The organism is Pseudonocardia alaniniphila (genome assembly GCF_022524485.1).
GTDB classification, from domain to species: Bacteria; Actinomycetota; Actinomycetes; order Mycobacteriales; family Pseudonocardiaceae; genus Pseudonocardia; species Pseudonocardia alaniniphila.
The window spans coordinates 172,560-282,348 of the sequence record NZ_JAKXMK010000010.1 but is presented as its reverse complement, the minus strand read 5'-3'; the positions used below and the strand labels follow the sequence as shown (position 1 = coordinate 282,348).

General features: G+C 70.8%; 102 protein-coding genes, 1 tRNA gene, 1 pseudogene and 1 riboswitch (1 of these 105 running past the window's edge). Of the genes and pseudogenes, 54 read left to right on the top strand and 50 right to left on the bottom strand.

The features are described from left to right. Positions 1–131: 131 nt before the first annotated feature. The 3 genes from MMF94_RS13750 to MMF94_RS13740 all read left to right on the top strand — a co-directional run bounded on the left by MMF94_RS13750 (position 132) and on the right by MMF94_RS13740 (position 3,078). Positions 132–1,547 (top strand): FAD-dependent oxidoreductase, encoded by a 1,416-nt coding sequence (locus MMF94_RS13750; protein ID WP_241036767.1) that lies wholly within the window; start codon positions 132–134, stop codon positions 1,545–1,547. A 157-nt stretch (positions 1,548–1,704) separates the two neighbouring features. Beyond that, on the top strand, positions 1,705–2,007 hold the full coding sequence (locus tag MMF94_RS13745) for a DUF3040 domain-containing protein (RefSeq protein ID WP_241036766.1): 303 nt from the start codon (positions 1,705–1,707) through the stop codon (positions 2,005–2,007). A 6-nt stretch (positions 2,008–2,013) separates the two neighbouring features. Continuing rightward, a complete protein-coding gene (locus MMF94_RS13740) occupies positions 2,014–3,078 on the top strand; it encodes a lysylphosphatidylglycerol synthase transmembrane domain-containing protein (protein ID WP_241036765.1) in 1,065 nt (354 codons plus the stop codon). Here MMF94_RS13740 and MMF94_RS13735 read toward each other — a convergent pair. Continuing rightward, positions 3,065–3,256 (bottom strand): hypothetical protein, encoded by a 192-nt coding sequence (locus MMF94_RS13735; protein ID WP_241036764.1) that lies wholly within the window; start codon positions 3,254–3,256, stop codon positions 3,065–3,067. The two genes, MMF94_RS13740 and MMF94_RS13735, sit on opposite strands and share 14 nt — an antisense overlap. Positions 3,257–3,411: 155 nt before the next feature. Here MMF94_RS13735 and MMF94_RS13730 point away from each other — a divergent pair, with 155 nt between their 5' ends. Beyond that, positions 3,412–3,837, top strand: a complete 426-nt coding sequence (locus tag MMF94_RS13730; protein WP_241036763.1) for a DUF1810 domain-containing protein — start codon at positions 3,412–3,414, stop codon at positions 3,835–3,837. Between the two features lie 21 nt (positions 3,838–3,858). Here MMF94_RS13730 and MMF94_RS13725 read toward each other — a convergent pair whose 3' ends face one another. Both MMF94_RS13725 and MMF94_RS13720 read right to left on the bottom strand, forming a co-directional pair. Continuing rightward, positions 3,859–4,245: a PNPOx family protein gene (locus tag MMF94_RS13725; RefSeq protein WP_241036762.1), complete on the bottom strand. Its 387-nt coding sequence runs from the start codon at positions 4,243–4,245 to the stop codon at positions 3,859–3,861. 71 nt (positions 4,246–4,316) lie between these two features. Then, positions 4,317–5,363, bottom strand: coding sequence for an alpha/beta fold hydrolase (locus MMF94_RS13720; protein ID WP_241036761.1), 1,047 nt, complete (start codon positions 5,361–5,363; stop codon positions 4,317–4,319). A gap of 116 nt (positions 5,364–5,479) precedes the next feature. Between MMF94_RS13720 and MMF94_RS13715 the strand changes: the two genes are divergently transcribed. Beyond that, positions 5,480–8,908 carry an ATP-binding cassette domain-containing protein gene (locus MMF94_RS13715; RefSeq protein ID WP_241036760.1) on the top strand — a complete coding sequence of 1,143 codons (3,429 nt, stop codon included), beginning with the start codon at positions 5,480–5,482 and terminating at the stop codon, positions 8,906–8,908. Between the two features lie 16 nt (positions 8,909–8,924). On the opposite strand, the gene MMF94_RS13710 is transcribed toward MMF94_RS13715, so the two are convergent. Continuing rightward, positions 8,925–9,311, bottom strand: a complete 387-nt coding sequence (locus MMF94_RS13710; protein WP_241036759.1) for a YybH family protein — start codon at positions 9,309–9,311, stop codon at positions 8,925–8,927. Between MMF94_RS13710 and MMF94_RS13705 the strand changes: the two genes are divergently transcribed. The 3 genes and pseudogenes from MMF94_RS13705 to MMF94_RS13695 all read left to right on the top strand — a co-directional run bounded on the left by MMF94_RS13705 (position 9,310) and on the right by MMF94_RS13695 (position 11,006). After that, positions 9,310–10,116, top strand: a complete 807-nt coding sequence (locus tag MMF94_RS13705) for a methyltransferase domain-containing protein (RefSeq protein ID WP_241036758.1) — start codon at positions 9,310–9,312, stop codon at positions 10,114–10,116. The two genes, MMF94_RS13710 and MMF94_RS13705, sit on opposite strands and share 2 nt — an antisense overlap. A 365-nt stretch (positions 10,117–10,481) precedes the next feature. After that, positions 10,482–10,685, top strand: a pseudogene (locus MMF94_RS13700) (hypothetical protein); the annotation flags it as partial. Positions 10,686–10,727: 42 nt separating this feature from the next. Further along, positions 10,728–11,006 carry a hypothetical protein gene (locus MMF94_RS13695; RefSeq protein ID WP_241036757.1) on the top strand — a complete coding sequence of 93 codons (279 nt, stop codon included), beginning with the start codon at positions 10,728–10,730 and terminating at the stop codon, positions 11,004–11,006. A 21-nt stretch (positions 11,007–11,027) separates the two neighbouring features. Here MMF94_RS13695 and MMF94_RS13690 read toward each other — a convergent pair whose 3' ends face one another. After that, positions 11,028–11,786 carry an SDR family NAD(P)-dependent oxidoreductase gene (locus tag MMF94_RS13690; protein WP_241036756.1) on the bottom strand — a complete coding sequence of 253 codons (759 nt, stop codon included), beginning with the start codon at positions 11,784–11,786 and terminating at the stop codon, positions 11,028–11,030. Positions 11,787–11,983: 197 nt separating this feature from the next. On the opposite strand from MMF94_RS13690, the gene MMF94_RS13685 reads away from it, so the two are divergent. After that, on the top strand, positions 11,984–12,871 hold the full coding sequence (locus MMF94_RS13685; protein WP_241036755.1) for an AraC family transcriptional regulator: 888 nt from the start codon (positions 11,984–11,986) through the stop codon (positions 12,869–12,871). An 18-nt stretch (positions 12,872–12,889) separates the two neighbouring features. On the opposite strand, the gene MMF94_RS13680 is transcribed toward MMF94_RS13685, so the two are convergent. Then, on the bottom strand, positions 12,890–13,348 hold the full coding sequence (locus MMF94_RS13680) for a DUF6194 family protein (protein WP_241036754.1): 459 nt from the start codon (positions 13,346–13,348) through the stop codon (positions 12,890–12,892). A gap of 144 nt (positions 13,349–13,492) precedes the next feature. On the opposite strand from MMF94_RS13680, the gene MMF94_RS13675 reads away from it, so the two are divergent. Both MMF94_RS13675 and MMF94_RS13670 read left to right on the top strand, forming a co-directional pair. Next, positions 13,493–14,254, top strand: coding sequence for a MerR family DNA-binding transcriptional regulator (locus MMF94_RS13675; RefSeq protein WP_241036753.1), 762 nt, complete (start codon positions 13,493–13,495; stop codon positions 14,252–14,254). A 32-nt stretch (positions 14,255–14,286) separates the two neighbouring features. Continuing rightward, complete coding sequence (locus MMF94_RS13670; protein WP_241036786.1) at positions 14,287–17,421, top strand: ATP-binding protein; 3,135 nt, start codon at positions 14,287–14,289, stop codon at positions 17,419–17,421. Between the two features lie 5 nt (positions 17,422–17,426). Here MMF94_RS13670 and MMF94_RS13665 read toward each other — a convergent pair whose 3' ends face one another. Further along, positions 17,427–18,293, bottom strand: a complete 867-nt coding sequence (locus MMF94_RS13665) for a helix-turn-helix domain-containing protein (RefSeq protein WP_241036752.1) — start codon at positions 18,291–18,293, stop codon at positions 17,427–17,429. Between the two features lie 109 nt (positions 18,294–18,402). Here MMF94_RS13665 and MMF94_RS13660 point away from each other — a divergent pair, with 109 nt between their 5' ends. Beyond that, complete coding sequence (locus tag MMF94_RS13660; RefSeq protein WP_241036751.1) at positions 18,403–18,846, top strand: SDR family NAD(P)-dependent oxidoreductase; 444 nt, start codon at positions 18,403–18,405, stop codon at positions 18,844–18,846. Between the two features lie 7 nt (positions 18,847–18,853). Here MMF94_RS13660 and MMF94_RS13655 read toward each other — a convergent pair whose 3' ends face one another. The 3 genes from MMF94_RS13655 to MMF94_RS13645 form a co-directional block, all read right to left on the bottom strand. Further along, entirely contained in the window at positions 18,854–19,645 is a 792-nt protein-coding gene (locus tag MMF94_RS13655; protein WP_241036750.1) for an ABC transporter permease, read from the bottom strand. Next, positions 19,642–20,604: an ATP-binding cassette domain-containing protein gene (locus tag MMF94_RS13650; RefSeq protein ID WP_241036749.1), complete on the bottom strand. Its 963-nt coding sequence runs from the start codon at positions 20,602–20,604 to the stop codon at positions 19,642–19,644. Before MMF94_RS13650 ends, MMF94_RS13655 begins: the two co-directional genes overlap by 4 nt. Before the next feature lie 87 nt (positions 20,605–20,691). Beyond that, the gene (locus MMF94_RS13645) at positions 20,692–21,918 is read right to left on the bottom strand and encodes a cytochrome P450 (RefSeq protein WP_241036748.1); all 1,227 of its coding nucleotides are present in this window, start codon (positions 21,916–21,918) and stop codon (positions 20,692–20,694) included. Between the two features lie 99 nt (positions 21,919–22,017). On the opposite strand from MMF94_RS13645, the gene MMF94_RS13640 reads away from it, so the two are divergent. The 3 genes from MMF94_RS13640 to MMF94_RS13630 all read left to right on the top strand — a co-directional run bounded on the left by MMF94_RS13640 (position 22,018) and on the right by MMF94_RS13630 (position 24,253). After that, positions 22,018–22,668, top strand: a complete 651-nt coding sequence (locus MMF94_RS13640; RefSeq protein WP_241036747.1) for a TetR/AcrR family transcriptional regulator — start codon at positions 22,018–22,020, stop codon at positions 22,666–22,668. A 25-nt stretch (positions 22,669–22,693) separates the two neighbouring features. Beyond that, a complete protein-coding gene (locus tag MMF94_RS13635; protein WP_241036746.1) occupies positions 22,694–23,476 on the top strand; it encodes a class I SAM-dependent methyltransferase in 783 nt (260 codons plus the stop codon). 87 nt (positions 23,477–23,563) lie between these two features. Then, positions 23,564–24,253 (top strand): cysteine hydrolase family protein, encoded by a 690-nt coding sequence (locus MMF94_RS13630; RefSeq protein ID WP_241036745.1) that lies wholly within the window; start codon positions 23,564–23,566, stop codon positions 24,251–24,253. Here the strand turns inward: MMF94_RS13630 and MMF94_RS13625 are convergent. After that, positions 24,232–24,831: a dihydrofolate reductase family protein gene (locus tag MMF94_RS13625; RefSeq protein WP_241036744.1), complete on the bottom strand. Its 600-nt coding sequence runs from the start codon at positions 24,829–24,831 to the stop codon at positions 24,232–24,234. The two genes, MMF94_RS13630 and MMF94_RS13625, sit on opposite strands and share 22 nt — an antisense overlap. A 132-nt stretch (positions 24,832–24,963) precedes the next feature. Beyond that, on the bottom strand, positions 24,964–26,406 hold the full coding sequence (locus tag MMF94_RS13620; protein ID WP_241036743.1) for a carboxylesterase/lipase family protein: 1,443 nt from the start codon (positions 26,404–26,406) through the stop codon (positions 24,964–24,966). A gap of 97 nt (positions 26,407–26,503) precedes the next feature. On the opposite strand from MMF94_RS13620, the gene MMF94_RS13615 reads away from it, so the two are divergent. Beyond that, positions 26,504–27,334 carry an MBL fold metallo-hydrolase gene (locus MMF94_RS13615; RefSeq protein WP_241036742.1) on the top strand — a complete coding sequence of 277 codons (831 nt, stop codon included), beginning with the start codon at positions 26,504–26,506 and terminating at the stop codon, positions 27,332–27,334. A gap of 12 nt (positions 27,335–27,346) precedes the next feature. On the opposite strand, the gene MMF94_RS13610 is transcribed toward MMF94_RS13615, so the two are convergent. Beyond that, positions 27,347–27,967 (bottom strand): hypothetical protein, encoded by a 621-nt coding sequence (locus tag MMF94_RS13610; RefSeq protein ID WP_241036741.1) that lies wholly within the window; start codon positions 27,965–27,967, stop codon positions 27,347–27,349. Positions 27,968–28,187: 220 nt separating this feature from the next. Between MMF94_RS13610 and MMF94_RS13605 the strand changes: the two genes are divergently transcribed. Beyond that, positions 28,188–28,565: a hypothetical protein gene (locus MMF94_RS13605; RefSeq protein ID WP_241036740.1), complete on the top strand. Its 378-nt coding sequence runs from the start codon at positions 28,188–28,190 to the stop codon at positions 28,563–28,565. 41 nt (positions 28,566–28,606) lie between these two features. Beyond that, positions 28,607–29,785 carry a serine hydrolase domain-containing protein gene (locus MMF94_RS13600; protein ID WP_241036739.1) on the top strand — a complete coding sequence of 393 codons (1,179 nt, stop codon included), beginning with the start codon at positions 28,607–28,609 and terminating at the stop codon, positions 29,783–29,785. 471 nt (positions 29,786–30,256) lie between these two features. On the opposite strand, the gene MMF94_RS13595 is transcribed toward MMF94_RS13600, so the two are convergent. Then, on the bottom strand, positions 30,257–31,183 hold the full coding sequence (locus MMF94_RS13595; protein ID WP_241036738.1) for a LysR family transcriptional regulator: 927 nt from the start codon (positions 31,181–31,183) through the stop codon (positions 30,257–30,259). A 416-nt stretch (positions 31,184–31,599) separates the two neighbouring features. Here MMF94_RS13595 and MMF94_RS13590 point away from each other — a divergent pair, with 416 nt between their 5' ends. Beyond that, on the top strand, positions 31,600–32,871 hold the full coding sequence (locus tag MMF94_RS13590) for an MFS transporter (protein ID WP_241036737.1): 1,272 nt from the start codon (positions 31,600–31,602) through the stop codon (positions 32,869–32,871). 6 nt (positions 32,872–32,877) lie between these two features. Here the strand turns inward: MMF94_RS13590 and MMF94_RS13585 are convergent, their stop codons facing one another. The 6 genes from MMF94_RS13585 to MMF94_RS13560 all read right to left on the bottom strand — a co-directional run bounded on the left by MMF94_RS13585 (position 32,878) and on the right by MMF94_RS13560 (position 43,476). Beyond that, complete coding sequence (locus tag MMF94_RS13585; RefSeq protein WP_241036736.1) at positions 32,878–35,580, bottom strand: Pls/PosA family non-ribosomal peptide synthetase; 2,703 nt, start codon at positions 35,578–35,580, stop codon at positions 32,878–32,880. A 1,073-nt stretch (positions 35,581–36,653) separates the two neighbouring features. After that, positions 36,654–38,069, bottom strand: a complete 1,416-nt coding sequence (locus MMF94_RS13580; RefSeq protein WP_241036735.1) for an MFS transporter — start codon at positions 38,067–38,069, stop codon at positions 36,654–36,656. Between the two features lie 347 nt (positions 38,070–38,416). Next, a complete protein-coding gene (locus MMF94_RS13575; protein WP_241036734.1) occupies positions 38,417–38,914 on the bottom strand; it encodes a (2Fe-2S)-binding protein in 498 nt (165 codons plus the stop codon). Then, positions 38,911–39,822 (bottom strand): FAD binding domain-containing protein, encoded by a 912-nt coding sequence (locus tag MMF94_RS13570; RefSeq protein ID WP_241036733.1) that lies wholly within the window; start codon positions 39,820–39,822, stop codon positions 38,911–38,913. Before MMF94_RS13570 ends, MMF94_RS13575 begins: the two co-directional genes overlap by 4 nt. Continuing rightward, on the bottom strand, positions 39,819–42,176 hold the full coding sequence (locus MMF94_RS13565) for a xanthine dehydrogenase family protein molybdopterin-binding subunit (protein ID WP_241036732.1): 2,358 nt from the start codon (positions 42,174–42,176) through the stop codon (positions 39,819–39,821). Before MMF94_RS13565 ends, MMF94_RS13570 begins: the two co-directional genes overlap by 4 nt. Before the next feature lie 40 nt (positions 42,177–42,216). Continuing rightward, a complete protein-coding gene (locus tag MMF94_RS13560; RefSeq protein WP_241036731.1) occupies positions 42,217–43,476 on the bottom strand; it encodes an MFS transporter in 1,260 nt (419 codons plus the stop codon). A gap of 280 nt (positions 43,477–43,756) precedes the next feature. On the opposite strand from MMF94_RS13560, the gene MMF94_RS13555 reads away from it, so the two are divergent. Continuing rightward, complete coding sequence (locus MMF94_RS13555) at positions 43,757–44,383, top strand: acyl-CoA-like ligand-binding transcription factor (protein ID WP_241036730.1); 627 nt, start codon at positions 43,757–43,759, stop codon at positions 44,381–44,383. 82 nt (positions 44,384–44,465) lie between these two features. After that, complete coding sequence (locus tag MMF94_RS13550; protein WP_241036729.1) at positions 44,466–45,989, top strand: FAD-dependent monooxygenase; 1,524 nt, start codon at positions 44,466–44,468, stop codon at positions 45,987–45,989. 17 nt (positions 45,990–46,006) lie between these two features. Here the strand turns inward: MMF94_RS13550 and MMF94_RS13545 are convergent, their stop codons facing one another. Then, positions 46,007–48,040 (bottom strand): sensor histidine kinase, encoded by a 2,034-nt coding sequence (locus MMF94_RS13545; RefSeq protein WP_241036728.1) that lies wholly within the window; start codon positions 48,038–48,040, stop codon positions 46,007–46,009. Positions 48,041–48,251: 211 nt separating this feature from the next. Here MMF94_RS13545 and MMF94_RS13540 point away from each other — a divergent pair, with 211 nt between their 5' ends. Together MMF94_RS13540 and MMF94_RS13535 are read left to right on the top strand one after the other, a co-directional pair. Then, positions 48,252–48,896, top strand: coding sequence for a dihydrofolate reductase family protein (locus tag MMF94_RS13540; RefSeq protein WP_241036727.1), 645 nt, complete (start codon positions 48,252–48,254; stop codon positions 48,894–48,896). 310 nt (positions 48,897–49,206) lie between these two features. After that, positions 49,207–51,237 carry an esterase-like activity of phytase family protein gene (locus MMF94_RS13535; protein WP_241036726.1) on the top strand — a complete coding sequence of 677 codons (2,031 nt, stop codon included), beginning with the start codon at positions 49,207–49,209 and terminating at the stop codon, positions 51,235–51,237. Between the two features lie 105 nt (positions 51,238–51,342). On the opposite strand, the gene MMF94_RS13530 is transcribed toward MMF94_RS13535, so the two are convergent. From MMF94_RS13530 to MMF94_RS13515, 4 genes are all read right to left on the bottom strand, one after another. Continuing rightward, positions 51,343–51,909, bottom strand: coding sequence for a putative immunity protein (locus MMF94_RS13530; protein WP_241036725.1), 567 nt, complete (start codon positions 51,907–51,909; stop codon positions 51,343–51,345). 13 nt (positions 51,910–51,922) lie between these two features. Then, positions 51,923–52,711, bottom strand: coding sequence for a bestrophin-like domain (locus MMF94_RS13525; RefSeq protein ID WP_241036724.1), 789 nt, complete (start codon positions 52,709–52,711; stop codon positions 51,923–51,925). Between the two features lie 145 nt (positions 52,712–52,856). Then, on the bottom strand, positions 52,857–53,588 hold the full coding sequence (locus tag MMF94_RS13520; RefSeq protein WP_241036723.1) for an IPT/TIG domain-containing protein: 732 nt from the start codon (positions 53,586–53,588) through the stop codon (positions 52,857–52,859). A gap of 371 nt (positions 53,589–53,959) precedes the next feature. Continuing rightward, positions 53,960–54,036, bottom strand: a tRNA-Thr gene (locus MMF94_RS13515). Between the two features lie 133 nt (positions 54,037–54,169). On the opposite strand from MMF94_RS13515, the gene MMF94_RS13510 reads away from it, so the two are divergent. Next, complete coding sequence (locus MMF94_RS13510) at positions 54,170–54,898, top strand: class I SAM-dependent methyltransferase (RefSeq protein WP_241036722.1); 729 nt, start codon at positions 54,170–54,172, stop codon at positions 54,896–54,898. A 22-nt stretch (positions 54,899–54,920) separates the two neighbouring features. Here MMF94_RS13510 and MMF94_RS13505 read toward each other — a convergent pair whose 3' ends face one another. The 6 genes from MMF94_RS13505 to MMF94_RS13480 all read right to left on the bottom strand — a co-directional run bounded on the left by MMF94_RS13505 (position 54,921) and on the right by MMF94_RS13480 (position 64,363). Beyond that, entirely contained in the window at positions 54,921–55,154 is a 234-nt protein-coding gene (locus tag MMF94_RS13505; RefSeq protein ID WP_241036721.1) for a hypothetical protein, read from the bottom strand. Between the two features lie 122 nt (positions 55,155–55,276). Then, positions 55,277–58,087, bottom strand: a complete 2,811-nt coding sequence (locus tag MMF94_RS13500; RefSeq protein WP_241036720.1) for an ATP-binding protein — start codon at positions 58,085–58,087, stop codon at positions 55,277–55,279. 34 nt (positions 58,088–58,121) lie between these two features. Beyond that, positions 58,122–59,273, bottom strand: a complete 1,152-nt coding sequence (locus tag MMF94_RS13495; RefSeq protein ID WP_241036719.1) for a DNA polymerase III subunit delta' — start codon at positions 59,271–59,273, stop codon at positions 58,122–58,124. A 10-nt stretch (positions 59,274–59,283) separates the two neighbouring features. Next, positions 59,284–61,269 carry a bifunctional MFS transporter/dTMP kinase gene (locus MMF94_RS13490; RefSeq protein WP_241036718.1) on the bottom strand — a complete coding sequence of 662 codons (1,986 nt, stop codon included), beginning with the start codon at positions 61,267–61,269 and terminating at the stop codon, positions 59,284–59,286. 247 nt (positions 61,270–61,516) lie between these two features. Further along, entirely contained in the window at positions 61,517–61,840 is a 324-nt protein-coding gene (locus tag MMF94_RS13485; RefSeq protein ID WP_241036717.1) for a hypothetical protein, read from the bottom strand. Positions 61,841–61,933: 93 nt separating this feature from the next. Further along, a complete protein-coding gene (locus MMF94_RS13480; RefSeq protein ID WP_241036716.1) occupies positions 61,934–64,363 on the bottom strand; it encodes a penicillin-binding protein in 2,430 nt (809 codons plus the stop codon). A 156-nt stretch (positions 64,364–64,519) separates the two neighbouring features. Here MMF94_RS13480 and MMF94_RS13475 point away from each other — a divergent pair, with 156 nt between their 5' ends. After that, complete coding sequence (locus tag MMF94_RS13475; protein WP_241036715.1) at positions 64,520–64,870, top strand: WhiB family transcriptional regulator; 351 nt, start codon at positions 64,520–64,522, stop codon at positions 64,868–64,870. Between the two features lie 8 nt (positions 64,871–64,878). Here MMF94_RS13475 and bagB read toward each other — a convergent pair whose 3' ends face one another. Both bagB and bagA read right to left on the bottom strand, forming a co-directional pair. Further along, a complete protein-coding gene (bagB, locus tag MMF94_RS13470; protein ID WP_241036714.1) occupies positions 64,879–66,051 on the bottom strand; it encodes an ATPase BagB in 1,173 nt (390 codons plus the stop codon). After that, on the bottom strand, positions 66,048–67,076 hold the full coding sequence (bagA, locus tag MMF94_RS13465; RefSeq protein ID WP_241036713.1) for an ATPase BagA: 1,029 nt from the start codon (positions 67,074–67,076) through the stop codon (positions 66,048–66,050). The genes bagB and bagA overlap by 4 nt, the downstream gene beginning before the upstream one ends. 73 nt (positions 67,077–67,149) lie before the next feature. On the opposite strand from bagA, the gene MMF94_RS13460 reads away from it, so the two are divergent. The 4 genes from MMF94_RS13460 (at position 67,150) to MMF94_RS13445 (ending at position 71,877) form a co-directional block, all read left to right on the top strand. Further along, a complete protein-coding gene (locus tag MMF94_RS13460; protein WP_241036712.1) occupies positions 67,150–67,329 on the top strand; it encodes a Sp36 family protein in 180 nt (59 codons plus the stop codon). Between the two features lie 4 nt (positions 67,330–67,333). Next, positions 67,334–67,798 (top strand): RidA family protein, encoded by a 465-nt coding sequence (locus MMF94_RS13455; RefSeq protein ID WP_241036711.1) that lies wholly within the window; start codon positions 67,334–67,336, stop codon positions 67,796–67,798. Then, positions 67,795–68,382, top strand: a complete 588-nt coding sequence (locus MMF94_RS13450) for a hypothetical protein (protein WP_241036710.1) — start codon at positions 67,795–67,797, stop codon at positions 68,380–68,382. The genes MMF94_RS13455 and MMF94_RS13450 overlap by 4 nt, the downstream gene beginning before the upstream one ends. 93 nt (positions 68,383–68,475) lie before the next feature. Next, on the top strand, positions 68,476–71,877 hold the full coding sequence (locus MMF94_RS13445) for a hypothetical protein (protein WP_241036709.1): 3,402 nt from the start codon (positions 68,476–68,478) through the stop codon (positions 71,875–71,877). 9 nt (positions 71,878–71,886) lie between these two features. Here MMF94_RS13445 and MMF94_RS13440 read toward each other — a convergent pair whose 3' ends face one another. Further along, complete coding sequence (locus MMF94_RS13440) at positions 71,887–72,786, bottom strand: Gfo/Idh/MocA family protein (protein ID WP_241036708.1); 900 nt, start codon at positions 72,784–72,786, stop codon at positions 71,887–71,889. Between the two features lie 29 nt (positions 72,787–72,815). Here MMF94_RS13440 and MMF94_RS13435 point away from each other — a divergent pair, with 29 nt between their 5' ends. Both MMF94_RS13435 and MMF94_RS13430 read left to right on the top strand, forming a co-directional pair. Then, positions 72,816–73,625, top strand: coding sequence for an NUDIX hydrolase (locus MMF94_RS13435; RefSeq protein WP_241036707.1), 810 nt, complete (start codon positions 72,816–72,818; stop codon positions 73,623–73,625). Then, entirely contained in the window at positions 73,622–74,413 is a 792-nt protein-coding gene (locus tag MMF94_RS13430; RefSeq protein ID WP_241036706.1) for an MBL fold metallo-hydrolase, read from the top strand. Before MMF94_RS13435 ends, MMF94_RS13430 begins: the two co-directional genes overlap by 4 nt. An 8-nt stretch (positions 74,414–74,421) precedes the next feature. On the opposite strand, the gene MMF94_RS13425 is transcribed toward MMF94_RS13430, so the two are convergent. The 3 genes from MMF94_RS13425 to MMF94_RS13415 all read right to left on the bottom strand — a co-directional run bounded on the left by MMF94_RS13425 (position 74,422) and on the right by MMF94_RS13415 (position 76,909). Beyond that, positions 74,422–75,702, bottom strand: coding sequence for an MFS transporter (locus MMF94_RS13425; protein ID WP_241036705.1), 1,281 nt, complete (start codon positions 75,700–75,702; stop codon positions 74,422–74,424). A gap of 99 nt (positions 75,703–75,801) precedes the next feature. After that, entirely contained in the window at positions 75,802–76,476 is a 675-nt protein-coding gene (locus tag MMF94_RS13420; protein ID WP_241036704.1) for a Crp/Fnr family transcriptional regulator, read from the bottom strand. A 181-nt stretch (positions 76,477–76,657) separates the two neighbouring features. Continuing rightward, positions 76,658–76,909: a hypothetical protein gene (locus MMF94_RS13415; RefSeq protein WP_241036703.1), complete on the bottom strand. Its 252-nt coding sequence runs from the start codon at positions 76,907–76,909 to the stop codon at positions 76,658–76,660. 164 nt (positions 76,910–77,073) lie between these two features. Here MMF94_RS13415 and nth point away from each other — a divergent pair, with 164 nt between their 5' ends. The 5 genes from nth (at position 77,074) to MMF94_RS13390 (ending at position 81,594) form a co-directional block, all read left to right on the top strand. Beyond that, positions 77,074–77,898 carry an endonuclease III gene (nth, locus tag MMF94_RS13410; RefSeq protein WP_379660330.1) on the top strand — a complete coding sequence of 275 codons (825 nt, stop codon included), beginning with the start codon at positions 77,074–77,076 and terminating at the stop codon, positions 77,896–77,898. 49 nt (positions 77,899–77,947) lie between these two features. Then, positions 77,948–78,610: a TlpA family protein disulfide reductase gene (locus MMF94_RS13405; protein WP_241036702.1), complete on the top strand. Its 663-nt coding sequence runs from the start codon at positions 77,948–77,950 to the stop codon at positions 78,608–78,610. After that, positions 78,601–79,299, top strand: coding sequence for an NUDIX hydrolase (locus tag MMF94_RS13400; protein ID WP_241036784.1), 699 nt, complete (start codon positions 78,601–78,603; stop codon positions 79,297–79,299). The genes MMF94_RS13405 and MMF94_RS13400 overlap by 10 nt, the downstream gene beginning before the upstream one ends. A gap of 273 nt (positions 79,300–79,572) precedes the next feature. Continuing rightward, positions 79,573–80,769: a MarP family serine protease gene (locus MMF94_RS13395; RefSeq protein WP_241036701.1), complete on the top strand. Its 1,197-nt coding sequence runs from the start codon at positions 79,573–79,575 to the stop codon at positions 80,767–80,769. Positions 80,770–80,822: 53 nt separating this feature from the next. Beyond that, positions 80,823–80,886, top strand: a riboswitch (Fluoride riboswitch). A gap of 183 nt (positions 80,887–81,069) precedes the next feature. After that, on the top strand, positions 81,070–81,594 hold the full coding sequence (locus MMF94_RS13390) for a universal stress protein (protein WP_241036700.1): 525 nt from the start codon (positions 81,070–81,072) through the stop codon (positions 81,592–81,594). A 257-nt stretch (positions 81,595–81,851) separates the two neighbouring features. Here MMF94_RS13390 and MMF94_RS13385 read toward each other — a convergent pair whose 3' ends face one another. Continuing rightward, positions 81,852–83,132: an adenylosuccinate synthase gene (locus MMF94_RS13385; protein ID WP_241036699.1), complete on the bottom strand. Its 1,281-nt coding sequence runs from the start codon at positions 83,130–83,132 to the stop codon at positions 81,852–81,854. A 53-nt stretch (positions 83,133–83,185) separates the two neighbouring features. On the opposite strand from MMF94_RS13385, the gene MMF94_RS13380 reads away from it, so the two are divergent. The 7 genes from MMF94_RS13380 to MMF94_RS13350 all read left to right on the top strand — a co-directional run bounded on the left by MMF94_RS13380 (position 83,186) and on the right by MMF94_RS13350 (position 88,594). After that, complete coding sequence (locus tag MMF94_RS13380) at positions 83,186–83,902, top strand: hypothetical protein (RefSeq protein WP_241036698.1); 717 nt, start codon at positions 83,186–83,188, stop codon at positions 83,900–83,902. A 71-nt stretch (positions 83,903–83,973) separates the two neighbouring features. After that, positions 83,974–84,276, top strand: a complete 303-nt coding sequence (locus MMF94_RS13375; RefSeq protein WP_241036697.1) for an urease subunit gamma — start codon at positions 83,974–83,976, stop codon at positions 84,274–84,276. 1 nt (position 84,277) lies between these two features. Next, positions 84,278–84,652 (top strand): urease subunit beta, encoded by a 375-nt coding sequence (locus MMF94_RS13370; RefSeq protein WP_241036696.1) that lies wholly within the window; start codon positions 84,278–84,280, stop codon positions 84,650–84,652. Beyond that, positions 84,649–86,379 carry an urease subunit alpha gene (locus MMF94_RS13365; protein ID WP_241036695.1) on the top strand — a complete coding sequence of 577 codons (1,731 nt, stop codon included), beginning with the start codon at positions 84,649–84,651 and terminating at the stop codon, positions 86,377–86,379. Before MMF94_RS13370 ends, MMF94_RS13365 begins: the two co-directional genes overlap by 4 nt. Beyond that, positions 86,379–87,062 (top strand): urease accessory protein UreF, encoded by a 684-nt coding sequence (locus MMF94_RS13360; protein WP_241036694.1) that lies wholly within the window; start codon positions 86,379–86,381, stop codon positions 87,060–87,062. The genes MMF94_RS13365 and MMF94_RS13360 overlap by 1 nt, the downstream gene beginning before the upstream one ends. Continuing rightward, positions 87,052–87,759: an urease accessory protein UreG gene (gene ureG, locus MMF94_RS13355; RefSeq protein WP_241036693.1), complete on the top strand. Its 708-nt coding sequence runs from the start codon at positions 87,052–87,054 to the stop codon at positions 87,757–87,759. Before MMF94_RS13360 ends, ureG begins: the two co-directional genes overlap by 11 nt. A gap of 4 nt (positions 87,760–87,763) precedes the next feature. Then, entirely contained in the window at positions 87,764–88,594 is an 831-nt protein-coding gene (locus MMF94_RS13350; protein ID WP_241036692.1) for an urease accessory protein UreD, read from the top strand. Here the strand turns inward: MMF94_RS13350 and MMF94_RS13345 are convergent. The 4 genes from MMF94_RS13345 to fbaA all read right to left on the bottom strand — a co-directional run bounded on the left by MMF94_RS13345 (position 88,570) and on the right by fbaA (position 92,082). Next, positions 88,570–89,232, bottom strand: coding sequence for a lysophospholipid acyltransferase family protein (locus tag MMF94_RS13345; RefSeq protein WP_241036691.1), 663 nt, complete (start codon positions 89,230–89,232; stop codon positions 88,570–88,572). The genes MMF94_RS13350 and MMF94_RS13345 overlap by 25 nt on opposite strands. Positions 89,233–89,450: 218 nt before the next feature. Continuing rightward, positions 89,451–90,554, bottom strand: a complete 1,104-nt coding sequence (locus tag MMF94_RS13340) for an FUSC family protein (RefSeq protein WP_241036690.1) — start codon at positions 90,552–90,554, stop codon at positions 89,451–89,453. A gap of 3 nt (positions 90,555–90,557) precedes the next feature. Further along, positions 90,558–90,971, bottom strand: coding sequence for a DUF3151 domain-containing protein (locus MMF94_RS13335; protein WP_241036689.1), 414 nt, complete (start codon positions 90,969–90,971; stop codon positions 90,558–90,560). Positions 90,972–91,050: 79 nt separating this feature from the next. Next, positions 91,051–92,082: a class II fructose-bisphosphate aldolase gene (gene fbaA, locus MMF94_RS13330; protein WP_241036688.1), complete on the bottom strand. Its 1,032-nt coding sequence runs from the start codon at positions 92,080–92,082 to the stop codon at positions 91,051–91,053. A 105-nt stretch (positions 92,083–92,187) separates the two neighbouring features. Here fbaA and MMF94_RS13325 point away from each other — a divergent pair, with 105 nt between their 5' ends. From MMF94_RS13325 to MMF94_RS13310, 4 genes are all read left to right on the top strand, one after another. After that, positions 92,188–92,772 (top strand): RNA polymerase sigma factor, encoded by a 585-nt coding sequence (locus MMF94_RS13325; RefSeq protein WP_241036687.1) that lies wholly within the window; start codon positions 92,188–92,190, stop codon positions 92,770–92,772. A gap of 5 nt (positions 92,773–92,777) precedes the next feature. Then, entirely contained in the window at positions 92,778–93,002 is a 225-nt protein-coding gene (locus MMF94_RS13320) for a hypothetical protein (protein ID WP_241036686.1), read from the top strand. A 28-nt stretch (positions 93,003–93,030) separates the two neighbouring features. Beyond that, the gene (locus tag MMF94_RS13315) at positions 93,031–93,675 is read left to right on the top strand and encodes a DedA family protein (protein ID WP_241036685.1); all 645 of its coding nucleotides are present in this window, start codon (positions 93,031–93,033) and stop codon (positions 93,673–93,675) included. Positions 93,676–93,751: 76 nt separating this feature from the next. Further along, a complete protein-coding gene (locus MMF94_RS13310; RefSeq protein WP_241036684.1) occupies positions 93,752–94,465 on the top strand; it encodes a DedA family protein in 714 nt (237 codons plus the stop codon). A 21-nt stretch (positions 94,466–94,486) separates the two neighbouring features. Here the strand turns inward: MMF94_RS13310 and MMF94_RS13305 are convergent, their stop codons facing one another. Then, a complete protein-coding gene (locus MMF94_RS13305) occupies positions 94,487–95,554 on the bottom strand; it encodes a glycoside hydrolase family 76 protein (protein WP_241036683.1) in 1,068 nt (355 codons plus the stop codon). A gap of 78 nt (positions 95,555–95,632) precedes the next feature. Here MMF94_RS13305 and MMF94_RS13300 point away from each other — a divergent pair, with 78 nt between their 5' ends. From MMF94_RS13300 to MMF94_RS13290, 3 genes are all read left to right on the top strand, one after another. Further along, on the top strand, positions 95,633–96,628 hold the full coding sequence (locus MMF94_RS13300; protein ID WP_241036682.1) for a GlxA family transcriptional regulator: 996 nt from the start codon (positions 95,633–95,635) through the stop codon (positions 96,626–96,628). Positions 96,629–96,630: 2 nt separating this feature from the next. Then, positions 96,631–97,269: a DJ-1/PfpI family protein gene (locus tag MMF94_RS13295; RefSeq protein ID WP_241036681.1), complete on the top strand. Its 639-nt coding sequence runs from the start codon at positions 96,631–96,633 to the stop codon at positions 97,267–97,269. A gap of 64 nt (positions 97,270–97,333) precedes the next feature. Further along, positions 97,334–97,651, top strand: a complete 318-nt coding sequence (locus tag MMF94_RS13290; RefSeq protein ID WP_241036680.1) for a hypothetical protein — start codon at positions 97,334–97,336, stop codon at positions 97,649–97,651. Between the two features lie 6 nt (positions 97,652–97,657). Here the strand turns inward: MMF94_RS13290 and MMF94_RS13285 are convergent, their stop codons facing one another. After that, positions 97,658–98,347 carry an HAD family hydrolase gene (locus MMF94_RS13285; RefSeq protein ID WP_241036679.1) on the bottom strand — a complete coding sequence of 230 codons (690 nt, stop codon included), beginning with the start codon at positions 98,345–98,347 and terminating at the stop codon, positions 97,658–97,660. 76 nt (positions 98,348–98,423) lie between these two features. Beyond that, positions 98,424–99,083: a TrmH family RNA methyltransferase gene (locus tag MMF94_RS13280; RefSeq protein ID WP_241036783.1), complete on the bottom strand. Its 660-nt coding sequence runs from the start codon at positions 99,081–99,083 to the stop codon at positions 98,424–98,426. Between the two features lie 847 nt (positions 99,084–99,930). Between MMF94_RS13280 and MMF94_RS13275 the strand changes: the two genes are divergently transcribed. The 3 genes from MMF94_RS13275 to MMF94_RS13265 all read left to right on the top strand — a co-directional run bounded on the left by MMF94_RS13275 (position 99,931) and on the right by MMF94_RS13265 (position 103,639). Then, positions 99,931–101,259 (top strand): ferredoxin reductase family protein, encoded by a 1,329-nt coding sequence (locus MMF94_RS13275; protein ID WP_241036678.1) that lies wholly within the window; start codon positions 99,931–99,933, stop codon positions 101,257–101,259. An 18-nt stretch (positions 101,260–101,277) separates the two neighbouring features. Further along, a complete protein-coding gene (locus tag MMF94_RS13270; protein WP_241036677.1) occupies positions 101,278–102,480 on the top strand; it encodes a DUF4142 domain-containing protein in 1,203 nt (400 codons plus the stop codon). Between the two features lie 121 nt (positions 102,481–102,601). Beyond that, the gene (locus MMF94_RS13265; protein WP_241036676.1) at positions 102,602–103,639 is read left to right on the top strand and encodes a hypothetical protein; all 1,038 of its coding nucleotides are present in this window, start codon (positions 102,602–102,604) and stop codon (positions 103,637–103,639) included. A 93-nt stretch (positions 103,640–103,732) separates the two neighbouring features. On the opposite strand, the gene pyrE is transcribed toward MMF94_RS13265, so the two are convergent. From pyrE to MMF94_RS13250, 3 genes are read right to left on the bottom strand one after another with little or no spacing between them, the layout of a single operon-like run. Further along, on the bottom strand, positions 103,733–104,302 hold the full coding sequence (gene pyrE / locus MMF94_RS13260; RefSeq protein ID WP_241036675.1) for an orotate phosphoribosyltransferase: 570 nt from the start codon (positions 104,300–104,302) through the stop codon (positions 103,733–103,735). Positions 104,303–104,334: 32 nt separating this feature from the next. Next, positions 104,335–105,102 (bottom strand): SDR family NAD(P)-dependent oxidoreductase, encoded by a 768-nt coding sequence (locus tag MMF94_RS13255; protein WP_241036674.1) that lies wholly within the window; start codon positions 105,100–105,102, stop codon positions 104,335–104,337. A 44-nt stretch (positions 105,103–105,146) separates the two neighbouring features. Next, on the bottom strand, positions 105,147–105,797 hold the full coding sequence (locus MMF94_RS13250; protein WP_241036673.1) for a type III secretion system chaperone family protein: 651 nt from the start codon (positions 105,795–105,797) through the stop codon (positions 105,147–105,149). Between the two features lie 190 nt (positions 105,798–105,987). Here MMF94_RS13250 and MMF94_RS13245 point away from each other — a divergent pair, with 190 nt between their 5' ends. Then, a complete protein-coding gene (locus tag MMF94_RS13245; RefSeq protein WP_241036672.1) occupies positions 105,988–107,232 on the top strand; it encodes a flavin-dependent oxidoreductase in 1,245 nt (414 codons plus the stop codon). 12 nt (positions 107,233–107,244) lie between these two features. On the opposite strand, the gene MMF94_RS13240 is transcribed toward MMF94_RS13245, so the two are convergent. Both MMF94_RS13240 and clpB read right to left on the bottom strand, forming a co-directional pair. After that, positions 107,245–107,721: a cupin domain-containing protein gene (locus tag MMF94_RS13240; protein ID WP_241036671.1), complete on the bottom strand. Its 477-nt coding sequence runs from the start codon at positions 107,719–107,721 to the stop codon at positions 107,245–107,247. A gap of 175 nt (positions 107,722–107,896) precedes the next feature. After that, positions 107,897–109,789 carry the 3' portion of an ATP-dependent chaperone ClpB gene (gene clpB / locus MMF94_RS13235; RefSeq protein WP_241036670.1) on the bottom strand. It continues 720 nt past the right edge of the window, so only the last 1,893 of its 2,613 coding nucleotides appear in the window; its start codon lies beyond the right edge, outside the window; its stop codon occupies positions 107,897–107,899.

The following is a 109,789-nucleotide window of genomic DNA, read 5'->3' as shown; positions in this document are numbered from 1 at the left end:
CGACACACGACCCACGCCGCCGACGTCCTGACCAGCAACCCGATCCAGTACGCCGCAGGCGAGCCCGGCGTCAAGGTCGGGCAGTAGCCCCACTCCCACCAGACAGATCGACCCTCGAAGAACTGGAGACCATGGACACCACGGACAAGACCCTGTACGCCGACGTTCTCGTCATCGGGTTCGGCAAGGGCGGCAAGGTCACCGCCGCGAAAGTCGGGGACCTCGGAAAGCGTGTGGTGCTCGTCGAGCAGTCGGACCAGATGTACGGGGGCACGTGCCCGAACGTCGGTTGCGTGCCGACGAAGGCGCTCGTGCACCACTCCGGCAAACGCCGCTCGGGCGACTCGGTGAAGGAGTTCTACGAGCGCTCCGTCGAGCACGTCGAGGCGCTGACCTCGCTGTTCCGCAGCGGCAACTACGACGCATTGAACAACGCCGACACCGTCACCGTGATCACCGGGCGGGCCACTTTCGTCGACCCGCACACCGTCGCCGTCGGAGTGGGCGAAGACCGTCTCACCGTCGTCGCCGAGAAGATTCTGATCAACACCGGCTCCGAACCGGTGATTCCGGATATCACCGGGCTGCGAGGCAGCAAGTACACCCTCACCAGCACTGATCTGATCCATACGACGGACCTGCCGGAACGGCTCGCGATCGTGGGCGGCGGTTACCTCGGCATCGAGTTCGCGGCCATCTACGCGCGGTTCGGTTCCCACGTCACCGTGTTCGAGGCCGCGCCGAAGATTCTCGGCCGTGAGGACGACGACGTCGCTGCCGTGGCGGAGGACATCCTCGCGGGCGAGGGAATCGAGATCATCACGGGCGCGCGCGTGCTGGAGATTCGCGACGGTGAGAACGAAGCGACCGTCGTGTTCGAGAACGGGGGCCTGGAGCACACCCAGGGGGTCGACGCGATCCTCGCCGCCACCGGCCGCGTGCCGGCGACCCGCGGCCTCGGGCTGGAGGCCGCAGGCGTTCGCACCACGTCGAACGGAGCCGTCGAGGTCGACGAGTACCTGCGCACGAGCCAGCCGCACATCTACGCACTCGGGGACGTCAACGGCGGCCCGCAGTTCACCTACATCTCTCTCGACGACAGCCGCATCGTGGTGGACCAGCTGGTCGGCGAGGGCAGGCGCTCGACGGCGGACCGGGTGGCGATTCCCCGCACCTTGTTCATGACCCCGCCGTTCGCGTCCGTCGGGCTGACCGAGAGAGAGGCACGCGAAGCGGGATACCTGGTGAAGGTCACGAGCCAGCCGGTCGCCGAGATCGTGGCGATGCCTCGCGCGTACGCCGTCGAGGAGACCCGGGGAATCATGAAGTTCGTGATCGACGGCTGGACGGACGAGATCCTGGGTGCCGCACTGCTGAGCATCGACGCGCAGGAGCTCATCAACACGGTCACGCTCGCCATGCGATACGGGATCAAGGCGGCCCAGCTCCGCGACGCGATCTACACCCACCCCAGTTCGACGGAAGCGTTCAACGACGTGCTCGCCACGGTCGTGCGCATGGACGAGCCGCACGGGTCACCGGCCTGACCATCGACGCATATCGGTCGATCTAGCCGATACGGATCGGGCCACCGATCGACCCGAGTGCCACGAAGCGGTGAAGCCATCCGGAAGTCGGCAGTAAAGGCCTTGCCGCATTGCCACCCACGTATACTCAGTTCAAAACGATCAGACGGCGGAACAGATGTCCCTTGATCACAATGAATTCCTACAACTGAGCCGGATTGCGGATTTCACGAGAAGGAGTGATCCCGAGCTCGTCCGCAGGCTCGCTGCACCCATGGGGCCGCGCCGCCGGCTGTGCGCGGCCAGGGCGTCCTCCATCACCCTGGCGGTGTGTGTGCTGCTGGGGCTGGCGGGACTCGTGACCGGCGCCACCGCGATCGCTGTCGTGGGAGGGCTGGCCCTGCTGGTCATCTATCCGCTGCTGCTCATCGTGGCGAAGGAGCGGCCGCACCACCGGACCACCGGACCCGACGGGAAGTAGAGCACGTTGGCCTGGGGAGCGTTCATCAAGAAGCACTGGCAGACGGCGCTGCACTGGGTAGTGGTGGGCGCCGCTGTCGGCTACCTGGCCTGGCTGATTCCAGGTCTGGTGGGCCAGGCGGACGAGGCCTTCACTTCGCTCGACCACCTTCGGTGGGGATGGCTGTTCGTCGCGATCCCGTTCGGCGTGGCGGCACTGGTGGTGTACGGCGAGCTGCACCGGCAGCTTCTCCTCGTCGGCGGGGCCCGGCTGTCGGTCCCGACCGTCCAAGGCATCAACTTCGTCGAGAACGCGGTGTCCACCACGATCCCCGTGGTCGGCGGGGCCGGCGCCATCCTGTACGCGATCGACCAACTGCGCCGCCGCAAGGTCGACTCGGCCCTGGCCTCGTGGTCGGTGCTGGTGGCCGGGGTGATCGCCACACTCAGCCTGCTGGTACTCGGTTCGGTCGGCCTGGGCGTCGTGGGCCGCATCCCCCTGGTCCTCGGCATCGCGCTCGCGGTGGTCATCGCCCTCGGCGCCGTGGGGGCGTGGAAGTTGCTGACCCATCCCGAGGTGTTGCGCCACGGCTTGCGCGGGCTGGTGTTGGCGGCCCAGTGGATACCGGGGGTGTGCAAGACCTGCCGGGCCGCGTGGGCCGAGCGGGCCGACCAGGTCTCCCGGCGGCTGTCCGCCCGTCTCACGGTGCTCCAGCCGAGCGGCCTGCGCTGGCTCGGCCTGATCGCGATCGCGGCGTCGACGTGGGTGCTGGACTTCCTCAGTCTGGCGGCCAGTGTCGCGGCGGTGGGCGCTTCAGTGCCGTGGGGCGGGCTTCTGGTGGGCTTCCTGCTCGTGCAGGCCAGCATCGCCCTGCAGATCTTCCCCGGCGGCGCCGGGCTGGCCGAGACGAGCTTGCTCGCGTTGCTGCTGGCCTCCGGCGTGCCTGCGGCGCAAGCAGCGGCCAGCGTGTTGATCTACCGGTTGATCACGTGGCTCGGTCTCGCGTTGATGGGCTGGCTGGTGTACGCGCTGTGGATCCACACCGCTCCGCTGCATCTGCACCGCCACGCGCCGGAGCTCACTCCTGCGTGAAGCCGGAGTCCTTACCGCCGGTCTCCGTCGATCGGACGGCCTCCTCCGCCAGCAGGTGACCGCAACGCCAGCAGCGCTCCGGAGACTCCGGCGTCGGCATGGCGCGGCACTCCGGGCACAGCTGGTCGAGCCAGCACACGGAATCGCCCCCCTCGATGGGGCCGTCGAGATCCGACATGAGGCGATCGTAGAACAAGCTCGTGCGGCGCCGGAATGAACGAATATCCGTTCCGGATTCCGGCCCTCAATTCATACGGGGCCGGAATCCGGAACGCGCTCGTGCCTCTCGGGTTCGGTTTGACGCCGTCGGGGTCACCGACGAGCCTGCGTGGGGTGACCGACCCGTTCGACCTCGACCGCTTCGTCGACGCGCAGGACGACGGCGGCACCTACGACCAGGCGCTGCGCGAACTGCGCGCCGGCCGCAAGCGCAGCCACTGGATGTGGTTCGTCTTCCCGCAGATCGCCGGGCTCGGCCTGAGCGAGACGTCCCGGCGCTTCGCGATCTCCGGTCTCGCGGAGGCGCAGGCCTACCTCGCCCACCCGGTACTCGGGCCGCGCCTCATCGAGTCGGCGTCGGCGCTCGCTGACCTCGACGGCGTGAGCGCGGTGCAGGTGTTCGGACCGGTCGATGCGCAGAAACTGCGATCGTCGATGACGCTCTTCGCCCGTGCAGCGCCGGAGCAGCAGGTGTTCCTCGATGTGCTCGCCCGGTATTTCCGAGGGGAGCCGGACGAGGCCACGACCAGCCGGCTGTGACGCGCGACGTTTCACCTGCACCTAGCGGTGGAGCCGGAGAAAGGACTCGGCCCGCAGCAGCCGGCTCACCACGGCCCACGTCGCGGACCCGAAGTACGGTCTCGCGTCGGCCGTGGTGATCAGTTCGGGCCGGTCGAGCCGGTGGTCGACGCCTTTCCACGTGAGGACGCAATCGCCGGCCGCGAGCACGTTCTGTGCCCAGTTCGTGTGGGGGCCCCAGGGCAGCGCGATCACGACGGCGTCAGCCGTTGCCCGAACGGCGACCGGCACGGACAGGGCCTGTCCTGTCCTGCGGCCACGGTGGTGCACCACCGCCCACAGGGGGAAGAAGCGCCGCCCGGCCAGTGCACGGGCGATGGGGGCGCTCGCCCTGGCCATCGTGGGCGGGGTGGATCGCGTCGTCGTCATGCTCGTGATCGTCCTGTCGCCGACTGCGCCCCGCATCGAGGTCGCCCGGTAGGACCGATGACGGAAATCCGTCAGGCGATGCCGCGACGCAGCGCATAGGCCGTCGCATCGGCCCGGCCTCTCGCGCCGATCTTGCGATACAGGTTGGCGGTGTGCCGCTCGACGGTGTGCACCGTGATCCCGAGGCTGCGGGCGATGCCCGCGTTCGACTCGCCTGCCGCCAGCAACCGGAGCACGTCCAGCTCACGTGCGGTCACGCCGTCGGCGGGAGTGGCGGCGGGCACCGCGGGCGGGACGACGTCACCGCCGGTCAGGAAGCGGGTGACGAGCTCGAGATCCCCGCGGGCGTTCGCCATGAACAACGTCGGCGACGAGCCCGCCAGCTCGACCAGCCTGCCGTGGGGGAGCGCCTCGGCGAGCCGGCGGGACACCTCCACCGGGATCTGCCGTTCTCCCTGTCGGTGCAGGACGAGCGTCGGTGCGGCGACCTCGGGCAGCCGATCGGTGACGTCGATCGCCGCGCCGGCCGCGAACCATGCCTTGGCGACGCTCGGCGCGGCCGCGCTGCGGAACCCCTCGGCGACCAGGCGCCCTGACTCTCCCGCTGCCCACCCGAGCCAGGCGTGCGCAGCGGTGTCGGCGAAGAGATCCCAGTCCTGGTCGACGAGCGACAGCAACGCCTGCGTCTGCACCGGGCTCATCGCGTCGCGCAACCGGGCCGCCCCGCCGAAGAGAACCATTCGCGTGACCTGCCGCGGGTGCTCGGCCGCGAAGGCGATGGCGGTCGCCGCGGAGTGGTAGTAGCCCAGCAGCGTCGTCGTCTCGAGCCCGGCCGCCGTGACCACCGCGTCCAGATCGCGCAGGTGCGCGTCGATGCCCAGCTCATTCGGGTCGATCCGGCGCTCGGAGCTGCCCATGCCGCGTCCGTCGTAGAGCACCAGGGTCATCGACCGCGCGAGGTGCTCGTAGGCGGCCCGCAGCACCGGCACGCGCCACTGGGCTCGCAGGTTGCCCAGCGACGGCAGCCACACGAGCGCCGGCCCCCGGCCGAGCACCTGGTAGGCGATCGTCACGCCGTCGCTGGTGCGTGCGTAGTGCAGGTCGGGACCAGCCTCCACCGGAGGAGTATCCCGCTGGAAAACCCGAAGCGGACAACGGTGCACGGACGCTAGCGTTCCGGTCCGGACATCATCAGCGGTCTCGGTGGGCCGGACGGTGCGAAGGGCGGAGGAACGTGCGCGTTCAGCCGCTCACCTGGCGACGTCTGGCCGGGCCGATGTCGGCAGGCGCCGTTGCCGTGGCCATCGTCGCGGCCGCCGCCGAAACCCTGGCCGCCGTCGTGGCCGGCCAGGTGGCCGCAGGCCCCACCGCATGGCTGGTCGCACTGCTCGCCTGCCTGTTGGTTGGATCCAGCCTGCTCGACACCGCTGGGCGGACCGCCTTCTCCGGGGTCGTCGGGCGGGCCGAGGGCCGGCTGCGTGCCGACCTGCTGCACGCCGCTCTCCACCAACCGCTGCCGGCGCTGGAGGACCTGGCCGTGGGCGAGGTGCTCGACCGCGTCGACGACGACGCCCGTCAGGCAGGCGTCCTGTTGCGGCGCACCGGGTGGCAGCTGGGCCGCGCCGCGCTGCGCTCGGTGCTGGCCTGGGTGGTCGCCGGGCTCGCGTGGTGGCCCGCGTGGATCGGGTTCCCGGTGGTGGGGCTGCTCGCCGTGATCGTGGTGCGAAAGCTCACCCCGGTCGTGGCCGATCGCAAGCTCGCCGAGGAAGCCGCATGGTCCGACCACTCCGCCCAGCTGGAGGAGGCCATCGCCGGTCGGGACGATGTGCGCTCCTCCCTCGGCCAGCCGCACGTCGTTCGCCAGTACGCGCGGATCGCGCAGCAGGTGCTGCTCCGCGCCGCCGCCACGTGCTCGGCCTCCACCCAGGTCGGCCTGCGCACCGGCCTCGTGGTGCATGCCGCGCTGGCCGCAGTCGCGGTGAGCGGCGCCGCGCTGGTGGGTGGAGGCCAACTCGGAGTGGCCGGGCTGGTCACCCTCTGGCTGCTGGTCACGACCTTCGCCGGGCAGCTCAATCAGGTCACCAACCATCTGCCGGAGGTGCAGGCGGGCCTGGGCGCCCTGCAGCGGATCGGCGGGCTGCTGTCCGCTCCCCAGGAGCCCACCGGCGGCGCGCCCGTACCGGCCGGCCCGGCCGCCGTGGAGTTCCGCGACCTGACCGTCGGCTATCCCGGGGGCTTCGCCTTGCGCTCGGTGGACCTCTCGGTGGCCGCGGGAACGACCTGTGCGCTGGTGGGACGCACCGGCGCCGGCAAGTCGACGCTGGCCAAGCTCCTGTCGCGGGCGATGGAGCCACCGCCCGGCACGGTGTTCGTCGCCGGTCAGGACGTCACGGCGACGGCGATCGACGACCTGCGGCGCGCGGTCGGCGTGGTCACGCAGCGCACCGAGATCCTCGCCGCCACGCTCGAGGAGAACATCACCCTGTTCAGGGACGTCCGGCGCGCCGACGTCGAGGGGGCCGTCGAAGCCCTCGGGCTGACCGAGTGGGTGCGGTCCCTCCCGCAGGGCCTCGGCACGCGGCTGGGAACCGGCGGCAGCACCTTGTCGGCGGGCGAGGAGCAGCTCGTCGCGTTCGCCCGGCTGCTGGTCCGCGACGTCGCTGTCGTCGTCCTCGACGAAGCCACGGCGCGGATGGACCCGCAGACCGAGCGCCTCGTCACACGGGCCGCCGACCGGCTGCTCACCGGGCGCACCGGCATCGTCATCGCCCACAGGCTGTCCACCACGCGACGCTGTGACTCCGTGGCGGTGCTCGACCGGGGGCGCGTCGTCCAGCATGGCCCCCGCGCCCGGCTGGCCGACGAACCCGGGCCGTTCCGAGAGCTATTGGCCGCCTCCGGGGAGACCGGGCCCGCCGCCGACGCCGGGGTGCTGGTCAGCCGTGGTGAGCGCCGGGAACGCCCGGCGCCGCCCGCGCCCGCCCCGCCCGGCTTGACCCGCACCGTTCTGGCGATGCTGCGCGCCTATCCGCGCTGGGGTGTGGTCGGTGCGTTCGGATTCCTCGCCTCCTCGCTGCTGGGTTGCTACGGCGCGGTCACGGGGTGGCTGTGGGGTCTGGTGGTCACCGCCCTGGAGCAGGGCTCCACGCCGTGGGTCACGGCAGGCGCACTCACGGCGTCGCTGCTCTCGGCGCCGGTGGCCATCGCGCTGGCCTTCCGCACCTACCCGCTGTGGTGGGGGGCGGTGACGCTGCGCATGCGCCTCGCCGTGATGCGCGGACAGACGATGCAACGCCGGCTCGTCCGCACGCCGCCGGGGGAGGTCGTCGCCCGCGCGCTCGACTCGGACCGCCTGGTGATCTACGCCGACCGGTGGGTCGACGTGATCAACGGCGTGCTCATCGTGCTGGTCACCGCCGTCGTCGGGCAGAGTCTGCTGGCCGGAGCGGTGATCGGTGGGGTTCTGGTGGTGTCGGCGGCGGTCTCGGCGCTGGGCGCTCCCCTGGCCGGAGCGGCGGGTCGCGAGGCCGGGGATGCCCGCGCCCGATTCGGCACGTCACTGGTCTCGGCCCTGGACGCCGCCCGCACGGTGAAGCTCGCCGCGGCGACGTCCGCGGTGCAGGCCCACCTGGCTCACGTCGACGCCGGGCGGGTCACGGCGGTGGTGCGTGAGAACCGGGTGCGCACGCTGCTCGACGGCGTGCCCGGGCTGCTGGTCCAGGTCGGCGTGGTGGTGGCGTGGACCGCGCACCTGACCGGGGTGTGGGACCTGGCCACCGCCCTGCTGGTGAGCACCGCGGTGTCCGGCTCGGGCTGGTTCGGCACGGTGTTCGGCGCCGCGGTGACCGAGGTGCCCGTGGCCCGGCGCTGGCTCAACGCCGCGACGGACCTGTCAGGCGGCGCCGACCTGATGACCTTGCCACCGGGAGTGGACCTCGCCTCCGGCACGGCACCGGCACCGCCCCTCGCCGGCCGGGTGCCGTTGAAGCGACTCAGCCTGGAGGACGTGACCGCCGTCCACGACGACGGCACCGTCGGCACCGACGGCGTCACTCTCGACATCGACGCCGGGTCCCTGGTGCTGCTGACGGGCCGGGTGGGCTCGGGCAAGTCCAGCCTGCTGGCCAGCCTCGCCGGACTCGTCGATCACGAGGGCAGCATCCGGTGGAACGACGTCGAGATCGACGACCCTCAGCTCTTCCTCCGCCCGGGCCAGGTCGCCTACGTCGGCCAGGTGCCGCGGGTGCTGTCGGGGTCCTTCGCCGACAACATCGCGCTCGACCACGACCGCGAGTTCCAGGACGCCGTTTCGGACGCCCGGCTGCAGACCGACGTGGAGGAGGCCGGCGGCCACGGCGCGTTGGTCGGCCACCGCGGGGTGCGCCTCTCCGGCGGCCAGGTCCAGCGGCTGGCGCTGGCCCGGGCCCTGGCCACCGGAGCGGAACTCCTGGTCGCCGACGACGTCTCGTCCGCACTCGACGCGCGTACCGAGGTGGAGCTGTGGGAGGCCCTGCGCCGTCGCGGAGTGACGGTCGTGGGATGCAGCTCCAAACAGTCCGCGCTGTCTCGCGCCGACTGCGTCGTCGTCCTGGAGGAGGGACGGGTGGTAGCCACCGGCCCCTGGTCCCAGCTCTCCGGTCAGTGGGCGCACCTCGCAGGCTGACCTGGTGAGCCCCTGATCAGGAAGGCAACGCCGTCCCGAACGGATTGTCGATCACGTACCGCCAGTCGCCGTCGGTGCCACGCCTGGCGACGTCCGTGGCCGTGCCGCGGAGATCGACAGCGGTGCCGTCCGGCGCGGTGCCGCGAAGGGACCAGTCCACGATGAGCAGTGCGATGTCGCCGGCGACGTAGACATGCCTCGGCCGCGCATCCATGGGCAGTGCCATGTCGAGCAGGTAGGCATTCGCCGCCGACCGCTCAGGACCGGTCACCGGGAAACCGGGACGAGGAACCAGCACACCGTCAGGCTCGTACGCCTGCTCGAGAACAGCGGCGTCACCATCGTTGAACGCGGCCAGGAATGTGGCGACGAGGTGAGCGGGATCGTCATGAGAAGTCGTCATGACCTCGGTAGCGTATCGCGGCACCCTCTGCGAGCCTGAGTGCGTGCGGGCCGCGATCAACGATCCCTACCAGACGTTCGGCCAGGGCTACGGTCTCCAGCGCCGCCCGGACTCTCGAATCCAGGCCCTGATCAGCAGTGCGCTGGGCGACGCCACCACCGTCGTGAACGTCGGCGCGGGAACCGGCTCCTACGAACCCGTCGATCGCCGGGTGCTCGCCGTGGAGCCCTCGGTGACCATGCTCGCCCAACGTCCGCCCGACGCGGCCCCGGCTGTACGCGCGACGGCGGAAGCGATCCCGCTCGCCGACAAAGCAGTGGATGTCGGACTCGCGATCCTCACCGTCCATCACTGGGTCGACGCAGAAAAAGGCCTCGACGAGCTCGTCAGGGTCTCCCGGCGCCAGGTCGTGCTCACGTGGGATCCGGCCATGATGTCGAGGTCGTTCTGGTTGATCAGCGAGTACCTGCCCGAGATCGGACGACGCGAGGCCGGCGCCGCCGCCCTCGGCGCCGTCACCGCCGGGCTCTCCCGCCACCACGGGGAGGTCGAAGTCCGGCCCGTACCTGTCCCCGCGGACTGCACGGACAGCTTCCTCGCTGCGCACTGGCGTCGCCCGCACGCCTACCTCGACCCAGCCGTCCGGGCAGCTGCTTCCGGTATCGCCGCTCTCCCGCCAGAGGTCGTCGGCGCGGCGATGCAACACCTGACCAGCGACCTGGCCGACGGACGTTGGCAGCAGCGACACCACGACCTCCTCGAACGGGAGGACCTCGACCTCGGCTACCGCCTCGTGATCACCTGAAGCCCCGGTTTTGATCGCCGCGAGAGTGGCCGATGCGCCCTCTCGAGGGCGCGAACCCTGATCTCGGAACGATCATCGCTCCAAGATCGCCGCGAGATGAGGGTGTGCGCCCTCGAGAGGGCGAAAAGCCGGACCTCGGATTGATCATGCGCCGGCCGGCCGGCCGGGACCGACAGATGGCGGTGATCGCCACGGCGGCCGTCCGCTCGGACCGGACAACGTGCCGTTCGCTCGGCAGGGGACCTGCGCACCCCCCGGGGCGCGCCTCATCGGCCCGGACGAGCGGCGCGGCCGTCCGATAGGACTGCACGAACGTCACGTTCGTTCAACGGATTCGGCGTGATCGTCGCGGCTGGCATTACGCGCAGTGCCCGAAGGACCGCTTCCCCACTCACGAGGTGTACGGCGACGTGGCGGGCGCCGAACTGCGCCTGATCACCTGCGGTGGCGAACTCGACCGAGAGGCCCGCAGCTACCGCGACAACATCGTCGTCTACGCGGCCCTCGTCAGCTCGGCCTGCCCGTCCGGACAGGGGGTGTATCAACGCCCCGGCCGGACCTCTCGGTAGTGATCAACAGGGTCATTCCGGTTCGGACACGAGGGGAATGCTGTGGCTGTTGACGAGGAGCGCCTCCAGCGAGAGGTGCGCAACGCATCGGCGCGCGCACGCAAGAGTCTCAAACAGGCGAGATCCCAGGTGGCGGCGGCCCATAATGCGTTCAAGGAACCAGTTACTTGGTTTTTCGAGCAGCTCGGCAAGTTGCTGGAAAATCACGAGTCGTACTCGAGCCATTACAAGGAGCTGCAGGCTGCACTGAAAGGCGTGGAAGCAGCAATTGCTCGCGCTGAAGCCGCATGCGACGCGCTCGATGCCGCTCGCAAGTCGTAGATCTGGGCAGTTGGGCACGTACTAGAGGTTGTGGCCGCCGGACACCGCGATCTCCTGACCGGTGATCCAGCGGCCCTCCTCCGAGAGCAGCATGGCGATGACCATGCCGACGTCCTCGGCTTCGCCGACGCGCCCGAGCGCTGTCTGCGCCGCAAGCTGCGGGATCACCTCGGGGTACTTCGTGAACGCGTCGTCGGCGAGCCGGGTGCGCGTCGGGCCGGGCGCGACCGAGTTGACGCGGATTCCGCGGGTGCTGAGCTCCTTGGCCATGTACCGGGTGAGCACCGTGAGGCCACCCTTCATCGACGCGTAGGCCGAGTACCCGGGCTCTACACCGGTGACGAGCGCACTGGTGCTCGTCGTGTTGACGATGGCGCCATTGTCCTCCAGCAACGGAAGAAGCGCCTGGGTGAGGAAGTACGGGCCCTTGAGGCTGATGCGCATGAACGCGTCGAACAGTTCCTCGGTCGTGTCCTCGAACATGCACATCTGCCCGAAGCCGGCGTTGTTCACCAGCGCGGTGAAGGTCCTGGCACCCCAGGTCTCGGCAAGAGCCTCCGCCACGGCGTGGGTGAACATCGGAAAGCTGTGGCTCTCGCCGACGTCCAGCGGGAGCGCGACGGCCTTGCCGCCGAGCTTCTCGATCTCGGCCACGGTCTCCAGGCCGCCCTCCTTGTTCCTGCCGTAGGTGAGGATGACGCCGAAGCCGCGCTTGGCCAGTTCGACGGCCGTTCCCTGACCGATGCCCGAACTGCCGCCGGTGACGATCGCGATGGACATGAAGTGCCTCTCCGCTTGATGGATGCGCCGCCTTCGGCCGGGGATTCCGGGGTCCCGATCGCAGCGGCGCTGCTCGTCAAGCGAAGCAGCGCGGGCGCGGAAAGCTGTAGCGCAATCCTCCCGAGCTCTTGCACAATCCTGCTTTTGTCGCCAGGAGCAGGCTGGGCGCTGCCACGGGTCGGTGCTTGGATCGACCCATGCTCCTCGACGAGTTGCGCGCGCTCATCACCCGGCACGCGCGCGAGCACGAGACCACCGCGATCGATGGTGTGCTCGTGTCGGTGGCGGAGGAGCCGGCCGCGCCGACCACCTCCACGTCCGGCACCGTGCTGGCGCTCATCGCACAGGGAGCGAAGCGCCTCGTGCTCGGCGATCGGGTCCTCGACTACCGCGCGGGACAGTATCTCGTGGCCTCCGTCGATCTTCCGGTCACCGGCCAGTTCACCGAGGCCAGCCCCTCGGAGCCCGCCCTCGGGTTCGGGCTCACGCTGCGCCCGTCCGTCATCGCCGAGCTGCTCCTGGACCCCGCCGCGGGCCGGTTCCCACGCGGCCACGGCGCTGCCGCGGCCCCGCCGGGCATCGCGGTCAGCAACGCGTCGTTCGAGCTCATCGACGCCGCCGTGCGCATGTTGCGGCTGCTCGATCGACCCCGTGACCTGCCCATGCTCGCGCCGATGATCGAACGCGAGATCCTCTGGCTGCTGATCACCGGAGATCAAGGCGCCACCGTCCGCCAGCTCGGTCTCGCGGACAGCAGCCTCACCCATGTCAGCCGGGCCGTCCGCTGGATTCGGGACCACTATGCCGAGACGATCCGAGTCGACGACCTCGCCCGGCTGTCACAGATGAGCTCGTCGGCCTTCCATCGCAGCTTCCATGCGGTCACCTCGATGAGCCCGATCCAGTTCCAGAAGCAGATCCGCCTGCACGAAGCCCGCCTACTCCTCGTGGTGCGTCCCGACGACATCGCCGGCGTCGCCTACGCCGTCGGATACGACAGCCCCTCGCAGTTCAGCCGCGAATACCGCCGCCACTTCGGCACGCCGCCGAGTCACGACGCCACACGCCTGCGCACCTCGATCTGAAACCGGACCGGATGGACGTCATTCCGTGCGGGCGTGGCGATTCTCGTGCTTACGCACCGCGAAAGCGTGGGCGACGGTGAGCAGTTCCTGCACCAGAGCGAGCGTGTGCTCCCCGGGGTTCAGCACACAGACCCAGTACTGCGCCCCGTAGACGGGATGCGGCATCACCCGGTCCATCGCGGTGTAGTCGAACGACTGCTCCAGAGAGCCCGCACCGTCGCGACGGGAGGGCGGAGCACCGAAGCGCGCCACGTACTCGGCCTTCGGCAGCCCGATGTTCAGCCGGTACGCCGACGGCCGGTCGAGTTCGGAGACCTGGTCGTACCGATCGCCCGTGACGATCGTGACGAACGGGAACCGCCGGTCGTCCGGCTGGTCGCTCGGGTCGTACATGAAGAACGAGTCTCCGGAAGCCCGGACCTCGACCACACCCTCGAAGCCGTCCATGACGTAGGCGGCCATCGCATCGGCGTCCACTCGGAATCCTTTCAACGTCCAACCGGTACAGCTTCAATTCTCTCATTGAATTGCTTATTGAGACTTCTCTACGAAGAACCACAGGACAGCGCCGTGTGTCTCGGGAAAACCCTCAAATCCGAAGACAGCCCATATGCTCACGGCGTGATCAGCGGGCGGTCAGTGGGAGAGCCGGAGCGCCGGTGGCGTCTGGTGGAGCTGGCCCGGATGGCGGGAGTGTCGCCACAGCAGGTGCGCAACTACATCGACACCGGCCTCCTGCCGCCCGTGGAACGCACCACGAGCGGCTACCGGATCTTCACCGCGCGCCACGCCGAGGCTCTCGTGACGGCTCGCCAGGTCGCGGCGGGCCACGGTTGGGAGCGAGCTCGCATCATCATGAACGCGGTTCACGAAGGTGACGTCGCTGCCGCGCTCGCCGCCGTCGACGCCGGGCACGCCGACCTCGCGCGGGAGCGAGCCGGCATCGCAGCCGCCGCCGAGGCGTTCGCCGCCGCCGCGGCCGCCGATCCGCCGCCGTCGTCGCGCCGGAACGCGCTCATCGGACAGCTCGCCCGCGCCATCGGGGTGCGCCCGCCCGTGCTCCGGCTGTGGGAGCAGCGCGGCCTGCTGCACCCCACCCGCGACAGGGCCACCGGATATCGGATCTTCGAGCCGGCAGAGCAGCGCACGGCGCACCTCATCGCGGTACTGCGCCGCGGCAACGTCCCGTTCGCGATCGTCCACCCCGTCGTCGAGACGATGCGGGCCACCGGCAGCACCGCCCGCGCGCTGGCCGAGCTCGCCCGCCGCGACGAGGAGATCCAGCAGACCAGCAGGAGACGCCTGCAGGGCTCGGCCGCGTTGCTGGCCTATCTCGACCACGAGAGCGGCGACGCACAGGCGCTCACCGGGCCGCCGCGATGACGGGTTCCGGCCTCTAACCTGTGCCGGTGACCATGGAGCTGATCCTGCTGTCGCGGGTGTCGTTCCGCAGTCAGGAGATCAGCAGCCCGCGGATCCGAGCCCTGATCGCGCTGCTCGCCGACGATCTCCGCACGGGCTCCAGCACCGCACGTCTCGTCAACGGGCTCTGGCCGGAGGAGCAGCCCGAGAACCCGACCAAGGCGCTCCAGGTGCTCGTCTCCCGCGCCCGCGCGCAGCTGGGCACGGAGGTCATCCTCAGCACGCCCACCGGCTACCGGCTCACCCTCGGTGAGGACCAGGTCGATGCGTCGGCCGTCCGGCTCCACGCGGCCGCGGCCGCCCAGCACTCCCGCGACGGCGACCACGCCACGGCGCTCGCGGAGGCGCAGGCGGGGCTCGGCCTGTGGGACGGCACCGGCGACGGCGTCCCGGACGACCCGGTGTCGGCCCTGCGCACGGGGCTCGCCCCGGCTCACCGGGCGCTGGCGCGGACCCGTGCACTGGCGCTCTCCCGGCTGGGTCGCCACGCCGAGGCGCTCGACGGCTTGACCGGGCTCCTTCGCGCGCAGCCACGTGACGAGGAGGTGCTGCTCGAACTGCTGCGCTGTGAAGCGGCGACGGCAGGGCCTTCGACCGCTCTGACCAGGTACGACGCCTACCGCCGCGGGTTGCGCGACGAGCTCGGCACCGATCCCGGCGCGCCGCTGCAAACGCTGTACGACCAGCTCCTGCAGGGCGCGGCACCCCAGGTCCGCCACGGTGTCGTGCACGAGCCCAACCCCCTGCTCGGCCGCGACGACGACGTCAACGCGGTGAGGGCGCTGCTGCGCACGTCCCGGGTGACGTCGATCGTCGGACCGGGCGGGCTGGGCAAGACCAGGCTCGCGCACGTCGTGAGCCGGCGGGCGGAGCAGCGGGTCGTGCACTTCGTCGGGCTCGCCGGCGTCACGTCGGACGACGACGTCGCCGCCGAGGTCGCATCGGCACTAGAGGCCGACGAGACCCGGCGGGGCGCGCTCGGCTATCACGCCGTCCACTCGGATCTCCTCAGCAGCCTCCTCACGTCTCTCGGAACCGGCCCCACGCTGCTGGTGCTGGACAACTGCGAGCACGTCCTCGACGGTGCCGCGGAGCTCGTGCGGACGTTGGTGGCGATGACCGGCGAGCTGTGCGTCCTCACCACGAGCCGCGCCCCGCTCGGCCTCTCGTCGGAATCGGTGTACGCGCTGCCGGAGCTGGACCTGCCGACGACGGTCGAGCTGTTCCGTCGCCGCGCACGGGCCGCGCGGCCCGGCGTCGACCTGCCTGCCGAGGCCGTGACGGAGCTGTGCCGACACCTCGACGGGCTGCCGCTCGCCGTGGAGCTGGCCGCGGCCCGGGTGCGGGTGCTCTCGGTCGCGGAGATCGCCAGGCGGCTCGAGGACCGCTTCGCGCTGCTGCGCGGCGGCCCCCGGGACGCACCGCAACGGCACCGCACCCTGCACGCCGTGGTCGGCTGGAGCTGGAACCTTCTCGATCCCGCAGCTCAGGCCGCGATGCGGACCCTGTCGATCTTCCCCGACGGATTCGACGCCGCGGCTGCGCAGCATCTCCTGGACGACGCCGACGCCCTCACCGTCCTGGAAGACCTGGTGGATCAGTCTCTGCTCAAGGTCGTGGACACGGCCATGGGCACGCGTTTCCGGATGCTCGAGACGGTGCGCGAGTTCAGCGCGGCCCGCCGCGCCGAGGTCGATGAGGACGCTCACGCCGTCACCAGGTTTCTCGCCTGGGCCCGTGACTTCGGCGTCGCCCGGCACGAATCGCCGTTCGGCGCCGACCCCATCGGCGCAGCGGCCCGGATCCGCGTGGAGCAGGACAACCTGCTGCAGGCGATGCGGCTCGGGCTGGCCCGCGGCGACGGCGCCACCGTCGCCGCCACCGCGGCCGTGCTGGCCGTGCTGTGGCTCGCCGAGTCCAACAACGCCCGGCTCACGGCGCTGACCGAGGAGACCAGCCGGATCCTGTCGCACTTCCATCCGGCGCCCGAACTCGTCGAGGTCACGCGCACAGCCGCGGCGATCTCCGCCGCGGGCACGTTCATGATGGACGGGCCTCGCGCGGTGCGCCCGCTGGTCGTCCTGCGCCGGCTTCCGCCCGCCCGGCCGGACACGCCGGCGCGGGCCATCGCGGCGTTGTTGCTGCAGGTCCGGCAGCTGGCGGACCACACGGTGCTCGATGCGCTCTGCGCGGATCGCGAGCCGTGTCTCGCCGGGGTCGCAAACGGCGTCGCCAGCTACGTCCGTGACCACGCGGGGGATCGGCCCGGTGCCATCGCAGCCGCCGAAGGGATGGTCGCCGCATTCGACAGTCCGGTGAGCCCGTGGCTCCGGGCAATGGCTCACGCCCGGCTCAGCGAGCTGCTCATGCAGGAGGAGCGCGCAGCCGAGGTCCGGTACCACCTGGAGGAGGCCAAGCTCCTGGGGGAGCTGGGACTGTTCGAGAACGGCATCCGGTGGTCCCGGGTGATCGCGGACCTGCAGCTCGGGGACGTCGACGAAGCGGAGCGCGCGTGGAAGGAGGCGAGTTCCGAGATGACGGAGGAGGCCGCCCCGCCCTTCCGGGAGGACCTCGCGACGCACGCGGAGATTCTGCTCATGCGGGGCGAGATCGACGCCGGCCTGGAGGCCTGGCGCTACACGGTCGAGCGCTTGCGGGACGCCGGGAGCGAGCCGATCGGCTTGGGACCGTGGCTGGTCGAGATCCTCGCCACCGTCGTCGTCGCCCACGCCCGGCACGGCAGGCTCGATCTCGTCGAGGAGATCACTGCCGAGCTGCCGCAAACGCTCACGACGTTGCTCACCCATCGCGCCGATCCCCAGCCGACCTACTACGTGGAACGTGCACTCCACGGAGCACTCCTGCTCGCCCTCGGCATGGTGGACATCGACCGCGGCCGGCACAGCGGCGACCGTGACGCCACCGCGTCCGGGGTGCGGTTGGTCGCTCTCGCGGAACGGTTCCACTTCGTCCGCACCTTCCAGCCGACGATGTCCTCCGCCCGGGCCCGCACCGCTGCCGAGCAGGCCGACGCGGCGGGGTACGCCGATGCGACAGCGGCATACGCACGGCTGGGTGGCGACGAACTGCAGGCCGCCGCCCTCCGCGCGCTGGCGGATCGGCCCTGATCCCGCTACGGCTCGTCGGCCACCGGCGCTGCGGTCGCAACGCGGGGGCGGGCCGACGGTGGCTTCATCAGGTGCGCGAGCAGTTGGAGCCGTTCGTAGGACGGTGACCCCCGCTCCGCGTGGTACGTGATCAGCATCTGGTCGGGCGCGCCGGGCAGCGCGAGCTTCTCGTAGTGGAGATCGAGCGGGCCGACCTGAGGATGCAGGAATCCGCTGATCCCGCTCGTCCTGAGGCGGACGTCCTGGCGGGCCCACAGCATCCGGAACCGTTCACTGCCCAGGCTGAGTTCGCCGATCAGCTCGGCGAGCCTCGGGTCGTCGACACCGGCCCCGACGATCGACCGCAGGTACGCGACGGTCTTCGCGGTCATCTCGTCCCAGTCGCGGTAGAACTCACGCATCTCCGGTTCGAGGAACGCCGCGCGCAGCGGGTTGACGCCCGGCGCGAAGAACGGGGAGAGCGCCACGGCCATCGCGTTCGCGGCCAGCACCGTCATGAGGCGACCCTGGACGAGCGCCGGGGTGGTGGTCCAGTTGTCGATCAAGCTCTGGACGCTCGGGCTGACCCGCTCCGGCCGAGGAGGTCTGCGCCGGGGCGTCCGCCCGGAGCTGGCGAGCTCGTGCAGGTAGGTCGCCGCGTCGGCATCGAGCTGCAGGGCGCGGGCGAGACCGTCGAGCACCTGCTCGGACGGATGGCGGTCCCGGCCCTGCTCGAGGCGCAGGTAGTACTCGGCGCTGATCCCGGCGAGCAGCGCCACCTCTTCCCGTCGCAGTCCGGGCACCCGCCGTCGGGCCCCTGCGGGCAGACCGGCCTCGTCGGGGCGCAGCCGCTCACGGCGTACCCGCAGGTAGTCGCCGAGTTTGCTGCTCATCACCACACCGCCAGGCTAGAAGCCATTGAGCGCGGCGTCCTGTTCCTGCTGGTACTAGTGTCCTGAGGGACTCACCGTCGCGGAGGGTTCGGGCGCATCGTCTGAGGCCATGACCGCACTGTTTCGCACTACGTTCGGATTCGCCTCGACTGCCGGCGAGGTGTTGGCCGGCGTGGACCTGTCCGGCACCCGTGCCGTGGTCACCGGTGCCACCTCGGGCGTCGGCGTCGAGACGTCCCTCGCACTCGTCCGGGCCGGTGCCGCGGTCGCCTTCCTCGGGCACTTCGCCCTGACCGTCGGGCTGCACGACGCACTCGCGCGGGCCGGGGGCGCCCGCATCGTCTCGCTCAGCTCGAACGCCCACCTGGCCTGCCCGGTGATCTTCGACGATCTCGACCACCGCTTCCGCTTCTACGACCCGATCGGCGCGTACGGAGAGTCGGAGACCGCCGACGTGCTTCTGGCGGTCGAGGCCGACCGGCGATGGTCCGGTGACGGCATCCGGGCCAACGCCGAGCGCCTGTGGACCGTCGCATCGGACATGGTGTCCTGACCTCGCCCTACCGGTCCCGTTCACGGTTGAACAGCCGCCGTGCCCGCAGGTAGCTGAACAGGCCGATCACGACGCACCAGCCGATCGCGAGCACTGCGCTGTCGCCGATCGCGGTTCCCATCAGCAAGCCGCGCAGGGTCTCGATGACCGGGGTGAACGGCTGGTACTCCGCGAACCAGCGCAAGACCACCGGCATCGAGTCGGTCGGGACGAAGCCGCTGCCCAGGAAGGGCAGGAGCACCAGGAACATCGGTGTGTTGCTCGCCGTCTCGACGCTCTTCGCGCCCAGGCCCAGCGTGACCGAGAGCCAGGTGAGCGCGAGCGTGAACAGCACGAGCAGACCGGCCACCCCGAGCCATCCGAGCAGGCCGGCGGTCGGGCGGAACCCCACGAGGAGCGCGATCGCGATCACCACCACCATGGCGAACAGCGTCTGGATCATGCTGGCGACCACGTGACCGGTGAGGACCGACGCCTTCGAGATCGCCATCGTGCGGAACCGGGCGATGATGCCCTCGGTCATGTCCATGGCCACCGAGATCGCGGTGCCCTGGGCCGCCGCGGCCACGGTCATCACGATGATCCCCGGCACGACGTAGGCGATGTAGTCGGCCCGGCCTCCCGTCGGTCCCCCGAGCCCCGCACCGAGCGTCCCGCCGAAGACGTAGACGAACAGCAGCAGGAAGACGACGGGCATCCCGACGAGCATCAGCGTCAGCGACGGGTAGCGGACCATCCGCCGGACGTTGCGCCGCAGCATCGTCCGTGAGTCACGGACCGCGTAGGACATGGTGGTCATCGGGCCAGCTCCTTCTGCTGCTCGGCCGGACGGCCGGTGAGGGACAGGAAGACGTCGTCGAGATCGGGGGTGTGCACGGTCAGCTCGTCCGCCTCGATGCCTGCCCTGTCGAGGTGGTCGAGCAGGGCACGCAGCGAGCGGACGCCGCCGTCGCTCGCGACCTGCAGGGTGAAGGTGTCGTCGTCGCGCGTGGAGCCGGGGAACGCCAGGGCGGCCGCCGCGAGCCGCCCGGGGTCGGTGAACCGCAGGCTGACGTGCCCGCCGGGCACCATCCGCTTGAGCTCGGCCGGGGTGCCCTCGGCCACCAGCCGTCCGTTGTCGAGGAGCGCGATCCGGTCGGCGAGCTCGTCGGCCTCTTCGAGGTACTGGGTGGTCAGGAAGATCGTCACGCCACCGGCCACGAGCTCGCGGATGATCTCCCACATCGTGCGGCGGGTACGCGGGTCGAGGCCGGTGGTCGGCTCGTCGAGGAAGATCACGCGCGGGTCGCCGACCAGCGTCATCGCCAGGTCGAGCTTGCGCCGCATGCCTCCGGAGTACGTGGCCGGCGCCTGCCCTGCCGCCTCCACCAGGTCGAACCGCTCCAGCAGCTCCCGGCTGCGGCGCCGGCCCTCCCGCCGCTCCAGATGGTGCAGGTCGGCCATCAGGAGGAGGTTCTCCTCGCCCGTGAGGAGGTTGTCCACCGCGGAGAACTGCCCGGTCACGCCGATCGCGGCGCGCACGGCGTCGGGATCGCGGGCGAGATCGTGGCCTGCGATGCGGATCTCCCCGGCGTCGGCGGTGACGAGCGTGGAGAGGATCTGGACGGTGGTGGTCTTCCCTGCACCGTTCGGGCCGAGCAGCGAGAAGATCGTCCCCGCCGGAACGTGCACGTCGATGCCGTCGAGCACGAGCTTGTCGCCGAACGATTTGCGTAGCCCCGTCGCCGCGATCGCGGCTGTGAACGATGTGGTTGTCATTGCGTCCTCGTGTTGTCCTGTGGCGCTGGCTGCCACGACCACGAGGAGCGTGCGGCCCACCGCATTCACGGCGGTTTCACTGCGGTTTCAGCGACTTTCGCCGCCGAAGCCCGGCATGGCGAGCACCGGGAGACGACGGGTCCCGTAGGCGATCTGCCCGAACGGCTGCAGGCCTCCGTGCGGCCGGCCGGGGTCGAGCTCGACGACCAGCCGCCGGAAGCGGGCGAGTAGCCCGTGGACGGCGACCCGGGCTTCGAGCCGGGCCAGCGGCGCGCCGATGCAGAAGTGGACCCCATGGCCGAAGGAGAGCTGGTTCGGTCCTCGGATGCCACGGTCGAGATCGAAGCGCTCGGGATCGTCGTGGGCGCCGGGGTCGTGGTTGGCGGAGAGGACCCAGAGGGTGACCATGGCACCGGCCGGGATGGTGCGACCGGCGAGCCGGGTGTCGACGGTGGTGATCCGCGGCAGCTGGGCGAACGGCGGGCGCAGCCGCATCACCTCCTCGATCGCGTCGGGCACACGCTCGGGAGCGGCGCGCAGGTCGTCCCACAGGTGCGGGTGCTCGCTGAACGTCCGGACGATGCTGCCGAGCAGGGTCGTGGTGGTGATGTGCCCGGCCAGCAACAGGCTGAACGCGAAGTTCGATGCCTCGGTCTCGTCGAGAGTGCGGCCGTCGACCTCGGCGGTGACGAGGCGTGAGATCAGGTCGTCGCCGGGGTCGACGAGGCGATTGCGGACCTGGTCTCGGAAATAGGCGACCATCGGCGCGACCACCTCGCTGAGGCGAGCGGCAGCCGCCGGGTCGGAGGGGTCGCCCAGCTGTACGTCGAACAGCTGGTCGGTCCACTCCCGGAACCGGGCGTGATCCTCCGGCGGCAGGCCGAGCAGCTCGGCGATGACGGTGACGGGCAGCGGAAAGGCCAGCGCGTCGACGAGGTCGAACCGCTCGCCGGTCCTGTCGAGGAGCCCGCGGGTGATCTCCTGGATGCGCGGTTCGAGCGCGGCGACCGAGCGCGGGGTGAACGCCGAGCTCATGACCTTGCGGAGTGCGTGGTGCTCAGGAGGATCGATCTGGGTGAGCATCCCCGGAGTGGGGGCCGCCCCCTCGACGGCGCGGGTCATCTCGGAGGAGAAGGTCACCGTGTCCCGCAGAGCTGCCAGCACGTCGTCGTGCCGGAAGACGTGGAACACGCCGTACCGATCGGCCCAGACGGGGTGCTCCTCGCGCATCGTGGCCAGCCAGTCGAACACGACGGTGTCGTCGGTGAGGTCGGGTGGCAGGTCACCGGGAAGGTGGGTGGCCGGAGTGGTCATGAGGCGCTCCTCTTCATTTGCGATCGATGTTCGCTAACGTCGTTCGCGAACTTATCCGATCGAGTACGGTGTTCGCAAACAATCGACGGAGGAGGTGCGATGGAGTCCGAGGCGATCTGGCTGCGCCCCGAGAAGTCCGGCGTCGGACGTCCGGCGCAGCGCAGCAGGGCCGAGATCACCGAGGCAGCCATCCGGCTCGCCGACCGCTCCGGCCTCGACGCGGTGTCCATGCGCCAGGTCGCGGCCGAGATCGGCACCGGCGCGGGTTCGCTCTACCGCTACGTCGACACCCGGGACGACCTGATCGATCTCATGGCCGACCACATCTGCGGGGAGTACGAACTCGGCACACCGACCGGCGACTGGCTCGGTGATCTCGTCGAGGTCGGTCTGCAGGCACGGGAGATCTACCGCCGGCATCCCTGGATGGCCGACCTGACCATCAGCCACCCGGTCGTCGGCCCCAACGCGATCGAGGTGATCGAGCACGTCCTCGCCGTGCTCGCCGATCGCCCGGTCGGCGACGGCGACAAGCTCATCGCCTTCGCGATGCTCAACGCCGTGGTGGCGTCGGTGGCCCAGAACGAACGCTCACCGACCGACCGCCTCGCCGGCGCGCGCCGATACGTCGCCCATGTGGCCGCGGAGGGAAAGCATCCCCACCTCGCGGCCCTGGAGTTCCCCTCACCGCCCACCGAGGATCCCTTCCCGGAGATCCTCCGGCGGCTGCTCAGCGGCCTGCTCACGTGATCCGCGACGTGGGAGCCTCGTGGTGATGAACGAGATATTTACGACATCAGCCACAGAAGCAGACGGGTACGACCAGGCCTTCCGGGCGCTGCACGACAGCCGCCTCGTGCGGAGACTCTGGGCCGAGGCGATGGGCGAGCAGTACCCGGAGGAGGTCGACCCCTTCAGCTCGTGCTGCTGGTGGCTGCTCGGGCAGTTCGTCGCCGGTCTCCGGTCGAGACCGGGCGGCACGGTGGTGGATCTCGGATGTGGCCGCGGCGGCCCGGGCCTGTGGCTGGCCAGGGCACTGTCCGCCCGCCTGGTCGGCATCGACATCAGCCCGGTCGCGATCGAACTGGCGAGGTCGCGGGCACCGCAGTTCCTCGCCGAGAGCCGTGCCTCGTTCCATGTGGCCGAGTTCAGCTCCACCGGGCTGGAGCCCGCCACGGCCGACGCTGTCATGAGCGTCGACGCGCTGCCCTTCGCCCCGGACCTCGACATCGCGCTGCGCGAGATCCACCGCATCCTGCGAGTGGGCGGACGTCTCGTCTTCACGGCCGCACAGAGCCGCGCACAGGCGCCGGGGTCCGCGGGCACGTGGGAGCGACACCTCGACGATGCGGGCTTCACCGTGGAGACGCGGATGATCAACGCCTTCCATCATGAGCACTTCCGGCGGCTCTACACGCTGTGGGACGAGCACGCCGCTGACCTGCGGTCCGAGCTCGGCGAGGCGGTGGCGGACGGTCTGCTCGCCGAGGCCGCCGGTGTCGACCAGCTCGACCAGCTGGACGCGCTGCTCGTCGTGGCGCAGCGGCGTCCCGGCTGACGCGGCCGCAATGTTTCACGTGAATCATGCGATGCGGCGGCCCCGCGCTGCACCATGGACGTGGAGGCGCTGCGGGAAGGACGTCCGATGGGTCAGACCGCCGTACTGATGATCGACATGCAGAACGCGTACATCGCCGAGGACGGCATGCGTGACGCGTTGGGCTGGCCACCGATCTGGCGGCTGGAGGAGACGGTCGCCGCCTGCGCCGCTCTGCTGGCCGCCGCCCGCGAGCAGGGGCTTCCGATCATCTACTCCCGCGGGGTCGGCAGCGCGGCAGGTCCCCTCGGGAACAACCCGCGCTTCACCCGCCTGCTCCGGCATCGCGCCGACCGCATGCCCGAGCTCTCGCCTGCCCAGCGGGTCTGGAGCCGGCAGATCATGGGCGCCGTCACGCCCCGGGCCGACGACATGGTGCTGGACAAGAGCCGTCCCAGCCTCTTCGACTACACCGAGCTCGAACCGCTACTGCGCAACCTCGCCGTGACCCGCCTGATCGTGGCGGGCCTGCAGACCAACGTCTGCGTCGAGGAGACGGCCCGTGCGGCGCTCAGCCACAACTTCGAGGTCGCCGTCCCCGACGATGCGGTCTCCACCGACGGTCCCGACCTCCACGTCGCAGCCCTCAACGCCATGCGCGTCCTCTACATCGAGGTCGCGCCGTGGAAGGAGCTCATCGCCCCGGGTGCGACGTGGGAACGTGCCTTCACCACACCCGACTACGGCCGCAATCCCGCCTACTGGAGCGAGTCGACTCAGGCCGGAAGCACCCGATAGTCGATGAATGTCGCGTGCGACGACTGCCGCACGCCGAGGTGCTGCAGCTGGACGGAACGGGTGAACCCGTCGAACAGCCGCTTTCCCGCTCCGAGCACAACCGGCGCCACGATGATCGTCAGCTCGTCGACCAGCCCGGCGTCGAGAGCCTGCCGGATGACGTCGGCGCCGCCCATGACGTTGACGTGCCCGGCCCCCGCGGCTTCCTTCGCCAACGCCACGGCCTTCTCCACGCCGTCGACGAACGTGAAGCCCGCTCCGTCCGGCTGCTCGTCCGGCCGATGCGTCACGACGAAGCACGGCACCCCCGCCGGGTTGGTGCCGCCCCAACGATCTGCCGCCTCGTACGTCCACCGGCCCGTGACGACCGCGCCGAGGCCGGCCATGACCGACTCCAACCAGGCCTGGTCCTCTCCGGCGGCCCCTCCTTCGGGAGGGGCGTCATAGGTCCACGGTCCGCCGAACACCCAGTAGTGCAAGCGCTCGCCGCCCACGCCGAGCCCCGTGCCCGGGCCGTCGTCCGGACCGGCGATGTACCCGTCGACCGACATCGTGATCCCGGCGGTCACCTTGGTCATGACTTCTCCCCCCGCGTGGTGAGCGGCCCGCTGGTCGGGCCCACATGAGACGGACCAGAGACCTGCCCACAACTCATCGGTGACCCCCGGGGACAGCAATGACCGGCGATCAGTGCTGGGTCACTGCGCGGATCAGCGGATCCCCTCCCACACAGCGCGGGTGTCGCCACGGGGGTCGTGCACCGTCTCGACCGTCGTGCCGAAACGCCGGACACAGCGCTCCTGCCCGTAGGGCTCCCACCCCGGATCACCGCTCGTCGCGAACGACACCCACGTCCGGTGCATCGCGTCGGCGAGCTCCTGCGGCGCTTCCCCGCCCGTGAGACCGGTTGTTCTGCTCAGGTTGTCGAAGACGAACCCCAGCTCGAGCGCGTGGCAGGCACCGAGCTTGCCGTCGAACGCCGCCGACGCCCAGTCGAACTCGTAGACGTACGTGCGCGCGTGCGCCTCGGCGATCCGCAGCATCGGGATGCGGAACAGCCAGTCCGTCACGACGTCGGCGAGCAGCTCACCCGGCGACGCGCCCGGTCGGACCGCCCGGTACGCGTCGAGCGCGCCGACCGGCAACCCGTACTTCGCCGCGACGGCCTGCAGCGTCACCTCGGTGGCGCCGTCCATCAGGCCGGACGGCACGATGAACAGCCGGTACTCGTCCCTGGTGGACCCCACGAGCAGGTCGACGCCGTCGGCGATGCGGGTCGTCGGCAGGTCGGGCAGGACGTCGCCGTCCACCACCGGCTCGTAGATCAGCCCGTTCACGGCGGCCTCGCCCCACCGGTCGGGGTCGGGCGCCGACTGCATCTGGACGGCGAGCTCCTGCTGCGCCTTCACCAGCCGCTGCGGAGGCACCTGCCGCAGCTCCTCGACGGGCACGCCGACCTCGTCCGCCACATGGCCCGCGATACGCACGGCGGTCGCCGCCGAGAGGACAGGGTGACGCCCGCCGCTCTGCAGAACGGCCCGCCCGAACAACCCCGTGGCCGCGGGCATCGCCAGCAGGGCCGCGATGCTCATCGCGCCCGCCGACTCGCCGAACACGGTGACGTTGCCGGGGTCGCCTCCGAACGCGGCGATGTTGTCCTGCACCCAGCGCAGCGCCGCCACCTGGTCGAGCAGGCCGAGGTTGGCCGTGCCGCCGGGAAGCAGCAGGAAGCCCTCGGCGCCGAGCCGGTAGTTGACGCCCACCAGCACCACGCCGTCGCGGGCGAAGGCCGTGCCGTCGTAGGTCGGCTGCGAGTTCGACCCGTTGACGAAGGCGCCGCCGTGGATCCACACCATCACCGGGGCGCCCTCGGCGTTCTCCGGCGCCCAGACGTTGACGTTCAGCCACTCCTCACCCGGCACGACCACAGCCGGGAGGATCCGGGCCATCGGCGGCGGGTAGCCGGGCCCCGGCACCGTCGGGCCGTGTTCCAGCGCGTCGCGGATGCCGTCCCAGGCAGGCGCCGGGGCGGGCGGGGCAAACCGGTAGGGCCCGAGCGGGGCCGCCGCGTACGGCACACCGAGGAAACGCGACACACCGTCTGCCGCCCGTCCACGAACCTTGCCCGCCGACGTCATCACTACGCGATCCATGACCGCAGTGTCGTCCTGGATGATCGGCTTCGACAGACCCCGCGAAGGTCACGGACCCGAACATCGGCTCCGGATACTGTGCGTCCGTGAATACCAGGTGACCGGCGCGACCGAGAAGTGGCGCGAAGTCGGCGACCGCGTGTACGTGCGACGCCACCACGACATGGACCTCAACGTCGGCTTGGTGGTCGGCGACGGCGCGTGCCTCGTGGTCGACACGCGGGCGACCTTCGAGCAGGGTCGCGAGCTGACCGACGCGGTCCGCACCGTCACCCCGCACCCCTGGGCAGTGGTCAACACCCATATGCACTTCGACCACAGCTTCGGCAACGCAGCCTTCCGCCCCGCGAGCATCTGGGGACACCGCCGCTGCGTGGAAGCCCTGACCGACGATGGTGAGGCCATGCGCCTCCGGCGCGTCGAGCGCTACCGGGAGGCGGGCGATGCGGAGAAGGTCGCGCAGCTCACCGCTACCCGTATCGACCCGCCCGACCTGCCGGTGGACGACACGGCAACCCTGGACGTCGGCGGTCGCCCGGTAGGGCTGCGCCACCTCGGACGCGGTCATACCGACAACGACCTCGTCGTGCTCGTGCCCGACGCGGACCTGCTGCTCGCCGGTGACCTGGTAGAGGAGGGTGCTCCACCGCAGTTCGGCGACGGGTTCCCACTGGACTGGCCGGCCACCATGGACGCGGTGTTGGCCTTGATCAGCGGCGCGGTGGTGCCCGGCCACGGCGCCGTGGTCGACCGGGCGTTCGTCGAAGGCCAGCTCGGCGAGCTGGCCCGGCTCGCCGAAGTCGCGCGAGACGGATACGCGACGGGCAGGCCGGCCGTCGAGGTCGCGCGGGACGTGCCGTACTTCGGCGAGTTCGCGCTGCAGGCCGTCGAGCGCGCCTACCTGCAGCTCTCGGCAGAGCCGGCCTGACCGGCGGCGCGGCTACGCCTCGACGAAGCTGAACAGGCGGCGGTCGCGATCGAGGGGGATCGACCGCGCCCTGAGCACGCCTGCCCCCACGGCCCATCCGGGTCTCGGCGCGGCCACGAACGCCGTCTCGGCGACCCCGGCGTCGGAGAACCACGAGCGCAGCCGTGGAGTCACGTCCGGCACGCGGGTGCTGCGCGTCCACACGACCGTCCCGCCTGCCACGAGTAGGGCCGGTACTGCGGCGATCGTTCGCGCGATGTCCTCGTCGGGGATGTTGCCGAAGATCCCGCACAGCAGCAGCACGTCCGCCGGCACCGCCCCTCCGCAGGCCGCGGTGGTGCCTGCGTCACCCTCCACCACGTCGACGGACGCCGGCGCCGCCGAGCGAGCGGCGGCGCAGAGGTCCGGGTCGAGCTCGACCAGGCGACCGGTGACGTCGGCTCCGCGGGGGTGGCTCGCCAGCACCGGCAGGACGTCGCGGCCCTGCCCGGCGCAGAGCGACAGCAGGCGCACCTGCCCGGGTGCGGTCCGATCGAGCGCCAGCCGGATCTGCTGCTGCACGGCGAGAAGTCGCTGCGACAGCGGACTCTCCGGGTCGTCGTAGGCACCGTGCCATTCGGTCCAGTCGTTCATGCGACCAGAGTGGCCGACCGAGCGCCTCGGGCCAGGCGTGATCGCCCAACGGCTCGCGTGCACCGAACATCGTCTCTTGCGTTGACGACGTTCTGCTCCTCAGTTAACCTCGTCTCGACCGAAGACGATGTTTTATTCGTCCACCACTGCGAGTCCCCAGCCCCGAGCGTGGTACTCATCAGATCGACACAGGAGGCCGGCCGGAAAAGTTGGGTGCACCATGACCGAGCACTACCTCGGCGTCATCGGCATCGCCGAAGCGCTGGGCGTGAGCCGGCACGCGGTGCACAAATGGCGCTCGCGCTATCCGAGCGATTCGACTCACCCATTCCCCGAGCCCGATGTCGACATTGACGGGGCCCCTGGCTGGCGACCCCCGCGATTGGACGAGATAATGCAGTGGCGAGAAGGCCTACCCGGCCGCGGCGCGGGCGGCGGCCGCCCGTCCGCCTCGCGTCAGGAATACCTCAGAGAAGCGGCAGCCCGCGATTTCACGAGGGACGAGGCACTGCGTGCGCTCGACGCGCTCACCGAGGAGTTCCCCGAGATGACAGAGCCCGAGATCTGCGCCTGGCTCGTCGACCATTGGCGCAGCTAGCACCTGCCCGAAAACGTAACGCAAGGAGAGGGCGATGACGCATGCCTGAAATCGGCGGCGGCACGGCAGCAGGTTTCGAGATCGTGCGTGCCGCGTTCGAGGAGAACCTGAAGCGAGACGACGAGGTGGGCGCGGCGGTCGCCGTGTACCTGCACGGCCGGAAGGTCGTCGATCTGTGGGGCGGCATCGCCGATCCCGAGCAGGACCGTATGTGGGAAAGCGACACCCTGCAGGTCGTCTACTCGACCACCAAGGCCGTCACGGCCACGTGCGCGCTTCTGCTGGCCCAGCGCGGAGAACTGGACCTCGACGCGCCGGTCGCCGAGTACTGGCCCGAGTTCGCAGCGAACGGGAAGGGTCGCATTCCCGTGCGCTGGCTGCTCACCCACCAGGCCGGGCTGCCTGCGATCGACCACCCCATCACGCCCGCCGAGGCGATCGCCTGGGAGCCGATGGTGACGGCGCTGGCAGCCCAGCGCCCGTTCTGGGAGCCGGGCACCGAGCACGGCTACCACGGGCTCACCTTCGGATGGCTCGTCGGCGAGGTCGTCCGGCGGGTGTCGGGCCGCAGCCTGGGCACCTTCCTCGCCGAGGAGATCGCCGCGCCTCTCGGGCTCGACCTCTGGATCGGGCTGCCGAAGTCCGAGCAGCATCGGGTGAGCCGGATCATCGCGGCCGTGCCCGACTTCGAGGCGCTGTCCCGGATCGATCTTGACACCCTCCCCGAGGCCGTGCGGGACGTGATGGCGGCCTACGCCGATCCGACGTCGCTGACCGTCCGTTCGCTCAGAGCCGTCACGCCCGCACTCGATCACAACAACCCCGACGAACAGCGTGCCGAGATGCCCTCGACCAACGGCATCTGCACGGCCCGCGCACTTGCTCGCTTCTACGCCGCACTCATCGGCGAGGTCGACGGGCACCGCATCCTCGAACCCGGCGTGCTGGCCGAGGCGACCGCGCAACGGGCGAGCGGCATCGACCGGATCCTGCGCATACCCGTCCGGATCGGCACCGGTCTCGGCCTCCCCACTCCCGACACGTTCTGGTACAGCCCGAGCGCTTTCGGATTTCCCGGTCTCGGCGGTTCACTCGGCTTCGCCGACCCCACAACCGGACTCGCCTTCGGCTACGTGATGAACCACATCAAGGAGGGCCCACAAGATCTCCGGGCCGCACTCCTGGTCGATGCGGTGCGCACCGCAATGAAGGGCATATGACCCGTCCCGGTGAATTCATGACCCGGCACGGCGGGATTTCCGACTCGACCTGATCGATGCCGATAGTGTGCCGTCGCCCGGTTTGGACCACAATGAATCCTCGGAGTCCACCCCAGTAGGCTGAGCAAAACGAGGGGGGCCGAACAGGCGTGCGAATGTTTGCCTTTGCATTGATTGCGGTAGTGGTGGTGCTCCTGGTCACCGCACCGGGAGCATTGCGGTCACACCGCTCACCGACGACGGACTGTGATTCCACCGCCACGAGCCGGTCGCACCACCCAACCGACGTGGCCGATCACGACAGCCGCTCCCGCGCTGATCGAGATGGGTCCAGGCTTCGGTGCGAATTCGACGGCACTCGTGACGAGCAGGACCCGTCGTGCCGTACGACGGGGTCGCTCCGCTCGCACACGGATCGGTGCGACGACGATGTGCCGGAAACGGCGTCGCACTGAGCACACGCACTCGTCGTCAGAGGTCGGCCGCGAGCACGTCGTGACTGGCGAGCGTCATCTCCTCACGGAACTCCCGCACCACGGCCGACTCCGGGCCGGGCCTCCAGAGCATGATGAGGTCGGCGCTGACGTCGGTCAGGGGCACGAAGCGGATGCCCGCCGGTTGCAGGAGTGAACTGTACGAACGAACCAGTACCGAGACGGCGAGTCCCGCGGCAACCGTGGCGAAGATGTTCATCAGAGTGGCCGATTGCAGTTCCGTGGCTACACCGGCCGCCCGCAACTGCTCGGTGAGCCATTGATGCCCGATCGGCTGCACCGAGCGGTCGAAGAACACCACTCGCTCACCTGCCAGGTCCCCGATGGTCGCTCTGTCCGCTCCGGCCAGCCGGTGCCCACTGGGCACCACCAGGCAGAGCGGTTCGGTCATCAGGACGCGGTGCGCCAGATCCTGCGGCGGCGCGACTATCCCGTTGAAGGCGACGTCGATACGCCCTTCGCGCAGGGCACGGTGCTGTTCGTCGTCGGGCAACTCCGTGACCGTCGTCTCGACCCCGGGGTGGCGTCGACGGAAGGCAGCCAGCCCGCTCACCAGCATCATCGGTGACGTGCCGGGCAGCACGGCGATCCTCAGGCGCCCGACCTGTCCGACCGCTGCGCGATGAGCGGCGTGAACGACGTCGTCCGCTGCGGCCAAGGCACGTCGGGCAGCAGTGACCACCTGCTCACCGGCAGCGGTGACCTGCAGCCGCCGACCCGACCGTTCGAACAAGGTCAGACCGAGGCGCCTCTCGAGGGTTCGCAGTTGCCGGCTCAATGACGGCTGCGCCACATGCAGCCGGACCGCCGCTGCACTGACGCTCGACTCGTCGGCAACGGCGACGAGTGCGGCAAGCAGCCGCAGCTCGACACCGGCACCCGAAGCCGTCGATGGCTTATTCACCTCCACGATATTAGCGCGTCGGCGAAGTCACGGACGCCGAAAGCCGGGACTGTCCAATCAGCGGGATGGTCGATTCCGCGGCGCCCCACGGAATAGTTTTCCGCACCTTACCCGACCGGCCGCCCAACGGGGCGGACACTTCACGGAAACATCACACGGATCAGTAATTCCGTGAAACCGAATTCGTCAGGTTCTCGTACTGGCCGCTGATACCGGGCCGTTTTCCCGGTCGCCGGACCGGTCAGGGTGGTGCGCTCGACGCATCGCGCCGCGACACCCGGTCCACCTCGGTCCGGACGGGTGCCGAGCCGTCCGAAATGACCTATTGACGCCGCCCCGCGCCTCGGTCACGCTACATCGACTCGTCGCCGGACGAGTGTCCGCGCAGCGGACACCTACCGACACCAGGAGCTCCAATGGCGCGGCCGACCGGTGGCGTGGACGCGACGAGCACTTCGGGACCGAGCCGGCGGACGTCCGCGGCGGCGATCGCCGTCGGGTTCACGGCACTCTGCCTGTCGTACATGCTCAACGCGATGGACCGGCAGGTCTTCTACCCGCTGCTGCCGGAGATCCGTGAGGAGTTCGCCTTCTCGCTCGACCAGGCCGGGCTGCTGGCCACCGGCTTCACCCTGGGTCTCGCACTCACCGGACTACCCGCCGGATATCTGCTCGACCGGCTCTCCCGCAGGATGATCGTCGTCATCAGCGTGGTCGTCTACTCGCTGGGCACGATCGCCATCCCGTTCGCGGCCGGCTTCGCGGACATGGCCGTGTACCGGCTCCTGAGTGGCGTCGGCGAGGGCGTGCAGGCCACAGCCATCTACGCGATCATCGGCGCCTACTTCTTCCACCGCCGCGCCTTCGCCGCTGGTTTCATCGGTCTCGCCTTCGGCCTGGGTGTGTTCCTCGGACCGCTCATCGGGCAGAGCCTGGCCATCGCTGGTGGTAGCTGGCGAAGCCCGTTCCTCATCTTCGGTGCTGCGGGCTTGGTAATGGCCGTCGTCCTGCTCGTCACGGTGCCCCGGGCGATGAGCGAGGCCGTGGCAGGCCGGGACAACACCGCCGACACCGCCAACTACGATCACGTTCCCGCGAGCCCCTACAACCGCAACGCTCTCGCTCTGGCAGCGGCATCTGCGGTGTCGGGACTCGTCTTCTACGGATTCCTGGGGCTGTATCCGACGTTCCTTCGCGAGGAGCTCGAGTTCGGAGCGGGACAGGCCGCCCTCGCCTCGGCGCTCGTCGGGTTCGGGGCGATGATGGCGCTTCCGGTGGGCTGGCTGGCCGACCGCGTCGACCAGCGTCTGCTCCTGGCCGTGGGATTCGTCGGCTCGTCGCTCACCGCACTCGCGGCGTACCAGCTGGCAGAGGGAGCGGCCGCCCAGTACGTACTCGCCTTCCTCATGGGCACCTTCGCCAGCGGCGTGCTGTTCACCAACTGCACCACCGCGCTCCAGCGAGCCGTGCGACCCGAGCACGTCGGGCGTGGGGCAGGCCTGTTCATGCTGGCCTACTACGTGGCCGCCGCTGTGTCCGGGCTGATCTTCGCGCGCCTCGTGGCCGGCATGGGCTGGCAGGGCGCGGGCCTCGTCCAGCTCACGCTTCTCCCGCTCGTCGGCCTCGCCGCGCTCGTGCTGGTGGACACCCGCCGGATGATCGTGCCGCCACGCCAGCGGACCGGATGACGCCGCTCAGATCTTGCGCGCAGGGTTCCCGCCCCACCTCTCATAAGGCGGGACTTCTTCGCCCTTCATGAGGAAGGAGTCGGGCTCGAGAACGGACCCGCCTCCCATCGTCGTGCCGTAGTGGACGAAGGCACCGACGCCGAGTGTGCAGCCGGAACCGATCGTGATGCGGTCGGACTTGAAGGCGCCGTCCTCCTGGGAGTGGCACTGGATGACCGACCCGACGTTGAGGGTGACGTCATCGCCGATCGTGACCGGCGTCTTCTCCACGATGTCGCAACCGTCGTCGAAGAGGCGTTTCCCCAGCCGTACGCCCAGCAGGCGCCAGATCACACTCTTGAACGGCGTGCCGTTGAAGATCGGGAAGTTCGCGGGCACGGACAGTTTCCAGAACCGCTCATGCCGCCAGAAGGCGACGTCGTAGATCGAGCAGCCCTGGGGCCTCACCGTCACCAACGACGTGACGGCCCGTGCGACCAGCACGAAGTAGACGACCGTCCACGCGATGACCACCAGCGACGCCGCTGCGATCGCCGACGCACCGAAGCCGTCGAAGAGGTCCACGGCGGCCATGCCGAGCAGGACCACCCCGAGGAAGTACACCCAGCCTGCCAGGAGAAACAGCCCGATCGTGACCAGGTTGTGCCGGTTCTTGGCGGCCAGGCGGCGGCGCAGCTCGTCCCGGCTCGTGAGACCGAAGTCGGCGTCACGCCGCACCGTCCGCGGGATCTCGAAGCTGGGCGAACCCAGGAGCCCGACCCCCTCCCGGATCCTCCCGTCGAGCGGAACCATCACCTTCGTCGCGAGGAGGCAGTTGTCACCCGTCCGGCCCTGCGCCGGATAGGCGATCTTGTTCCCGAGAAAGTTGTGCGCCCCGATCGACGCTCGCGAGATGCGGAACGACGTGCTCGAGAAGTCGGCATTCATGATCGACAGCCCGTCCGCGACCATCGTCCCGCTGCCGACCGTGCTGAGGTACGGACTCTCGTGCCGCACGTCCAACCCGAAGTTCGATCCGGTCTGCTCGACCTCGGGCAGCTTGTGCCCGACGCGGAGCAGGTAGTTGACGATGTAGGAGCTGTCCCCGAAAAGAATCGTGAAGAGCCTGATATTGGTCAGCCGGGCGATCGTGTAGTGGACCCAGTAGTGCACGCCGTACAGGCAGTAGACCTTGCCCGGCTTGATGGTGAGGTTGAGCAGGCGCGGGAGGGTGACCACGACGAGGAGTCCGACGAGCAGGGAGCCGAAGAAGAGGACCGCCGAGCCGATCAGCGCATCGAGGTAGAACACCGTGCTCGTGAAGGCCAGCGGCCCGGAGTCCAGGAGTGTCGCGAGGTTCGGGAACTCGAGCAGGAGCATGGCGACCCCGCCGATCAGCAACGGCAGGCCGACGAACAGCAGCCCCGCCACCTGCAGGCCGGCATAGACGCCTCTCCGCAGAGACGTGCAGCCGACCGGCTCGACCGTCCGGTAGTCCACCTCGGTGCGCTGCGCGGGCGACCCGTGCCAGTGTTCACCGTCGGGCACGGCCTGTCCCGAATGCAGCGAGGAGGCATGGCCGAGCTGGGTGCCGTCGCCCATCGAGGACTCGATGTCGATCACCGTCGACTCGCCGACGAATACGTCCTTTCCAATGGTGACGGCGCCCGTCCGGATCACCCCGGCCTCGGCTCGGTAGCAGTTGAAGAACGAGTCCTTGCGGATGACGGTTCCGTCACCGACGGTAAGCAGATCAGTGCACACCGGAAAATTCCGGGAAAAGATCACGACGCCGCGTCCGACACGCGCACCGAGGGCCTTCAGGTAGAGCACGTAGAGCGGCGAGCTGGCGCTCGTGCGTGTCCGACCGCCGGCGACGAGGAGCAATGGATTCGCCCGCACCAACGTCTTGACGATCCAGAAGCGCACATATGCCGGACTCCACACACGTATCCGCTGAGGCTTCCAGCGGCCGATGAGCACCCACTTCGCCACTATCGGGAGGATGGACAGTATCAGGAAACCGATAGCGCCCAAGAGAGTCGCACGTAGGTAGATATCCAGCAGGCCAGGGGCGGTGGAGATCCACTCGTACCCGCGTTCGAGAATGTACGCGGCGAGGTAGGCGTAACCGACCAGAACCAGGAACTGCACCACGCCACACATGACGTATCCGAATGAACCGACCGGGCGCAGCCGCGCCACCTCCGCCGTAGGCAGCGACTCGAGCGCAGAAGGAGTGGCCGGCACTGCAAGCGCTTTCGCCAAACCGCGGATCGTCGGATGCGCATAGACATCCTGCATCGACACGGCGGGGAGATCGTCCTGCTTTCTGACCTTCGCGCAGAATCGAGCCATCACCATCGAGTCGGCGCCCAGGTCCTCGAAGAAGTTGCTGTCCGCCGACACCTGCTCGACGCCGACTACGCCGGCCAGCACCTCGGCAAGTTTTTCCTCGACAGGGGCGGGTTCCGGTGCTGCGAGCGCCGTCACCAGCTCGCGGATCGTGGGGTGCTCGTAGATGTCCTTCATGGAGACGTCCGGGAGCTCGGGCCGCTTCCGCACTCGCGCGCAGAACTGCGCCATCACCATGGAATCGGCGCCCAGGTCCTCGAAGAAGTTACTGTCCGCCGACACCCGCTCGACACCCACGATGCCGGCCAGCACCTCGGCGAGATCCCGCTCGGTACCGGCCGTCGCACCGGTGACCCCTTTCCGGATCTCCGTCATTGAGGATTCAACTACGGATCCGAGCGGTGTCTCGACATATTCTCCCACGAAGGTGAGCCCCCTAGATCACGAGTGTATGGACGGGAAAACGCACGATAAGTGCGAGGGAATTCATCCCACGGGCGAGCCGGGGCCAAGAATCCGGAAATGCCGCGATCCGATTAGCGACTCCCCGTGTCGATCCCGACCCGTGGACGTGGTATCGACTCTCTCATTCGATTCGCCGCTGCTCCACGAATCGCCAGGCCAACCGGAGCCTGTCCCGAGAATCCCCGCGGAGACGTTCGAATATTCCGTCACAGCCAGGTTGTCGACCATATCCATTGCCGGCCTTGCTCCCCATGTTCAGCCATGCTCACACGCCCCACCGCATATGATGATCAGCGCTGGCGCCACTGAGAGCGCGCCCGTTATGGCGCGCAGAACCAGATTAGTGGTGGGCGACGTCCGACTGTCAAGCGCAGGTCAAGCCCGGTGGAACCACATTTTGCCAAGGCTGCGCCAATCACGCTCTGCAGGCAGCGGCAATTGGGGCAGCCTTTGTGCGCCAGGCGCCGGATGGATCTTGGAACTATTCCGCCATTCGCCGGGGAACGAGGCCACCTGGGACGTGACCGAACTGTTGCGATGCCGACCACGGTGATCCGGTGGGAGCGGTGCCGATCGTCATCTCGCCCGTTCGCGCGGCAGCGCCGCATCGGCCCGGACGCGGGCGGCCGCGCCTGTCGAGGTGGCAAGGGCGTACGTGTGCGCGATCCCGCAGGTCAGGATCGTTGTGGCGCTGCGTAGCCGGCGCGCTGGAGATCCACGGGAGATCGGGCGAGATCGGCGCGACCTCCGCCGTCGTGGCGGCTGCGGGCACCGTGATCGGCCGAGGCGACGATCCGAGATCGACCGCGGCGGGCGGAGGCTGCTCAGCTTCGCCGTACCGCCGAGGGTCCATCCGGCGGTAGTTGAACCTACACACGAAGCCCTCCCACCGTTACGCGATCTGGGCGGAAGCGGGAGACCCGTCTGGCCGACAGACCGTTGAGAGCGCGACTTCCGGCGTCAGCGTCCATGCTGTGGTTTTCTCAGCGACCGCCGAGATCGGTATCCCCGACCCGCCCCTCGCTGGCCTCTTCCAGCGACAACCCCTGGGTCTCGGGGCCGAACCACACCGTCGCGGCCATGATCACGTACATCACGCCGACCATGACGAACACACCGACGGCGCCGGTCGCGTCGGCGACGGCCCCGGCCACCAGCGGAGCGATCGACGCGGCCAGCAGGAACACCGTCACCATCGCGCCGGTGCCGAACGCCCGCACCCGTGTCGGGTAGAGCTCGGGTGCCCAGATGAAGGTCGTGGTGTTGAGCAGGATGAACATCAGCTGAAGCAGGCCGCCCAGCACGAGCACCATGACCAGGCTCGACGAACCGGCGAGCGCCCCCGCGACGACGACCGCGACGAGTGCGCCGTAGCCGAGCACCACCCGGCGCCTGAACCAGTAACCGAAGGCGGTGGCCAGCAGGGCTCCCAGCAGCCCGCCGACGTTGATGAACATGGTGTAGACGAGCGCTGTGGAGATTTCGAGGCCGCGGGAGACCAGCAGGGTCGGCATGAAGACCGTGACGGCCACCTGCGCGCCGAACGTCATCGCCGACACCACCCAGATCACCAGCGTGTTGCGAGCCAACCGGCCCTCGAACACCTCGGCGAGCCGCACCCGTTGCCGGGGTAGCCGCGTGCCCTCCGGCCCGCCGATGTACCTGGTGGCTTTCATGCCGTGCACGGCGCGCAGCCGGTTCGCGGCAAGCCTGGTGAGCACCTTGTTCGCGTCGTCGACCCGGCCCGCCACGAGCAGGTAGCGGGGCGACTCCGGCAGGAACCAGCGGTAGACGAACACCAGCAGCGCGGGGATGGCCAGCACCCCGAGCAACCAGCGCCATGCGACCTCGGGGCCGCCCAGCGCCGACTCCAGCGGGCCGAGCATGAGGGCGGCCAACGCGGATGAGGCAAAGATCCCCAGGCCGCCGCCCGCGACGTTCACCGTGGCCACCGCGGCGCCCCGGAACCTGGTGGGCATCAGTTCCGCGACGAGGGTGAGCGCCGTGTTCGTCTCCCCGCCGAGTCCGATCCCGACGATGAACCGGGCGGCGAGCAACCAGCCGAAACTCGGGGAGAACGCGGCGAGCAGCGCGCCCACCGTGTAGAGCGCGAAGTTGTAGGTGTAGGTCACGCGCCGCCCGTAGCGATCGGCGGTGACACCGGCTATCAGCGACCCGATCGCCATGCCGGCGAACGTCAGAGTGGTCAGCAGACCCACCTGGACGTGGGACAACGACCACTCGCTCGCGATCAGCGGCGCTGCCAGGCCGACGTTGTACTCCTCGATCGCATTGATCAGCGTGCCGACCGCGACCAACACCACTACGAGTACGTGGGCCCGCCGGAACGGGATGCAATCAAGCGACGAGGCCAGCTCCTGGCCGGCCCGGTCCCTCAATTCACGGGATTCCTTCGACGAGGCCGGGTTCGTCATGAGGGCGCCCCGGAGCTACCAGCAGGTTGTCGACGACGAATCAACCGCTGTGCCCTCCTCCGAAACGAGCCCCCGAAGTCCGCCCCTGGGTCAGCCCAACGCATCACCTGCCCCGGGCAATCCACCCGAAGCAACTAACTGCCTCCGATTTCGCAGCTTTTGCTCCTTCGGGCAGGACCGGTAGCCGGTTCGGACGGCTCGTTCTTCGGCCGAGTGGAGCAGCGGCAGGAGCAGGTGCCCGTCAAGTGCCGAAATCCACGTCGAGGGCGCCGAGAAGCAGGCGGGAGATTCAGCGCCGGACCGGAGAACCCTCAGGTGCCGTTCTCGCCCGCGCCCTTCTTGCCGTACGCGCGCAGCACGGCGCGACGGATGCCCTCGTAGCCGGTGCAGCGGCAGAGGTTCGAGCTCAGCAGCCCGTCGAGACGCTCGGGGTCCTCGGCGATCGCCGGCTCCTCCTCCAGGGCCCCGACCACGAGCATCACGAACCCGGCGGTGCAGAAACCGCACTGCAGCCCATGCTCGGCGGAGATCGCCTCCTGGAAAGCGTGCAGCCGGCCGTCCGCCGCGAGTCCCTCGACCGTACGGATGTCGCGGCCCGCGCACTGCACCGCGAACATCAGGCACGAACGCACGCCCTCGCCGTCCACCAGGACGGTGCACGAGCCGCAGACTCCGTGCTCGCAGCCGAGCTTGGTGCCGGTGAGGCCACAGTCGTCGCGCAGCACGTCGGCCAGCACCCGCCGCGGCTCGACCGTCACGTCGTACGCGGTCTCGTTGACCGTGAGGCGTATCGGAGTGCGCCCTGTCATCGTTCCGCCCGCCTCTCGCCGTTGACCTCGCTGTCCTCGCGTGCCTGCGTCAGCGCCCGCCGGACGAGCACACCGATCGCGTTCCGCCTGTACTCGACCCCCGCGTGCGGCTCCGGAAGCGGAGCGGCAGCTGCCACGGTGAGTTCGGCGGCCCGCGTGAACACATCCGGCTCGGCGTCCCGGCCGACCAGATGACGCTCCGCGTCATGCGCGCGCATCGGGCGATCGGCCGCCCCGGCCAGCCCGAGCCGGGCGCCGGTGATCACGCCGCGCCGCAGTGCCAGCACCGCCACAACCGCGACCTGGGCGAAGCTGGCGTGTGTGCGGTGCTGCTCGCAGAAGCCGACGCCGACCACGTCCGCCTCCCCGACGGGCCCCGGCAACAGCGGGAGCCGCACGGACGTCAGGATCTCGTCCGGCTGCCGCGCCGTCCGGAAAGGACCGAGGAAGTAGTCGCCGGCCACCATCGTGCGAGTGCCGGCGGGCCCGGTCAGCTCGATCGCGGCGTCCAGGGCGACGGCCGTGGCGCACCATTCGGACGCGGGATTGGCCCAGGCCAGGCTGCCGGCCATGGTGCCGCGTGCACGTACCGGCGGGTGCGCGATGAACGGGCTGACCCTGCTCAGGAGCCGGCCCAGAGCCCCCGGTGCCACGCTCGGTGTCTCGAAGGCACGGTGCCGGGCGAGAGCACCGACGCGCAGCGCGTCACCGTCCACCGTGATCGCATCGAGGCCGCGCACGTTGTTGATGTCGACGAGCAGGGCGGGCCGCTCGCGGCGGTAGTGCATCTCCAGCACCAGGCTCTGGCCACCGGCCAGCACGCGGGCCGTCTCTGGTCGCTCGGCGAGAGCAGCAACGGCGTCGGGGAGCGCGGTCGGTGCCACGTAGTCGAAAGGTGCGGGTTTCATCGCACGCCCACCTCCTGCCGGCCGCTCGCCATCCAGCACGCCTCCGGTGTCAGCGGAAGCTGGACGCCACCGATGTCCGTCTCCGCGGTTCCGGTGCCCGTGGCCGACGGTCCCAGCGCGTCGATCACGGCGTTGACGATCGCGGGGGGCGTGCCGATGCATCCGGCCTCACCCGCGCCCTTGGCACCGAGCGCGCTGTTCGGGTTGGGCGTGACGGTGGTGTCGAGAGTGAGCGGTGGGAGCTCACCGATCGTCGGCAGCAGGTAGTCGAGCAGGTTGTCGGCCTGCGGCCTGCCCTCGTCGTCGAAGGGCATCTCCTCGTACAGCGCCTGCCCGAGCCCCTGCACGATGCCCCCGCGCGTCTGGTCCTCCACGATCTGGTGGTCGATCGCCACGCCGCAGTCGTCCACCGCGACGAGGCGCAGCACGCGCACGTTGCCCAGCTCCCGGTCGACCTCGACCACGGCCACGTACGCGCCGAACGGGAAGGCCGCCGGGCCGTCGTAGACGCCCTCGACCCGCAGCGGTTCGGGCGAGGCGTTCGCCAACTCCCCGAGCGTCCAGCTGCGCTCCCCGGTGCTGACGACGCCGTTCGCGTAGTCGGCGTCGCCGCCTGCCGGCTCGACGGCGCGCCGCTTCGCCTCCGCGATCAGATCCCGCGCTGCCTGGTGCAGGGCCGCGCCGCCGACCTGCATCGACCGGCTCCCGAACGTACCGATGCCCTGTGGCACCTCGTCGGTGTCCGCCTGGACGAGGGACACGTTGTGCGCCGGGATGCCGAGAGTGCGGGCCACGAGCTCGGGGAAGACGGTCTCGTGACTCTGACCCGTGGAGCAGGTGCCGATGCGTGCGGTGACGCTCCCGTCGGGCTCGACGGACAGGGCCGCCCACTCGTTCGCCATGGGCTTCTGTTCGAGCCCCGAACGCTCCGCGAAGCTGCAGATCCCGACGCCGAGCGGCCACTCGCTGCCCGACCGGCGACGCCGCTGCTGCTCCTCCCGCCAGTACGCGTAGTCGACCAACTCCAGCGCCCTGTCCAGTGCCAACTCGTACTGCCCGCTGTCGTAGCGCCGGCCGGTCGGTGATTCGTACGGAAACGCCTCCGGCGGGATGAAGTTGCGCCGCCGCAGCTGCGCCGGATCCATCCCGAGCCTGCGGGCGAGAAGATCGACCGTGCGCTCCACCGCGTAGACCTGCTCGGGGCGCCCCGCGCCGCGGTAGGGCGCGGTGGGCGTGGTGTTGGTGACCACGGTGCGGATCCGGGCATGGACCATCGGGGTGCGGTACACCCCACCTGCGGCCTGCCCGGTCTCGGCGTTGAAGAACCCCCCGGTCGGGTAGCCGCCGATGTCGGCGTCCACCTCGAGCGACAGTGCGAGCATCCGGCCGTTCGCGTCGGCCGCGATGCGCACCCGCTGGTTCTGACCTCGCCCGTGCGTGGCGCCCGGCAGCGTCTCGGCGCGGTCCTCGAGCCATCGGACCGGCCGGCCGAACTGCAGCGCCAGCCGCACCACGGACAGGTACTCGGGGAACGTGCCGCTCTTCGCACCGAAGGCTCCGCCGCTGTCCGGCACGCGCACCCTGATCCGCTCGGCGTCCAGTTCCAGCGCCGTGGCCAGGTCCTGGTGCAGCCGGTGGGGCGCCTGGTGGGAGACCCAGACCGTCAGCCGTCCGTCCGTCTCGGGCACGGCGAGGATCGCACGGGGCTCCATCGGTGTGGGAGCCAGCCGCGGCTGCCGGTACACGCCCTCGACGACGACGTGAGCCTGCTGCCACACCTCGTCGGGAACGGGATCGCCGAACTCCATGTCGGAGACGACGTTGTCGACCTCGTCGAAGAGCCAGGTGGAGGACGCTGCGGCCGCCCCGGGGTCGACGAGCACGGGCAGCGGGTCGATGTCCACCCGCACGGCGTCGGCACCGTCCTCCGCGAGGTAGCGGTCGGCGGCGAGGACGACGGCCACCGGCTCCCCGACGTAGCGCACCCGTCCGTCCGCGAGCGCCGGGACCCGACGCATGTCGGGCCCACCCGTGGGACGGAACGGCGGCACGTAGGTCAGTTCGTCGCCCAGGTCGGCCGCGCTCCACGCGCCGAGCACCCCGTCGACCTCGGCCGCCGCGCTCGTGTCGACGCGGAGCAGCCGCCCGTGCGCGACCCTGCTGCGCACGAATGTGACGTCGAGGCAGTCTGCGACGTCGAGGTCACCGACGTAGCGGCCCGCACCGGTGATCAGCCGGGCATCCTCCCGTCTCCCCAGGATCCACGACTGCGCTCCCTCGGGAACGTGGGTGGTGGTAGGGGGCGGCGACACCGGAGGCTGGACGGGTGTACGGCGCTCAGGAAGGTCGCTCACTCGCTTCAGACTAGGCCTCTCCGGAGGGGCGAGGCGGCCGTCAGCCGGCGGGTCGTGTGGTCATCCCGCCCTGTCCGGCGCTCCGCCCGTCGTCCACCGTCTCCGTGATCATGGCGAGCGGAATCAGGCCGAGCAGGCAGATCACGGCCAGCACGACGTAGTGCACCGGGAACCCGAACCCGTCGATGATCCACCCGGAAACGACGGCGGCGAGCACGCCCGACAGCCCCAGCGCGATGCCGATCATGATGCCCATCGCCGTGCCGGCCGACCGCGGCACCGAGTCGATGAGCAGCGCGTAGACCACGGGGAAGGGCGCGTTGCGGAACAGACCCCAGGCGAGCAGGACGATCCATGCGCTCGCCGGGCTGGAGATGAAGATCATCGCCAGCAGGGTCACGGCCCAACCGATGACGAGGAACCGGATGGCGAACTTCCGCCCTGCGTGGTCGGACCACGCGCCCCACACCACCTGGCCGATCCATCCCGTCAGCCCGGAGGCCCCGGAGAGCAGGGCCGCCAGCGCGAGGCTCATGCCCTGGTCCACCAACTGCCCCGTCAGGAACGTGACGGCCCCGGCCTCCGCCCAGAGGAAGAGGAAGATCAGCACGACCGACCAGCGGACGTTCGCGCTGCTCAACGCCTCACGGACGGGAGCGAGGGCCGACCCGGTGTGGCGCACGGAGAGCTCCGGAAGCGGGCGCGTGAGACCGCGGCGGTCGATCCAGTCGTAGACCCGCTGCTGATTGCGCCTGGTGCCGAGAAAGGTCTGCGCGACGATGATCGGGATGCCGAGCAGCGGTATCAGCAGGAACGCCTCCCGCCACCCGGCCACACCGAGAACCACGGCGATGAGCGCACCGGTGAGGAACTGTCCGAACGGGAAGCCGGTGTGGTGCACGCCCACGGCGAACCCCCGGTGCTCCTTGGGCCACCACTCGCTGACGAGCGCGACGTTGACCGGCTCCGATCCGCCCCGGCTGATCCCCATCGGGATGCGCAGCAGCAGGAACGCCACGAAGCTGCCGGCGAAGCCGAATGTCAGGGCGCCCCCGAGGATGCCGATCAGCATCGCCACGTTCCAGGTCCAGGTCCGGCGGTATCCGGTACCTATCCGGTCGGAGACCCACCCGAAGACCAGCGCTCCTACGATCAGCCCGGCGAAGAACACCGAGTTGATCAGCCCGGCCTGCGTCGAGTTGAGCTCGAACTCCTCCTGGATGGCCGGCAGAACGGCCGGGAGGATCCCGCCGTCCACCGCCGTCATCAGGATCGCGCACGTGGTGATCGCGAGCGTCACCCAGGACAGGGGATGGGCGCGCGGCAGCCACGCCGACCCACGTATGGACTCTCGTGCTCCGGACAAATCGACCTCGCTGACGTTGACCGAGGGAGCTTCCGAGTGATCGGGCCGGCCCACGGCGGAGATCGCGTCAGCACGATCACCCGCTGATTGTCAGCGCCGTGATCAGCGAGGTCAACGCCGCCGACGGAGGCGCAATCACCAGACCCGACGTTTCACCCAAACTTTGCGTCTCACGCATCTTTGCGCCAGGCGCAAGATTCTGTACGGTGGCGGCATGGAACCGGACGGCGACCCTCACGTCGGCCTGCGGGAGCGCAAGCGGCAGGAGACGCGCACGGCGCTGAGCTGGGCCGCGATCCGTCTCACCGTCGAGCGCGGGCTCGCGAACGTCACGGCGATGGACATCGCCGCCGAGGCGGGGGTGTCGCACCGGACGTTCAACAACTACTTCTCGAGCATCCCGGAGGCGATCGCGGCCCGGCAGGCCGACCGGGCGAAGCAGACCGCGGCACTGCTGCGCGCCCGGCCTGCGGACGAGCCCTTGTGGGAGGCGATCGTGGAGGCGGTGCTCGCGCAGATCCACCACGATCAGCAGGGGTCTCGGGGCCGCACGCCCGATCCCGCGTGGACCCAGGGCGTCCGGCTGATGATGGAACACCCCTCGCTGCAGGGCGAGTTCCTCAAGGCACACGTCGCCACTGAGCACGAACTCGCGGCTGCGGTCGCCGAACGAACCGGCACCGACGCCCGCGACCTCCACCCACGACTCGTCGCCGCCGCGGCGTGGGCCGCTGTACGGGTGGCGATCGACCAGTGGGTCAACGCCGACCCGCCGGTGCCGTTCACGCACGTACTGCGCGAGTCACTCGACCGGCTGGCCGCCGGCCTTTCCCAGCCCTGATCCGTCCCTGACCCCTGTACGCCCAGGAGTGCCTGGGCTGGTTCGTCGTGTCCGTTGCCGTCGCCAGGTGAGGAGCACCGTCATGTCCACATTGGACGTCATCATCGCAGGTGGAGGCCCGAACGGGCTCCTGCTGGCGTGCGAGCTGCGGCTGGCAGGGGTCCGCCCGGTGGTGGTGGAGCGGCTGCCCGAACGCAGCCACGAGCACCGAGCCAACGGACTGGTCGGGCAGGTCGTGCGCATGCTCCACCGGCGCGGCCTCTACGAACGGCTGAGCGGGATGCCAGGGCCGCCGATCCCGGCGCCGCGGTTCGTGTTCGGCGGGTTGCCCCTGCTGCTGGACCAACTGCCCGACAACCCGTTGACCATCCTCGGCCTACCCCAGCCCGAGCTCGTCCGACGCCTGGAAGCGCACGCCCGTGAGCTGGGGGTGGACCTGCGCTACGGCCACGACGTGACCGCCATGGCCCAGGACGGCGACGGGGTGACCGTCGAGGTGAACGCGCCGGGAGGTACCCAGGAGCTGCGGGCGCGCTACCTCGTGGGCGCCGACGGCGGGCACAGCACGGTGCGCAAGCTCGCGGGGATCGGCTTCCCGGGCGTGACCCGTGAGGACACGGTGTCGCGGTCGACGCACGTGAGCCTGCCTGCGTCCGTGCTCGACCCCGGCACCGGCGGAGTGCGCGCCGGCGACGTCCACGTCCCGCCGTTCTTCCACTTCCGCACCGACCACGGCGTGTTCGTCTACGCGCCGTTCGCGGGAGGCCCGATGGTCACGACGCTCGAGTGGAACCGCCCCGCGGACGAGCAGGCGGAGCCGATGAGCCTCGACGAGATGCGGGCCAGCATCCGGCGGGTGCTCGGCGCGGACATCCCCCTGGGCCCTCCCGAGGGGAACGGGCCGCACCTTCTGCGACGCCTCACGGGCGGCAACACCCGGCTCGCCGAGTCGTTCCGCGCGGGCCGCGTACTCCTGCTCGGAGACGCGGCACACGTGCACTCCGCCATCGGGGGCCCCGGGCTGAACCTGGGGCTGCAGGACGCCGTGAACCTCGGTTGGAAGCTCGCCGGCACCGTGCGCGGCTGGGCGCCCGACGACCTGCTCGACACCTACGAGAGCGAGCGGCGACCGGTCAGCGAGCGGGTGGTGATGCACACCCAGGCTCAGTCCGCGCTGATCTCGCCGGGCGCCGAGATCACCGCCCTACGCGAGCTGTTCGCCGAACTGCTGGGCGAGGAGCGGGTCGTCCGGCACATCGCCGAGCTCATGTCCGGCGCCGACATCCGCTACGACTGGGGCCTCACCGAACCCCATCCCCTGGTCGGCCGCTGGGCCCCGGACCTCGAACCGACCGAGGGCGGGGAGAACCTGGCGGAGCTGATGAAGACCGCGCGCCCGGTGCTGCTCGACCTCTCCGGCGCGCTGGGGAACGCGGCCGAGAGATGGAACGACCGCGTCGATCTCGTCGAGGGCCGGGTGGCCGACGGGCCCACCGCGTTGCTGATCCGCCCCGACGGGTACGTCGCCTGGGCATCCTCCGACCGCGAACCCGACCTGGAGACGCTCCGGACCGCGCTCACCCGATGGTTCGGAGAGCCGGCGTAGAGCGCCGGCACCCCGCGTCATTCGGTCGGTTGGGGGCTCGAGCCCGCCCCGTTCGGGGTGCCGAGTGGCAGTGACACCTGCAGGGTCGTGCCCGCACCGGGCGGGCTGTGCAGCGAGAGCCTGCCGCCGAGTGCCTCGACGCGGTCCTTGATGCCGATGAGACCCGACCCGCCGCCGGCACGGGCGCCACCGCGCCCGTCGTCGCGGACGCTCAGGTGCAGGACCCCGTTGTCGGTCTCCATCCTGACGTCGACCCCGGAGGCGTCCGCGTGCTTGGCCGTGTTGGTGAGCGCCTCGGAAACGGCGTAGTAGGCCGCGAGCTCGATCGGTTCGAGCAAACGGCCGTCGACGCGGACGTCGAGGCTGACCGGAACGGCCGAGCGGCGGGCCAGCATTTTCAGCGCAGGTCGCAGGCCGCCCTCGGCGAGGGCTGCAGGGTGGAGGCCGCGGGCGAGCTCCCGCAGGTCGTCCAGCACCTCGCCCAGCTCGGCGACCACCCGATCCAGCTCCGCGGTCAGGTGGTCGGCGCCGGGAGGTACCGCCTGTTGCACGGCGCCGCGCAGGTGCAGGGCGAGGGCGACGAGGCGTTGCTGGGCGCCGTCGTGCAGGTCGCGCTCGATGCGACGGCGGGCGGTGTCGGCGGCGGTCACGATCCGCGCCCGCGATGTGGTGAGCGCAGCCTGGGCGTCGGCGTCGGCCAGGGCGGTGGCCACCAGCTCGGTGAAGGCCGCCAGCCGCAGCTCGGCGCCCGACGGGAGCGGCTCCGCGTGCGACGCGGCGATCATCACTCCCCACAGCCGGCCCTCGACGGTGATCGGCGCACCCGCCCCCGACCGTGCACCGAGATGCGCGAAGCAGCCCGCGATCGATCCATCAGGACCCTCGAACCGCTCCGTTCGCATCGGTCGGCCGGTTTCCAGCACAGTCGCCGCCGGGCCGACCCCCGTCACACCTAGCCGCGTAGTGCACGGGAACTCCACGCCCGGCCCGTTCCACAGCCCGACGACCGTGCCGGTGCGATCCGGCTCGTAACGGAACACCACCGCGAGGTCGGCACCGAACAACTGGCCGACCTCAGCGGCGACGAAGCCGAACGTCTCAGCCGGATCCGCTCCGCCTGCCACCAGCGTGGCCACCCGCCGCAGCGCCGCCTGCTCCTCGGCGAAGTTCCGCAGTTCCACCCGGGCCTGCGCGTTGGCGATCGCAGTGCCGACGAGCTCGCTGAAGCCGGTCAACCGGCCTTCCGTGTCGGCCGGGAGCGGGCCGCTCACAGACCAGGCGATCAGAACGCCCCATCGGCGGCCTTCGACGACGACAGGAGCGCCGACGACCGACTTCAGATCCAGACCACGAGCGAACGGCGCCCGCACCGCGATGTCCTCGTAGTTGTCGATACGTGCGGCACGTCCCGTGCTGAGCACCTGGCCGGACACACTCGTTCCCTCGAGCTTGGCCCGGTCGTACGGGGCCGGCGCGCATCCGGGCTTGCTCCACTCCGCCACGTGGACGAGCTCCGTCGCATCCTCGTAGCGGGCGATTCGGATGCCGTGCACGTCGAGCAGGTTGCCCGCCTCCGCCGCCACCGCGGCGAAGAGTTCGTCGGCGGGTGCACCCTTCGCGACGAGGGTCGCCACCCGGCGAAGCGCCGCCTGCTCGTCGGCGATGTCTGCGTGGGCCCGCTCGGCAGCACGGGCACGGCGGGCCGCATGCGCCGCTATCTCGCCCAGGAGAACCGCCACGACCAGGTAGACGATGAGGTCCACGAGGTTGGCGGTGTCCGGGAACTCCAGCGGATGCGTCGGGGGGAGGTAGAACCAGTCGAAGGCGAGCATGCCCGCCATTCCGACCGGGACCGCGTACGCCACGCTCGTGAACCGAGCGATCGCGGTCAGGGCGACGAGACAAACAGCGCCGAGGAGCGCGGCGACGACGTCGGAATCGATGCTCGCGAGAACTACTGCTCCCAGCACAAAAGTGCCGGCGCCCGTCATGAACGCCAGCACGATCTCCGCGCCGAGCGGGAGCCAGCGGGCCCGCTCCCATGGGGCCACGGAATCAGGTTACCCGCAGCGGGGTGGTCGCGCCCCTGACCAGCGCCTCCGCCCGAGAACACACTGTCGGCCGAGAAACAGCCTCCGGTCTCCGGATGCGTTTCCCGGCTGTCTCGGTGTGATCGGCATCTCCGATGATCGGCCGGTCCCGCCGATGATTTCGTGAGGCCCGCGCGGTCTACCGATCATCAACAGTGCAGGAGGAACCCGCGTGAATCAGCTGCTGAGGGTGCAGAACTTCAACGTCTCGCGTGACGGATTCGGTGCCGGTGAGAACCAGAGTCTGGAGAGGCCGTTCGGCGACGTCGACCCTGGCGACATGTTCGCCTGGGCCGGCGCCACGGCGAGCTGGCCCATGCGCACCGACCCAGGCGGAAGCCGGGGCCTCGACGACTACTTCACGCGGGACTACGCCCGCAACATCGGCGCCGAGATCATGGGCCGCAACAAGTTCGGCCCGCAGCGCGGGCCCTGGCACGACCACGAATGGCGCGGCTGGTGGGGCGACGAGCCTCCGTTCCGCACCCCCGTATTCGTGCTGACCCACCACGAGCGTCCGTCGTTCACCCTCTCCGACACCACGTTCCACTTCGTCGACGACGATCCGGCCACGGTCCTCGAGCAGGCGCGGGACGCTGCGGGGGGCAAGGACGTCCGGCTCGGCGGCGGGGCAACCACCATCCGGCAGTTCCTCGACGCCGACCTCGTCGACACCATGCACGTGGCCGTCTCGCAGGTGGAGCTCGGATCCGGCGTGCAACTCTGGAAGTCGCCGGACGAGCTGCTCGACCGGTTCCACCTCGATGTCGTGCCCAGCCCGAGCGGCGTGACCCACCACCTGTTCTGGCGGAGGTGACCGGGCTGCTCGCGCCGCGCCGGCAGCCGGTGGGCCCGGCGTTGATCGGCTGACACAGCCCGTCTGGTGGCGTGCGACGTGGTCCACCCCGGGGCAGGCGCCGTGCCGACCTGGCCCGACGGCGACTTCAGCTGGGTGTCGCGCCGGCCGGAGTGGGTTACGGGCGCGGGTGGACGAGGCGAGCCCGTGGCTGCCGGGGAAACTCGAAAGATCCACGATCGGCCGCAATGCTGTGCGCACTCGACAGAGGCGAGAAAAAGATCAGCACCCGTGGTAATCGAATCGCAAGGTCTTCGAACACGCGGTTACCGTGAACCGTCAGGCCGGAGAAGCGATCGGGAAGAGCCTGCCAACAACAAGCGCACCGCGGGGCAAATCACTCGAAACACACCTGGTGAGCAACCGGGATTTTGGAACCATCGTTGATGGTCACTTAGCGGAACCAGAGCACGTCTACCATTGCGCCGTTTACCACGGGCATTGCCCGCACACTGTCGATCTAGTAGATTTGCCGAAAGATCCGAAAACAGATCCGACTGCTCCCCATCACATGAAGATCACATATCTGCAACGGGCCGATCACATTCCCCGCGCGAAGCGCCCACACGTTTTCGGCGTTGCTCGCCCCCGCCAAGGAGACCCAATGCCAGCGTCGCGCCCCACCGCGCCCCGACGTCTCGCCCGGCGCGCCGCCGCCACCACCCTCGTCCTAGCCGCCGCGGCCCTCGCCGGGCCGCTGACGCCAGGCCAGGCCCACGCAGCCGACGAGCCCGCGAAAGCCGTCGCGAAAGCCGCCACCTACTCGACCGGGGCCACCGGAGCGCTCGCTGTCGACGCCGCCCATGGGCTGCTGGCGGGTGACGCCGCCGGCAGCGTTCAGCTGCTGGTGCACTCGCAACCGCGGCACGGCTCGCTGCAGCTCAACCCCGATGGCTCGTTCAGATACGTCCCCGCCGCCGGGTTCACCGGCCACGACAGCTTCACCTACACGGTGAGCAATGCCGTCTCGCTCTACTCCGACAACGTCCCGTCACTGGGCAGCTACGGCAACGTGGCGCTGAATGCAGGCTCGTTCGGCTCCGCGGTGACGATGGTGCCGGGCCACCCCGACGAGGTTTACGGGCTCGAGGATCGCGGCCCCAACGTCACCGCTGAGAACGGAGACGCCATCGAGCCGATTCCCGACTACGACCCGGCGATCGGCCAGTTCAAGCTGGATTCGGACGGTCGGGCGACGCTGATCCGCGAGATCCCGCTCACCGACCACTCCGGCCATCCGTACTCGGGCCGGGTCAACACCGACAACCCGACGGGCGAGACGACCGAGGACCTGGCCGGCCATGTCCTCCCACCCGACCCGAACGGCTACGACCCCGAGGGCATCGCCGCGCTACCCGACGGCACGTTCTGGATCTCGGACGAGTACGGCCCGTTCATCACACACTTCGATGCAAACGGCCGCACGATCCAGCGCCTCTCGCCGAAAGACGGAACCCTCCCCAAGGAACTGCTCAACCGCGTGCCGAACCGCGGGATGGAGGGCCTGACCGTCACGCCGGACGGCAAGACCCTCGTCGGCCTGATGCAGTCCGGGCTCCAGCAGTCCGACCTGGACGGAGAGGACGCGACGAAGATCGCGCCGACGCGGATCGTCACCTACGACCTGCAGACGCATGCACTCCACGAGTACCTCTATCTGCTGCACGATCCGGACTCGAACGGCACGGCCAACAGCGAGATCACCGCGCTGTCGGACACGACGTTCCTCGTCGACGAGCGCGACTCCAAGTTCCCGAAAGCAGACGGCTACAAGCGACTCTGGAAGATCGACCTGAACGGCGCGACCGACGTCGGCCCGTCGGCGCGCGTGCCTGGTGCGACCTACGACCCGGCGAAAGGCCTGCTCGTCGGCGGCAAGACGATCGAGGCGCTCTCGCTCTCGTCCGACGGGGACCCGCTGACCACTGCGGACGCGCTGAGTGCCTACCAGAGCGCCGGGATCAAGCCCGTCGCCGAGTCGCAGTACCTCGACGTGGACGGCCTGCTGGCGTCGCTGGATCCGAACCCTGTCGACGGTTACAGCCGCTTCTTCTCCCACGACAAGGTGGAGGGCGTCGCCACGCTGGACGGCGGCAAGACGCTGATCATCAGCAACGACAGCGACTTCGGCATCTCCGATGTCTCCGACGCGACGCCGAATCCGCCGTACGCCCTCGAGATGAAGGTCAGCCCTGCGACCGGCCAGCAGGACAACGGCGAGTTCCTGCGCATCGACATGACGAAGCTGACCGGCAGCACGGCGGCGACCAGCACGGCCACCGCGACGATCAACGTCGGCTAGCCATCCGAGGTCGACAAACGCCCGATGGCGGCTGCGACTGTTCATGCGGGCAGCGTCGACGGTGGCGTCCGGAGATGACCAGGCTGCGCCTCAGCACGAGCCGGGCTAGAAATCCTCGTCCTTCTTGACCGTCACGAAGACGCGAGTCCTGCGCATTTCGATGACCACACGCTTACGCGCCTCTTGCCCGAGCATCTCGGGAAGCCTGTTCATCTGCCACTCGTGTTCATCGCGCACAGCAGCCTCGGCATCCTGCGGATTCGCTGCGGCTAGTGCCTTCAGGGCGTAGTAGGAGCCGCCGAAGGCGTGTTGCGGTACGTGCGCGGTCGCCACGGCTTGACCTGCGGCGCGGGCGGCGAAGCACGCCGGGTCGTCCCCTGTCGCCGAACGTGCCGCGGCGTGAGCGGCCAGAGAGGCACCGCGGATAGCGGCCATGCTGAAAACGCCGGTGTCAACCCACCTGCGACAGGCGCCGATCGCGTCACGTGGGCGCCTGTCGGTTGGATGCGCTCGCTCGAAGTGCGGGAGTACGCGCTCTGCACAGTCGGCCGCCCAGGAAGCCATGATGCGCTGATCGTCCACGGAGTACTTCTTCACCGCGGCGACGATACGACCGCGGTGATCACCGGCGCCCGTCGTGCGCAGCCGGCGTTCGACCACTTCATCGGCCACATGTCAGCGTGAGCTACTGGGGTCCCAGGTAGTTGATCGCCTCGCGCAGCGCCTCGGATGACGTGCCCAGCTCGCCGAGGAATGGATGGGCCAACTCCGTGACGAGGAACAGGTTGACGGCAACGAGCACGCTGACCGCGGCGACCATCGCATAGTGCGTGCGGGCCCGCGTCTCGCCGTAGATGACGGCGAACCCGAGCACCAACCCGCTGAGCAGGAAGATCACCAGCCACAAGGACCACGATGGGCCGGCATTCGTCACCGCCATAACCAGTCGTTCCGTGCGCGACAGGCTCAGCTGATCCAGTGAAGCCAGCGAGTTGGCGAGGACGGCCCGTTGCCGGTCGTCGCGCGGTTGGACGCTTTCGTACGCGGCGTACAGGCGCGCCAGTGCGCTCTCCGCCTCCGGCGCGCTGTGACCGCTCGCGGCTCGGGACCACTCGGCTACTGCCGCACGTTCGTACTCCAGCAGGCTTTGGCGGATGCGGTCACTGTCGGCCGCTTCGAAATACCTGAGATCCCTGGCCATCTGTACGGCCGAGGCCCCCTCGGTTCGCGCCACCTCGTCCGCCGCATTGACCTGGCCCCACAGCACAACAACGATGAAACCGATCATGAATCCGTAAACAGGCCCGACAACGGAGAAGCCGACCTTCGCAACGTCGTTGTGCCCGCCTTGCGCGAGTCCGGGGAAACGATGCCGGACGTACGCCAGTACGGCTACCGTCCCGGCGGCGACGACGACCACGAGCGCGGCCAGGAGCAACACGGACGGGACGTTGCTCACGATCCAGCGGCTCACGGCCTCACACTCCCCGCATCGCTGACTCCTGCTAGGCGAGAGTCCACAATGGCGGGCTACTGACCGGCCCGGAAGCACCGGTAGACGAGTGGGTGGCGGATCGGGGTCCGAGCGGGGCCTCAGCCGGCCGCCGTCCGACGGCCCGTCACAGGATGTACAGGAAGGTGCCGGGTGCGGTCGCGCTGCCGCCCGTCGTCGTCAGGGCGACCTGGACCGCACCCGCAATTCCGCGGGTGGGGGCGATAGCGGCGACCTGTGTGGGGGACAGCACGGCGAAGGTGGTCGGCGTGCCGCCGAACGTCACGCCGGTGGTCGTCGCAAGATTGGTGCCCGTGATGCTCACCAGGACTCCGCCGGCCAGGACGCTCGTCGTCGGCGTGAAGCTGGTGGCGGTCGGCGGGGCGGCGTAGGTGAAGGACGCGCCCGAGTACGCCCCTCCGCGGGTGGTGATCACGAGGGATGCGACACCTGCCGCCCCCGCCGAGGCGACCACCGTGATCTGCCTGTCCGAGACGACGGTGGGGGTAGCGGTGCTCGCGTCGAAGGCGACCGACGTGGCCGTGGACAGATTGCGCCCGGTGATGGTGAGGGTGGTTCCCCCCACGAGTGGCCCGGACGCGGGTGACACGGACAGGACGACCGGCGGCGGGAGGTAGAAGAACCGCTGCGGGCTGCTGGTTCCCCCGCCCGTGGTGACGGTGACGTCCGCGACGCCCGTCCCCGAGGGCGTGACGACCGACACCGACGTGGGCGTGTTGGCCGTGATGACGGCCGGCCTGCCATCGAAGCGCACCGCGATCGCGCCGCCGAGGTTCGTGCCGGTGATGGTCGCCGCGTCACCCCCGCCGGCGGAACCCTGATCGGGACTGATCGCCATGTCTTCCTCCCCGTCGCGTGACAGCGGCGGCCGCTGGCGCTTCCTCCGGGCACCTACCGCCGTCGATGTGACCGGAAGTGGTGACGGAATGCTGTCGCTCAGTGACGCAGCGGTGGCAAGGTGCGGCAAGCTTCATAGCGTGAAATCACCCAAACGAGTGCATTTCGGGTACTGATGACGAACTCCTTCGGCCGTCGTCGAGCGACAGGATCTTGTGCACGCCTCAGCCGAGCTGCCCCGCAATGGCGACGATGGGGCCTTCGGGCCGCGGACGCAGCAGAGCCCACGGGCGCCCTCGAACTGCCCGAATGGGAAGCGCCGCAAAGGGACGAGTGAGCAGACGAGCTGCTACCCGCCGAACAAGTGGAATGTGGAGCCGCCTTGGGGAGTCGAACCCCAGACCTACGCATTACGAGTGCGTCGCTCTAACCGACTGAGCTAAGGCGGCCGATGGTGCGCAGCCAGTGTAGCGACCGCCTCCGGATGCCCTGCGACCACGGTCCCCCCGCTGATCGCCCTGTCCAGCAGATCGCCGGTCACTCGATAGAGTGGCCGCTCGTTCTGCGGCAGGAGAGATCCACATGGAGGACCGTCAGTTGAGGTTGATCGACCTGGGGTACATCTTCGAGCTCTACAAAGAGTTCGCAGGCGAGCTCGCCGCGGTCGGGAAGGCTCAGCGGGAGTACGCCGATTCGATGAAGGCGACCATGACGCCGCAGCTCGACGACCTGGAAGCGGAGATCACCTACCTGTTGCTGCGCGCCACCCGGCCCGCATCCGTGATGGAGCTAGGGACGTTCCACGGGTGGTCGACCACGTGGATCCTCAGCGCCCTGCGGGACAACGGGTCGGGGCACCTGCACAGCTTCGACATCATCGACAACGTGGTGCGCAACGTGCCTGCGGACCTTGCCGAGGGCCGGTGGACGTTCGTGAAGGGCGACATCAAGGAGACCCTCGCCCGGGTGCCCGCCGACACGGGCTACCTGTTCGTCGACGCCGCCCACAACGGCAGCTTCGCGCGGTGGTACCTCGACAACCTGTTCCCCCGCGTGCCGGCCGGCATCCCGGTGAGCGTCCACGACGTCTTCCACTTCCGCACCACGCTCCCGATGCACGAGGGTAAGGTCGTGGTGCGCTGGCTGGGTGAGAAGGACGTTCCGTTCTTCACCCCGTCCCGGGCCAGGTCGCGCGCCGACTACAAGGCCCTCAACGCGTTGCGCGACGAGCTCGGGCTCGCACCGATCCGCGGGGCGGGCGACAACCCGATGATCTTCTTCACGATGCCGTCCCTGCCGGCAGGAGGGTGACCACAGGCGCGTCGTAGCCGGGCTACTCGACGACGGCTCCACCAGACACGACCCCGCTACGCGCGGCGCCGCTCGACCGTCCACGTCGGATGAGGGCCGACACGCTCGCGAGCCGGAGCAGGCGGCCCCTCCGTGAGGTGTGCGATCGCGCGGCCACACGGGCGAGCCGGTGCGCCTCGGCCTCGGCGAGCAGGACACGTCGGCGGTCGTTCGCGATCTCTGCGGCGGCGAAGCTCTGGGAAAGCACTGTGGTCACGTCCTCGGTTCCGGTGCTGGTTGACGAGTCCCACCATCGGCTTCCAGAGGCGCCCGAACATCCGTGTCCGGTACGGAACGGACACGGATGTCCTGGTCCGTGCCGTTCCGTACGTAGGGTCGTCAGACGGTCGTCGCGCCCATGGCGCGCAGCGCCGACACTCCCCGTTCGCGGTCGGCACCACCGGCGAGGGCGAGGCTGCGCGCCCACTGGTACCGGCACCCGGCGGCGTCCAGGGCGCGGCCGGCAGCGAGCACACCGCCGCGATCGCCCGTGCCGAGCGCGGCGGCGCGGTCGACGAGCGCGGCCGCAACCGGGTTGTCGGCGATGAACGGGCGGGCTCTCAGCATCCGCTCGGCCGCGTCCGGCATGTCGGCGAGCACCGCCGCTTCCACCCACAGAGCCACGTACCAGGGGCGCCAGATGGCCTGGTACCAGCCCTGGATCTCGTCCGGCGAGGCGGTGAGCACGTGCAGTGCCCGGTCGGGCTGGTCGAGGTGGAGCAGCAGAAGAGCATCGAAGAACGCGCGGGGGTTCTTGTCGTGCTCCGGCCGATCCCGGGGCTCGAGGGCGCTGAAGATCCCCATCCACGCGGCGCGGTCGTCGGCCTCACCGCGCAGACCGTGCACCGTGGCCACGGCCTGGACGGCGCGGCGGAGCGTGGGGACGCGCGGTCGCCCGGCTCGCTCCCAGCCCTCACGGAAGCGCGCGCCCGCCGCCACGACGCTGTCCCAGTCACCGTCCAGCGCGCCCACGATCATCAGCCGCGCAACCGCGACGTGGCCGACCTCGCGGTGCAGGGGAAGGTCCCGGACACGCTCGGCGATCCGCTTCGCTTCGCGCAGATCACCGGCCGCGATCGCCGACTCGACCGCCATGATGTGCGCGTCGGGCAGCTCGAAGCCCGCACCGGCGTCGAGCTCCACCGGGGCCAGTAGATCGATGCGCCGCAACGCGCTCGCCAACGCCGCACGCCCGTCGCCCCTGGCGAGCTGCACGGTGGTGAGCCGGTCCAGCGCCGCGCTCTCCGCCAGCCGATCACCGGATCGCCTGGCGAGCTCCAGCGCGCGGTCGGCTCCGCGCGGAGCCTGCACATCGGTCTCCGGCACCGCGAACGCCTCGGCCGTGGCGAGCCGGGCCTGCGAGACGAGGTCCTCGCGGACGTAACCGCGGGCCTCGTCCAGTAGAGCCCGCGCCACATCCGGCTGCGGTGGACGTGACATGGCCCCCGGACCCCGGTTCATCAGCTCGGCCGCCTGCGCCAGATCCCGCCCTGCCCGCTCGGGCTCACCCGCGCGCAGAGCGGCGGCCGCCGCGGCGCGGCGTAACCGGACGGCGTCGTCCCCCGCCAGGTGTGCCTCCGCCGCACCCGCGGCCATGTGCAGCTCGACGGCGGCGTGCCGGTCGTCCGGGGCCAACCCGGCCGCCTGCTCGTAGCGCCACTGCGACTCGCCCGGCAGGCCGCGGCGATAGCACAGGGCCGCGAGCAGCCGCTTCCCCTCGTAGGCGACCCGTCGGTGTTCCGGTCGGGGCGCCGACCAGGCGAGAGCCGATCTCAGCTCGTCACCGAGCCGGTCGAAGCTCGTGCGCCACCCGACGCTGTCGACGTCGGCGACGGCCAGCAGGGCCCTGCCCGCGTCCTGCGACCACCCCAGATGTCGCGTCCGGGTCTCGACGAGCTCCCCGGTGTCCTCGAGAAGCTCGGCGCCGTACTGGCGCACGGCCTCCAGCGCCCGGTAGCGCGTGCCGTCGGTCAGGGTCGTCGGCACCAGCAGGCTGTGGTCGGCGAGCACGGCGAGATGCACGCCGATCTCGCGGGCGGCCACAGGAGGCCATCCCGCCACCGCCGCAGCGTCCTCCGCGCGGAACGCCCCGGCGAAGACGGCCACCCGGCGCAGCACCGCCTGCGTCTGTTCGTCGAGCAGCGCGTAGCTCCAGTCCAACATCGACCGCAGGGAACTGTGTCTGCTGTCGACGCGGCGTCCGCCCGTCAGCAGCTGCAGCCGGTCGGCCAGACCTGCTTCGAGCCCGTCCACGCCCAGCGAGGGCAGCCGGGCCGCCGCCAGCTCGATCGCCAGCGGCACGCCGTCGAGGCTGCGGCAGATCCGCACGATCCCGCTCCTGTCGGCGGCGGTGATCGGGAAGCCCGCGGCGGTCGCCCGTTCCTCGAAGAGCGTGGTCGCGTCGCCACCCTCGGCATCGTCCCCGGCCCGGACGGACATCCCGGCCACCGGGAAGACGCGCTCGAACGGCAGCAACAGCCGCGCCCGGCTCGTGGCCAGCACCACGAGCCCGGGGCTGCGCGCCAGCAGCTCCTCCACGAACAGCGCGACCCCGTCCACCAGGTGCTCGCAGTTGTCCAGCACGAACAAGGCCTGCCGGTCCGCCGCCCACGCGAGCACCGTGTCCCGCACCGAGCGTCCCTGCTGCTCACCGAGCCCGATCGCCCCGGCGACGACCGACGCAACCATGGGGGAGTCGGTCACCGGGACCAGGTCGGCGTACCACACCCCGTCGGCGAACCGCTCGCTCACATCGGCGGCCACGGCCAGCGCGAGCCGCGTCTTCCCGACCCCGCCGGGCCCGACAGCGGTGACCAGCCGCGGCCCGTCGAGCGCTGCCGCGAGCTCGGCCCGCTCGCTCTTCCGGCCGACGAACGACGTGAGCGGCGAGGGCAACGGGGTGACCCGCCGGGACGCGGGTCCGGACGGCGGCACGGGATCGCGGGACCTCTCCGCGGCGAGCAACGACAGCGCGCGCCGGTCGCTGACCCCGAACTTGCGCAGCAGGGACGACACGTGGCTCTCGACGGTGCGGATCGAGATGAACAGGCGGGCGGCGATCTCGGCGTTGGTGAGGTGCTCTCCGACCGCGGCGAGCACCTCGGCCTCGCGAGCAGAGACGGACGCCTCGGCCATCCCTTCCTGCTTCACGCGAGAGATTCTGCCCGGCCGCGCGAGGTGTGGATCAGCCCCGCTGCAAGGCGGTCATCATCGCCTCGACGGCGATCTCCGGCTTGACGTTCTGGTCGAGCGCGGTGCGGCACGCCAGCACGGCCTCCAGCCTGCGCAGCACCGACTCGGGTGACCACTGGCTTGCCGCCCGGCGGATCTCGGCGTCGCGGTCGGGGTTGGTCAAGGCGACCTGCGCGCCGCTACCGGCCACGAGCGTGTCGCGGAAGAAGCCGGCCAGGTCGATCAGCGCGCGATCGATCGCGTCGCGCTGGTTGCGGGTGTTGCGCGACTTCTGCTGACGCTCCAGATCCCGCTCGGCCGCCTTCGCCCCGCGCGCGGCGGCGGCGACCCCCTTGCCGACGCCGCCGGCGCCCATGGCGACGGCCAACTCCTCCCGCTCCGCGGCGTCCCGGGACTCGCTGAGCTCCGTGGCCTCGGCCTTGGCGTTGCGCACCAGATCGCCTGCGTGGGCGAACGCGTCGCCCAGCCCACGGATCCGCAGCGGCAGCGACAGCACCGTCTCGCGGTAGGTGCGCGCCTCGGCGTCGCGGGCGAGCCGCCGGGCCCGGCCGACGTGGCCACCCGCCACCGACGCGGCCCAGGTGGCGGTCTCCGGGTCGATCCCGTCGCGGCGCGCCAGCACGTCGGCGATGGCTTCGGGTGACGGGGTGTGCAGCGGCACCGGCCGGCAGCGCGAGCGGATGGTGATCGGCACGTCCTCCGGATGGTCGGACGGCGCGCACAGCAGGAAGATCGTCTGGTCGGGTGGCTCCTCGATGGACTTGAGGAGAGCGTTGGCCGCGTTCTCGGTGAGCCGGTCGGCGTCGGTGATGATCAGGATCTGGTAGCGCCCGCTGACGGGACGACGAGCGGCGGACTGCACGAGCTGCCGTACCGACCGCACCGAGATCGACAACCCCTCGGGGACGACCTCCCGCACGTCGGAATGGGTGCTCGCCATGACCGTGTGGCAGGACGGGCACTGGCCACACCCGTGGAACGGGCACTGCAGAGCGGCCGCGAAGGCCCGGGCCGCCACCGAACGTCCGGAGCCGGGCGGGCCGGTGAACAGCCACGCATGGGTCATCGCGGCAGGGTTCTCGGCGGCGGCGCTCAGCTCGGCGACGGCCGACGGCTGACCGACCACCTCGTCCCACACCGTCATGGCGTCCAGCTTATGGCGCGGTGGGAGCCGGGGCGGGAGTCTCCGCCACCGCGTCGTCGATGGTGGGGGCTGCGGGCCGCCGTGGCAGGAACGGCCGAATGCCACTGTGGACGCGATCGGCCACCTCGTCGGACGATCCGTCGGCGTCGACGACGACGTAGCGATGCGGCTCGGCGGCCGCCAGCCCGGTGAGCAGCCGCTGCACGCGCAGGTGCTCCTCACCGGAGATGCCGCGCACCGGCGAGTCAGGCTCGGTGGGGGCCCGGTCGAGCAGCACCGACACGTCGGCTCGGAGCCTGCCGGTGGCCCACGCGGCCAGGTTCTCCAGCTCGCCGGGGTCGAGCTCGGCCTCGGCCCGGTCGGCCGCCACGCCGAACTGCACGAGCGGACTCATCAGGAAGCGGTCGACGATCACGACGGCGCCGCTCTCCAGGGCCGGCCGGATGACCCGCTCGACCTGGTCGGCCCGCACGGCCGCGGCGGCGAGCGCCTTCGCCCGCACACCTGACAGCGCCGCCTCCCGGGTGGCGGCAGCCCAGCGCTCGCGGTCGCGCTCGCCGTCGTCGATCGCGACGACGACGTGCCCTTCCTGCCGCAGCCGCGCGGCCAGGCGTGCGGCCTGCTCGGTGGTGGCTTCCGCGGGAGCGCCCTCGACAGCGATCAGCATGCCGGACCCGGACCGGGGATGACCTCGGCGGAGAGCGGCGAGCAGATCGGGGAGCATGGGCTCGGTGCGCCGGTCGTCCATCTGCCGGTAGGCGAGCATCCCGACGCCCGCGGCCACGAGGCCTCCGGCCAGCATGACGATCCGGGTGCCGTCGATGAGAAAGGGATAGCCGAGCACCTCGACGCGCCGGGCGCTGACCAGGCCGACGAACAGCGGCACCACCGCCATCGACCCGAGCAGCGTCAGGCGGACGATCGACTGCACGAACGCCACGATCCGGCCGCGCACCTCGTCGGCCACCTGGGAGCCGATGATCGTGAGCCCGGTGAGGAACGCGATGCCGGCGAATCCACCGACGAGCATGACCGCCACGATCGCCACGAACAGGTGCGGGGCGAGGGCCACCAGCACGAGCGCCAGCCCGGCGGCCACGATCGCGGCCCCGAACAGCCGGTTGTGCGGCAGGCGGCGAGCCATCTGCGGCGCTGCGCCCATCCCGATCGCCAGCCCGATGAACACGGCGGCGAACAGCACGCCGTAGGCCGCGTTGCCGCCGCCGAGGCTCGCGGCGTAGAGCGTGGCCGAGCCGACCACGGTGCCACCGGCCGCGAACGCACCGACGATGCCGACGACCAGCCCCCGGATCATCGGCGTACGCACGACGAACGTGGCCCCGTCGCGCATCATGGCGAGCACGCCGGGCGCGACCTCCCGGCGGGAGGTGGCCCGGCCGGATATCTCGGGAATGCGGAACCAGACCGTGAGCGCGATGATCAGGTAGGCGACCCCGCTCAGGACCAGCGCCACGAACACCATCGAGAGCGCCGAGGTGCCCAGCACCCGGCCGATGCTCGAGAGCACGGAGAACAAGCCGGACGCCGTGATCACCGCGACGCCGTAGGTCATGACGAGAGCGAGCTGGTTGGCCGTTTCGACCTGGTCGGGGCGCCGGAGCAGGTTGGGGACCGAGGCGTCCTTCGAGGGAATCCAGAACAGCGCGCAGATCTCGATGAGGAACGTGGCGGCGAACAGCCACCACAGCGAGCCGATGAGGAAGATCGAGACGAAGAGCCCGAACCGGAGCAGGTCGCAGACGACCATGACGACGCGCCGGTCGAACTTGTCGGCGAGTGCGCCCGCCAGCGGCCCGAGCACCAGCGCCGGCAGCAGCTTCGTGGCCACCACGCCACCCAGGGCGAAGCTCTGCGCCTGGTAGCCGCTCGTGAGCTGGGTGGCCAGCGCGGACAGCGCCAGCAGGCTCAGCCAGTCGCACGTGGCCGCGACGGACGTGACCAGCCACAACCGGCGGAACGCTGGGATCGCCAGCACACTGCGCACACGGTGTGAGGTGGGCGGCGACAACGCCTGCATGGGTGCTTCTGGCGGAGCAGACTCGGGGGCGATCGCTCCTCACCTCCTCGCCGGGAGGCCGCCCACCGGGGCCGGCCTGGGCGGAACCGGGGACCGCCGTCGATCGCCCAGGGTAGCCCGGTTGACCGATGCGGCCCGCATCCGGGCACGCCACTCACAGCACCTTCTCAGCGCTCACGCAGGCGGTGCCGCTCGCAGCCCGGAGCTACGGATCGAGCAAGGACGAGATCAGCTGGACGATGATCAGCGCGAACACCAGAACGAAGAACCACGTGAACAGGCGCGTGCCGATCCGGCTCCGCAGGTGCCGGGAGAACCCCAGCACGGCCAACTCGTCGACGACGGGCGGGCGGGCCTCGGGCTTGTTCGTCCCGGCCGTCCCGGGTGGACGACCGGGCTGCGCTGGGCCACGCGGCGCGCCTGCGCCGTGCGGCGAGGCCGGAACGGCCCGACCGCCAGGGCTCGGAACGGACGAGCCTGTGCCGGGGCCGCGCGGGTGGACCTGCTCGTCACCTGCCTCCGCCGTCATGGTGGCGGATGTTAGGCCCGTGACCAGGAAATGACCTCGCGCCCGGCACGCCGCTGGCCGGCGACCACTCGGTCGGGCCAGCACGCCACCCGATCAGCCGCCGTCGCCGTCACCGCCGTCACCGTCGCCCCCGTCGTCACCGCCGTCGCCCCCCTCGTCGGCCGGTGGCTGGGCGCCGCCCTGAGGCTGTCCCGCCTGTGGCGGACCGCCCGGGGCGGCGGGCGGTGGCGGCACGGTTCCGCTGCTGACGCTCAGCACGATGGTCTCGCCGGGAAGGGCGGTGCCGCGCGGGCTCTGCCCGACCACCGTGCCGCGCGCCGCCGCGTTGTCGACCGTGCGCGTCGAGACGGTCCAGCCTGCCCGCTCCAGCGCGCCGCGAGCGTCGTTCTGGCTACGGCCCACGACGTCGGGGACGCGGGACTCCGCGCCACCCTCCAGGTACCGCTGCTCCACGGGTGGCAACGGGATCACGGGCTGGCCCTGGAGCAGGGGTGACATCGCACCGAACCACGTCTCGGCCGGGGTCTTGCCACCGAAGATGTTGCCGCTGCGGCAGGCGAACGGCGAACCCGCGCCGTCACAGAGCGGCCGGGGCGAGTTGGAGTTGTCGAACGTGATGACCGCGCCCGACATCTGCGGGACGACGCCGACGAACGCCGCCGACTTGTGCTGCTGCGTGGTGCCGGTCTTGCCCGCCATCGGGCGGTTCCACCCGACCTGACGCGCGGCGCCCGCCGACGTGCCGTTGAGGTCGTCGTGGCTCAGCGCGGTCATCATCGCGTTGGCCAGACCCGGGTCGACGACCTGCTGGCAGGGCGCCTCGGTGAGGGGCACGGGGTTGCCGGCCTGGTCGGTGATGGACTCGATCGGGCTGGGCGGGCACCACATGCCGCCGCTGGCGAGGGTGGCGCCCACATTGGACAGCTCCAGCACGCTCGTCGGGCTCACCCCGAGCGTGAACGACGCCTGCTTCTGCGCCTTGGTGACCTCGGCGATCGAGCGGTCGGTGGGACGTCCGGTGGACGGGTCGACGAACGGCGTGGTGGCCAGCGAGCGCATGCCCAGCCGCACCGCCATGTCGACGACGTCGGGCACCCCGGTGAACTCCTCCAGCTTGATGAACGCCGTGTTGGGGGAGAGAGCGAGGGCGTCGGTGAGCGACAGGCGCTCCGGGAGCCCGCTGCTCGCGTTCTGCACGGGGAGCGGGCGCCCGTTGCCGTCGACGTAGATCGGCGACGCGTACCCGCTCGGCGGCACGGCGAGCTGGTAGTTGATGCCCAGCCCCTTCTCCAGGGCCGTGGAAGCGGTGAAGATCTTGTAGGTCGACCCGGCACCGAGGTTGACCGGCTCGTAGGGCAGCCCGTAGCTCGTCTCCTCCGCCTCGGCGTCCAGGCCGAACGTGCGACTCGACGCCATGCCGAGCACGCGGTGCTTGTCCTGCCCCGGCTGCACCACCGACATGACGTTGGCGACGTTGGCCTGCTGTGGCGGAACCTCCGCGACGAGGGACGCCTTCACCTTCTCCAGCACATTGCGGTCGAGAGTGCTCTTGATCGTGTAGCCGCCGCGGTTGAGCTGTTCCTGGGAGAAGCCGGCCTCGGTGAGGTACTCGGCCACGTACTTGCAGAAGAACCCGGCGTCACCGGCCCCGATGCAGCCGTTGGGCTGGGTGATCAACGGAGTGACCACGCCGAGCGGCGCGGCGAGCGCTGCCTGCATCTGCGTCTGGTCGATCATCTGCTGGTCACGCATCTGCTGGATGACGATGTTGCGGCGTTCGAGCGCCGCCGCAGGCTTGCTGACCGGGTCGAACGCGGTGGTGCTGTTCACCATGCCCGCGAGCAGCGCCGCCTGCGGCACGGTGAGCTTGTCGGGAGTGGTGTCGAAATACGTGCGCGCGGCCGAGGCGATCCCCGAGGCTCCGTTGCCGAACGAGACGATGTTCAGGTAACGGGTGAGGATCTCCTCCTTGCTCAGCGCCCGCTCCATCTGCAGCGCGATCTGCGCTTCCTTGAGCTTGCGGGCCGGGGTCTGCTCCGTGGCCTTGAGCCGCTCGGTCTCGGTCTCGGCCTCGACGTAGAGCATGTAGTTCTTCACGTACTGCTGCGTGAGCGTGGACGCGCCCTGCACGACGTCGCCGGAGGCGGAGTTCGCGATGAGGGCGCGCATCGTGCCCTGCCAGTCCACGCCCTGGTGCTGGTAGAAGCGCCGGTCCTCGATCGCGACGATCGCCGCCTTCATGGCGGGCGAGATCTCCTCGGCCTTCACGGCTTGCCGGTTCTGGTTCTGCTCGAAGAACCGGGCGATGGGTACGCCCGCCGAGTCGGTGACCGTGGTGGTCTGCGGCAGGGGCTGGTCGACCAGGTCGGTGGAGACCGTGTTGACGCTGTCTCCCACGTCGCTCGACGTGACCCCGATCCCGGCGGCGAGTGGGAACGCCATGCCCGCCACGACCAGCCCCGCGAGCACGCAGAGTCCGAGCAACATGGCTGCGGGCCGCAGGAGCGGATGCCGGGGGCTCACGGGCAATGAGGGTACGCGGGAGAGTGTCGTCCTACCGTCAGGTCACCCTTCAGCTGATTTGAGTAGTTTTGCTCGGTTACCCGCGGAACCAGAGGCTTCCAGAATCCGTCTGTGCCGGTCGTGACGATCACGACTCCGGAAAGGGGATCAGGAGCCATGGCGGGTCGCTGGAACTGGCGGGTGGCAGCACGGTGCCGCACGGTCGACGCCGAGGGGTTGTTCGTGACCGGGGCCCGGCAGCGGGAGGCGCGGCAGTTCTGTCGCACCTGCCCGGTCCGCACCGAGTGCCTGGCGCATGCCCTCGACCAGCGCATCGAGTTCGGCGTGTGGGGCGGAATGACCGAACGCGAGAGGCGCGCGCTGCTCCGCGCCCGCCCCGGGGTGCGTTCGTGGGCGGATCTTCTCGCCGATGCCCGCACGGCCCACTACTCGTCCGTGGCGGAGGAACCGGTCGGCTCACGCGCCGTGGACGAGCGGGAGTTCGGGCAGCTGGAGGAGTCGGCCTGAGTGTCCTGCTACCGGGCCGAGCGCAGCCGTCGCGCAGAGGCGGCGGCTGCCGGCTCCCGGTCGCCCGCGGCAAGGAGTGCGCCGATCTCACGCAGCCCGTCGAGGTCGGACACGTCTCCCGCCACCACCGGCACCTTGGTGACGGCCACGGCCGGGTGGGCGCTCGTGAAGCGGGAGAGCAACCGGTCCTCCCGCTCGGCGAGGTCCACCCGGTCGGCGTGCAGCCTGAGCACCGCGGCAGCCAGCGGCGCGCCGCGCAGCCCCTCGGCCACGGCACGAGCCTTCGTCGCCGAGAGCTGCGCCAGCACCGGGTGGGTGCGGTTGAGCACCAGGCCGCCGAGCGGCATGTCGTCGGCGGAGAGCCGGTCCACGAAGTAGGCGGCCTCGCGCAATGCGTCGGGTTCCGGCGCGGCCACCACCAGGAACGCGGTGCCGGGCGAGCGCAGCAGCGCGTACGTGGCTGTGGCGCGCTCACGGAACCCGCCGAACATCGTGTCGAACGCCTGCACGAACGCCGAGGCGTCGGCCAGCAGCTGGCCGCCCAGGATCGTGGAGACCGCCTTGGCGAACAGTGTGAAGCCCGCGCCGACGATCTTGCGTAGGCCCCGGCCTCCCGCGCGGGCGGGGGCCGAGAGCAGCCGGATCATCCGGCCGTCGAGGAAGTTCGACATGCGCTGGGGCGCGTCCAGGAAGTCCAGCGCGGAGCGGGACGGCGGGGTGTCCACCACGATGAGGTCCCACTCACCGGTGGCCGCGAGCTGGCCCAGCTTCTCCATCGCCATGTACTCCTGCGTGCCGGAGAACGACGAGGAGATGGTCTGGTAGAAGGGATTTTCGATGATCGACTCTGCGCGTCCCGGCTCGGCGTGCGCGTAGACCATCTCGTCGAAGGTCCGGCGCATGTCCAGCATCATCGCGTGCAGCTCGCCCGGACCGTCCACACCGGCCACGCGGTGCGGCTCGTTGTCGAGGGCCTCCAGGCCGAGCGCCTGCGCCAGCCGGCGCGCCGGGTCGATCGTGAGCACCACCGTGCGCCTGCCGCGCTGCGCGGCCCGCAGCGCCAGCGCCGCCGACGTGGTGGTCTTGCCGACGCCGCCGGAGCCGCAGCAGACGATCACGCGGGTGTCGCGGTCGTCGAGCAGCGCGTCGACCTCCAGCGGATCAGGAACACGCGGGCTCATGAGGTGGCCCCGCTCAGCGCCGGCACCGACACGCCCTGCTCGACGAGCGTCTCCGCCAGCTCGTAGATCGAGCCGAGGTCGACGCCCTCCACGAGCTGCGGCAGCACGAGCCGCGGCAGCGGAGGCCCCTCGTCGAGTCGCGCGAGGGCGAGGCCCTCGGCGTGCACCCGTACCGCGTGGTCGACGGTCTCCGCGACCAGCCCGTCGATCACGTCCGCGGGAAGATCGAGCCCGGCCGTCGACAACCCGGCGCGGATGCGCTCGGCGTCGACACGCCCGTTGGCTGCGGCGGCGACCGAGCGGTCCGGCAGCCACTGCGGCCGTACCCGGTTGACGATCAACGCTCCCGTCGGGAAGCCGGCGACGGACAGTTCGTCGACGGTCTCGAGCGTCTCGGTCACCGGCAGGTCCTCCAGAAGCGTCACCAGGTGGACCGCGGTCAGGTCCGAGTGCAGCACCTTCACCACACCCGCGGCCTGGCTGTGGATCGGCCCACTCTTCGCGAGGTCGGCCATCGCCTTGGTGACGTCGAGGAAGCTCACCACCCGGCCCGTGGGCGGGGCGTCGAGCACCACCGCGTCGTACGCAGGCCTGCCATCGGGCCCTCGGCGGTTCACGCACTCCTTGGCCTTGCCGGTGAGCAGCACGTCGCGCAGGCCGGGCGCCAGCGTGGTGGCGAACTCGATGGCACCCATCCGGCGCAGCGTCCGCCCGGCCATTCCCAGCCGGTAGAACAGCTCGAAGTACTCCAGGAGCGCCGCCTCGGCGTCCACCGCGAGCGCCCTGACCTCCCCACCGCCGGGCGCCACCGCGATCTTGCGCTCCTCGTAGGGCAGCGGGGGCGTGTCGAACAGCTGGGCGATGCCTTGGCGCCCCTCCACCTCGATCAGCAGCGTGCGCCGGCCACCGCTCGCCAGCGCGAGCGCCAGCGCGGCTGCCACCGTGGTCTTGCCCGTGCCTCCCTTCCCGGAGACGACGTGCAGGCGGGCCGCCGACAGCGCGGCGGGCCAGTGGGAAGACGTCACGTCTGTCAGGTTACGGAGCCGGCGTCCGCCCGGCCGCTCGAACGGGATGAGGCGCTGGCTACAGTGACCATTCATGAGCAGCCCAGGGTCCTCGGTCACGACATGGGAATACCTCACCGCTCCGGTGCTGATCCACAGCACGCAGGCGATCCTCAACAACTTCGGCCGGGACGGCTGGGAGCTGGTCGCCGTCACCACCGGCGCGAGCCCCGAACAGCTCGTCGCCTGGTTCAAGCGACCGGTGAGGGGCTGACGGCATGGGGACCACCACCGATCGTCTGCGCGAGCTCGACATCGCGCTCCCGTCCGTCGCGGCTCCGGCCGGGTCCTACATCCCGGCACGCCGCACGGGCTCGCTGGTGTTCACCTCGGGCCAGGTGCCCTTCGTCGACGGCAAGCCCGCAGGCACGGGCAAGGTCGGTGCGGAGATCGACCCCGACGAGGCCTACCGCCTCGCCCGGATCTGCGCACTCAACGCCCTCGCGGCGGTGGACGCCCTGGTAGGGATCGACGCCGTCACCGGGGTGGTGAAGGTCGTCGGGTTCGTGGCCTCCGCTCCCGGGTTCACCGGGCAGCCCGGCGTCATCAACGGCGCGTCCGACGTGCTCGGCGAGATCTTCGGCGAGGCGGGCCGGCATGCACGGTCCGCCGTGGGCGTGGCCGAGCTGCCGCTGGGCGTTCCGGTCGAGGTGGAGCTGGTCGTCGAGGTGTCAGGGCCGTGAGCGCGGCCGACCAGGCGTGCCACGACCTCCTGGTCCGGCTGGCCGGAAGGCTGCCAGACGACTTGCTGTGGCGGATGCGCGACTGGCTCGCCGACAGCGGCCGGTCCGCACTGGCCGCCACCCTCCCGCGTGAGCTGCTGCGCCACCGGGTGGGCCTCACCGACGACGAGCGCGACATGCTCGCTGCCGCCGCCGGTGAGTGGGGGGCCTCGCGCCGTTTGCTCGACGCCGTGCTTCCCGCCCACACCCCCGACGATCTCCTCGTCGCCTTCGAGGCTCCGGACGGGCCGGACCAGGCCGCGCTGAGCGTGCTCGCCGTGGTCCGCGGCCACCCCGGCTGCGTGGAGCTGCGCCACGCGTGGCGCACCGGCGGTCGTGGCAGGCAGCGTGTCGTCATCGTGTCCGGCGGCGAACGGCCGTGGGTTCTCGCCGGAACCCTTCAGCGCGTACTGCGGGCACACGGCGACCGCACACCGTGTGTGGAGGTGCTCCCGCCGCACGGGGAGCCTCCGGCGTACCACCAGGCCGCCATCATTGGGTCGGCGTCGCTGTGGCACTGCCCGTCCGCGCTCGTGGGGGCGTGACCAACCGGCGCGTAACGGGCGGGGACTGACACTCGGCGGTGCCAGGGCGTCGCATGGCAGTCGGCTCGGACCGGCGTACGGGAGGGAGGCCGAGTGGAGCACGAGACGTCACCGGAGACGACGCACGACCTGCTGCTGTCGTTGGCCGGCCGGGTGGACGACGACCTGCTGGCCTGGGCGCGTGAGCTGGTCGCTGTGGGTGAGGACGCCCACGCCGTCGAGATCCTGACCGCGAGCCTGGTGGCCGCGGGCGCCGTTCTCCCCCAGCCGGTCCGCTCCGCACTCGTTGCTGCCGCCCGCTCCGCCCGCACCGACCTCGACCCCGACGCCACGCTTCCTCCCGCACGCCCCGAGGAGGGCTCGGACCACCGGTTCGAGCCTGGTCCGTCCGATGACGTCGTGGCCGCGGCCCTGCTGGCCGTGCCCGCCCGGCAGTTGCAGGGCTGCCGTGTACTCGTCGCCCGTCGCCTGACGCCCGCGGGTTCCGCTCCCGGTCCCCTGCCGCACCCGGTGGTGCTCGTGGAGGCGCAGCCCGGAGCGCGGGCCACCGACGTGCTGGCCTACCAGCTCGCCGTCATCCTCGATCGGGCAGGCGTTCCTGCCTCGGTGGAGGTCCTCATCGCGGGCGTGCCCCTGCTCGCCTACCACACCGCCGCCCTGCGCCGTGCCCGTCCGATCCGATGGGACGACGAGAACGAGCGCGCCGCGGAGCTTCCCGGTTGGCTCTCCGAGCGTTCGGCGCCGACCCCTGGTGCGCAAGCGTCCCCAGAAACGCGCCGGACCCGCCATCCGCTGGCACCCCCGAAGGCCGACGTCGCTGGCCTCCTGGGCACCCCGCCCCGAGCCGGCGTCTCCGACCCGCGGCCTGCCGCTCCTGCCGACCCACGCCAATCACCGCCTGCCGGCCCGCTTCCGCACCGCAGGCCCGCGGCGGCAGCTGAGTCGGGGTCGGAGTCCGGGTCGTCGGAGGCAGGCACCGATTCGCTGCCGGCCGTCCAGCCCCGTGGCACCGACGATCCCGCCGCGCGAGCCGGAGCCGTCGAGCCGGCGGCACGCCCTGCACCGGGCGAAGGCGCAGCGTGGCTGGGTGGCGCCGACACCAGAAAACGCCCCGCAGCCGGCCCGAAGACACCGCCCGCACCCGGCGAAGGCGCGGCGTGGCTCGGAGGCGCCGGCACCAAGGCACGCCCCGTAGTCGGCGAAATCGCGGCATGGCTGGGAGGCGCCGACACCGCGCGCCCCGCATCCCGCAAGCAGACAGCACGACCCGGCGCCGACGGGGGCGCTGGACGGGCAGGCGTCGGCGACGCCGGAGCACGCCGCGAGGCAGGCGATCCCGCGGGGCGGCCCGGTCCGGGCGACACCCCCGCTCGACCCGCCGCCGACGACACAGCAGCGCGGCTCGGAGCAGTGGACCCGGGGGTACGGCCCGCAGACCTTCCGCGGCGTGACGGCACCCGCGGCGGCCCGTCGTGGCTCGAAGCGCGTGAGCCCGAAACACGGCCAGGGGCAGGCGATACCGCAGCACAGCGGGGAACCAGCGACCACGTGACCGGCGCCGGAGCGCGGCCGGGCATCGGCGACCACACCGGACCCCGGGACAACGGCACCCCGCCCGGCAGCAACGGCATCGGTGACACCGCGGCACGGCTCGACGCCCGCAGCGACCAGGCCGCACAGCCCGCAGCCGCTGAGCGTCCGACCAGCACCTCTGACACCGCACCGCGCATGGACGCCCACGACCCCACCACGCGGCCGGGCACGGGCGACCCCGCAGGCGGCACCAGAGACGCCGCACCACGACCTGGCGCTCCCGGTCGCATGGCCGGTGCAGGAGACACCGCGGCACGACTCGAGGCCCTTCTGGAACGGTCGATTGCCGAGTCGCGGCCCGGTGGTCCCCGCAGGCAGACGCCACCACCCGGCGCCGACGACCGCTCCCGCCCCGGCGACACCGCAGCACGACCGGCCGCTCGCGACCACACGGCACAGCCACCGGCAGGCGATCGAGCCGCAGGCACCGGGGACGTCGAGACACGGCCCGGCGCTCGCGACCAGACGGCGCAGCCCGGAGTCGACGACCGCGCGGACGACTCCGCCGACACCGCAGCACGACCCGCCGCAGCAGGCGGCACGGGCGACCACGCGACATCGCCCGCACCCGACGACCAGCCAACCCGCGACCCCGCACCGGGTGGGAGCGACACCGAGGCGTGGCTCGGCACCCGCAGCAACACCGAGCAGCCCGCAGCGGACGACCGCGGAGGCGACGCAGGCGACTCGGGGGACGACGCAGCACGGCTCGGAGAGCGTCCGACCGACTCCGGTGACACGGCAGCACGACCCGGGGCCGAGCACACCGGAGCGCGCCCGGGACCGGGCGACACCGGGGCACGGCGACCGGCGGAGCAGAACCCCCTGTTCAGCGACCCGCAGAAGGACCTTCCGCCGTCCGACCCGCTGCCCGTCCGGGGAGACCGGCCGCCACGGCCTTCGCCTGCACCACAACCCCCGCGTCCCACCGTCGCCCCGATCAACCGCCCTCCCGCACCGGCGGCGGGCCCGTTGCCCCGCCGCGGCGAGAGCGTCCCGCCGCCCGCCGGCACGCAGGGCCCTGTCAACGGACAAGCGGGTGGACCGCCCGTGGAGGAGCAGAGCACCGAGCTGCCGCAGCGCGTCGCCAAGGCAGCGGAACCGCCCCGCCCATCGCCTCAGGACCCGCGCGATGACGACATCTTCGGCTCGCTCGGTCAGACACCGGCCTTCGACGCGCTGAACGATCCGCTGAGCGGGCCGCTTCGCGAGCCGCTGCTGGAGCCCCTGCTCGACCCCACGATCAGTGAGGACAAGTCGCTCGGTGCCACGGCCCCGACGCCGACGCCGGGCGACGACGACCGCGAGCCGGCCCGCGGAGACGACGAGTGGTCCTCCGAGTGGCTGTCGGGATCGTGGGCTATGGCGCCATCGGCACTGGCCGACAGGCCGCCGCGACGCCCCGACGAGCCGGAGTCGGCTTCCGACGAGGCCCCCGAACGGCGCGTCGACCCCCCTCGGCCGGGCCAACCAGCCGCCCGTTTCGACGACGAGCTGCCATCGCGCGAGCCCAGGCCCGCGCCCCGGCGTCCCGCCCGGCACCGGTACGCCGACGAACAGATCGGTGAGGGCAACGGCGTCGCCGAGCCGCCGGCCGAGCCGCGCCCGGAGCCGGAACCCGCACCCCGCCCGGAGCCGCCTGCTGCGGCCGCTCCGGCGCCCGCGCCGCGGCCCGACGCAGCCGGGGCCGACCTCGGGTTGCGGCCGGAGTCGCTGGCGCGGCTCAGCGACTCCGATCGCGAACTGCTCGCCCGGCTCCAGGCCGAGCTCCAGGGCGGTACCCGGCCACGGGTCATCCGGCGGGCCGGAATCGCCAACGTATCGGGGCCGAGCGGGTCGAACGGCAACGGCTCCGGCAGCAATGGCAACCCCCGGAGGGATCCGCCCGACATGGCCGGCTGACGCCGCCCGTCACCCAGCGGTGGCGCGCACCTGTTCGATGAGCTCCTGCAAACGCAGGCCCCGCTCGACGCCCAGTGCCGGGGTCGGCCCTGTTCCGGCGACCGCGGCCACGAGTTCGTCGAGCAGCGCCGCGTAGCAGGTGGACGCGTCGGCGGTGCGGCCGGCGAGCCGGTGGGGCGTGCCCGGACCGAACACCGCGAACTCGGTCTCCGTCGGATCGATGGGCAGCCGCATCGACATCGTCACGGTGCTGCGCGCCCCGCCCTCGTGCACGAGGCCGTACCGCCACAGGTCGGGCTCGTCGTGGTGCGCCCAGCCGACGGAAGCGACCGGGCCTACGGCAGCTTCGAGGAGGTCGATCACGTGTGGGCTCAGGTCGAGGAGAGCGCCGTGCTCGATGCGCCAGGACGATGCGGAGTACGGGCCACCGAGCAGCGCTCCCGAGAGCCAGCGCGCCGAGGCCACCGTGTCCGGGCCTGCCGGGGCCGACGGCAGGCCCGCGAGCCACTCGCGCACCGCGGGAGAGTGCCGCAGCGTCAGCACCATCGAGGAGTGGACACCCGCTCGCTGCACGGCGGTCACCACCGCTCGCGCATCCTCGACCGACCCGGCGAGCGGCTTCTCGCAGATCAGGTGCCTGCCCGCTGCGGCGGCCCGCACGGCCAGCGGGCCCTGCACCTGCGGCGGAACGGCGAAGGCCACCACGTCGACGTCGTCGAGGAGGTCGTCGAGCCGGTCGCACGCGCGGCCCCCGAACTCGGCGGCGAGCTCGCCTGCCACCTCCGGCCTGCGAGTCCAGACCGCCGTGATCTCCGTGGCGGGGTGTGCCGCGAGTCCGGGCCCGTGCACGTTGCGGGCCCACGGGCCACCGCCGACAAGACCCACTCGCAGCTGATCCACACCACACATCCTGCCCGGACGCGGGTTACTGTCCGTTCATGCCCTCCGAGCCCGTCGTCCCGAGGCCTGCGGCAACCGTGCTGCTCGTGCGAGACGCCCCCGCCGCTCCGCCCGGGCGCACCCCGCTACAGGTCTTCCTGCAACGACGGGTGCCCGAGATGGCCTTCGCCAGCAGCATGACGGTCTTCCCCGGCGGAGGCGTCGCTGCAGCGGACCGCGCGGCGCTGCCGTCCTGGGCCGGACCGGATCCGAGCTGGTGGGCCGAGCGGCTCGGCTGTGACGCCGACCTTGCAGGGGCTTTCGTGCAGGCCGCGGTGCGGGAGACCTTCGAGGAGTGCGGTGTGCTGCTGGCCGCGCCCGAGCTACCCGCGGACGTGGAGCGCTACCGGGCCGACCTGGTCGCCCGGCAGCGGACGCTCGCCGAGATGCTCACCGAGACCGGGCTCGTGCTGCGCGCCGACCTGCTCCGTCCGTGGGCGCGCTGGGTCACGCCTCCCGCGGTGCCACGCCGGTACGACACGGTGTTCTTCGTGGCGCTCGTCCCGGAGGGCCAGGAGGCCGACGCCCACACCACCGAGGCCGTCGAGGCCACGTGGTGGCACCCGTCCGAGGCGCTGGAGCACTGGCAGCGCGGGGAGATCGAGCTGATGGCCCCCACGGTCCGCACGCTGCAGGAGATCGCCGAGCACCCCGACAGTGCATCGGTCCTCGCGGCCGCCGACGACCGCGTGGTACAGCCGGTGACGCCGGTGGTGCGCCGCGATGGCGAGAAGGTCGTCGTCGTACTCCCGGGCGATCCCGACTTCGCGATCGACATCGAACGCATCGCTCCCGGAGGGAGCGCATGAGCCACCCCGCGTACGGCGAGCTGCGACCCGTCACCGCGCTGGCGTCGGTGCTGCTGGCGGAGAACCCGTCGCCGATGACGTTGGAGGGCACGAACACGTGGGTGCTGCGGGCTCCTGACGTGGAGGAGTGCCTGGTCGTCGACCCCGGCGAGGAAGACGAGGAGCATCTGCGCCGGGTCGCCGCGCACGGTCCGGTGGCACTGGTCCTGCTCACCCATCGCCACCCCGACCATGCCGCAGGAGCACGGCGCTTCGCCGAGCTCACCGGAGCGCCGGTACGGGCCCTCGACCCCTCGCTCGTGCTGGGGTCGGAGGCGCTCGGGGACGGCGACGTGGTGACCGGCGCCGGAGTCGAGCTGCGCGTGGTCGGCACACCGGGCCACACGTCGGACTCCCTGTCATTCCTGCTCGACGGTCCCTCCGCGGGGCCCGCCGTGCTCACGGGCGACACGATCCTGGGCCGTGGCACCACGGTGATCGCGCACCCCGACGGGGCACTGGGCCCGTACCTGGATTCGCTGCGGCTGCTGAGCGAGCTGCCTGCAGGCACCACGGTGCTGCCCGGCCACGGGCCCGAGCTTCCGGATGCCCCGGCGGCGGCCACGGCCTACCTGGCCCACCGCGAGCAGCGGCTCGACCAGGTCCGCACCGCGCTCGGGAAGCTCGGCCAGGGTGCGTCGGCACGGCAGGTGGTGGAGGTGGTCTACACCGACGTCGACCGGACGCTCTGGCCGGCCGCCGAGCTGTCGGTGCAGGCGCAGCTGGACTACCTGCGCGCGGAGCGCTGAGGGCGCCGTCAGGAGGCCACGGGGACCGCAGCGGGCGTGGTGGCGAGCGTGCCCCGGCGCAGCCACAGCACCACAGCCAGCACCACGCCTGCCACACCACCGGCCAGGAACGCCGCCGGAGGGCCCGCCTCCTCCACGACGACCCCTGCCACCGACTGCCCGGCCGCGATCCCGATCGTGGCAGCGGTGATCACCCAGCCGAAGGCCTCAGTCGCCGTCTCGGCCGGGGCCGCGATGTCCACGGCCATCGAGTGGGCGGTGACCTGCGGGGTGATCACCGCTCCGGCCAGGAGCATCGCCACGACGAGCACGGCCAGCGACCCCGACGGCCCGGTCAGCGCCATGGCGGCGACGAACACCGCGAACACGCCGAGCAGCACCGGCATCCGCAGGTGCAACGGGCGCGGCCACGGCCGGAGCCCGTAGAGCACGCCGGCGAGCACCGACATGACCGACCACGCCGACAGCAGCACGCCGCCCATCGCTGCCGAGCCGGCCGCGGCCGTCACCGCGGGCACGCCGACCTCGACCGTGCCGACGACGAGCCCGAACCCGAGCGACGCGATCGCCACCGTGCGCATTCCGGGCTCCGCCAGCACGCCGAGCAGCCCTGGCGACGTGGGTCCGACAGCGGGTGAGCCGCCGTGCGCCGTTCTGGCCGACCGGGCCCGGACGGCGGGGGTGAGTGCGAAGCCGACGGCGCCCACCACCATGGCCGCTGCCGCCACCGCCAAGCCGGTCCCGGGCCATGGTGCGGCCACGAGGAACGCGGCGATCGCCGGACCGAGGATGAAGAAGACCTCGAGGCTGATCGCCTCGTACCCGTAAGCGGTGGAGCGCAGGGGCCCGGGCGGCACGAGATCGGCCCACAGGGCCCTGGAGGCTCCGGGTAGGGCGGGCTGCACGAGCCCGGCAACCACCGCGAGCGCCACGAGCACCGGCAGTGGCTGATCGGCCTCGACCGCGGCAGCGAGAGCGGCGACCGCCAGCCCGAACAGCATCGCCGCCAGGATCAACGGCCTCGTCGCCCCGCGCCGGTCCATGAATCGGCCTTGCAGGACAGCGCCCGTCCCCTCCCCGACCAGCACGCCCGCCGAGACGAGTCCGGCAGCCGCGAACGAGCCGGTTGCGCGCTGCACAAAGAGCAGCGTGGCCAGGCCGATCATCGCGATCGGCAGACGGCCGACCACGGAGGCGAGCACGGGGCCCGGGGCGCCGGGTGACGTCAGGACGACGCGGTAGTCGGAGAGCGATGCGGACGAGGCGGACACACCAGAAGCGTGACACATTCTGGTACGTGCGTACCAGTCTTTACCGCAAGGCCGATTGGCGACTTACCGTGCGTCAGGTCCCGGGCAGGTCGAGCAGAGCCGACGGAGGTCGGTGCGCTACCTGGCCCGACGAGCGAGCCGCTCGGGCTCGAGAATCAGCACGCTCTTGCCCTCGAGCCGCAGCCAGCCCCGGTGGGCGAAGTCGGCCAGCGCCTTGTTCACCGTCTCGCGGCTCGCACCGACGAGCTGCGCGATCTCTTCCTGGGTGAGGTCGTGGGTGACCCGCAACAGGCCCGACTCCTGCGACCCGAACTGCCGCGCCAGCTGCAGCAACGACTTCGCCACCCGGCCAGGCACGTCCGTGAAGATCAGGTCGGCGAGCATGTTGTTGGTGCGCCGCAACCGACGGGCGAGCACCCGGAGCAGCTGCTCGGCGATCTCGGGTCGCTTCCCGATCCACTCCCGCAACGCCGCGCGGTCCATCGTGTACGTCCGAACCTCGGTGACCGCGGTGGCCGACGACGTGCGCGGCCCCGGGTCGAAGATCGAGAGCTCGCCGAACATGTCGGACGGCCCGGCCACCATCAACAGGTTCTCGCGCCCGTCCGGCGACTTCCGTCCGATCTTCACTTTGCCGCTACCGACGATGTAAAGCCGATCTCCCGGCTCACCTTCCGCGAAGATGACATGCCCACGCGGAAACTCCGCCGGCTCCAGCGCTTGAGCCAGAGCGTCAGCCGCGTGGGGCTCCACTCCCTGGAAGATCCCCGCGCGGATCAGAACCTCGTCCACTGCACCGCCCCTCGTTCCGGCCGCTCAGCCGCGGCGGACCACTGGCGGGCCAGTCTAGGGGGTGTGCGTTTGGTGCGTGCCGCCGCGACCGCTCTCCAGTGGCCACCATGGGGCGTTTTCGTCACGTATAAGCCCAGTTCAGTGCGGTTCGACCGGTCTTGAGGGCTCCACCGGAGCCCGGTCATGCCGCCTTGCTGCGCTTGGGTGGGCGGGGCCCCCGGCCGCGACGGTTGCGTAGCCGGAACAGCTCGAGCGCGCGGCCCGTGCCCTGCCTGAAAAGGGCCCGAACCTCGTCCGGGCGCGGTCGTTCGAGGAGCTCTTCGAGCTCCTCCGGGCGCAGAGTGGCCTCACGCAGCTTCGACTCCACGCGCTCCATCCCGAGCGCGAAGAACATCACCAGCAGCGGCACGAGGACTGACAACCAGGCAGTCATGACGACGCTGATGTTCCCGCACGAGGGATGGCGACCGTCGGGCAGGGGGTGAGCACGTCGGCGTGTCGATATCGTCTCGTAACATTTGCCGGTCACGGTCCGTGATGACCGCTGACCAACCGGCACCTTCGCCTCTTGTCGGGGTGGCGCCGTACGCTCGAAGCGTGACCACCGCTGCGCGGAACGCTGCGCGCCTTGCCAAACGGGTGGCCGATGGTGAGCCGCCTCTAGGCCGGGCCCGGCGGGTCGGCCGGATGCTTCGCACCCTCGCCGCCACCCATCCCGACGCGCATTGCGAGCTCGACTTCACCACGCCGCTGGAACTGGCCGTCGCCACGATTCTGTCCGCGCAGAGCACAGACAAGCTCGTCAACTCGGTCACGCCCGCCTTGTTCAGGCGGTACACCACGGCGATCGACTACGCCAAGGCCGACCGCACCGAGCTCGAAGAGATGATCCACAGCACCGGCTTCTTCCGGAACAAGGCCAACTCCCTCATCGGGCTCGGTGCCGCCCTCGTCGAGAAGCACGACGGCGTACTGCCGAACACCCTCCCCGAGCTGGTCGCCCTCCCGGGGATCGGCCGCAAGACGGCCAACGTGATCCTGGGCAACGCCTTCGACGTACCGGGCATCACCGTCGACACCCACTTCGGCCGGCTCGTCCGGCGCTGGGGCTGGACGCAGGAGGAGGATCCGGTCAAGGTCGAGCACGCCGTCGGCGCCCTCGTGCCCAAGCGCGACTGGACGATCGTCTCCCACCGCGTGATCTTCCACGGCCGCCGCGTCTGCCACGCGCGTAAGCCCGCGTGCGGCGCCTGCACACTGGCCGACGACTGCCCCGCCTACGGCGCGGGCCCCACCGATCCCATCAAGGCCGCCGCACTCCTCAAGGGACCGTCGCGGCCGCACCTGCTCGCCATGGCCGGCATCCCCGACGACGAGGCACCCGCACCAACGCCCGGCGGCGAGGACCAGGACGCGCCGTGACTTCGCTCGTCCGGGGCCGGCCCCACCGTTGCGGCCGGGAGGCGCAGCGGTGAGCCGTGAGCAGCTCAAGGTCCGGCGATCGGAGCTGGTCACCACCCTGGTCGTCGTTCTGCTCGCCGCGGGAGCCGTGTTCGCGCTGTGGCCGCGCAGCGCATCCGAGCCCTCCACCGCCCGCGAGGCGCCCACCGCACCACAGCCGGTCTCCGTACCCGACTCAGAGCTCGCTCCGCTGCGTGCCGCCGCACGCATCGAGCCGTGCCCCTCGGGCAGCGGCGCTCCGGCCGCCGGGCCGCTGGCCGGTGTCACCGTCCCCTGCCTCGGCGCGCCCGGCCACGTCGACGTCGGCGCCGCGCTCGCCGGGCGTCCGGCTCTCATCAACGTCTGGGCGTCCTGGTGCGGGCCGTGCCGCGCCGAGCTCCCGGCCCTCGCCGAGTACGCGGCCCGGCCGGGTGCCGTCCCCGTGCTGGGCATCGACGAGCGTGACGACCCGCGGGCCGCGCTGGCGCTCCTGCGCGACACCGAGGTCACGCTGCCCTCGGTCACCGACCCGGACGGCGCGCTTCGGGGCGCCCTCGGCATCCCGCCCGCGCTGCCCGTTTCCTACGTCGTGCGCGCCGACGGCAGCGTCGTCAGGGTCGATCCACCCATCCCCTTCCGCAGCGCCGACGAGGTCGCGGCCGCTGTGGACCGGCTGTCGAAGGGATCGTCGTGACGCGGCTGCAGCCGGAGCGCGCACCGGAATGGCTCTCACCTCTGCTCCGCCGGATCGGCGAAGCCGACGCGGAGACGCTGAGCCACCACCGCATCCGGCCCCGCGCCGATGCCCGCCGGGCCGCCGTGCTGGTGCTGTTCGGTGAGGACCAGGTGCACGGTCCCGACGTGCTGCTCGTCGAGCGGGCCAGCTCTCTGCGCACCCACGCCGGTCAGGTGGCCTTCCCTGGCGGCAGCGCCGACCCGCACGACCGCGACGAGGTCGCCACGGCGTTGCGGGAGGCCGAGGAGGAGACCGGCGTGGAACCCGAAGGGGTCGTTCCGCTGGCCGTGCTCCCCGAACTGTTCATCCCGCCATCGGGTTTCGTCGTCACCCCGGTGCTCGCGCACTGGGAACGCCCTGTCGCCGTGCACGCGGTCGACGCGGCGGAGACCGCAGCCGTGGTGCGCGTGCCGCTCGTCGATCTGGCCGAGCCCGCCAACAGAATCACGGTGCGTAATCCCTCTGGTACCAGCAGCCCCGCCTTCGTCGTAGCGGGGTTGTTGGTGTGGGGGTTCACGGGGGGCTTATTGTCCGCCCTGTTGGATCTGGGGGGTTGGGCGCGCCCTTGGGACACCACACGGGTGGACGATTTAGGCGCAGCGTGGTCGGCGGCACGGGCCGGTCGGCAGGAGGTCGCAGGATCATGAGCGCGGGGCCCCGGGGGGCTGGCCTGGACGCGCGGAGCGAGGCGGCGCGATGAGCGAGCGTGCGAGCGAACCAACAACACAGCGCCCCAACGCAGCGTCGACCCAGCACAGCGGCGTCATGCCCGTGAGCGAGCGCGCGAGCGCACCACCAACACAGCGCCCCAACGCAGCGCCAACCCAGCACAGCGGCGTCATGCCCGTGAGCGAGCGCGCGAGCGCACCATCGATAGAGCGCCCCAGCGAAGCGCCGACCGAGCGCAGCGAGGTCATGCGATGAGTTGGGTTGACGCGGTCGTTCTGGCGCTGGCGCTGATCGCGGCCGTCTCCGGCTGGCGCCACGGCATGGCGGTGGCGCTGCTGTCGTTCGTCGGGGTGCTCACGGGGGCGGTGCTCGGGGTCCGGCTGGCGCCCTTGCTGGCCGCGGGCGTGGAGGCGCCCACCACGCGAGTCATCGTCAGTGTTGTCGTGGTGGTGCTGCTGGTGGCCCTCGGCGAGACCACCGGTGTCTTCTTCGGGCGCCGGATCCGCGACCGGATCACCGGCCATCGCTCGTTGCAGGTCGACTCCACGCTGGGCTCTGTGCTGCAGGCCGTCACCGTGGTGATCGCGGCCTGGCTGGTCGCGCTGCCGCTGGCCTCGGCCAGCTTCCCCGGCCTCGCCTCGGGCGTCCGTGGCTCGGAGGTGCTCCGTGCCGTCGATTCGGTGATGCCGGCAGGGGCCAAGGCGCTGCCCGCGGAGCTGCGGCAACTGCTCAACAACTCCGGCTTCCCCGACGTGCTCAGCCCGTTCGCGGAGACACCGATCACGGAGGTCGGCCCGCCCGATCCGGCGCTCGCCCAGAGCCCGGTGATCGAGAACCTGAGCAGCAGCGTCCTCAAGATTCGTGGCCGCGCCCCGTCGTGCGCCCGCCAGCTCGAGGGCACGGGGTTCGTGATCGGACCTCAGCTCGTGCTCACGAACGCCCACGTCGTCGCGGGCACGTCCGAGACCGGCGTCGAGGTGGTGAACAGGCGCGGCCGCACGGTCGAGCTGAGCGCCGAGGTGGTGTCTTACGATCCGCGCGTCGACCTCGCGGTGCTGCGGGTGCCCGACCTGGCCGCGAAGCCGCTGACGTTCGACCCACAGCCGGCCAAGCCGGGCGACGACGCCGTGGTGCTCGGCTACCCGCTGGACGGGCCCTTCACCGCCACCCCGGCGAAGATCCGGTCGATGATCAACCTGAAGGGCCCCGACATCTACGACGACGGCGAGGTCACCCGCGAGGTGTACACGGTGCGGGCCGTGGTCCGCTCGGGCAACTCCGGCGGCCCGCTCGTGGCACCCGACGGCACCGTGATCGGTGTGGTCTTCGGCGCCGCCCTCGACGACCAGGAGACCGGGTTCGTCCTGACCGTCGACCAGGTGTCGCGCGTCGTGCAGGCCGCATCCGGACTGCGCAGCGAAGTGAACACGGGCAACTGCGCGGCCTGAGCCGCGTCGCTGCTGCGGGAAGCGCGCACGAAGACCCAGCGAGGTTTATGCTGTGGGTCACAGGCGATGGGGCTCGCCGTTGACCGCCCACCACGGGCTGATAGCTCCTACCAACAGGGTTCGACTCTGGAGGTAGGACATGACAGCAAAAGTTCCCCACTTCCCCGCCCCGCAGCACCAGGGCTTGCCGTCGTCCTTCGTCGCCGCATCACAGCGCGGGTGCACGCACCGCTGTCCGGAACACCGCCACCCCGCCGGAAGAGCCGCACTACAACGATCCGAGTCGCACACCCAACACACGTGGTGGTGCACGACAACTGGAGCGCGGACATGACCGCATTGCTCGAACAACCCGAGAGAGTGTCCGCCACACCGAGCAAGAACCCGGCCAACACCCTCATCGTCGGACACTGCCGCGACACCGCGAGCGACCACGCCCTCGCCGTCGCCGCAGAACTCGGACGCCGGCTCGGCGCTCAACTACACGTCGTCCACGCCGTGGTCCTCGACGACTACCCCATCGACCCCGATGCCGCCGACTGGGAGGAGCAAGGCGAGCAAACCCTCGTCGAAGAGCGTCACCAGGTCGAAGCCGCCCTCACCCGGAGCGGCCTCGCATGGACCTACCAATCCTGCCGAGGCAACCCGGTCAGGGCGCTCGCCGCGGCGGCCGACGAGCACAACGCACTCATGATCGTCGTCGGCACCCGCGGCGAAGGACTCCGAGCCACCCTCGCCCGCCTCGTCCAACCCTCGGTCTCACACGCCCTGATCGAGCGCCAGCACCGTCCGGTTCTCGTCGTCCCGCCCGGACAGTTCACCTGACACGGCCACATCAACAAGCCGGACCCCGGGCGGCATCTCCTGAACCGCGCGCCCGCCCGGGGACCTATGCCTCGGGACCGAGAGCGGGCTGGTGCGACGTCGTCGCGGTCCGACACTCACTCGGGAGCCGAAACCCCGAGCCCCGGAACCCCAGCTGCTCCCCGCACGAACGGCTCGTTCGCCCAGACCTGTCGCGCGAACGCGCCGCTCGTCCGCCGACCGGTCGGCAGCCCGCTGACCAGCACCGATAGGGCTGCTCAGACGTCGCGTGTGATCGTCTGGTCGCGGCCGGGGCCGACGCCGATCGCGCTGACAGGCGCGCCCGTGAGCTCCTCGATGCGGTGCACGTAGTCGCGCGCCGCGGCCGGGAGGTCGTCGAATGTGCGGCACCCCGAGAGGTCCTCGAACCAGCCCGGAAGCTCCTCGTAGACGGGCACGGCGTGGTGCACGTCGGTCTGGGTCATCGGCATCTCGTCGATCCGCTTCCCGTCGACCTCGTAGCCCACGCAGATCGGCACCTTCTCCAGCCCGGAGAGCACGTCGAGCTTGGTGAGGAAGAAGTCGGTGATCCCGTTGACCCGTGCTGCGTAGCGGCCGATCACGGCGTCGAACCAGCCGCAGCGGCGCGGCCGCCCGGTGGTGACGCCCACCTCGCCGCCCGCCTTGCGCAGCTGCTCACCCATGGCGTCGAGCAACTCGGTGGGGAACGGACCGGAGCCGACACGCGTGGTGTAGGCCTTGAGGATCCCGATGACCCGGGTGATGCGGTTGGGGCCGATGCCCGAGCCCACTGCCGCACCACCGGCGGTGGGGTTCGAGCTGGTGACGAAGGGGTAGGTGCCGTGGTCGACGTCGAGCAGGGTGCCCTGCGAACCCTCCAGCAGGATCGTCTCGTCGGCCTCGAGTGCCTGGTTGAGCAGCAGGCGGGTGTCGGCGATCCGGTCGGCGAACCGGCGGCCGTGCGCGAGCACCGTGTCCACCACCTCGTCGACGTCGAGCGCACGGCGGTTGTAGACCTTCACCAGCACCTGGTTCTTGAACTCCAGGGCCGCCTCCACCTTCTGGTGCAGGATCTTCTCGTCGAGGACGTCGGCCACTCGCACGCCCACACGAGCGACCTTGTCCTGGTAGGCGGGCCCGATGCCCCGGCCCGTGGTGCCGATCTTGGCCTTGCCCAGGAACCGCTCGGTGACTTTGTCGATGGCCACGTGGTACGGCATGATCAAATGCGCATCCGCGCTGATCAGCAGGTTGCTGGTGTCCACACCGCGGGCCTCGAGGCCGGAGAGCTCGTCGAGCAGCACACCTGGGTCCACCACCACGCCGTTGCCGATCACGTTGCGCAGGCCTGGCGTGAGGATCCCGGATGGGATGAGGTGCAGGGCGAAGTCCTGTCCGTCGGGCAGCACTACTGTATGGCCGGCGTTGTTGCCGCCCTGATAGCGCACCACCCACTGCACCTGCCCCCCGAGGAGGTCGGTGGCCTTGCCTTTGCCTTCGTCGCCCCACTGGGCGCCGATCAGCACGATCGCCGGCATGTGAAAACTCCAGTCCTATGCCCATCACCGCGGCGGGGAGGGTAACCGATCCCGTGAGCACGATCGATTCCACAGTGGTGCTGCTGACCTGCTCGGATGACGGGCAGGCACGTCCGCTTGGTGTCAACAGTAGTGGTCTGGTGGCCGGGGTGCCCGAAGTCGCCCTGCCCACGAGACCGGACAGAACCGCTGTCGACCCTGTGCTCGCCGAACACGAGCCGCAGCGAGTGGTCGTGGCGGGCACCGATGCCGATCTCGCGGCCGTGCTGACACGGCTGCTGCGCACCGACCGGCTGGGTGTCGAGGTCGCCTACCTGCCCTCCGCCCGGTCGGCGGCGACCGCCACGTGGGGCCTCCCGACCGGGGAGAACGCACTGCGCCTCGCGCTCACCGGTGCGGCGTCACCCGTCCCCCTGGTCCGTGACGACGCCGGTGGGGTGCTCGTCGGGCGTGCGGAAATTCACGACCTCGCAGGCGAGTGCTACTGCGACTCGGTTCTGGTGCTCCGCGGCAGGACGCGGCGGCTGGTGGTCACGCCGGGCCCGGCCGGCATCGCCGTGCGCGCCGGATGGACCGGACGGACCCCGGACGGGCGCGAGCGCGCGGTGGCGCCGAGGGCGCCGCACGGCCGGGGCTCGGCGCTGGGCCGAGCGGTGCAGGTGGGTTGCGAGCCCGCCACCGTCATCAACGACGGAGTGGCCCATCCGCGCCAGGTGCCACGCTGGACCTGGTACCGCCACACGCAGGACTGGTTGCTCGTGCGCCCCTGACGGGTGACGGCGGGGAAGTCACGAAACATCGCTGATCCATCCCGTTAACAATCCCGGTCAAAACTGGCTGAATGCACCTGTCTCCCCAGGAGCGCGACAAGCTGCTCGTCCACGTCGCAGCGGACGTCGCGCGCTCCCGCCGTGCCCGTGGCCTGCGGATGAACTACCCCGAAGCAGTCGCGTTGATCACCGATCACGTCCTGGAGGGCGCGCGGGACGGCCGCAGTGTCAGTGAGCTGATGTCGAGCGGCCGCAAGGTCCTCACCCGTGACGAGGTGCTGGACGGGGTGGGACAGATGCTGGATCGGGTGCAGGTCGAGGCCACGTTCCCCGACGGCACGAAGCTCGTCACCGTCCACGACCCGATCGCCTGACGTGGCGGGCGGAGGCGCGTCGGCCGATCCCGGCGAGATCATTCTGGGCGAAGGGGACATTCCGCTGAATCCGGGGCGGGGTCGGATCACCCTGGTGGTGACGAACGCGGCAGATCGACCGGTACAGGTCGGCTCACACTTTCATTTCGCAGCCGCCAACCTCGGGTTGGAATTCGACCGGGCCGCGGCATGGGGCCGGCACCTGGACATTCCGGCCGGCACCGCCGTCCGTTTCGAGCCGGGGGTGGAGCGGGAGGTGACGCTGGTGCCGCTGGCCGGCGCGCGGGTCGTCCACGGCCTGCGCGTCGAGTTCGCCGGCGCACTGGACGAACGCAGCCACGAACCCGGCCCGCTCGCCTACGGGAGTGACGCATGACCGAGCCGGTGTCCGCGATCGAGCGCTCCCGCTACGTCGACCTGTTCGGCCCCACCGTGGGCGATCGGATCCGGCTGGCCGACACCAACCTGCTGATCGAGGTCACCGACGACCTCAGCCGCGGCCCGGCCTCGGGCGACGAGGTGGTCTTCGGCGGCGGCAAGATGATCCGCGAGTCGATGGGCCAGTCGCAGCGCACCAGCGCCGAAGGCGCGCCGGACGTCGTCATCACCGGCGTCGTGGTGCTGGACCACTGGGGCGTGGTGAAGGCCGATGTCGGCATCCGCGACGGGCGGATCGCCGGGATCGGCAAGGCAGGCAACCCCGACACGATGGACGGTGTCGACGACGCGCTGGTGATCGGACCGTCCACCGAGGTGATCGCGGGCAACGGCATGATCCTCACCGCCGGTGGGATCGACCCGCACGTCCACTTCGTCTGCCCGCAGTTGGTCGACACCGCGCTCTCCACCGGGCTCACCACGCTCGCGGGGGGCGGCACGGGGCCAGCCGAGGGCACCAAGGCGACCACCGTGACGCCCGGCCCGCATTCGATCGGGCGGATGCTGCAGGCGATGGACCACCTGCCGATCAACGTGCTGCTGATGGGTAAGGGCAACACCACCAGCACGGATGCGCTGTGGGAGCAGCTACGCGCGGGGGCCGGCGGGTTCAAGCTGCACGAGGACTGGGGCACCACCCCCGCCGCGATCGACGCCAGCCTCCGGGTGGCCGACGCCTCCGGCGTGCAGGTGGCCATCCACACCGACACGCTGAACGAGGCCGGCTTCGTCCAGTCCACGCTCGACGCGATCGCCGGCCGCTCCATCAGCGCGTTCCACACCGAGGGCGCAGGCGGCGGGCACGCCCCGGACATCATCGAGATCGTCGAGCGCACCAACATCCTGCCGTCCTCGACGAACCCCACCCGGCCGCACACGGTCAACACGATCGACGAGCACCTCGACATGCTCATCTGCTGCCACCATCTCAACCCGAACGTGCCCGAGGACCTCGCCTTCGCCGAGAGCCGCATCCGGCCCACCACGATCGCCGCCGAGGACTTCCTGCACGACATGGGCGCGATCTCGATGATGAGCTCGGACTCGCAGGCCATGGGCCGCATCGGCGAGGTGATCATCCGCACCTGGCAGACCGCGCACGTGATGAAGGCCGCCCGCGGCGCGCTCCCCGGCGACGGACGCGCGGACAACCTGCGCGCACGCCGCTACGTCGCGAAGTACACGATCAACCCGGCCATCGCCCACGGCATGGCCCACGAGATCGGCTCGGTCGAGATCGGTAAGCTCGCCGACCTGGTGCTGTGGGACCCCAAGTTCTTCGGGGTGCGCCCCCACCTGGTGCTCAAGGGCGGGTTCATCGCCTGGGCCCAGATGGGCGACGCCAACGCCTCGATCCCCTCCCCACAACCCGTGCTGCCCCGCCCGATGTTCGGCGCCGCGCCCGCCGTCGCAGCCGCCACCAGCGTGAACTTCGTGGCGTCCGCGGCGATGGAGTTCGGCACGCTCGAACGGCTCGGACTGGCGAAATGCCCGGTGCCCGTGGCCGACACCCGCGCCATCACCAAGAACCACATGATCGGCAACGACGCCATGCCCGACGTGCGGGTCGACCCCGACTCCTTCGCCGTGCGCATCGACGGTGAGCTCATCGAGCCGGCACCGGTCGATCAGCTGCCGATGGCCCAGCGCTACTTCCTCTTCTGATGGCGAGCCTGGCCGCCCTCACCCTCTCCGACGCCCGGTTTCCGGGCGGCGGGCACGCCCATTCGGGCGGGCTCGAGGAAGCGGTGTCCCGCGGGCTGCTCACCGGCGTGCCGGAGCTGGGGTCGTTCCTGTCCGGGCGCCTGCGCACAGCGGGGCTCGTCGGCGCTGCGTTCGCGGCGGCCGCGGTGGTGGCGGCGACGAGCCCGGCCGCGGACTGGGCGGGGCTCGACGCCGAACTGGACGCACGCACACCCGCCGCGGCCCAGCGCGACGCGTCACGCGCGCAGGGCCGGGCCGCCCTGCGCGCTGCCCGGCTCTCCTGGCCCTCGCCCGCGCTCGACGCCCTCTGTGCCGTGGCACCCCGCCCTCATCACGCGCTGCTGGTCGGGGCCGTCGTCGGCATCGACGGCGGCACGCCGGCCGAGGCCGCCCAGTGCGTGGCGTACCTCGCGATCAGCGGCCCGGCCTCGGCGGCGGTGCGGCTGCTCGGGCTCGACCCGCTGGCGGTGAACGCCGCGATCGTCGCGCTGCGCCCTGTGCTCGACGCCGTTGTGGCTCAGGCCGCGCACGCCGCGACGCTGCCGCCCGACCGGCTGCCCGCACCGGGCGCGCCGGTCCTCGACCTCATGGCCCAGGCCCACATCCACCATCACGGAGAGCAGGTGCGTCTCTTTGTCAGCTAGTAGTCATGGTCACGGCCACGGGCACTCGCTCGACCCGACGGCGACCGAGCCCGACCCACACATCGCGCCGACCCCGTCCGGGAGGGCGGTGCGGATCGGTATCGGCGGCCCGGTCGGCAGCGGCAAGACCGCGCTGGTGGCGGCCCTCGCCCGCACGCTCGGGCCGACGCTGCGCCTCGGCGTGGTGACCAACGACATCTACACCACCGAGGACGCCGACTTCCTGCGCCGGGCGGGCGTGCTCACTCCCGACCGCATCGAGGCCGTGCAGACCGGATGCTGCCCGCACACGGCGATCCGCGACGACATCACAGCCAACCTCGACGCCGTCGAACTGCTGGAGGAGCGGTTCGGCGACCTGGACCTGGTGCTCGTGGAGAGCGGCGGCGACAACCTGACGGCGGTGTTCAGCCGCGGCCTGATCGACCGGCAGATCTTCGTCGTCGACGTGGCGGGCGGGGACAAGGTGCCGCGCAAGGGCGGTCCCGGCGTCACCACCGCCGACCTGCTGGTGATCAACAAGGTCGACCTCGCCCCGTACGTCGGCGCCGACCTCGCCGTGATGACCGCCGATGCGCACCGCATGCGCGGAGAGCTGCCGGTGATCGCGCAGTCCCTGGTGATCGACCCGGCCGCCTCCGACGTCGCCGAGTGGGTGCTCGCGCAGCTCGCCGCCGTGCGGGTCCCCGCGGCCTGACGCCGTGCTGGCCAGAGCGCGGATCGTCGTCGAGAAGGACGGTGATCGCAGTGTCATCCGCGACCTGCAGTCGCAGCCGCCGCTGACTCTGCTGCCCCGGCGGGGCGCCGCCGCGGCCCGTTCCCCGGCCGCCACCGTCCACATGGTCGGCTCGGCCACCACACCGCTCGGCGGTGACGACGTGGGGCTCGAGGTCGTCGTCGGGCCGGGAGCGGACCTCGTGCTCACCGGGGTGGCCGCCACGGTCGCGCTGCCGGGACAGGGCGCCGGTGCGAGCAGCCGGCTCGTCGTCCGGCTACGGATCGGCGACGGGGCGGGCGTCCAGTACCTGCCGGAGCCCACCGTCGTCACCCGTCGCGCAGACCACCGCACCGAACTGCACGCCGAGCTGGGCGCCGGAGCCCGGATGCGCTGCCGCGAGGTGCTGGTCGCCGGCCGCAGCGGCGAGGCATCGGGCCGCTTCCGCGGGCTCACGCGGGTGGTCGACGCCGCAGCAGGCCGCCCGCTGCTGGTGCAGGAGCAGGAACTGGGCGACCCCGACCTGCACGCATCTGCTGCCCACCTCGCCGAGCGTCGCGTGCTGGCCACCGAGGTGCTGGTGTGGGGCGAGGACCCCCACCCCGGCCTGGCCGGCCCGTGGTGGTCGCTCACCCCGCTCGCCTGCCGTGGATCGCTCGCCACGTCCGTGGGCCCCGACGCGGTGACGGCGCAGCGGGGCCTCGCCATCGCCATCGCCGGCCACCCCGGCTGGGCCGGGGCGATGGTGACCGCGCTGGTCCCGGCGGCGCCGGAGCGCTCCGGCTCGCTGGATCAGGCCGCCGGGCGCTCGTGGTAGGTGTCGACGTACTCCTGGTGGGACAGTCCGGCGATCGCGTCCATGATCTCGTCGGTCACGGCGCGACGGATCATGCCCGAGCCCTCCAGCCCCTCGTAGCGGGAGAAGTCGAGCGGCTCGCCGAAGTGGACCGTCACACGGCGCAGGCGCGGGAAGCGCGCGCCGACGGGCTGCACCCGCTCGGTGCCGATCAGCGCGACCGGGACGACGGGAGCCCCCGTGCTCAGCGCGAGCGTGGCCACGCCCGTGTGGCCGCGGTGCAGCCGGCCGTCGAGGGAGCGCGTGCCTTCGGGGTAGATCGCGAACGCGCCCCCGTCGTCGAGCACGGTGCGGGCGGCCTCCAGCGCCGCGAGCCCTGCCTTGGCGTTGGCACGGTCGACGGGGACGTACCCGAGCGCGGAGAGGAACGATGCGAACGCACGGCCGCGTAGCCCGGTGCCGGTGAAGTACTCGGCCTTGCCGAGGAACGAGACGGGACGGCCCGCGGTCAGCGCGATCACAGCGGTGTCGACGGCGGCCCGGTGGTTGGCCGCGATGATCACCGGACCGAAGCGAGGGATCCGCTCCGCACCGTGCACGACCGGGCGGTAGAGGAATCGGACGAACGGTGCGAGGAGCCAGCGAACGACCAGATGCACGCGCACAGAACGTCGGCTGTGCTCGACAGGTTCCCGTAGCGCGGCAATCGGGACCCACGATCACCCGGATGGCGCTCATATCGCCGAACCGAGGCCGGTCCGATCACGTGCTGTGCCCACTCGGCCGTCCTGCCCGGGGACGGCTCGCACGGCGTTCCGGTGGCTCTGAGGCGCAGACGGCACTCCTCGCTCACGGCCCCGTCGGGCTGCCGATCTCGTCACGGCTGGGGCTGGTGCCGCATCGCCTCGCGGGCCTCGGCACGGGTCATGCCGGTGGCCTGCAGCAGGTCCAGCGCGATCGAACGCAGCTGCGCCACGATCACCTGCTCCGACGGCCCACCAGTCCACTCGTCCGACAGTTCCGACGAGTGCCGGACGACGTCCAGCACCGGCTCACGGGCGCGCTCCCGGTCGCCCTCACGCCCCAGTTGGTCGGTCAGCGCCCGGACGGCCGAGGAAAGCTCGCCCAGGAGGTCGGGCAGCTCCGGCGTGACGGGCTCGTCGTTCTCCAGGGCGACGTAGACACGACGGCCGAGCACGCGGGCGTTGCGCATCGCGTAGTCGGCGCGCTCGGCGAGCTCCGCGAACCGGCCGAGGACCCGGCGACGTCGGCGGAACAGAGGCGAGACCGCGGTGACCTCCTGCCCCGCGCGCAGGGCGGCACGCAGTTCGTCGATGAGCGGCTGGCTGGCCCGTGCCCGTTCCAGTGCAGGGGCGGCCGCACCCGAATCGCGGTTGCGCAGCGCGTCCGCGATCAGGTCGAGCACGGTGGCCAGCTCGTCGAGCAGGGCACGAGCCTGGCGGCGGACCGGGCCCACCGGATCCGTCGGCAGGACGGCCACGACCAGCACACCGACCGCGCCTCCGATCAGCGCGTCGACACAGCGGTCGATCCCGCCCTGCTGACCGGGTGGCAGCAGGGTCGCCACCAGCACCGCGGACGACGCGGCCTGGGCCACGAGAAGCGTGGCGCCGTCGGCGAACACCGCGATGGCCATCGCGAGCCCGACCACCAGGACGATCTGCCAGGCGCCGCTCCCGATCGCGGAGATCAGCAGGTCGCCCACCAGCACACCGAGGCTCACCCCGAGGACCAGCTCGACCACGCGGCGCAGCCTGTTGCCCAGCGACACGCCGAGGCTGATCACGGCCGCGATCGGCGCGAAGAACGGCCGCTGGTGACCGATCAGGTCGTGGGCGACGAACCAGGCGAGCCCCGCCGCCACCGCGCACTGTGTGATCGGGATCGCGGACGCCCGCAGCCGCTGGGTGGCACGCCGGAGCCGGACGTCCAGCCGGTCCAGCCGGACCGCCGCCGGCAAGGGTCAGCCCAGGCCGAGTGCGGCCGGGGCAGCGGGATCGGAGTCGGCGAGGAAGGCCAGGCAGCGCTCCGCCTCATCGGTCTCGCCGATGAGGGCAGCGGCTCGCTGCAGCGTGGCCAGTGCGCGCAGGAACCCCCGGTTGGGCTCGTGCGACCACGGAACCGGGCCGAAGCCCTTCCAGCCGGAACGACGGAGCTGGTCGAGGCCACGGTGGTAGCCGGTACGGGCGTAGGCGTAGGCGGTGATCGTCAGTGCGTTCTCGAGAGCACGCTCGGCGAGCACCGCCCACGCCAGTGAGGACGTCGGGTGTGCGGCTGCGACCTCCTCCGGCGCGACGCCGCGATCGAGCTCCGCGGCGGCCGGGTCGACGGGCAGCAGGGTGGGCTCAGGTCCGAGCAGGTTGCCGTGCAGCGTCATGCCAGCATCTTGCCGCCTTCCCCGCCGTGTCCGGATCCCGAGTGCCGGGACAGCCGGCGCGCCCGCCGCCGAGGGTCGATCAGCGGAGGGTCTGTCCCGTCGACCGCAGGTTCTCGCAGGCGACGACGACGCGATCGGACATCCCGACCTCGGCCGCCTTCAGGTACGAGCGGGGGTCGTAGGCCTTCTTGTTGCCCACCTCCCCGTCGATCTTGAGCACTCCGTCGTAGTTGTTGAACATGTGGCCGACGATCGGGCGGGTGAAGGCGTACTGCGTGTCGGTGTCGACGTTCATCTTGACCACGCCGTAGCTCAGCGCCTCGTGGATCTCCTCGAGCAGCGAGCCCGATCCGCCGTGGAAGACCAGGTCGAGCGGCTTGGAGCCGTCGGGCAGTCCGAGCTTGCGGCTGGCCACCTCCTGGCCCTGCTTGAGGATCTCCGGGCGCAGCTTGACGTTGCCGGGCTTGTAGACGCCGTGCACGTTGCCGAACGTGGCGGCCAGCAGGTAGCGGCCCTTCTCGCCCGCACCGAGCGCGTCCACCGTGTCCTCGTAGTCGCCAGGGGCGGTGTAGAGCTTCTCGTTGATCTCGTTGGCGACGCCGTCCTCCTCGCCGCCGACCACCCCGATCTCGACCTCGAGGATGATCTTGGCCTTGACGGCCTGGTCGAGCAGCTCAGCGGCGATCCGCAGGTTCTCGTGCAGCTCGGTGGCGGACCCGTCCCACATGTGCGACTGGAACAGCGGGTTCTCCCCGCGGGCGACGCGCTCCTGGCTGATCGCGATCAGCGGCCGGACATAGGTGTCGAGCTTGTCCTTGGGGCAGTGGTCGGTGTGCAGTGCGACGTTGATCGGGTACTTCGCGGCGACGACGTGCGCGAACTCGGCGAGTCCGACGGCGCCGGTCACCATGTCCTTGACGGCCGTGCCGGAGAGGAACTCGGCCCCGCCCGTGGAGATCTGGACGATCCCGTCGCTCTGCGCCTCGGCGAAGCCCCGCAGCGCGGCGTTCAACGTCTCGGTGCTCGTCACGTTGATCGCCGGGTAGGCGTACTCACCGCTCTTGGCCTTGTCCAACATCTCGTTGTACTTCTCGGGGGTGGCGATCGGCACGGTCGGGCCTCCTCGACGTCCTCGTTGTTTCCAGCCGCAGTATCCCGCAATGAAAGGACGACGGCCCCGTCAGCGGAGAAGGTACGCACTACTAGGCTGAGTCGCATGATCCGCGACGGTGGGGAGAACGCCGTCGAGCAGACGCTGAGCAGGTTGCGCCGCATCGACACCAGCCGGGAGCCGGCGCCGGCCCCCGGTACGCCGCGCACCCTCTCGGACCTCTACCGCGACCACCGCATGCGGATGGTGCGGCTCGCAGTGCTGCTGGTGGACGATCCGAGCACAGCGGAGGACGTCGTCCAGGAGGCGTTCACCGGTCTGCATCGGCACTGGTCGGGGCTACGTGACGAGGCTGCGGCCGTCGGCTACCTGCGCACGGCTGTGGTGAACGGCTCACGCTCGGTGCTGCGCCGCAGGCGCACCGCGCGCGACTACGTCCCGCCGCACCAGGTCAACGCCCGCTCAGCGGAGTCGCTGGCGATGCTGTCATCCGAGCACCAGGCCGTGGTGGACGCGCTCGCCACCTTGCCGCCACGGCAACGTGAGGTGCTGGTGCTGCGGTACTACGGCGGGTTATCGGAGGCCGAGATCGCCGAATCCACCGGCATCAGCCGCGGCACCGTGAAGTCGACGGCGAGCCGGGCGCTCGAGGCCGTCGCGCGCGTGATGAGCGGCGGTGGGGCACGATGATGCCTGTGAGCACGAGCGACGATTCCGAGCGACGCGTCGCCGAGGCGCTGCGGGCCAGAGCGTCGGGAGCGGGTCGCCCCGGGGTGCCCCGCACGGCGCGGGCGACCCCCGCATCCCCCACCGGAGCACGCAAGGCGCTGCTGATCGCGCTGCTCGGCGGCGTGGTGCTGGGCGTCGCCCTTGCGCTGTTGTCGTTGCTGGTGCCGGGGCTCCTCCCCGCCCTCGGCTGACCACGGCTGCCCGGTACCGTTCCCTTCCGTGACTGCGCTCGCGCTCGGCCCCGAGTGGCTCCAGCCGGATACGATCATTTCCTGGCTCGGCCCGTGGGCGCTGATCGGGCTCGCCCTCATCGTCTTCGCCGAGTGCGGGCTCCTGCTCGGGTTCTTCCTGCCCGGCGACTCCCTGCTCTTCACCGGTGGCCTGTTCGTGGCACAGGGGTCGATCCAGACCCCGCTGTGGCTCGTCTGCCTGATCCTCGTGGTCGCGGCCACCGCCGGCAACGCCACGGGCTACTGGGTCGGGCGCGCGGCCGGTCCCGCGGTGTTCGACAGGCCCAAGTCGCGCTTGTTCAAGCCGCAGCACGTGCGCAAGACGCAGGAGTTCTTCGACAAGTACGGCAACCGCGCCATCGTGCTCGGCCGGTTCGTGCCGATCGTGCGCACCTTCATCACGGTGATGGCCGGCGTCGGCCGCATGGAGCCGAAGCGCTACCTCGGCTACTCACTCATCGGCGGCGTCGCGTGGGCGGCGGGTGTCACCGTGCTGGGCTTCTGGCTCGGCCAGTTCGAGGTCGTGCGCAACAACATCGAGCTCATGCTCATCGCCATCGTGGCCGTGTCGATCGTTCCGATCGTCATCGAGGTGCTGCGGGCCCGCCGCACGCCAGGGGCACACGCCAGGTAACACCTCCGGGCGACATCGCCGGCGGTAACACCGCTCAGGGCCCGGGCGAGCCCAGGGGTACCTACCCTGGAGTGCTGTGAGCGTTGCGCCCACCGTGTACCACGCCCTCGGGCCCCTCACCCAGGCCGGACCGGTCACGGTGTGGGTGGTCGTGCTCGTCTTCGTCTTCTTCGAATGCGCGCTCATCATCGGGATGTTCCTGCCGGGCGACACGCTGCTGCTCGCAGCCGGAGTCGTACTCGCCCAGGGCGACCACGAGGCCAGCGCCTGGACGCTCGGGGTGGTGGCCACCGGCGTCGCCGTGGCCGGGAACCAGGTGGGTTATCTCGTCGGCCGCTATGCCGGCACGCGGATGCTCGCGCGCCGCGACGGCCGCATCCTCAACCGCGCCAACCTCGCTCGCGCCAGCGCCTTCTTCGACCGCTGGGGGTTCTGGGCCATCGTCGTGGCCCGCTGGGTGCCCTGGGTACGCACTCTCGCGCCGATGATCGCCGGCGCCGCCCGCATGGACAACCGGCGCTACATCCTCGCCAACGCCGTCGGCGCGGTCTGCTGGGTTCCCACGCTGATCATGCTCGGGTACTACGGCGCGGGGCTGCTCGACGTCGTTCCCTGGCTCAAGGACGCCGCGGCCCTCGTCGCGATCGCGTTCTTCGTGGTCGGTACCGGCTACGGGCTCTTCCGCTACCGCCAGGAGATGCGCCGCCCGATCGATGACACGCCGGCGGCTCCGGCGGACGACGAGCCCGAGGAACCGGAGCAGGACGAGGGACTCCGCGACACCGGCTGAGGCTCGCGTGCTGGGGGCGGCTCAGCCGCCCCGCTGCAGCCGGGCTGCGGCTTCCATCAGCATCCACCCCGAGAGCTGCACCGAGAGGTCGGCCTCCGGCACGCCAGGGTGGGGCGGGAAGGCGGGCCTGCCCCATTCCGCGGAGAAGACCGGACCACCGCGAACCTCCGCCCGGCCGTCCCACACAGCCGTCGCGCTCGACCGCACGATCCGTGTCGCGGGGCCGGCAAGCTCCGGCACGCGCAGCGCGGCATCCGTCAGGTAGCGCGCGGTGATGCCGGCGAAGAGACCACCGTCGCCCCCACCCGAACCGGGCAGCACGCCGCGGGAATCAGCGAGCCGATGGGTCATCGCGTCCACGATCGCCATCGCCCTGTCCGTGAAGCGGAGGTGGCCGTCGCGTTCTATCAGCTCGACACACGCGCCGAGGTACACGCCCTGGCAGTAGGTGTAGATGTAGGGCTCGACGGCGCGGATGCTGCCGTCCGATGCCACCCGCACCCCGTCCCGGACGAGCCCGGAGTCCGGGTCGATCAACGTCTCCGCCATCCAGTCGCAGATCGCCGCGGCGAACGCCGACTGGCCGTCACGGGCGAGCAGGATCGCCGCCGGGCCGTTCGCGGGTGCGGCCTTGAAGTCGTCCTCGCGCCGCCACCAGATGCCGCCGCCCGCGCCTTCCGTCCACCCCTCGTGCAGCCGGTTGATGATCGCGGCGAGCGCCGGAAGGCCGGAGCGGCCGGCGAGGAGCCCCGCGCGTTGCACCGCCAGGCCGAGCCAGGCGACGTCGTCGTAGTACCGGTTGAGCCAGGAACCCGTGTTGTGCAGCCGGATGCCGCGGACCAGCGCCGCGATCGCGCGGGCCCGGCGCCGCTCGGGTGAGCGCAGCTGCGCGTCGACCATGCAGTCCAGGAGGTGCGCCTGCCACCAGTAGTGCCACGGCGCCGGGGGTGAGGGCAACGGTCTCGGCCACCGGATGCGTCCGATGCGGGTGCCTGGCACCACCCCGGCGAGCCGTCGTAGGTGGCGGCGGACGACCGCCCGCTCGGCGATGCCCGCCCGTTCCGACCAGTCGACCTCAGCGGCAGCCACCGAGCCAGTCTGCCCGATGGCCGAATGAGTGGGGTTCGTGTCGTTGACGCCATACCGTCGTGCGGCCACCGTGAGTACATGCCCAGCCACCAGGTGGTCATCCCCGTCTTCGACGGCATCCAGCCGCTGGACGCCACGGGTCCGCACGAGGTGCTGATGGGTGCCACGCGGCTACTCGACCACCTGGGGTCCGAGAGGGCGGGCTACCGCGTCACCCTGGTCGCGCAGGCCCCGGGAACCGTCACGTCCGACAGCGGGATGCGCATGTGCCCGGACGGCCCGCTCCCGGAGACGGGTGAGATCGGCACGCTGCTGGTGCCAGGCGGCGGCGGGGCGCGCGCCATGACGTCCGACCACCCGCTGGTCGAGTGGCTCCGCCGCGCCGCCCCGCGCGCCGAACGGGTCGTCTCGGTGTGCACGGGGGCGTTCGCGCTCGCAGCCGCCGGCCTGCTCGACGGCCTGTCTGCCACCACCCACTGGCGCCACGCGCCCGCGCTCGCCACCCGGTACCCGGCCGTCGATGTGCGTCCCGACCCCATCTACCTGCAGCAGGGCCGGATCTGGACGGCCGCGGGCGTCACCGCCGGTGTCGACCTGGCCCTCGCGCTCGTCGAAGCCGACCACGGCGCCGAGATCGCGCAATACGTCGCGCGCGAGCTCGTGGTGTTCCTGCGCAGGCCGGGCGGGCAGAGCCAGTTCGCCGGACCCGTCTGGTCGCCGCCGGCGCGCCAGCCCTCGATCAGGGCCGCACAGGACCTCATCCACAGCGACCCGGCAGCCGACCTGCGGGTGCCGGTCCTCGCAGCACGCGTGGGCATGAGCGAGCGCCACTTCAGCCGCGAGTTCACCCGCGCACTCGGGCGGTCGCCGGGCGACTACGTCGAGCAGGTGCGCGTCGACGCCGCCAAGCGGTTGCTGGAGTCCGAACCGGTGCTCGTCACCGTCGCAGCGGCGCGTGCGGGCTTCGGCACCGCAGAGACGATGCGGCGCGCGTTCCTGCGCCGGATCGGCGTGGCCCCCGACCAGTACCGACGGCATTTCGCCACCACCGCGCCCATCGACGGAAGGACGTGACCATGCAGGTCGCCATCATGCTGTTCCCCCGGCTGACCGCGCTCGACGCGATCGGGCCCTACGAGGTGCTGCAGACCGTGCCGGAGTTCGACGTCATGTTCATCGGCGAGCACCGCGGCGAGGTCCGCGCCGACACCGGCATCCTCGGCCTCACGGTCGACAAGACGTTCGCCGAGGTGCAGTCGCCCGACATCGTGCTGGTGCCGGGTGGACCCGGCTCACGTGCCCTGCTCAACGGGGGAGCCCACCTCGACTGGCTGCGCGCGGTCCACCCGCGCACCCGATTCACCACGTCGGTCTGCACGGGCTCGCTCGTCCTCGCCGCGGCTGGGCTTCTCGACGGGCTCACCGCCACCACCTACTGGGGGGCCATGGATCACCTGGAGAAGCTCGGTGCCGTGCCGGTGACACAACGGGTGGTCGAGCACCTGCCCGAGCGTCTGATCACCGCAGCGGGCGTGTCATCGGGTATCGACATGGCCATCCGGCTCGTCGAGGTGCTCCTCGACGACGTGGCGGCGCAGGCGGCGCAGATGCTCATCGAGTACGACCCGCAGCCCCCGTTCGACGCCGGGCACCCCAGCCGGGTCGGCTCGGCCGTGATGGAGCGGGCGAGCGAGTACCGGCAGGCACGGTCATGACCACGCCGACGCAGGCAGGAGCGCGGCGCTGTCCGACCGCCGCTTCTGGCGCCATCTCGTCGAGATGCTGCTCGCGATGGTCGTCGGGATGGTGGCGCTCGGGCCGCTGTGGCCGGAGCTGCACGGAAGCACCGAGCTGCACCTTCTCGTCATGGCCACGAACATGACGCTGGGCATGGCGCTCTGGATGGCCGTACGCCGGCACCGGTGGGTAGCCATCGCGGAAATGGGCCTGGCGATGTACGTGCCGTTCGTGGTGCTGCTCCCGCCGTTCTGGGCGGGCTGGCTGTCGACCGACGCGGTGTTCGTCCTCGGCCACGTACTGATGCTGCCGGCGATGCTCCTCGCCATGCTCCGCAGACCCGCCGAGTACCTCTGCTAGCTCTCCTCAGAAGTGCTCGACCAGCTCGGTGAACCGCTTGAGGTGCAGCACGCCGTGGTCGTCGAGGTCGAGCTCGTCGTGCTCGAGCACCCAGGTGTACCGGTTCGGGATGAACACCGCCCCGAGGCCTGCGGCGCGGGCCGGGAGGATGTCCGACCGTGGCGAGTTCCCGATCATCCACGTTGTGGCCGGGACGAGGCTCTGCTCGGCGACGAGCTCGCGGTAGGTCGTCTCCCGCTTCTCGGCCACGATGTGCACGCTGTGGAAGTGGTGCGCAAGGTTGGACGCGTCGATCTTGCGCTGCTGCTCGGCTCGATCACCCTTGGTGAGAAGGCGGAGGTCATGGCGCTCGCCGAGCTCGGCGAGCGTCTCCGCCACCCCCGGTACGAGCTCGACCTCGTGGTTGACCAGGGCGCCGGCGAGCTCCTCGATCCGGCGCGCCTCGGCCGTCGTGGCAGGGCGTTCGTTGAGCCGCTGGAAGGTGTCGCCGAGGCTGCGCAGAAAGCTTGCGCTGCCGTACCCGTGGACGACGACGTTGGCCCGCTCCACCTCGTCCAGCACCGCGCGGGTGGCCGCCCGGTCGAGGGTGGGGTGTGCCAGCCAGTCGAGGTAGGCATCGATCACCCGCTCGAACAGGACGTTGTTCTCCCACAACGTATCGTCTGCGTCGAACACGAGCGTCTGGCGGCTGGTCACGGGCGGAGTCTAGGTACCTCGGGACCGATCTCCAGCCGGTTTTCGGCCGGGCTCGTTCGCCGCCTGACGGGCTCGTTCACCACGCGTCCGACAGGTCCGCGTGCCGGCGGATCCAGGCGTGCATCGCGATGCCCGCGGCCACGCCCGCGTTGATCGAGCGGGTGCTGCCGAACTGGGCGATCGACACCGTCATCGCGGCCGCTGCGTGCGCCTCGCCTGTCACCCCTGGGCCTTCCTGGCCGAACAACAGCAGGCAGTTGCGTGGAAGGTCCGCGGTCTCGAGCCGCTGCGCGCCGGGCGTGTTGTCCACGGCGACCACGACGAGCCCGTGCTCCGTGGCGAACGTCATCAGGCCGGCCACGTCGTCGTGGTGGTGCACCTGCAGATAGCGGTCGGTCACCATCGCTCCGCGCCGGTTCCAGCGCCGCCGTCCGACGATGTGCACACCCGCCGCGCCGAACGCATTGGCGGTACGCACCACCGTGCCGATGTTGTGGTCGTGGCCGAAATTCTCGATCGCCACGTGGAACGGATGCGCGCGCCGGGCGAGATCGGCGGCCACGGCTTCACGGCGCCAGTAGCGATAGGCATCGGCGACGTTGCGCGCGTCGCCGTGTTCGAGCAGGTCGGGGTCGTAGCGCTCGTCCTGCGGCCAGGCCATCCGGTCGCCCGGCCACGGCCCGACGCCGACCTGTCCCGGCACCTGCCACTCGCTGGGCCCGCCACCCCCCTCGATGTCGCTACCGGCGCCCTCCCCGCCCCCCTGCGAGTCGCCCGCGTTCTCCGCCGGAGTCGCCCGGCCGCCGCCCGCGCGCGGGCGGCCCTCGTCCCGAAAGCGAGTCGCCCGCTCCTCACCCCCACGCGAGCCGCTCGAATCCCGCGCCGGAGTCGCCCGGTCGCCGCCCTCGCGCGAGTGGCCCTCGCGCCGAGCGTGAGGTGCCCGTTCGGAGTCGACGGGCCGCCCGTCCCGCGTCGCCGCGCTCTGGTGTGCCGGTCCGGGCCTGTCCTCGGCCGGCCCCGTCTCGTCCTCGCTCATGACCGAATGATCCTCCGCTCCGCCCGTGCCCGGGTTCGGCCGTTGCTCGACGTGCCGGACGGCAACGATTGCGTCGCGAACACTGCGCCGGGGGCGGGCTGCTCGTAGTGTGCGAACGGGCGGCTCGCGCACCGGGGCACGGGTCGCCCCCACTGATCCACACGGCGGCACGCCCCGAAGTCGGGCGACTCTCGAACTGAATACGCGCGACTCACGTGTTGTGGGGGGAGCCGCCAGCGGTGCGAGGAACGGGCGACTCGCCGGGTTCGGTTGCTGGCGGTTGGGGCGAGATCCGTCCGTCGTGCCGATGGTCCCGTTCGTCCTCGACGTCCGTCCCCGTGCGGTGGGCCGCCAGCGGCGAGTGGCGAACGGCGGTTTGCGCGGCAGGATCGCAGCCGGACCTGAGGGCGTTACGCGGCATTCGGCCCCAAGTATTAGGACGTTCGGAGCAATACCGCGACCACTCGTCGCGCCAGCAGCCGCTTCCGGCCCACTGCGTTCTCAGCTTCGCAACCTGAACCTGAGGCTGCCTCCTACCGTCCCGCCCATGGATCAACGGATGGTGCGCACGGCGTGGCTGAGCGTCTTCGGCCTCATCGTCGTCGCGCCCTCCCTCATGTGGCTCGCGATCGCACCCAACGAGCCGCTGTGGGATCACCTCTCCGTCGTGACCGGATTGCTGGCGCTCTCCGCGCTGGTGTCGGCGGCGGTCCTGCCGTCCCGGCTCCGGTCACTGAACCGTGCGTTCGGCATCGAGAGCGTGATCGACATCCACCGGTTCCTCGGCGTGGTCACGGCGACGCTGGTATTCGTCCATCTCGCCTGCGTCGTCGCCGCGAACCCGGCCAACGTCGCGCTGCTGAACTTCGAGACCGCCCCCGCCCGGGCACGTGCTGCGGTCGGGGCGACCATCGCGCTCGCCGCTCTCGTCGCGCTCGTCGCCCTGAAGGGGCGCACGGGGCTTCGCTACGAGCTGTGGCGGTGGCTCCACGTGGCGCTGGCGGTCGCGGTGATCACGTTGTCGGCGTTGCACGTGTGGTGGCTCGACCACCTCGTGGCCATGCCGGCGACCGGCACCGTCTTCGGACTGCTCGCGGCCATCGTGATCGGGATCTTCGGTTACCGCTGGGCGTGGCGCCCGATGTTCGACGCGTCCACCGAGTTCCTGGTCCGGGAAGTGCGCCGCGAGAACTCGACGGTGAGCACGCTCGTGCTGGAGCCTCGGCGCCAACGGCACGGTCCGCCGGTGAACTCATGGGCCTTCGCACCCGGCCAGTTCGCCTGGATCCGGCTGGACCGGTCGGTGACCGCCGAGGAACACCCCTTCACGATCGCCTCCAGCGCGCACATGGACACCACCGAGTTCACGATCCGCCACGCCGGGGACTTCACCCGCGCGTTGCGCCGCCTCCCGCCGGGCTCCCCGGTCTGGGTGGACGGCCCGCACGGCGCCTTCACCAACGACGTCGGCGCGGGGGCCGGCTTCGTGATGATCGCCGGCGGCGTCGGGATCACGCCGATGATGAGCATGCTCCGCACGGCCGCGCACCGGGGGGATCCGCGGCCGTACCGGCTGGTCGTCGTGGCCAGCTCACCGGAAGACCTGCTGTTCCGCGACGAGCTCGCGGAGCTGCGGTTCCACCTCGATCTCGTAGTGACCGAGGTGCTGCGCCGTCCGCACGACGGCTGGGACGGCTACACCGGCGACATCGGTGCCGGCCTGCTCTCGATGGTGCTTCCGGAAGGGCAGCACCCCGACGATCTCGACTTCTTCATCTGTGGCCCGCCCGCGTTGGTCACGGACGCCTTGAGCGCTCTCGACACCCTCGGTGTGGCACCGGCCCGCGTGCACACCGAACAGTTCGACTTCGTGTGAACCATCAGGAAGGCTCCGATGCTCCGCAGTATCCCCCGCTTGCTTCGCCGCGCCGTGATCGTCGCCGTGATCCTCGCCGTGTCCGCATCGGTGTACCAATCGTGGGCCGCCGGGACTCCCGGCACCGGCGGCTGGACCCAGACCCAGTGGGGACCGTTGGGACCGGCCGACCGTGACCTGCTCGTCAAGGTGAGGCTCGCCGGCCTCTGGGAAGGGCCGACGGGTCAGCAGGCGGAGACGCAGGCGAGCTCCCCCGAGGTGCAGGAAGCCGGACGGAAGATCTCCGAGGAACACGCCAACCTCGACGCGGAGGTCCGCAAGGCCGCCAACCAACTCGGCGTGCTGCTGCCGAGCAGCCCCAGCGACCAGCAGGTCGGCTGGATGAACGAGATCTCGCGGCAGACGGGCTCGGACTACGACCGCGTGTTCGTCCAGCGGCTGCGCGACGCGCACGGCACCGTGCTGCCGATCATCGCTCAGGTGCGGGCCACCACGCGTAACGAGCTGGTGCGTCAGTTCGCCGAGACGGCCAACGCGTTCGTCAGCCGGCACATCGGATATCTCGAGGGCACGGGTCTGGTGGACTACGCGGCGCTCCCGGAGGCATCGCCGGGCCTGCTCTCCGGTGGCACCCAGACCAGCGACCTCATCGTGCCGATTCTGGTGTTCGTCGCCGCGCTCCTCGCGGCCATCGCCGCGTTCGCCGCAGTGCGCAGCCGTAGCGCCGCAAAACGGAGCAGGGTCACCGTGCCGCAGCGCAGCCCGGCACCTGCCGCGGCACCCCTCCCCGAACTCACGCCCGTCGCGGCGATCGCCGGCCCCCGCTTCTCTCACCTGGATTCGCCCGTCGGCGCCGGACTCGACGCAGGCACCTCGACCTACTCCACCGCCGGATCGACCCGCAGCGTCTCGGACACGGGCCCCCACCGCACCGTCACCGAAACCGGGTCGCATCGGTGGGTCTCCGACAGCGGGTCCCGCCGGGCGGTGTCCGACACCGGTTCCTACCGCACTGTCTCCGACACCGGATCCCACCGCACGGTCTCCGAGACCGGATCCCATCGGGCCGTCTCCGACACGGGATCCCACCGGACCGTCTCCGAAACCGGCTCGCAGCGCGCTGTCTCCGGCACCGGATCCCACCGCGCCGTGTCCGACAGCGGATCCCATCGCAGCGGCGGCCGTTCCAAGTCCGCCAAGTCCCGCCATTCCCGGCGCTAGCTCAACGCTCCCAAGCCGCCGGATCCCAGCCGGAGTGGCCACTCGGCTCTCCGGTTCCCCGCTCCCCGACCCCGAACGGAGCTTCATGTCCCCGTCCAGAAGCGAACGACACCGGAGCACGGTGCGTAAGCTCGCGATCTCTGCGGCCGCCCTGGTGGTGACCGTCCTTCCCACCGCCTGCGACTACGCATACGCGTCCTCCGGCAACAGCAGCGTGTCGACGCCGGCAGGCGGTTCGGGTCACAGCGGCCACAGCGCCGAAGGCGGCCAGAACCACGGCGGCAACCCGGGGCAGGCCCCCGATGACAACAATTCCGAAGGTTCCGGCGACAACAACGGCGGAAACGGCGGCCAAGACGGAGACAACGGCCAGAACGACAACGGCCAAGGCGGAAACAACAACGGCGACAACGGCCAAGGCAGCGACGACAACGGCAACAACAACGGCGGAAACAACAACGGCGGCGACAACGGCCAAGGCGACAACGGCCAAGGAGACAACGGCCAAGGAGACAACGGCCAAGGAGACAACGGCCAAGGAGACAACGGCCAGGGCGACAACGGTCAAGGCGGCGACAACAACGGCGACGAGCAGCCGCCCGCCGAGAACAACGGGCTCGACGTGCTGGGCAGGGACTGCACGGAGAGCAAGCTCCAGCCCCACGACGGCTTCCAGCTCGCCCCGCGCTGTGTGAGCACGGCGTTCGGCGAGGTGGCGTCCGAGGACAAGAGCCCGTCGCTGCTCATCACGGACTCACCCCGCAGCGTCCGCGCCAACGAGAAGTTCACGATCTCCGTGAGCACCCGCAACCTGGTGCGCGACCGGTTCCTCGGTGCCGCAGCGGGTGGCTACTACCTCGAGAGCTCCTTCCTCAACGAGGACGGCCTGCAGCGCGGGCACTTCCACACCGCCTGCCGGATGCTCGAGACCACCGACACCGCGCCGGACGCCGCACCCGCGCCGGAGTTCTTCCTCGCCACGCAGGACAACGGTGGTGGCGCCGAGCCCGACACCGTCAAGATCACCGTGACGGGGATGCCGACCGCCGGCACCGCCCAGTGCGCGGTGTGGGCAGGTGACGGCTCCCACCGCATCCCGATGATGCAGCGGGCCGACCAGACCCCCGCCTTCGACGCGGTGCGCATCACGGTGGAGTAACCCCACCAGAGCCGTCGCACGGAACGCGTGTGGCTGTGCCGGGCGAACCCCGGCCTGCCACACGCGTTCCGTGCGTACGGGGGATACGCAGAGCTAGCCCAGGCCGAGATCGGCCAACCCGAGCAGCGCTCGATACGGAATTCCTTCGTCCTCGATCACCTGGCGCGCGCCGGTGTCCCGATCCACCACCGTGGCGACACCGACGACGGTGGCTCCGGCGTCACGTACCGCCCGCACCGCGGTGAGCACGGACGCCCCGGTCGTCGAGGTGTCCTCCACGACGAGAACGTTGCGCCCCGCGATGTCCGGCCCTTCGATGAGGCGCTGCATGCCGTGCTGCTTGGTGTCCTTCCGCACGACGAACGCGTCGACGGGCGGGGTGTCGGGCAGCGCCGCCCGCTCGGCCGCCGCTGCGTGCAGAACGGCATCGGCGACCGGGTCGGCGCCGAGGGTCAGGCCACCGACGGCCGAGTACTCCCAGTCGGCGGTGAGCACCCGTAGGAGCCTGCCGACCAGCGGCGCGGCCCGGTGTTCGAGGGTGGCCCGTCGCAGATCGACGTAGTAGTCGGCCTCGGCGCCCGAGGACAGCGTGACGCGGCCGTGCACCACGCCAAGCTCGCGGATCAGGGCCGCCAGCTCCTCCCGCTCGGTGTCTGGGTTCATGCCGTCATCCTTCACAAGCGCCCGGCGCACGATCACTTGCGGTCCCGTTGGGCGAGATTGACCAGCCGCCGGACCAGCGGCCGGGGCAACAGATCCACCATGGCAGCGACGATCTTGTACTGCGAGCTCGGTACCGACACGACCTTTCCCCTCGCAAGATCCGCCAGGCACTCCTCGACCACGCGGCCCGCGTCGAGCCAGAACGGGCCCTTCCGGCCGCCGACGTCCAGTCCGGCACGCTCGTGGAACTCCGTGCGGACATAGCCGGGACAGAGCGCGATCGCACGCACGCCGGTGGCGGCGACCTTGGCCGCCACCGCCTCGGTGAAGGCCGTGACCCACGCCTTGTCCGCGCTGTACTGCGAGTTGCCGGGCAGGAACCCGCTGATGCTCGACACGTTGATCACCGCACCGCGGCTCCTGTCGATCATGCCGGGCAGGGCTGCGACGGTCAGCTCGAGCACGGACGCCACGTTGACCTCCAGCTGGGCTCGCAAGGCCGAGCTGTCCACGTCGAGCAGGCCACCGGTGGTGTATCCGGCGTTGTTGATCAGCAGGTCGACGGGTGCGGCATCCGCGCTCGACAGCCGCGCCGCAACCCTGGCGCGCTCCTCCTCGTCGGACAGATCGGCGGGCAGCACCTCAACGGCGACACCGGCAGCCCGGTACCCGACCGCGGCGGCCTCCAGGCGTTCGCGGTTCCGCGCGACGAGTACGAGGTCCCGGCCGTCGCGTGCCAGGCGGGATGCGAATGCGGCGCCGATGCCAGAGGTGGCTCCGGTGATGAGCGCGATGGGCACGGACGGAGCCTACTGAGGCGCCACCTTGGCGGCGTCGCGGCAGGTCAGCGCCGCTTGACCCGGAGAGACTGCTCGAGCACCGCGGCCACCTCGGCGAGGTCGGCGAGCAGCTCCTGCACGCGCTCCGAGCTGGACCCCAGCGGGGCGGTGGCGAGCACCCAGGACTCCTCCGCCCACAGCAGCTCGACGTCGTCGCCGACGAGGTCGCTGGCCTTCGCCAAGCGGGGCGTGATGAGGTGCCGCACGGCGTCGGGGTCGGAGACGAACGCGTACCGCTCGCCGACGGGCTCCAGCAGGTCGAGGCCGGCGTCGTCGGGAAGCGGGGCCGACGGGAGCCGCAGTTCCACGGCGGCGGGCAGCTGTTCCTGCACCTGCACCGCCACCAGCACCGAGTTGAGCCTGCCTGCCTGCTCGTGGTCGAACACGTAGGCGTGCCGCGGCCCCTCGGGGGTGGGCACGTCACCACTCATCAGGTTGCGGGCCACCCCGGGCCCGCCCTGGTGGATCGTCCCGTAGCGCCACCGGCTCGGCAGCACGGGATCGGTGTCGAGGTACTCCCAGTCGTGCGTGGCAGCCCAGCGCTTCCGGTCCTTGGCGCCGCCCGGCACACCCCGACGGTCGGCGAACACCAGGCCGGCGCCGAGCACCAAGGCGATCACGGCGATGACGAACCACACCGTCGGTGAGAGTCCCACGGCCGGAGCCTAGACCGATGGTCCTCGATCTGCGCGGACGCCCGATCACCTGATGTCGCCGGTACAGCCTCCTGGGTGAACGGGCGGGGCTGCCATCCACCGACTCGTTGGTGGCGATCCGAGTCGGGCAGATGGTGTGAAGCGCCTATCTGGTCCATCCTGGGTGATCGGTACGACGGGGGGAACCGTCATGCGGGTCATCATCGTGGGAGCGGGCATCGGGGGTCTTACCACGGCTCTTCGGCTGCACCATGAAGGCATCGACTGCACGATCTACGACCAGAGCGAGCAGATCCGCGAGCTCGGCGTCGGCATCAACGCGTTGCCGCACGCGGTGAAGGAGCTGGCCGCGCTCGGGCTCCTCGACCGGCTCGACGAGGCGGGGATCCGGATCAGGGAACTGTCCTACCACCACCGGCTCGGGCAGGAGATTCTCCACAGACCGTGCGGCACGGCAGCCGGGTTCGCGTTTCCGCAGCTCTCCTACCATCGGGGCAGGCTGCAGGGCGTGCTGCTGCGGGCGGTGCTCGAGCGCCTGGGTCCCGACGCGGTGCGGACCGGACACCGGCTGGTCGGGTTCGAGCAGGACGCTGACGGGGTGGGTGCGCAGTTCGTCGATCTCGACGGCGACGCATTGGGAATCGTCCGGGGCGAGGTACTCGTGGGCGCCGACGGCATCCACTCGGCACTGCGCGCCAGCCTCTTCCCCGACGAGGGCCCGCCCCGCTGGAACGGCGTGCAGATGTGGCGGGGAGCCACGGACTGGCCGGAGTTCGGCACCGGACGCTCGATGATCATCGCCGGCGGCACCGCGGCGAAGCTGGTGATCTACCCGATCGCTGAGGGGCAGAGCCCGGGCACCAAGCTCACCAACTGGGCCGTCTGCGTGCTGACCGGCCAGGCGGGCGACCCTCCGCCCCGTCGCCAGGACTGGTCTCGTCCTGCCGATCTGGACGAGCTCGCGGGGCATCTCGATCGCTTCCACGTCCCGGACGTCGACCACAGAGGTCTCATCCGCGCGACGCCGGAGTGCTTCGAGTTCCCGATGTGCGACCGGGACCCTCTGCCCTACTGGACCAGTGGCCGGGTGACGCTCCTGGGCGATGCCGCCCACCCGATGTATCCGATGGGCTCCAACGGGGCCGGCCAGGCGATCCTCGACGCCACGAGCATCAGCAGCCACCTCGTCGAGCACGCCGACCCCGTCCGCGCGCTGAAGGCGTACGAGGAGGACCGCCTACCCACCACCAGCGAGGTGGTGCTGCGCAACCGGGTGGGCGGGCCCGAAGGCGTGATCGACGAGGTCGAACGCCGGGCTCCCCATGGCTTCTCACGGCTCGAGGACGTGATCACTCCCGAGGAGCTCGACGCCGTGGTCAGCGGGTACGCCAGGGCATCCGGGTCGTCGAGCGAACAGGTGAACCGCCCGTCGTGACCGCCGGGAGCCTCAGGCGCCCTCGACCGAACCGGGCGGCAGGAAGTCCACGTCGTGCTGCGCGGAGAGCCGCACGACCTCGGCGGGGTCCTCGAGGTTGTGCAGGTTGTCGAACAGCGCCGCGAGACGCCCGGCGGGGCTGACCCAGAAGAGCCCTCGAGTCGGCACCTCGCCGCGGTTGTAGTACGCGTGGGGGAGGTTCCTCGGCATCCGCACGGTGTCGCCAGGGCCCGCGGTCTCCCACTGGCCGTCGAGGTAGAGCGTGAACACTCCCTCGAGCACGTAGATGTGCTCGTCCTGGGTGGGGTGCACGTGTGGGGGCACGCCGGTGCCTGGTGGGTCGTAGGTCTCGAACGCGAAGCTCGACTCGCTCGCGGCCTTCATCGAGTAGGTGTGGCCGAGCACGTTCCACACCTTCTTGTTCATGCCCTCGCTCGCGAGCGTGATGCCCTTGGGCAGCGGGCCGAGCACGATCTCCTCGCCGGTCATGTCCCCTCCTGGCTGTGATCTCCGTGTCCGCGTCCGTGCGATGTCACAGCAGATCCGTACCGCACGCAAGGCACGAGCCCACGACGGCGAGATCTCGGGGCGTGGCGGCGGGAAGGGTGCTGGTCCGGCCCACATGGACCGACCCGGCACCCTCCCTGTTCGTCAGGCCGCTGGATCAGATCGTGGCGGGCATCGCCCGGCCGACGATCAGGCCACCCATGCCACCGCTCGCCGTGGGGTCGAGGTCGACGCGCACGGTGTCGCCCTCGCGGATGTCGCCGGACAGAAGCTCCTTCGCGAGCGCGTCGCCGATCGCCGACTGCACGAGCCGCCGCAGCGGCCGCGCCCCGTAGACGGGGTCGAAACCGTTCATGGCCAGCCACTCGCGGCCCGCATCGGAGACCTCCAGCGTGAGCCGCCGCTTCGCCAGCCGGCGGCGCAGCACGTCGAGCTGGATGTCGACGATGTGCGTGAGCTCCTCGGTGGACAGCGCGTGGAACACCACCACGTCGTCGAGCCGGTTGAGGAACTCCGGCTTGAAGTGCCGCTGCACGATCGCCATCACGGCGTCCTTGCGGCCCCGATCGTCGAGCGACGGGTCGGAGATCGCCTGCGTGCCCAGGTTGGACGTGAGCACGAGGATCGTGTTGCGGAAGTCGACGGTGCGGCCCTGGCCGTCGGTCAGGCGGCCGTCGTCGAGCACCTGCAGGAGCGTGTCGAAGACGTCCGGGTGCGCCTTCTCGACCTCGTCGAACAGCACCACCGTGTACGGACGGCGCCGCACGGCCTCGGTGAGCTGGCCACCCTGGTCGTAGCCCACGTAGCCGGGCGGGGCACCGACGAGCCGGGCGACGCTGTGCTTCTCCGAGTACTCGCTCATGTCGATGCGGACCATCGCCCGCTCGTCGTCGAACAGGAACTCGGCGAGCGCCTTCGCCAGCTCGGTCTTGCCCACGCCGGTGGGGCCGAGGAACAGGAACGACCCGGTGGGCCGGTTCTCGTCGGCGATCCCCGCCCGCGCACGGCGCACGGCGTCGGACACAGCGCGCACGGCCTCGGACTGGCCGACCACCCGCTTGCTGAGCTCGTCCTCCATGCGCAGCAGCTTGGCCGTCTCGCCCTCGAGCATGCGGCCCGCGGGGATACCGGTCCACGCGGAGACGACGTCGGCCACGTCGTCCGGGCCGACCTCCTCCTTGAGCATCACGTCGGCATCGGGCGCCGTGACGTCCGTGGCCTCCTCCAGCCTCTTCTCCAGCGCCGGGATGCGCCCGTAGCGCAACTCCGCCGCCTTGCCGAGGTCACCGTCGCGCTCGGCACGCTCCGACTCTCCACGCAGACCCTCGAGCTGTTCCTTCAGTTCGCGGACGCTCTCGATCGCGCCCTTCTCGTTCTGCCACCGGGCGGTGAGGGCGGACAGCTCCTCGCGCTTCTCCGCCAGCTCGGCACGCAGCGCGTCGAGCCGGTCGCGGGAGGCGGGGTCGTCCTCCTTCTCCAGCGCCATCTCCTCGATCTCCAGCCGGCGCACGGCGCGCTCGACCGTGTCGATCTCCACGGGACGGGAGTCGATCTCCATGCGGAGCCGTGACGCAGCCTCGTCGACGAGGTCGATCGCCTTGTCGGGGAGGAACCGGGCGGTGATGTACCGGTCGGACAGCGTGGCCGCGGCCACCAGAGCGGCGTCGGTGATCCGGACGCCGTGGTGCACCTCGTAGCGCTCCTTGAGCCCGCGCAGGATGCCGATGGTGTCCTCGACACTGGGCTCGCCCACCAGCACCTGCTGGAAGCGGCGCTCCAGCGCAGGGTCCTTCTCGATGCGCTGCCGGTACTCGTCCAGCGTGGTGGCGCCGACCATCCGCAGCTCACCGCGGGCCAGCATCGGCTTGATCATGTTGCCGGCATCCATCGCGCCCTCGCCGGTGGCACCCGCGCCGACGATCGTGTGGAGCTCGTCGATGAACGTGATGACCTGGCCCGCGGAGTCGGTGATCTCCTTCAGAACAGCCTTCAGCCGCTCCTCGAACTCACCGCGGTACTTCGCGCCGGCGACCATCGACCCGAGGTCGAG

Bases quoted from the DNA above. Each gene is read 5' to 3' on its own strand.
- MMF94_RS13750 (WP_241036767.1), top strand. From the start codon at position 132: ATGGACACCACGGACAAGACCCTGTACGCCGACGTTCTCGTCATCGGG.
- MMF94_RS13745 (WP_241036766.1), top strand. From the start codon at position 1,705: ATGTCCCTTGATCACAATGAATTCCTACAACTGAGCCGGATTGCGGAT.
- MMF94_RS13735 (WP_241036764.1), bottom strand. From the start codon at position 3,256: ATGTCGGATCTCGACGGCCCCATCGAGGGGGGCGATTCCGTGTGCTGG.
- MMF94_RS13725 (WP_241036762.1), bottom strand. From the start codon at position 4,245: ATGACGACGACGCGATCCACCCCGCCCACGATGGCCAGGGCGAGCGCC.
- MMF94_RS13705 (WP_241036758.1), top strand. From the start codon at position 9,310: ATGACCTCGGTAGCGTATCGCGGCACCCTCTGCGAGCCTGAGTGCGTG.
- MMF94_RS13710 (WP_241036759.1), bottom strand. From the start codon at position 9,311: ATGACGACTTCTCATGACGATCCCGCTCACCTCGTCGCCACATTCCTG.
- MMF94_RS13690 (WP_241036756.1), bottom strand. From the start codon at position 11,786: ATGTCCATCGCGATCGTCACCGGCGGCAGTTCGGGCATCGGTCAGGGA.
- MMF94_RS13685 (WP_241036755.1), top strand. From the start codon at position 11,984: ATGCTCCTCGACGAGTTGCGCGCGCTCATCACCCGGCACGCGCGCGAG.
- MMF94_RS13670 (WP_241036786.1), top strand. From the start codon at position 14,287: ATGGAGCTGATCCTGCTGTCGCGGGTGTCGTTCCGCAGTCAGGAGATC.
- MMF94_RS13665 (WP_241036752.1), bottom strand. From the start codon at position 18,293: ATGAGCAGCAAACTCGGCGACTACCTGCGGGTACGCCGTGAGCGGCTG.
- MMF94_RS13660 (WP_241036751.1), top strand. From the start codon at position 18,403: ATGACCGCACTGTTTCGCACTACGTTCGGATTCGCCTCGACTGCCGGC.
- MMF94_RS13655 (WP_241036750.1), bottom strand. From the start codon at position 19,645: ATGACCACCATGTCCTACGCGGTCCGTGACTCACGGACGATGCTGCGG.
- MMF94_RS13650 (WP_241036749.1), bottom strand. From the start codon at position 20,604: ATGACAACCACATCGTTCACAGCCGCGATCGCGGCGACGGGGCTACGC.
- MMF94_RS13645 (WP_241036748.1), bottom strand. From the start codon at position 21,918: ATGACCACTCCGGCCACCCACCTTCCCGGTGACCTGCCACCCGACCTC.
- MMF94_RS13640 (WP_241036747.1), top strand. From the start codon at position 22,018: ATGGAGTCCGAGGCGATCTGGCTGCGCCCCGAGAAGTCCGGCGTCGGA.
- MMF94_RS13635 (WP_241036746.1), top strand. From the start codon at position 22,694: ATGAACGAGATATTTACGACATCAGCCACAGAAGCAGACGGGTACGAC.
- MMF94_RS13630 (WP_241036745.1), top strand. From the start codon at position 23,564: ATGGGTCAGACCGCCGTACTGATGATCGACATGCAGAACGCGTACATC.
- MMF94_RS13625 (WP_241036744.1), bottom strand. From the start codon at position 24,831: ATGACCAAGGTGACCGCCGGGATCACGATGTCGGTCGACGGGTACATC.
- MMF94_RS13620 (WP_241036743.1), bottom strand. From the start codon at position 26,406: ATGGATCGCGTAGTGATGACGTCGGCGGGCAAGGTTCGTGGACGGGCG.
- MMF94_RS13610 (WP_241036741.1), bottom strand. From the start codon at position 27,967: ATGAACGACTGGACCGAATGGCACGGTGCCTACGACGACCCGGAGAGT.
- MMF94_RS13605 (WP_241036740.1), top strand. From the start codon at position 28,188: ATGACCGAGCACTACCTCGGCGTCATCGGCATCGCCGAAGCGCTGGGC.
- MMF94_RS13600 (WP_241036739.1), top strand. From the start codon at position 28,607: ATGCCTGAAATCGGCGGCGGCACGGCAGCAGGTTTCGAGATCGTGCGT.
- MMF94_RS13590 (WP_241036737.1), top strand. From the start codon at position 31,600: ATGGCGCGGCCGACCGGTGGCGTGGACGCGACGAGCACTTCGGGACCG.
- MMF94_RS13585 (WP_241036736.1), bottom strand. From the start codon at position 35,580: ATGACGGAGATCCGGAAAGGGGTCACCGGTGCGACGGCCGGTACCGAG.
- MMF94_RS13575 (WP_241036734.1), bottom strand. From the start codon at position 38,914: ATGACAGGGCGCACTCCGATACGCCTCACGGTCAACGAGACCGCGTAC.
- MMF94_RS13570 (WP_241036733.1), bottom strand. From the start codon at position 39,822: ATGAAACCCGCACCTTTCGACTACGTGGCACCGACCGCGCTCCCCGAC.
- MMF94_RS13555 (WP_241036730.1), top strand. From the start codon at position 43,757: ATGGAACCGGACGGCGACCCTCACGTCGGCCTGCGGGAGCGCAAGCGG.
- MMF94_RS13550 (WP_241036729.1), top strand. From the start codon at position 44,466: ATGTCCACATTGGACGTCATCATCGCAGGTGGAGGCCCGAACGGGCTC.
- MMF94_RS13520 (WP_241036723.1), bottom strand. From the start codon at position 53,588: ATGGCGATCAGTCCCGATCAGGGTTCCGCCGGCGGGGGTGACGCGGCG.
- MMF94_RS13510 (WP_241036722.1), top strand. From the start codon at position 54,170: ATGGAGGACCGTCAGTTGAGGTTGATCGACCTGGGGTACATCTTCGAG.
- MMF94_RS13495 (WP_241036719.1), bottom strand. From the start codon at position 59,273: ATGACGGTGTGGGACGAGGTGGTCGGTCAGCCGTCGGCCGTCGCCGAG.
- MMF94_RS13485 (WP_241036717.1), bottom strand. From the start codon at position 61,840: ATGACGGCGGAGGCAGGTGACGAGCAGGTCCACCCGCGCGGCCCCGGC.
- MMF94_RS13475 (WP_241036715.1), top strand. From the start codon at position 64,520: ATGGCGGGTCGCTGGAACTGGCGGGTGGCAGCACGGTGCCGCACGGTC.
- bagB (WP_241036714.1), bottom strand. From the start codon at position 66,051: ATGAGCCCGCGTGTTCCTGATCCGCTGGAGGTCGACGCGCTGCTCGAC.
- MMF94_RS13460 (WP_241036712.1), top strand. From the start codon at position 67,150: ATGAGCAGCCCAGGGTCCTCGGTCACGACATGGGAATACCTCACCGCT.
- MMF94_RS13455 (WP_241036711.1), top strand. From the start codon at position 67,334: ATGGGGACCACCACCGATCGTCTGCGCGAGCTCGACATCGCGCTCCCG.
- MMF94_RS13440 (WP_241036708.1), bottom strand. From the start codon at position 72,786: ATGTGTGGTGTGGATCAGCTGCGAGTGGGTCTTGTCGGCGGTGGCCCG.
- MMF94_RS13435 (WP_241036707.1), top strand. From the start codon at position 72,816: ATGCCCTCCGAGCCCGTCGTCCCGAGGCCTGCGGCAACCGTGCTGCTC.
- MMF94_RS13430 (WP_241036706.1), top strand. From the start codon at position 73,622: ATGAGCCACCCCGCGTACGGCGAGCTGCGACCCGTCACCGCGCTGGCG.
- MMF94_RS13425 (WP_241036705.1), bottom strand. From the start codon at position 75,702: ATGTGTCACGCTTCTGGTGTGTCCGCCTCGTCCGCATCGCTCTCCGAC.
- MMF94_RS13415 (WP_241036703.1), bottom strand. From the start codon at position 76,909: ATGACTGCCTGGTTGTCAGTCCTCGTGCCGCTGCTGGTGATGTTCTTC.
- MMF94_RS13395 (WP_241036701.1), top strand. From the start codon at position 79,573: ATGAGTTGGGTTGACGCGGTCGTTCTGGCGCTGGCGCTGATCGCGGCC.
- MMF94_RS13385 (WP_241036699.1), bottom strand. From the start codon at position 83,132: ATGCCGGCGATCGTGCTGATCGGCGCCCAGTGGGGCGACGAAGGCAAA.
- MMF94_RS13375 (WP_241036697.1), top strand. From the start codon at position 83,974: ATGCACCTGTCTCCCCAGGAGCGCGACAAGCTGCTCGTCCACGTCGCA.
- MMF94_RS13365 (WP_241036695.1), top strand. From the start codon at position 84,649: ATGACCGAGCCGGTGTCCGCGATCGAGCGCTCCCGCTACGTCGACCTG.
- MMF94_RS13360 (WP_241036694.1), top strand. From the start codon at position 86,379: ATGGCGAGCCTGGCCGCCCTCACCCTCTCCGACGCCCGGTTTCCGGGC.
- MMF94_RS13335 (WP_241036689.1), bottom strand. From the start codon at position 90,971: ATGACGCTGCACGGCAACCTGCTCGGACCTGAGCCCACCCTGCTGCCC.
- MMF94_RS13325 (WP_241036687.1), top strand. From the start codon at position 92,188: ATGATCCGCGACGGTGGGGAGAACGCCGTCGAGCAGACGCTGAGCAGG.
- MMF94_RS13300 (WP_241036682.1), top strand. From the start codon at position 95,633: ATGCCCAGCCACCAGGTGGTCATCCCCGTCTTCGACGGCATCCAGCCG.
- MMF94_RS13295 (WP_241036681.1), top strand. From the start codon at position 96,631: ATGCAGGTCGCCATCATGCTGTTCCCCCGGCTGACCGCGCTCGACGCG.
- MMF94_RS13290 (WP_241036680.1), top strand. From the start codon at position 97,334: ATGCTGCTCGCGATGGTCGTCGGGATGGTGGCGCTCGGGCCGCTGTGG.
- MMF94_RS13275 (WP_241036678.1), top strand. From the start codon at position 99,931: ATGGATCAACGGATGGTGCGCACGGCGTGGCTGAGCGTCTTCGGCCTC.
- MMF94_RS13270 (WP_241036677.1), top strand. From the start codon at position 101,278: ATGCTCCGCAGTATCCCCCGCTTGCTTCGCCGCGCCGTGATCGTCGCC.
- pyrE (WP_241036675.1), bottom strand. From the start codon at position 104,302: ATGAACCCAGACACCGAGCGGGAGGAGCTGGCGGCCCTGATCCGCGAG.
- MMF94_RS13245 (WP_241036672.1), top strand. From the start codon at position 105,988: ATGCGGGTCATCATCGTGGGAGCGGGCATCGGGGGTCTTACCACGGCT.
- MMF94_RS13240 (WP_241036671.1), bottom strand. From the start codon at position 107,721: ATGACCGGCGAGGAGATCGTGCTCGGCCCGCTGCCCAAGGGCATCACG.